Below are 115,343 nucleotides of genomic sequence, written 5' to 3'. Positions count from 1 at the left end.
GATCTCACCCATTCCCTGCACAAGCTGAGCCGGTGCTCATGGCTTACACGACGGAGATGGCCAGACCTTTTGAAACCATGGAGAAGGGGATAACAGCTGTCACCATGGAGGATATCCGCTGGCTTCGCTGTGACCTGAAGACATTGAACCTGCTTCCTAACGTTATGGCCAAGCAGCATGCGCTGGATCAAGGGGCTCATGAAGTCATACTGCACCGCAGCGGAACCGTTACGGAATGCAGCGCCTCGAACATGATGATCGTCAAGAACGGAGAGCTCAGAACGCATCCCGCCAACCACCTGATTTTGCATGGCATTACCCGGGCTTTTGTGCTTCAGCTGGCTCGCCAGCTCAACCTCCCCGTTCGGGAAGAAGCGTTTACTCTTGATGATCTGCGGACGGCTGACGAAGCTTTTATTACCGGAACGACCACGGAGATTACTCCGATCATCCGTATTGATAAGCAAACAGTAGGCCAGGGAGTACCCGGACCGGTCACAGTGAAGCTCCAAAGAGCCTTTGAAGAGCGTCTTCCCAAAGCAGCAATAAAGAGCTGATCTTTCTCCCCCTACGCAGCAAAAAACCTTCGGAGAATCATCTCCGAAGGTTCCATTCATCGTTGGCATATTTGTCTGCCATCAGCTGCTCGACTAGCGACAGCTCGTATTCCGTCAGCCCGCTTTCCTCCAGCTCCACGTTCAATCCTTCCGCCATTCCTTCCCGGAATGCGCGTTCCACATCCTGAAGCTGTACCGGCGCTCTGCCTAATTCCCGGCAAATATCGTTGATGGCCACGGCTTTTTGCGTAAATTGCTGCTTCAATCTGGCTTGAATCCGCTCATTTTTGAATTGCAGTACGCGAAACAGCTGATCGGTGTCCATGTCCAGCAGAATCGAGCCATGCTGCAGAACGACCTGCTTCTGCCGGGTTTGAGCGCTGCCGGCAATTTTGCGCCCTTCGACCACGAGCTCATACCACGATGGAGAGTCAAAGCACGCCGCAGAGCCCATGGAAGCATACTTGCTCTTCTCTTCCTCCGTAGCCAGATGAACCATTTGCGCATCCAGCCCCAGCTTCTGGAAGCCGAACAGCAGCCCTTCACTCAGAACCCGATAAGCTTCCGTTACACCGCTCGGAATGCCAGGATAGCTCTCCGAGACGATGATGCTGTACGTCAATTCCTTATCATGCAGTACGGCACGGCCGCCTGTCGGCCTGCGGACAAAGCCAAGCCCTTCCTTTTGGAGCTGTTCAAAATGAACCTCCTCCGACTTTTGAAAATATCCTATCGATAGCGTCGGCGGATTCCATCCGTAGAATCGGACCGTAGGCCCCGACTTTCCTTCGCTGTGCGCGATCAGAATCGCTTCGTCCACAGCCATATTATAAGCGGGATGCTGCAATCCCGAGGAAATAAACCGCCATGTCGGCTTCATGCTGTCTAACCGCCTTTCATCTTTTCCCGCAAATTTCCTTGCCTTCCGTTAACTCCTCCAGCTTGAATTCAAGCTGCGGCTTCTCGGTCGCATCCAAACCGACTAAAGCAATCGCCCCGTCCTCTCCGAGAACGGCGAATTGATCGCCAAGCGTCGTGATGCTTACCGGCCGATGATCCCAAGCCAGCTGCATCTGTTTATGGCTTTTCAAATCCAGCAGAGCCAGAGGCTTCTCAATGTCCGGAGTGTTGTTCGTCACGTCAAAACGATCAATTAGCATTTTACCTTGCAGAGCGGATATCGTAAAGGAATAAGGCCTCGTATTGGATACAAAATTGCTTGTAAGCTCGTAAGGCACCTGCTGCGGATTAAACTTGAATATTTTATTGGACCATTCCGTCTTCTTTCGCTGAGAGATCATCATGTATACTTCCCCGTTCGAATCGATGCTGACTTGATCGAGGGGATACCGTCTGGCCTCCTGGATCATCTTGCCCCAGTCCCCGCTTTGCAAATCGGCCTTATACAAGTTGGAGCTGGTATCCGCATTGTTGGAGGTGACGAAATAGACCTCCTTGCCGGAGCCTCTAATATCCTCTACGCCGCCGGGCACAAGCCATTCCTTCACCCATTTATGCTCCTTGAGCTGGTAAATGCCGACCTTGGTCATGTCCGTCCCTTTTTGAGCCGTTGTTTCAGCGGACGATACGAACATCCAATCCCCATACACATAGCTGTGCTTAGGCGATAGCTGCGGAGTGGCATATTGGGCAAAATGGTCCGACTGCTTGTCCCTTATATAGAAGCCCTTGAACGCTTTGGCATCCTCGGGATTGTACACCGTGATCACCGTATGATCCGAGGTATAATTGATGCTGCTTATCGGCTGGGACGTCTGCAAAATCAGCTTGCCCTGCTGTGTCTTGCTGTTAACGGAAAATACCTGATGGTTATCGGTCACCAGCAAATCTCCGGTTTCATCGATGGCCTGAGTGGTCTCGGCGTCAATCGTAGTCAGCTTCGGTTTCACGTCCCTGCTTACATAATGGTACAGGCCAAATCCGATCAGGACAACCGCAGCAAGAGAGGTTAGCCATACCTTCAATACCCATCCTTCCTTTCCCACCTTGTATTTAATCATCATATAGCATTCATGCGGGTTATGAAAGTAGTTCTTTTCGTCCATACTAATTTTTAACGCTTTACCCTTATGTTTGCCAGCTTTCCTTCTATGTAAGGAAGCGTCAAAAGGAGTGGCATGCTAATGCAACCAACAGACAAACAAGAACACGTGCGGCCTTTTAACGAACATGTACAGCTGCATTATGAGCGGGAATGGTTCGAGCAATTACACGAAAGAGCGCTTCGCAACGGTCCGTGGGATGACTGGACGTTGTATCAGCTTGCCTATGAAGCCGAGAAGTCGACGCTGATTTCCAGCTTTGACCAGCTGCAATCACTCGTTCATATCCAAAATGTAACTCCAATGCCCCATCAAATTGAAACGGCTAAGAGAGTGCTGACCGAAATGCGCGGAAGAGCGATATTGGCCGACGAGGTGGGCTTAGGCAAAACGATTGAAGCCGGGTTGATATTAAAAGAATATATGATTCGCGGCCTGGTCAAAAAAGTGCTGATTCTCGTCCCTGCCTCCCTTGTGCTGCAATGGGTGCGGGAGCTGAATCAGAAATTCGGCATTGCAGCCGTTGCACAGAAAAAGGAATATATGTGGGCGCAGTACGACGTTATCGTTGCTTCCATGGATACGGCCAAGCGCGATCCGCACCGGGAAATCGTCCTTGGGATGGAATACGATATGCTGATTGTCGATGAGGCTCATAAGCTTAAGAACAAGAAAACGACCAACTACCAATTCATCAATGAGCTCCGCAAAAAGTATTGCCTGCTCTTGACCGCAACGCCGGTGCAGAACGATTTGGGCGAGCTGTATAACTTGATTACGCTGCTGAAGCCTGGACAGCTTGGCGGGCATGGCAGCTTTCAGGCCAATTTCGTCGTTGATAAACGCATTCCGAAAAATGAAGATCAGCTGCAGCAGGAGCTGTCGAAGGTGATGATCCGCAATCGACGAAGCGACGGCAACGTGCACTTCACCAAGCGAATCGTCCGCAACATTCCGCTTACGCTGTCCCCCGAGGAGCAAGCGCTTTACGACGGTGTCACCGACTTCGTCAAAAACCGCTATGAAGAATCCAAGGGCGATCTCAGCAGCATCTTATCGCTCGTAACCCTTCAGCGGGAGGTATGCAGCAGCCGCGATGCTGTATTCATAACGCTGGTCAATATGTTCAAGAAGACAGCGGAGGATTCCCCGATACGTCCGCGTATTTGGCAGCTGGTGGAGCTGATCCGCAGCATTAAAGCGAATACGAAGGCGGAGAAGGTGATGGAGCTGATCCGGGAGATTAATGATAAGGTCATCATCTTCACGGAATATCGGGCCTCTCAGGAGTATTTGATTCAATATTTGAAGGAGCACAAGATTTCGGCTGTTCCTTACCGCGGCGGGATGAACCGGGGCAAAAAAGACTGGATGATGGATTTATTCCGCAACCGCGCCCAGGTCCTGGTCGCTACCGAAGCCGGAGGCGAGGGCATCAATCTGCAGTTTTGCCATAACATGATCAACTTCGACCTCCCATGGAATCCGATGAGAGTGGAGCAGCGGATTGGCCGCGTCCATCGGCTCGGCCAGCAGGATGATGTACACATCTATAACTTATCTACCAAGGGAACGATAGAAGAATATATTTTGTCCCTGCTCCATGAAAAGATCAACATGTTCGAGCTCGTCATCGGGGAGCTCGATACCATTCTTGAACGGTTTGAGAAAACAAATTCGCTGGAGAAGCATTTGGCCCAAATGATTCTCTCCTCCTCCGGAGAAGAAGATATCCGCCGACAAATGGACGATCTCGGGCGGTCGTTGTCTACCATCCGCTCGGAGGTAGAAAGAGAGAGCCAGGCCCAGGAAGGGAACAGGCTGACCGCCATGCTGGATGCCGTTGGCCAAACTGCTCCGATTTCCGGCGAAGCGGAGGTGTCTCCATGAAAACGGAGGAAATTCAGAGCTTTGTTATGCGCTACTTGGAAGCGGAGAATTGCGACATTCTGGAGAAGCATCCGGCTTATGTCACCGTGAAGCTCTCTCCCTCCGCAGATAAGGAGCTTACCTACCGGCCCTATTATTGGAGCTTCGTAGAGCGCACCGGTGTCGCACCGGAGACCATGACCTGCACCTTCATCTTCGATCCGGAGGCGTATAAGGCGTCCTCCGCCGCTGCAGCCACAGCGGCAGGGCCCGGCCAGACCGTATCCCCGGCTCCTCAAGCGCAGCTGCCCGGGATGGCGGCGCAGGCTGCCGGGGCAGCTCCGGGAGGGCCGCCCGGGCCGCCTGCGCAGCAGGACAGTATCCTGGGGCGTTACTTCGGCTTCGTTCCGACCCAGATGACCGCCCGTGTACCGAAGGACGAGGTCACGTTCGGGAGCCGCAGGCTGGAGCAAATTTTCCAGGCGGTCCGCAGCAAGGGCCGGTTTGTTCATCTATTCGAGCAGCATAAGCCCGAGCAGCAGAGCAAAGCCTCTCCCTTGTCTACAACGGCCTACGAAACCTGGATGCAGGTGAATTATAAAGTAGAGTTTGCTTGTGATATGAAGCGAAGCGAAATCCATTCTCTCGGCTTCCAGATGAACACGGGGGAAATCTGTGAGAACTTCCAGGAACGGCTGCGGGACAAACGCTTGTCGCCGAGAATTCCGGCTCAGGTCTATATGATTCCTGATAAATTCACGCTGCCTCGAGCCGTCATTTACTTGGAGCAGCACCTGGAGACGATTTTGCATGGCTACGACCATTCCTGGGCTGAAGAAGCCCAGCTGCGCCTTGCCGATGAGCTTCAACGGATTCGCTCCTATTACGAACCGATGATTCTCAATACGGATATTGAAAAACGTCAGGAAATCGAAGCTCAATATGCTAACCGCAGGCAGGAAATCGATTGGCAGTTCCGGCCCCGCATCCTAATATCCGCCATCAATTGCGGACTGTTTCACCTTCACGCAAGAAATCCGGCTATGAACTGACGAATTGCGCCAAAAAAAGAAGCAAACTTTTTTTTGCAGCGTTACAGGTTCTAACAAACTTTTCAAGGCATATTTTATACAATAAGGGCATAGCACTTCCTTCAAGTGACAGCATCCGTGCCCGATATCCAAGACAAGCAGGTGAAAGGATGAAACGATCGACAATATGGCTCGCCGGGCTTTTTCTGTGGACAAGCCTCCTGGCAGCGAAGCCGCTTCATACGGCAGCGCTTCCCGATAACCCGCCGATCCCGGCAACCGCACTTGCACCCGCGACGTCGGATCTAACCGTCACCAGCCCGACCTTCATGGATGCGGTCAACGGCTGGGTGAAGCGTATTTCCAGCGAGCAGGGCTTTGAAGCCTGGAAGCAGGCCTCTTGGACGAGCTACCCTCTCGGTCCGGGCACTCACGGTTGGATCGTGCTGCTCAAAGCAGGGACGGCGGAGGTTGGCTACATGGTTATTTACGCCGCAGACCCGAATGATCCGACCAAGTATCGTCTCGCCGAGTACGGCAGAGGCAGCAAGCCGCTATTCAGCTTGAACACTCTGTACCAGTCGCTGGTACAGCTTGAACTTATTCATTCCTCTTACAAGGCAGAACGCTGGTATTTCGGACCCTTGTACGCCGTCTGGAAAGTAACCTCGGGAACGGAGCAGTTTATCATCGATGCCAAGAGCGGAGAAGTACTCCCGCTTACCTCCGATAAGCAGCTCGAGGAGGTACCATCGGATAAAGAGCCCGCGTCATCCGTACTGACCAAGCATTCCATAATGTCAAGCCTTCAGCTTGAATCCTTCGATCCCTATGACCGGCTTCCGTGGGTCAAGGGTACTCCGGTTTCATTGGATACGTTCGGGACGCTTGCAAACGCTCTCAAGCAGCAAAGCAGGCTCACGTACGTCGCAGAGCTGTACAACGGCTCCATCACTTTACCATTGGCCGTGACCGGGTACCATCAATGGACGAATGAAGAAGCGTTCCTGCTGCTGGAGCAGGACGGACCCAGGGCTATTCCCTATTCCGCAGCTTCCAAGCTGGGCAAACTATTCCATTAGGTTTTTCTCCTCCTCTCCTATATAGAAAAGCTTCCCGCCTCTTAAGCTCGAAGAGTATTTCTACTTCGTGGCCAAGGAGAGAAGCTTTTCATTTTTTTTTGCGCCAAATAAGGCTCTCTATCCACATTCGGAGCGCTAACGGAAGCATCCCGAACCATCGGTATTGCCATTGCTCCCGCATCTCTCTCTGGGTTGCACGGGTTTGCTTGCGAATCTCTCTCGGCGTCTCCATATACTTGACGAATTGCTCGGTCATATATTTGACCAGCTCATCTCCTTTGGCCATAAGCCATCCGCCTCCCTGGTTCATATGGTACCATTGTTGCCACTTTGTCCAAGCGCTCATACTCTTCCAGGATGAAATTATTCGCCATAGAACCACAGTTCATCAGACCTTCCAGGTCTAGTTTCTATAGTTCGTGTGCTGAAGGATTTGCCTTGATGAGAAAAAACGGTTTTGCGCGAACTATGCTACATATAGAGGCAGGGGATGCCTTGAGGGGGTTACATCCAACTTTCCGTGTCTAAACCAATACGTTTGTGCATGAATGAAATGGTGTGGAGCTCCAACGAGACAAAAAAAATCACCCGATCCCCTTCGTTTTCACGAGGACATCGGGTGAATGGGTTACATTTTTTCCGGGGCTTCGATCCCGATTAACGCTAAACCGTTGCGGATCGTGAATTGCGTACATTTCACCAGCGCCAGACGCGCTTGGCGAAGCGCCTGATCCTCCACCAGAATCGGACATTCGTGGTAGAAACGGTTGAAGCTTTGCGACAGATCGACCAAATAGCGGCTGACAATCGAAGGCTCGAGCTTATGCATCGACTGCTCAACACGCTCCTTGAACAAGTACAGCTGCTTCAGCAGACCTTGCGACTCGGCATTTTGCAGCAGCGAGGCATCGATTTGCTCCAGCTTCGCATCGAATGCGATGGAATCTCCGCCGTTGGCTTTGCGCAGCACGCTGCATGCGCGGGTATGTGTATATTGAACGTAAGGGCCTGTCTCGCCGTCGAAGTTCAAGGCAACATCCCAGGAGAACACGATATCTTTAATCCGGTTATTGCTCAAGTCATTGAAAATGATAGCTCCCACGCCGACTTGGCGGGCAACCTCATCCTTATTTTCCAGATTCGGATTCTTTTCCTCAATAATCGCTTTGGTCTTCTCGATCGCCTGCGTCAGCAGCTCTTCCAGACGAATCACGTTTCCTTTGCGAGTCGACAGCTTGGCGCCCTCCAGGCTGACTTTACCGAATGGCACATGCACAAGGCGGTCCGCCCATTCGTAGCCCATCAGCTCGATGACTTTAAACCATTGCTGGAAGTGCAGGCTTTGCCCTGCATCCGTCACATAGATACATTTATCAAAATCATAGGTGTTCTTGCGGTAGATCGCCGCCGTAACGTCCCGTGTATGATACAGTGTGCCGCCGTCCTTCTTGATCATCAAGGCTGGAGGCATGTTGTATTCGTCCAGGCGTACCAATAGCGCGCCTTGGTCCTCTTCAAGCAGATTTTTCTGCTTCAGCTCCTCTACAACAGCGGCCATTTTATCGTTATAGAAGCTCTCGCCTGCATAAGAATCAAAGTGAACGCCCAGCAGGTCATATATTTTTTGGAATTCCTTCAAGCTGATTTCAACGAACCATCTCCACAGCTGCAGCGCTTCTTCGTCCCCCTGCTCCAGCTTTACGAACCAAGAGCGGGCTTCATCTTCAAGCTCCGGCTTTACGTCGGCCTCGTCGTGAAATTTCACGTACAGGCGCTGCAGCTCGTCGATTCCGTCCGCTTCAACGACACTTTTGTCCCCCCACAGCTTGTACGCTACGATGAGCTTGCCGAACTGGGTTCCCCAGTCGCCCAAGTGGTTAATTCCGATACAATTATAGCCCAGAAACTCAAAAATTTTATAAATGGCGTTCCCGATCATCGTTGTACGCAGGTGACCGATATGGAAGGCTTTGGCAATATTAGGCGAAGAGAAATCCAATGCGATGTTGCGGCCTTGGCCGATATTTTGTGAGCCGTAACGGTCTCCCTTCTCCAGAACCTCGCCAATTACGCTGGATGCGAAGCTTGCCGGCTCCAGAAATACATTGAAATAACCGGATACGGCCTCCACGCGTTGAAACGCAGGATGTCCCTCCCATTGCTGCTTCAATTCCTCTGCAATCGCCTGCGGCGCTTTACGAAGCTGCTTGCTCAATTTAAAGCAGGGTAAAGACAGGTCTCCCATTTGCGGATTCGGCGGGTATTCAACCAAATCTGCAAGGAAATCCTCCGTCACTCCTTCCAGCCTCGAGGCAAGCTGTGCCGCCAATATATTCTTATAATTCATCGTCATAGACCCCTTTCCATCCACCCTGAAAATCAGCTGTTCGTTTCCGTATATTCAAGCAACAAAGCACCCCAAGCGGGGTGCTCGCCATACGTCTTGTGAGTTTGCCATCATTTACATATGTTCATATTATATCTATCATGAAAAATCGAGTCAAGCGGCAGAACCCGCCAAATCCTTACGAAATGCGAAATCTCCGAACAAGCACGTTCAGCTCCTCACACATCGTTTCTATCCTATGTACCGATCCTGTAATCTGCCTCATCGATTCCAGCTGGCCGAGAGATAAGCCCGCCGCCTGGGAGGACTGCACCGAGGAGTTTTTGGCTATGGCAGCCGTCTCCAGCACCGAAGCGGATACCTCCTGCGAGCCTGCCGATATTTGTTCGGATATGGCCGAGATTTCCATAATTTGCTCGTTCGTTTTTTGCGCCTTCTCTACAATGCTATGAAAGCCTCCCGCCATTTGATTCACATAGCTTTTGCCGAGCTCCATCTCTTTCAATTCCCTCTGCATAGCCGCTACCATGTGAGCCACTTTCCCTTGAACCGCTTCTATCAATTCCGCGATGTGCTCGGAGGATCTGCCCGACTGCTCGGCCAGCTTGCGGATTTCGCCTGCGACTACGGCAAAGCCCCGTCCTTCCTCTCCAGCCCTCGACGCTTCAATCGATGCATTAAGCGCCAGCAGATTCGTCTGAGCGGACAGGTCCCTCATCACCCTTACGATTTCCCCTATCTCTTCAGAATGGGCGGACAGCTCACGTACAGCTTGTGAAGAAGATTCGACAGAATGATGAATGGAATCCATTTGGTGCAGCACTTTATCCAAATTGCCGCTTCCTTGCTCAGCCGCTTTTAACGTGTCATACATCATTTCCGCCATCGCCATCGAAGAGTCGGCAATCTCACTCATACCGCGGGAAATCTCCTCCATCGCATTGGCGCTGTCCTCCGTCCCCTTCTCCTGGGCTTCGGCTCCGGCAGCTATTTCTTGTATCGCAGAGGTCATCGTATGAATAGAAGCGACCGTACGGTCCGCGTCTCCCGCGAGCAGCTTGGTCGTCTTGTTTACTTCACGGGAGGTGTCATCAATCGTTTGGATCATTTCCTTCAAATGCGAAGTCATTTGATTAACAGACTGCACCAGGCTGCCGATTTCATCCTTGCTTTTGGACGCGATCGGTTCTCCGGTCAAATCGCCGTCCGCAATGCGGCGGACCCTCTCGCTAATCGCTTCAATCGGCTTGATCATCCGGCTGATCAACAGAAAGGCTATGAATGCGGCAAGGACCGGGAAGATGCCTCCCGTCTGGAGCGTGAACCTCAGCATGGTCCATGTGCGGTTCTCCAGGATGCCGGCGTCAAAGTCGATGGCCATCAAAGCCACGATGTTTTTGGAAGCGTCATGATCTGCATAGATCGGAGCATAGCCCGTCTTCCTTGCTCCTTCTCCGAACGTATAGACAGACGATGCCATCGGGTGCTTCATGCTGACCAGCATATCAACGGCTTCACGATCTATGTAAAAGGAGTCGCCTGCTGTAAAGCCTTCTTTCTCCAGCCGCTTGTCAGCAACGAGCAGCTTCCCGTCCAGACTCATAATAGCGGCGTTTTTGAAAATCGGCTTGTGGTCGACGATCCAGTTCACCTTATCCCTCAAGACTTGGCTAGCCTGACCGTTGGCCAGCTCCTTGATTTCGGCCGGCGTCAGAAGCCCCGAGGTAATGCTTGCACAGCCTATCAATTCATCGCCGGCCGCTTGGTCGATTTGCTTGTAATTGACGTAATAGCCGATGACAAGCAGGGACAAAACACTCGTTACAACAGCAATGACAACTAGCCAAGTCACTTTTCCTACGATTCCCAATCTCATTGAAGACCCCTCTTTTCTTTTTAGCCAAGATGTAGATGTGATTGATTTCATAGTAGCCAGAACTGCTGCAGCCTACTGTGATTTATATCACACCCTCCCTAATTCCCATAAGCTTCCTGACAAAATGTAATGAGTTTGTTACTCTTTGGCCATGGATTAGCTGTTATAATCGTTATGATCCGTGGCGGGCCCCGGAGTCTCTTGGAAACCTGTGAAGCTTGACTCACTGCCAAAAGGCTCCGGTGAGGGTACACCCCTCCAGCCAAACAGAAAGTAGGCGAAATCAACTTGCTAGCCAAATCTTGGCCCACTATCCTGCTATTCATGATTCTGACAGTCCTGATCAGCGGATGCTCGCTGTCCAATGATCCGCAATCCTATATGCGAATGCCCAAGCTTCCGGAAGAGAAGGAAAGCTTGAAGCAGATGATTCAATCGGCGCTGCCCAGCGGAGCCTCTATTATCCGTCCCAAGAAGTCGGCCGATACCGGCTCCATCTATATTAAGGATCTCGATAACGACGGCACGCCTGAAGCGGTCGTGTTCTATCAGACACCCGATAAGGAAATACGCATCAAGGGCATGCTCTGGCAAAAGAATGGCGACAGCTGGACGCTGCTGAGCGAATTTGAAGGCGACGGGTATGAGCTGGATACCCTTCTGTTCGAGGACGTCACCCAGGACGGCGTCACAGACCTGTTGGTCGGTTTTTCCGGCGGCGCCAAAATCAATAAGGGCCTTGTCGTCTATCACTTGGACGGACAGCAGCTAACCAAGCTGTATCAGACTCCTTATACGGAAATGGTCGTGGACGATCTGAATCAAGACCAGGTGAAGGATATAACGATTTTAACTATGGATCGCGGCGTTGCCGCCAAGTTAACAACGGTCCAATATTCACGGCAGTTTCAAGCCATCGGAACCGTAGATCTGGACCCCTATGTGAACGGGTATTACAACATCGCTGCGGGAAATGTTACAGGGTCAAAGAGAGGCTTGCTGCTTGACGCCGGACTTGGGGCTCACTCGTCCAGCACGCAGCTGGTCTATTTTGATGGCGGTCAGCTTGTCAAAGCATTCCCCGGTGACAAAGCTCCCTTTAACCCGGGGTCTACCAAAAGCGGCGATTATAACGGAGACGGCATTATGGAAATCGGACTTCTCGTTGCACCGAAGGGCTCGGAGGAGGAATCATACGCCACTACGCCGTGGATTACTGAATATTACCGTTGGGACGGTCAGCAGGGGTTGGAGAAGCAGCCGCTTTATAAGCGCTATTATGATTATACCAACAGCTTTTATTTCGATATTCCGACCGAATGGAACGACTCCTTCCGTGTTGCAAGGGATCCCGAAGGGAATGCGATTCGCTTCCTGGCTCTAGATCGGGATGAAGCTCTCGTCGAATGGAAGACGATTCCGAGCGAAAACAGGAACGACGCCGATCCCGAATGGCAGGAAATTGGAAGAACCGAAAAAACAGTCACTCTCCTGCATCTAACCGAACAAAGCAGGCCGTACGTCCAACAATTTCATTCTGTAATAGAGCTTGAGCAAAAGGGGGGTTCCCATGAATAAAGTGCTGATTCTTGAGGATGAGGAATCCATCCGAAGCTTCATTGTCGTCAATTTGAAAAGAGAAGGTTTCCATAGTATCGAAGCCGCGACCGGTGAAGAAGCGCTGCAGCAGTTCCGCCGGCATCCCGATCTCGGAGTGGCGCTGCTCGATGTCATGGTGCCAGGACCTGACGGCTTCGAGGTATGCCGGCAAATCCGCGAAGCTAACGAACGGGTGGGCATTATCTTTTTGACCGCCAAGGTTCAGGAGAAAGATAAAATATTCGGTCTCTCCCTTGGAGCCGACGATTATATAAGCAAGCCGTTCAGTCCCGGCGAATTAATGGCGAGGGTACAATCCTTGCTGCGCCGCGTTCAGCTTCAAAGCTGGACACCCGTCCAGCATGACATACTCCGCTCCGGCCCTTTTGAGCTTCATAAGGAGCTGCGGGAGTTCAGGAAGAACGGCTCCGTCATCGATGTGACACCTACCGAGCTCGCTTTGCTCTGCATGTTTATGGAGCATCCCAACATTCCTTTAAGCCGCGACAAGCTGCTGGACGAAGTATGGGGAGCCAACTACATTGGCGATCCGAAAATGGTCGACGTCAATATTCGCCGTGTCCGGCAAAAGATAGAAGACGATCCTTCCAAGCCGGCCTTTATCGAAACGGTCTGGGGGCTTGGCTACAGGTGGAAGGATATGGGTCATGAAACGTAAAGGAATCAAAAGAGTCGTCGTATCCCACTATGTGCTCGTCGTGCTGCTGACCTTGATATTGGCCGAGAGTGTCTTTCTGTATTCGGTCAGAACCTTTTACTATAACAGCATAGCAAGCAATTTGAGCAACCACGCTCAGGTGTCTGCTTCCTTCTACAACAAGTTCCATAATAATCTGAACGTGCTCATGTTCGACAGCCAGCTTCCCGAGGTGATCGAATCCTTCGCGCACGATAATGCGGAGCTTCAAATTCTGAGCAATCAAGGGATGGTGCTGGCAAGCACCAGCGGATTCGCCGTCCATGAGCAGATCAGGACCAAGGATGTAAAGTCCGCCGCACAAGGCGATACGAGCCGGTGGGTTGGCAGGAATGCAAATACCGGAGAAAGGGTGCTGGCCGTCTCTACGCCGCTGGAGTGGAATGGACAGCCCATCGCCCTGCTTCGCTACGTCACTTCCTTGGAGGAGGTCGATCATGTCATCCGCAATCTGACTAATATCGCCCTGCTCATCGGCTTGGTCATTCTGGCTACCGTTTCCTTAATCAGCCTGGGGCTGGCCAACTCGATCGTAAAGCCGATTAACCGGATTACAGCCGCTTCCGCCTTAATGGCCAAGGGCCGGCTCGATACCCGGGTCGACGAAGGCTTTAAATACGAATTAGGGGATCTGGCCAAAACCTTGAATTACATGGCGCAGGAAATCGTAAAAAGCGATCAGCTCAAAAACGACTTCATCTCTTCGATCTCCCACGAGCTGCGGACCCCCTTAACCAGCATCAAGGGTTGGAGCGAGACGATCCTGCTGGGCGATATGAAGGATCATGAGGAAACAAGAACCGGGCTTAAGGTCATCTCCAAGGAGACGGACCGCTTGGTCGGGCTTGTGGAGGAGCTTCTCGATTTCTCCCGGCTGGAGCAGAAGCAGCTGGCTTTGGACGTCCAGCAGGTTGATCTGCCTCAGCTATTGAATGAAGTGGTGCTGCAATTAGCGGCAAAAGCGAAATCCAAACAAGTCACATTCATATACGATGATAAGGACATCGACGGATCCATACTAATTCCGGGGGATGAAAACCGGCTGAAGCAGGTCTTTCTCAATATTGCCGACAACGCAATCAAATTCGCTTATTCCGATACGGCTATTAGGGTTACGATAACGGAAGAGGAATCGGGCTATCTTGGCATAAGGATTCATGACCAGGGAGTGATCATTCCTGAAGCGCATTTATCGAGGGTCATGGAGAAGTTTTATCAGGTTCATCCCCAAGGCGAAGGAACCGGTCTAGGTCTGGCGATTTGCTCGGAGATTGTTGCGCTGCACTCCGGCACATTGTCGATTACCTCGGATGAATCCGGAACTGAGGTTACTGTGCGGCTGCCTGGAGGACGAGAAGAAGCATGAAAAAGGCCCCTTAGATTTCATGGGGCCTGGTTCTGTTGAAAAGCCTACTTTGCGTGAACTATTGGTTTATTCAACAACACTGACCCCTCGAACAGCAAGGGGCCCTTTTTCATAAGGGGATATGCAGAGCTGTTATACAGCGCTCTGCTTCGCCTCCGCCAGATACCGCTTCAGCTTGGCGATTTCGGTTCCTGCAAGCATCATGATGCCGATCCCGTGATTATCGTTGGTGACGGTCAATAAATCATACTTGTAGTAATCCGGCGTAAAGGCATACCGCGAGCCGCTGCACACGCCGTGAACATTGCCCTGCCGGTCGATGGCGCACCGAGCCAGGCCCGCCCATGCCTTGAAAGCGGCGGCAGTAAAGCGCTGCGGATCATGCAGCCATTTGAAGCGGACTCCTCGTGCGAAGGCATAGGCGAACATCGCCGTGCACGACGCCTCCTCATAGGCCTCCGGATCATTCAGCACCTGATGCCACAGCCCGCTATCCGCCTGAAGCGCGGCATACCCTTCGCACAGCTCGCGGAAGAAGCCGTGCAGCTCCGGACGCAGCGCATGATCTTCCGGCAGCGCCTCCAGTACCTCGGATAGCGAGAACAGCGTCCAGCCATTGCCGCGCCCCCAAGGGATACCGGTCGCTGCCCCATATTTGAAATCATACACGTGGGACACGATACGCTCATCGGGCAAGAACAAATAGCTGCGGAACAACAGGAACTGCCGAGCCGCTTCATCCAGCGCTTCCGGCCTCCCGGTTACTTGAGCGAACCGGCACAGGAACGGCGCGCTCATGTACAAGTCATCGGCCCACATCGTATTCTCCGAGTATTCATCTGCACATACCCGGTAGAAGGCTCCGTCGTCCTTACGCTCCAACCGGTTCAGCATGAAATCCGCGATCCGGTCCGCTACAGGAAGAAACCTTAAGTCCCCGCAATCGCGAAATGCTTCCAGCATGGCGGAGCCGAACGAGCCGCAGTTATCCAGCATCTTCATCATGACGAGCTGCTGATTGATGGCGGGGAAGCCGTATCGCTCACGGTCCCATAGCGAGTACTCGTACAAATCGGTGCATGCCTGCACATGCTCAGCCGCATACCGGATCAAATCGGGCCGCTGCAGCCATCGTCCCGTCTGCAGCAGCCCGTAGACCGTGACGCCTAGGGGATAATCCCAGCGTGCATAGTTCGTCACGTTCCCAACGGTCCATTTATTGCTCAGCATGGAGTTCTCATAATAAGGACGAATCCAGGCATTCGGCAGATCCAGCTGCCAATACGTCCAGCTATCGGCAGACGGCTGAGCAGCATCAGCAGCACCGACACTCATAACCGCTGGCGAGTCCAGCGGGTACAGTCGATCCGTACGAACCCATTCATCGTACGGAAGCTCCAGCTCCGCGCCGAAAGGTCCCGCGTACAGCCATGGCGTTTCTGCTCCAAGCACCGGGATCGGGGCTGCCAGCTCGGGGCGGCTCGTTCCCTCTCCCGTAACCTGCAGCGAACAATCCCATGATGCCTCTCCGCAAACGCTGCGAACAAGGAGATCGTGCTTGCCCGCCGTCAGCCGGAAGCGGCCCGCGAAGGGGGCTCCGTGAGAGGCCTCGACGGCTAAGACAAGATCGCCGTCTACCCATACCTCGGCCGGACCAGACGAGCTCCCCTCAAGCGTGACCCACTCCTCTGTCATGCGGGAACAGTCCAGCTTGGTCCAGGCATAGGCCTGGCTCCCTGGCCTCCTGCCGAACAACCGCTCCAGCGTCGGAAGCCTTCCTGCGTCTTCATCCCACTGTACCCGTGGCAGCCAGCGTATGTCACGAGGATGTTCGGCTCCAAGCAGTTCCGGCACGTCCCATCCCTGTGGAATGAGGTCTTCCTTCACCGGCTCCGAGAAGGCCCATCCTGCCTGTCCCTGCCGTTCGGAGAACGGGGATAGCACGTTCAGAATGCGGACCTTGGCCTCGTCCGCTCCAATCAGGCAGCCGAAGCCGGCCGCCGTACAGCGAAACGAGAGGAACAGCGCATTCCAGCCTTTGACGAAATTCAAATTCAGCTTGGCGCTGGTACCCGGTTTCATCTCGTCTATAACATTCGACTGGTAGGCCAGCTCCCCATTAAAGAAAAATCGGACAGGACCTAGACAGCGAATCAGCAAATCAAGATTGCGTTCCCCATCGCTCCATACGAGCGCGCAGGCGTAGGCCGTCTGCCCGGGCAATGCAGCTGGAAACCGCCGGGCCAGATCAAGCTCATAGAGCCCCTCCTCATTTTGCAATATGCCGGAAGCGTAAAACGCCCGATAGGTGAAACCTGCCTGGGGATTGGCGCCCACGTACCGTTCGGCCAAAACCTTCAGGATGGCTGCATCGTCATCGCCGAACCGCGATGCGACGCTTTCTTGCTCAAGAAAGTAATGCGTCATACCCACCCTCCTATTACAGCAATCGGATCCTGACGGTTTTATCGAACGGCGTCACCCAGTTCAGATGGACATATTGGCAGCCTGCCGGGTGGCTGTCCTCGCGGACCTCCGTCACGAAATGCTCGTGCCCCCCGGGAGAGAGCTCGATCGCGTGAGCCCCTGCCGAATAGCGTGCGGCACCGCTTGTCAGCACATATCGCCCTTCGCCGATCGCTTCCAAGCCCTCGCCTTCCAGCTTGCCTTCAGCGCCTAGAATAAATGTCAGCTGAGTCAATACATCCTCCCTGTCATCCGAGACGATTCGAAGAGTCCATTCCGCTTCCCCTGGCGTCAGCTCTGCTCTCAAACGGTGGGACTGCACATGCGTCAGCGGCCTATGCTGGTGCGGAAGCAAATACCAAGGGCTGAGCTGTGTGCGCCCTTCCGGAAGCAGGTGCTTCGGGATCGGGCCTGTATAGCCTTTTTCCATCGTAATATCCAACGTATAGCCGGTTTCGCTAACGGAAAGCTCATCAAACTTCACAATACCCGGCGAAAAGGACGTGGACAGCTTCAAGCCGAGCAGCCTCACCTCACCGTGCCGCAGAGAAAAGAACGACGGCGTTCTCGTCATGATCGTGACGCTGGTCTCCTGCTCCCGTATGCGAACGAGCGGAGCACCGAACGCCAGATGCATGCTGCTATGCTGGATTTTCATATGATGACCTGCCGAATCGATAGCGCCGAGATGCTCCCGAATCGGATGTGAGCCATTGATCACCTTGACGTAATGATCCGGCAGCGCGGCACGCTCCAAACCGCTTATATCCGTCAGCTCGGGATACAGCAGCAGCTGCAGCAGCGCGTTGTTATTTACGCCTTCCGGTCCGCTGATGCAGAACCCGGCACAATCGGACATTGCGGCAAATAACGAATCCTTATCGAGTGCCGCCATCAGCCGGTAAGAGAGAAAATACGTACCCAGGTGATACGGATGGCCGAAATCCTGTCGGCCGGAATAGTCGGTGACAATTTCGCCGGAAGGATGAACGAGGTAGACCATCATGCGCAGATTGCGGCGGACTGCCTCCAGCAGCTCAGGTCTGCCCAGCACGCGGCCCGTATGATAGAGCGCAATATCGCTGACGGCATTGTAAATGCCGTTGCTGCGCTCGGTCCATTCACCGTCCTCAGTGATGTCAAGTCCTTCCGCGAGCCATTCCTCAGCCCTTGCTACAAGCTCCGGCAGCGGAAATATCTCGTAAAGGAGCGACAGCGCCGCCGTCAGCACCCAGCGGTGGTTCGGCGTATGGCAGCCGCCCGTCAGCATAGCGGGGATCGTCCGCTCCAGAAACCGCCGCAGCTTCTCTGCCGTCGGCTGTACGGCGGTCCAGCTGTGCCTGTGCAGCAGCTGGTACATTTGGGTCACTCCCCCTACGACGAAACCGGTGTCGGGAGGCGAGTTGAAGTTCGTCGAGCCGAGCGACACGGTCCCGTCCGCATGCTGGCGGTTCAGCATGAAATCGGCCGCCAGGTCCAGGGCCTTAAGAAGCTCCGGATCATGATAATACCTTGAATCCGGGTTAACCAATGCGCATGCCCAATAGGCCATCACACTAGGCGTGCCGCCGTGGTTCGGCCTCGGGATGCCCGAATCATCCATAATACCGCCCGCATATTTGTTCGAAGCGTCCTTTACTTGCTTGCCCAAGGTCGCTTGCGTCACGTCATCATATAATAGGACCAGCTTCTTATATGTCGAATCCATGGCTCTCTCCTCTTCTGGTTACATCATTCTAGGTACTTTGCTCTTAGGCGTTCCAATTCCCGTTCTATGCGAACCGGGATTTCTTCCGCCAAGTCAGCCCAATCTACGAACAGCCCATCAGGGATGTGATACGCTTCGAACTGCATCGACGGCTCGAATGCCAGCGAACGCAAATGCCGCTCGACCAGCCAATGGATCGCCGCATCCGCACTAACCCGGCTACGGAACATCTCCGGTACCGTCAAGCCGTCGATGCCGGCGTCTTCATTCGCCGCAGACCGCATGCCCGGCAAGAGCTCGAACAGCTCGGGCAGCGGCGAAAAGGCATGCTTGCCCGGCTGGGAATACAGCCGGACCTGCTTCCCCTCGACATTACTTCGCCCAGGCAGCAGCGATTTCAAATATTTGCCGTGGAAGCTGGCTTCCGCATCCGCGACCTCCCCATCCTGCCCCACATAAATCCATACATGCTCGAGCTCGTACAAATGCTGAATATCGTAGTCCCAGTAAATGGCATATTCGATTACGCAGGCTGTATCATTCGTGAACCGTATTTTTCTGCGAAATGACGGGGATTCCCCCGGCTCCCGAAATACAGTTACTCCTACCCTAACCGGATAAAACGGCTCCCGATGATCGAAATACAGCACAGGCGCATATTTCAGAGCCAGCTCGCGGTCCATGAAATCTCCCACCTACCCTCTCAAACCATCCAGCTTGCCGGTAATAATCCGATGGCTTTCCCCGATTTCGCCCGGCTGGCAAGCGGCTTTCAGCTCATACACCTTCACCTTCGCCTGTTCGATAGCTCCCAGGAAACGGTCAAAGCCTGTAAGATCGTTACTGTGCACATAGGGACACCAATGGTCGGACAGCTCCAGCGTCTCATGAATATGGACGCCATAGATATAGCGCTTAACCTGTTCCAACTCGGCGGCGTTATCATACAAGCCCATCCGCTCCATCATGGTCGCATGACCGATATCGTACCACAGATAGACAGGCGCTCCCTGAAGGCTATCACAGATCGTCTTCGCCTCCATCAGCGTCGGCATCTGATAGCAGCGCGAACGCGTCTCTATGCCAATGGCGACGTTCCAGCCCCGTTGTGCGGCATGCTCGCTCGCCTTCTCCAGACTTTCCTGAATCCGCTTCGTATATATCGGGCTGAGCCTCTCCCTCCGCTCCAGCATCTTCGCCCACAGCCCACGGTACGCCGCCGACTCCTTGCCTTCCTCGCGATAGACCTTCTTCAGCTCGGAGTCTATGTTGTACTCGAACGGAACCTCTCCCGGATGGACTACGACCGCTTTTGCCCCGTACCGGTGAGCATATTCCATCGACCGGACCAGCAACTCAACGGACCGTCCCCGCTTCGCCTCATCGTCGAAGCCGAGCATGACCGAATCGGTATCATAATCCTTGTCGGCAATATAAGGAAACACGTTGTGCACGCTGGATACTCCAATTTCCCCTTTTTCAATCATCGGTTCAATCGTAGTCATAAGCTCGTCGGTCACATTATAGTTCAGCTCGACATAACGAAATCCGAGTGACCGGATCTCCTCCACCATCTCCCTTCCGACCGTGTGCCGCTTAATATTCCAGCAGGTCGAAAACGAGTATTCTCCCTTATCCAGCATTTCTGCTCCCCTCCATTGTGTATTACCTAACGAACGATCTTTACGAAAACTAGCTCTTCCCGCAACACTTTCCGCAGTATTCGTTGCCCTAATAACCTGCACTCATCCTTTGACCGAGCCAAGCATAATCCCGGACACAAAATACCGCTGCAGCCACGGATACACGACCAGAATAGGCAGCGTCGCCACCACAATGCTGGCAGCCTTCAGGCTCTCCGGCAAAATTTGCACGATCTGCGCGCCCTCCATCTGCATCTGATCGGTCATCATGCTGTTCATAATCATTTGATACAGCTTCAGCTGAAGCGGATACAGGTTCGGGTCGGTGATGTAAAATAACGAGTCCATAAAGCCGTTCCAGCGGTTGACCGCATAGAACAAGCTTAGCGTTGCAATGGCAGGCATCGACAAAGGCAGAATAATCCGGATCAGCGTTCCGAAATGAGAGCTTCCGTCCAGCTCCGCCGACTCCTCCAAGCTCTTAGGAATGCCGTTAAAAAACGTGATTAATATAATCAGGTAGAACGGGTTTACCAGCAGCGGCAAAATCAGCGACCAAATGGTATTGACCAGGTGAAGCTCCTTCACCAGGATATATTCGGGAATGATCCCTCCGCTGAAAAACATCGTAAAAACGATCATATACATGAATACCTTGCGACCCTTAAGCTCTGTCTTGGTTAAAGGGTAGGCCGCAAAGATGGTCATAACCATGCACAGTACGGTGAACAGCACCGTAAGTCCGACCGACAGGCCCAGAGAGCGGATCATCGCCGCATCAGCCAGTACCCGGTTGTACGCCTCCCAATTCAGATCAACCGGAAAAATCGTCACATCTCCCGACATAATCGGCTTGTTGGAGCTGAGAGATATTGACAGGATATGCAGAAAGGGGGCCAGACATAGGATCAGAGCGACCAGCAGCAGCGCCGTATTGACTCCATCGAACAGGCGATTGCCCATTTTCGTGTTCATAAACGTACTCCTTTCTCTGTACGAGGAAAAGGCTACAGAATGCCTTCGTCAGTTGTTTTCTTGGAGATGTAATTGGAGGTCAGAATGAACACCAGCCCCACGACAGCCTGGAAGAAGCCGACCGCCGTAGCAACGGAATATTCCCCTGTCTGCATCCCGATTTTGTATACGAACGTGCTAAGCACCTGGGAAAATTCCGCCACCGTCACATTGCCGATAACAAAAGGACGGTCAAAGCCGATCTGCACCATTTCCCCCAGCTTCAAAATAAGCAGCACGATGATCGTAGATCGAATCCCCGGGAGGGTAATGTTCCAAATTTTTGCAAACCGTCCCGCTCCATCTACATCAGCAGCTTCATACAGCTCCTTGTTGATGGCAGTCAAAGCAGCCAAATAAATGATTGTGCCCCATCCGGCGCTCTGCCAGATCCCTGTGCCCAAGTACGTAACAAGCCAGTAGTATTTATCCGATAGAAACGGAATCGGACCGATTCCGATGTTTCCGAGAAGATGGTTAACCACACCCGAGTTCGTAGAAAATGCCTGATACACAATGCCGCCGATAATAACCCAGGAGATGAAATGCGGCAAGTACAGGATCGTCTGGGAAAGCTTCTTGAACCAGGCTCTGCCCAGCTCGTTAAGCATCAGCGCCAGCAAAATCGGGGCGGGGAACGAAAAGATCAAATCCAAAAAATTAAGCATAAAGGTGTTGCGCAGCGCGACATAGAACGCGTCCATTTTGAAAATTTCCCGAAACGTATCCAAGCCGATCCACGGGCTCTTGTTGATGCCCTGAAACAAGTTGAAATCCTTGAACGCAATCGTCACACCGTACATCGGGCCGTACTTAAATACAAGGAAGTAAGCAATAGGCAGCATCAGCATGGCATACAGCTGCCAATAACGATTTAAATAAGTTCCTGCACCTCGCACTTCTCTCAAGCCTCCTCCTGCCTCATCTAACCGTTTGCTTGCGAACCTTTGGGATGGGGGCCGGAGCCCCCTCCCGGGTTCTATCTATTTGCTTTTCCAGCCTAGGGATTTTCCAGTTGTTTACTTTTTCAACGATTTGTAGGCTTCCGTCCGTTCTTTCTTGATTTCATCGCCGCCGCTGGACATATAGTCCTTCAGCATCGCGTCGTAAACCTTGTCAAAATCCTCCGGCTTGGCCATCATGCATTTGACAAGCATTTCTTCGTATTTGTCCAGCAGTACTTTTCCGTACTTGACCTCGGCTTGAATAGGACGGTCGAAGCGAAGCGGAGCGATCCCGTCAGCCAATCCGTTCTGGAAGGATATGGCTGCATCAGCACGATAGGCTTCAGGTGCCGCAAGCGCCATCGCTTTTAGGTTTTTGGTTTTGTCGCCGAGATCCAATCCGTTCGATACCAGCCTCATATCTCCGGCGTTATACAGCAGATTTTTGGTTGCTTCATCGTCCTTCAGAATAGGAAGTCCGTCCTGAAGCGTATGGTTCTTCCCTTCCTCGCCGTTAGTAAGGCGGTTCAGGACATCCTTCTGCGCCATCCAGTTCAAATATTTCATGGCCGCTTCGCCGTTCTTGCTCGACTTCGGAATCATGATATACATCCCGGCCGGTTGATATGCAGGCTTGGAGTGCTTGCCTTCCTCGTTGGTATAAGGATCGATAGGCGTAATCTTGGCTCCTTGCACGTTCTTCTGCAGGATGCCTACCACTTCAGGGGCGGTGCCGTAGCTTTGCCCTGCATCCTCCGCATACAAGCCTACTTTGCCCGTCATTACGTCCTGCTGCAGCTTCTTCTTATCTTTATCCAGTGCGAAATCCGGCGAGATCAGTCCCTCATTGTACAGCTTGTTAAGGAATTTGACGCCTTCCTTATGTCCAGGCATCAGCGTCGGCTTATCGCCCGAACCCAGCAGTTGCATCAGCGTATAGCGTTCTTCCTCGGACGTTTTCTTAATAAACGGCCAGATGATCGGTTCATAGGAGGCCGGCGCCAGCGAGAAGCCTAACGGTATGGTACCGCTGCCGCCCGGACTTTTTTCTTTGAATGCCTTCAGCGTGTTATATACTTCCTCGGTCGTTTTCGGAACCGGCAGACCCAGCTTGTCGAGCCAGTCTTGCCGGATCATCGAGGAATACTTGCCCAAATACACGCGTTTGGCTGGGATAGCGTACTGCTTACCGTCAAATTTGCCGTAATTCAGCGTATCTTCACCGAGATAGCTTTTCAGATTGGCGCCGCCTGCATCTAGCAGCTTACCCAGATCCATCAAGCCGCCCTGCTGCACATATTTGTATACAAGATTCGGGTCGTAGGTGAACACAATATCCGGAGCATCCCCGCTCGCCATCAAAACGTTCAGCTTATCCACTTCCTGAGCCCGGGGGACAGGGACGAATTCCAATTTAATGTTATTGGGATTGCCGAACGCTTCCTGCACCCATTTGGTCACCAAATTGTTCGTAACGGTCATACCCGCCGGCGAATTGCCGCGGTCGAACACTTCGACCTTCAAAGTCACTTGCTCTTTAGAGCCGCTGCCGCCGCTTCCCGCCGAGCCTGATTGCGTTTGCCCCCCGTTGCTGGTACAACCGACCAATAAACCGAATGCCGTAGCTGCTGCCAATGCGGATGCCGCGTTTCGTTTAAGCGCTTTCTTTTTCAAGGTGATTCATCTCCTCTGCATCTGAGCTTCGTTATGATATCCTTCATGTCCCCCTAGATATATCCGTCTTGCGCTTTCTTTGCCCGATGGAGGACCGGCGGGATGTAATTCAAGTTATACAGGTCGCCCTGGCTAAGGGTCAACCAACATGATTCTTCCGCATAAACCGATTGTCAGAGAGCGCCTGATTCCTGACGACCAACCGATTTCTTATGACTAACTTTTCTCTGCGAAGTGCTCTTTTCCTTACTCCCGTGCGGATTTCTCAAGCCTCTCTCCATTGGAGTTTTCTTCCGTTAAGCCGCTTACAATCCTATTAGGATCGCATAGACGAGCCGCCGTCTTCGCCATCGTATAAAACTAAAGAAAGCTCCTCATGCTGACCATGGGAGCCTTCCGCACCTTACTCGGCTTGCATATATTTGCGGTAATCCCCGGGAGTGACGCCGACGACCTTCTTGAAGGTGCGTCCGAATGAAATCGAATGGGTATACCCTACTTTCTCCGAAATATCCTGCAAGGGCAGCTCGGTTTGCAATAGCAGCTTCTTGGCCTGCTCCATCCGTAAATTCATGAGAAAATCTACGAATTTCATTCCGTACACTTCCTTGAACAGATGGCTGCAATATTTGCCGTTCACATTAAATTGGTCCGAGATCAGATTCAGCGATAAGTCCGGGTTGGCATAGTTGTCTTCAATATAATGCCGAATGTCGCTTGCCAGCTGATGATGATTTTTGGCATCCCGAAGGGATACGTATTGGCTGTGCAGCTGCTTAAGCGAGGAGACGACGGCTGGCAGAAGCTCTTCTGTTGTCTCTGAAGTATCCAGCGCCTCTGTGAGCCGGGGAAGAACATGCTTCCTCCAGTATTCGATAATATCGGACGATAATCCCTCCAACGTGCGCTCAAGCAGCCGAACCCCATATTGCAGCAAATGGTGGATCTCTGCTCCCTTCAGCACATCCTGCTCCAAATACTCCGCGAACTGGTCAACATGAAGCTGCCAGCTGCTGTCGGAGATTCGAAATTCCTGGCACATTGCATCCATCAGCTGAAAATATTTATGGGTATCTCCGGAGCTGGCCGCCGCTATTTCTTCATAACGGATGACCTGATTGTTGCCGAGCGACATTTTATATTGGAGTGCCGTGACCGCCTCCTCGAAGGAATTGCATACCTCCGTTAACTGCTCCGTGCTCCTTCCGACACCGACGGTTAAGGAGAACTTCAAATTCACGGCCACCCAAGTCCGAAAGCGGTCAAGCAAATCGCTCACACCCTCGAGCTTCGCGTCCTCCTCCGTATGCAGCATGAGCAGAATCGAGAGCCGTTTGTCGGATATCCACTCCGCCCAAACTGTCAGCCATTCGGAATCCGCCAGCTCCTGGGCGACGTTGGTCAAAGCAAATTTGAGCAGGTTCTGGTCGGTAACACTGTAGCTTTGCTGGAAATTCGGAAATCCGTCGATTTCTGCGACACAAACAATCAGTTTAGTATAAGAGCTCGGCAGCTTGTACCGGTTCATATGGGCAGCCCATTCCTGCCGGCTCATCGGAGACTGTCCCCCAATCCATTCCAGGAAAAACTGCTTGCGCCTAATGATCAAATCCTCCTGATACTGCTTCTCGTAACGGTTGGTTTGCTCCATCAAACTGTCCAGCACTTTGCCGATAAACGAGAATTCGTCGCCGCCTTTTCCTCTAGGCGCACTGCGGCTCTGGTATTTGTTGATCTGCTGCATGATGCCTTCGATCGGCTTGTAATTCCGGCGTGTTACATACAGGGTATAGATAATGCTGAACAGCACGGTCGCTATGCCGATACCAAGCCAAATATGGGAGATGGCCGAGACCCAGTTGAACATGCGTCCTCCCTTAATGCCGCTGACGAAATTCCAGCCGATGACATCGGAATGAATATCCGTTATGACACTTCCTTGTGCCGAGAGCGACTTGTCTTCCTCAAGCTCGACCGGATATACCCGCTGCCCCCCTGCATCCCTAATATCCATGAAGGTAATATCCGCGTTGATCATTTCGTCCACAATGCGCAGAAGCGAGCTGACCCTGACGTTGACCACGATAATGCCCTGATTGCCGAAAGGCAGCAGCGCCTTCTTGCTTATGGAAATGACCTTCTCCTTAGGCTGCAGGCTGAGGCCGGAATACATGCGAACGGCGGACCACCCCGTATTATTCGGATTGCCGAAGGATTCCTCGACGAATTCCTTGTCCTGGAAGTTATCCAGCTGCTGAATCGCGTTGGTCGTCAGCACCAGCTGATCCTGAGCGCGGTACAAATAAATCGATTGAATCATCGGGTTATCGTCAAGAATTTTATGCAGCTCCTTGGACGTCTCGTAGTAAACCATTCCCCCCTCCGATTTGTTCTTCATCTCGAAAAAATCATAGAAGGCGTCGCTGTTCCCCGCTTCCTCCAAAATAACCCGCTCCACTGCCTTCAGCGAGGTTTCCATAGAATCGATCACATATTTGGCAAAAATCCGATTGGCCTTCTCGGTCTCCTTAATGGAAATTTCGCTCATCATGGAAACGGATACAAAAATAATGATACTAACGGTGATGAACAAGATCGGAAAATACGACATCAGCAATCGATTATACCAGGTCTTTTCCATACGCCTATGAACTCCTTACACGATTAATGGGAATAGTGCTTCTATAGGATCAAGCCGGCGTACACATCTTTCTTGAAGCAAGAAAGCCAATGTGAACCCTAACTGCTTCGCCCGAAATGTGAAAATAAATCAACCCGCCTTTCGTTCGTCGAACAAAAACGGGTTGTCCGGGTATTTCCGTCCTATCGGTGTAGTCATTATACAGCGGAACGGATTTCTCCGACAAGCTCCACCTGCATCCTGGGAAAAACCGCCATTTGCACCCAGGTAAGCTACTTACTTTGTAACCTAACAGAAGGCTAATGACAACCAACTTTTTTCAGACGACCAACCTTTTTCCTGAGCATGACCTTTCCAACTACTCTGTCTATTAGTGCCAAGCTCGCTGCCGGATTATATGCAGGAGGGTTTCCATTGGATAAACTTTAACGGGGCATACGAATGACCTGAACGATTACGAATGTACTCCGCCGGTACAAGCCCGCTACAGCCGTTGTGCAAAGCAAAAAAGCCGCCCAACGGCGGCTTTATGAAGTATCACAGCATTTTTTGCATAAGAATAACGTCCAGCATTTTATCGAATTTGAAGCCTACTTCACGCATGACACCGATATAGTCGAAGCCGTATGTACGGTGAATGTATATGCTGCTGTCATTGCCCTCCACTATCCGGGACAGGACGGTATGCAGCCCTGCCTGTTTGCCGGCCTCAAGCACCTTCTCCATCAGCTGCTTCCCAATGCCTTGCCCCCGAAAATCATGGTGAATATACAGGGACAATTCAGAGGTGCGAGCATACGCCAGACGATCTGAATAAGCGTTAAGGGATGCCCAGCCTACAACCGTCCCTCCCAGCTCTGCCACGATAATCGGGTAACGATCGCCATGCTGCTTGAACCAGGTCTCCTGCTGCTCCAAAGTACGCGGAACCGTATCGAAGGTTGCCACGGTGTTCAGGATGGCCTCGTTATAAATGGTAAGAATAGAAGGAACATCATCAATAACTGCGGTACGGATAATCATTGCATGTCACTCTGCCTCTCCAAATGAAAAACCATCTGGTATCCGGAGATATCAGATGGTGGTTTTGTTATAGTTGGTGCGGTCAAGAGGACTCGAACCTCCACGGGGGGTTAGCCCACACGGACCTGAACCGTGCGCGTCTGCCAATTCCGCCATGACCGCATATATTATGTCTCATTCATATTTGAAGGGGACAAGTTGTATAATATCACCTGTTTTACCCAGTTGTCAAACAAAATTTTAAAAAAGCATGAAATCCGTATATTTACGATTCGGTTTGGAGATGAATTGAACATTGCTTCAAATGCAGCAAGAGCAATAATGAAAATCCAAAACCGTACTTCGGAGGCGATAGACTTGGTAAAATCCATCTGTGTTCTTATGCTCGCAGCAGTTATTGCCGGCAGCAGCATCGGCTGCAGTCATTCCGGCGGAAATGCTGTACAGCCAACTCCAACCCCAGCCCCGCTAGCTACCATGACAAAAGAAAAATATGACAAAATCAATTTGGGCATGACATCTGATGAAGTGAAAGGGATTGTAGGCGGTGAGGGCAAGCTCATCTCCGAATCGGGAGATAAGTCGTCCCCTGATTATACGACAACCTATCAATACCAAGCGGAAGGAAACCCGAACGGGTCGGCAAAAATTACATTCCGCTCCAATAAAGCCATTTCCAAATCGGAATCAAACCTGTAACCAATAGAACAATCGGGTACCTCTCCTGACGAAAAGAGATACCCGAGCTATTTAATCCAAACATTCAAAAACAATCCAGGCGATAGCTCCCCAAATTGGAAGCGTAAACAAAATGCCGTACACCGTTCCTTTCAATGCGGAACCTTCCGTGGACATCTTATCTCCTCCCGCTGTTCGAATAGAATCGAATACGTTCGTTAGCTGCCGGATTACATCGTATGCAGGAATATCCTTGGATATTCCTGTTCTTTCGTGAAGCTTGTATCATGATCTCCCGCTTAAGCCCATATATATAAGGCAAGGGGGGAGCATTATGATCTTTTTGCAGCTGGCTATGGGAGTGGTTGCGGCATTATTCGTCTGGGGTTTTATCAAGCTGACCTTTCAAACGATGCTTTGGGCCATCGGAATTACGTTGATTGTCAGCTTTATTATTCCAGGAGCCATATTGTTTATAAGCGGACTCATGTTCATCATGATCGGCATGCTGGCCACTCTGGGATTGCTGTACATCGTCGGGGCATTTAAAAAGTAGCCTCTCTCATCTACCCTTCCCGGTAAGCCTGCAAGGCTCGGGCTGCCCATTCCTTTAACGCCTCCGCATCCTCAAAGCTTGGAGTATTGAACAAATGTGTAGGCGGGTGTATGGAATTCGTGTTTAATCTAATGATTTCGCCGTTGACCCCGCGTTTTCCTTCTCTATGAATCCTTAACGCATAAAAATCGTCCAAATGCACCACTTGATCATCCATCGTCAACCCTCGCTCCCACATTTCTCGATTATAGAGTTAGTTTCTCTGAAGGCTCCAATATTATGCGAATGGCCTCAGCGGATAAAAATCAGCCAGCATGAGACTCTATCTCATGTGGAGGTGATACAAATGGCAGGCAGAAATAACAAACCCGACAACGACGGCCCTGCGGGACATCCTTCCCGTCTGGACCAATTCGGCGACAAAATGGCCGACGGCAACAACCCTCCGAAGAAATCCGAAGGCTGTGGCTGCGGTCCCGAAGGCAGGTAACCAATTACCGCACTTATCCGGAAATACAAAACCTGGGGCCCGTTAAGCATGAACTTTGCGGGCTCCAGGTTTCATTTTTGCTGTGACAGTTCCCAGGCCTTATACCTTTGAATGGAATAAGCCATTGCTTCATACACCGTTCTTCCGATACCATAGCCAAGCTGGGTTGCTGTACCCGCATAGCGATACGAAGCTCCCTTCTGGGTAGCGGCTATAATAACCGCATCCGTTGTTGTTCCTGTCGCGATCTCCCGACAGTCCGCTAAGCGGATATCTGCGTCCTGCAGTGCAGCGGCCTTCGCCTCCGTCGCTGTAATCACGGCATTGACCATTGCCGCGTCCGTTAGGATTCCATCAATGACCACGATCAGGTTAATGGTTCCAGGGAACAGCTCATGCATGTCCCGTAAGAAGCCCGCCCTCGCTTTATTGCTTAAGCCGACAGTAGCCCAGGTGCATACCTTCAGCCCCTTATCCCCGGATTCCTGGGAGTAGCCTCTGTCCTGCACTCTAGCTGCGGTTAATAAGGCCGCCGTCTCTTCTATACCGATGCTTCTCATACGCATAAATTGATGCATCTCAGACAGCGGATCCGAGCTGGAATAGCTGCGGTCCACCTGTCGGTTCATCAGGCGTGAATGCCATCCGCAGCCTTCTCCCCACATCGACGAATTCAAAGTGCGGAGCGGCTCGATACTCTCTATCATGAAGTAGCTGTTTAAGCCGTCTTCCGCCTCATAGTATCTCAAATTCGATATCGATGGGGTTATTGGATGATTTGAGGCAAAGCCCGTCATAGCCCTTCCCCGTTCCAGCCTGAATAACGTTCTTCGGTCATTGGCTGGTAATGATAGCTTCGGTCCAGCTTCACGATTCTTCGATTTTGCTTACGGATCATGACCGTCGCATCGTCCCAGGCAACAACAATTCCTTTGACGTCATTCGCAGGATCCGCGTCCCTCACCACTCTAAGCTTGGTCCCCTCTATTCTATACCGGTCCAGCTGCTCCTCACTGATCATCCTACGACCCTCCTTTGGACAAACTGTAGTTTAAGAATAGAATACACCATTCCAGGTGTACAATAAACAGAAGACGTATGCTCTCTTCTTTACAAGCGTTTTACATAAGCAGTCGATCCGACTTTGGAAAGGAGTTTTTGTGCCACAATGGAGAAAAAAACATATTACATTGATGTCGGCTCAGGGGAAATAACAGAACCGGAGGAGACCGGCCAATTCGAATTTGAAATACGGGCCAATGACGAAGAGATTAATCAGCTTCAGGCTTTGTTCGAGGAATCGGCCGAGGCTCAGGAAGGTACCGCTGCTGGAGCTTCGAGCGCACATCCGATTAATCATAACGTCAGGGACAACGTTGCGTCCGATTATTGGCTGCGGGAGATATATCGCAAGCTGTATGATCTGGGTACACCCGAGACCAAAAAACATATCGAAAGCATGAACATGCTTCACTAACCTTACGTGAGCCCGTTTTACCCGCAGCATGAACAAAAACCTACCGCCTTTCGAGGACGGTAGGTTTTTTGGATATAGAATTTACCATTTTCAAACGTTTCCCGTAAAGTACCTGAATCATATCCGAAACCTTATGGGGTTATTTTATCTATCTCAGAGTGCACTAATCAGCTGACGTGTTCTTTCGAGTCATTGGTCTCAAACCAATAATCCAACACTTTACTGGACATGACTCTCTTCTTGATATACTCGACCTGCTGTTGTGAAAACTGCTGCTGCCACTCAACATCAAGGTCTTCGCATAGCTTAACGATAGTCAACAATTCAGACCATGCCACATACCTTTTGTACCAAAAAAATTGAGGATGTTCAATCATATAGGGATACAGGTCGTCAAACTCTGTATGTTTACAATCGAGGGCACGTTCAAAGTGAATTTTAGCTTCGTTCAACTTAGTTACAAAAAAATCGGCCGGAATCTCATTCCCCATAGCAATGCCTCCTCTCTTTCGCTTGAATCCATTATAAAGGAAAAACACAGTGGAGGGAATAGTTAATAAAATTGAAAATAATTCTTGATTCGCCTCTACTCGAAGACAATCTCGCCATTTGCGAGCGATGCAATCCTTGCCAAAGACTCAACGCGAATCCCGGATTCACGGATGGTTCGACCGCCTGCTTGAAATGATTTTTCAACCGCAATGCCGACTCCGACAAGCTCCGCTCCCGAACGGCGGATGATCCGGATCAAGCCTCTTGCTGCGTCCCCGTTGGCAATAAAATCATCGATCAATAAAATCCGGTCCTGTTCACCGAGCCATTCTCTCGAGACCATAATATCGGTTACCAGCCCTTTCGTAAAGGAAGGCACCCGTTCGCTGTACATTTCGGTATTGTCCGTATTCAAGCTCTTTTTGCGTCTTGCAAATACCATAGGAACATTGAGCTCCTGCGCCGTGGCAAACGCAATGGGAATTCCGGATGATTCTATCGTAAGCACCTTGGTCACGCGGTCTTCTCTGAACAATCGGGCGAATTCCTTGCCCATCGCTGTCGTCAGCGCAGGATCAACCGCATGATTCAAGATAGCGTCCAGCTTAATAATATCATCGGAGATCACGACTCCGACCTCTCTAATTTTTTGCTTTAATAATTCCATTCGGTATCCTCCATCCGAAAAACCTTTTCCGTTAACTTATCATAACGGGAATCCGGGTTTCAAGTCCTAAACGGATAAACTTTTATAAACTTTATGCAACTTTTTCAGCCTCAAACTCGTCTATATGAATAGATAGCAAGAAACGGGGACCTAGACCATGAAAATGGTGCTTTGAAAATCATATCTAATCATTTTCATGAAATTCGCCGATATTTGTAAGTATACGATCTTTGATGATTCAATGAGTAGCGAGTATGATTAATATTGCTTTATAACGCAACCTTCTAAATTTTCCAGAAAGGAAGACTGGGATGATGAACACACTTACATACGCCGCTCGCTGGCTCGTTCCTTTCATCCTCATATTGCTGATAACCGGATGCAAGCAAGGGTCCGAGGCGTTAAGCCCTACGCCTACCGCAGCTCCGACAGCTACGCCGGCTGCTGCTGTGCCTCAGCAAACCAGTAAGGATCCAACCCAAGAACAAGCCGCAGTTACATCACAGCAGCAAGTCAATCCGAATGACAAGGTATCGCTCGCAAGCGCCGAGAACGGCTCAAAGCAGGATGAGATACCGGAAACCGTCAAACCGACGGCAACACCTAAGCCGAAGATCGATATTCAAGAGACCTACAATCAAACCAAGCCGACTCTGCTTGGCTTGACCTTGAAATCATCGCCTGATGCAGTCACCAGTAAATATGGCAAGCCCAAGGAGCAATTTCAAATGGAAGACGAAACGGATCCTATTACTGTTTATGACTATACGGATTTTATGGTGGGCTACAACAAGCAAAACCAGCTTCAATTCATCGATATTCGCAGCAGCGAAATCAATCCCGGATTGAACGGGCTTAAGCTGGGCCAATCCACAAGCGATATCTACAAAGCATTAGGCAAGCCCGACTCCAATACAAGCTACGTCCTCATCTATAAATCCAAGGATGCCGTATTGAAGCTCGATATCGACCCTAAGACGGATAAGCTCAACTCCATTAAGCTGTTCGCCGAATAATGACCGCGTTCCGTCTGGGGACCCTGAAATTGAAAAAAGCTTGAGTTCAGCTGAACTCAAGCTTTTTTGTCGTGTCAACCTGTTTTTTTCTGTTTGGACGCCCCTCGTTTTCTAATCCACATAAACAAAGCGATGCCGATTGCTGCTACGATGACAATCACTATGGCACTGATTCCCATGTAGTGATGAATAAGATGCATAATTTTTGGCGCGTTCACACCGATAAAATGACCTAGCGTCAGGAACGATGCGCACCAGATCAGCGCTCCGGTGCCTGCGTACAGCAAATACCTCCAAAGCGATACAGCGCTGACTCCTGCCAAATAGCAGGTAAAATGCCTAACTCCCGGTACGTAATAGCCAAAAGCAACCGTCCACAGTCCGTATTTCTTGAACCATCCCTCTGCCAAGTCCAGTCTTTGCGGTGTCAGCTTCACCCATTTGCCATAGCGGTACAGGAAAGGCTTCCCTACCGTCTTCCCCAGAAAATAGCTGACCAGCATCCCGGTCATGGTCCCGGCATAGCTGACTAGTAACGATTTGCAAAAAGATAAGGGCCCTCCGTTCGAGGTCAATGAACCAACCGTCGTCATTAAGATTTCATCAGGGACCGGAAGTCCTACTATCCCTACAGCCAACAAGCCGAACAGGGCGATGTATCCGTAATGTTCAATCAGCAGCAAAATATCATCCAGCACACAGACACGCTCCTGCAAAAAAATTATATAAACGGTAAAATGAGGCCTATCCTATTTTAACAGAAACCTGGCATTTTCCCAAGTTCATGTCATGTGTTCGTCCCACGGTTCATACCTTGTACTATTATGGAACAAGCCGCATGAAAGGTGGACCTGTCATGATGAGAAAATTCGGCAGCATTATGCAAGTTTGCTTCACCTATGTCGGCACCGTTGTAGGAGCCGGGTTTGCTACCGGACAAGAAATCCTCACTTTTTTTACAAGGTACGGGTGGATGGCAACTCTGACGATCGGAATCGCCAGCATACTGTTTGTCTGGCTCGGAATTAAATTAATGTTTATTGCGCACGAGGTTAAAGCGCATTCCTATGAGGATTTGAATAAGCTTCTCTTCGGTCCCCGAGTAGGAGGATGGGTGAGTCTGTTTACTCTGGTCACCCTGTTCGGCGTCACGACCGTGATGCTGGCAGGAGCCGGCTCCGTCTTCGAGGAGCAATTTCATCTGCCTTATCAATCCGGTCTGTTGGTTACGCTGCTGCTCGCGTATGCCGTATTGAGCAAAGGGATGCAAGCCATCGTCGCCGTCAATTCCGTCGTCGTTCCGTTAATGCTGAGCTTCAGCATGCTTATCGTCTGGTATTCCTGGGACTTGCCCGGTTCAGGCAATTGGCTCCATCTGACTTCCGATTACCCGCTGGAGAGAATCTGGTTCGCCCCCTTCCTGTACGCCGCATTTAATCTCAGCATGGCTCAAGGGGTGCTTGTCCCGCTCGGCGCACAAATCCGGGATCGATCCGTACTATTCTGGGGCGGCATTTGGGGAGGAGTCGCTATTGGCATGATGCTGCTGGCCGGCCACTATGCTCTGTCCGCTCAGATGCCCGGCATCTCGCAATTCGAAATTCCTATGGGACAATTGATCCGGAAGGTCGGACCGACCATACAGCTGATGTTCGTCTTTGTCATTTACGGGGAAATCTTCACAACGTTTATTGCCGATGTCTACGGCCTTACCCTGCAGCTGGAGCAGCGAACCCGGCTGTCTAGGAACTGGATTCTCTGGATTGTTCTGCTGCTAAGCTACTTGATCAGCCAGCTCGGCTTTAAAGCTCTCCTGTCGACCTTGTATCCGCTATTCGGGATGATCAGCATGGCCTGGATGACTATGATGATCTGGCGCAGGAGCAGGCCCGCCAGTACGAACTAACGACAGCACCACCGCCAGCCTGGCAACCATGAACAGCATGCCGAATAGCGTGAATACAAAGCCGCATAACAAGTACCCGTAGTGGTAGAGCGGGTAGCTGTCCGCATCCCGGATGACAGCCACTACGTCGGTGAATAAAAACAAGCTGCCTATGGCAAAGACGCCAACTAAGGCGTAATCAAAAAAAGTCCACTGAAGAAGGAAGGAGGCCGCTCCCGTCTTCTGCGGGCTCTGGGAGCTCCCCTGCTCCTTGCTGCTTCTCAGCTGATAAACGAACCAAATCAGCATAATAGCCGAAGCCGTTACAATCAAGCCGACGGCTCCGCCTAATATGGCTAATGTCATTTTCAATTTCGGTATCCTCCTATTGAAGCTTCTTGTTCGGTTTCTCCTGAAGCATTCTTTGGTAAAGCACATCTATGAAAGGAGCTTCAATAGACGTTCTCATCAGTAGGGATGAATGGCTAGCCGGTACACCAGCCATAACGACAGGGCAAACATAAGCACCGGAATAACCGGCAGCACGATCAGCAGCGTTCGTTCATGAACGGTCCCCGCCTTTTTCCACATATACCGCATATTCCATCCTAGCAACCCCGATAATTTTAGCCTGCTATCAACGAGGGCATGCTCTTCCGCTACGCTTTCCGAAGGATGGGTGCCGTGATTCTGCGTAATTTTCCCCCGCTTCCAGCCTACATGATATGTAATTTCGCGGTCGGTTCGTTGTCCGGGTTCCATCCATTGCGCCTCCGTTCTTAATCCTATATACTATAGTATTTATATACTGTAAAAAAAGCAATGAGTTTCTAAATAAGGAGGCTCCTCAATGAATAAGGTTGCTGCTGTTACGGGCGGTGCCCAAGGGATCGGGAAAGCGGTGTCGCTCGCTTTTGCCAAAGCGGGCTACGAGGTATCGATCGCCGACACGGATAAGGAGGCGGGCTTGGAGGTTGTTCGAGAGATTCGCGAGGCAGGGGGCAAATCCCTCTTTATGTGCGTGAACGTCGCCAAGGAAGACGAAATCTCCAAATGGATGAACGTGACGACTTCAGAGCTGGGGCGCTTGGATGTACTAGTGAACAATGCGGGCATCAGCCGCAACGGCTCCATGCTTGAGCTTCCTGTAGCCTATTTCGACGAAGTTATCGGCGTCAATCTGCGGGGAGCCTTTGTATGTTCCCGGCATGCGGCTGCTATCATGAAGCGGCAGCGCAGCGGCGTGATCATTAATATGGCCTCTACCCGTGCGCTGATGTCCGAAGCAGATACGGAGGCTTACTCCGCCTCCAAGGGCGGCTTGCTTGCTCTTACTCATGCCATGGCGGTAAGCTTGGGAGGCTACGGCATTCGCGTGAATGCCATCAGTCCGGGGTGGATTGAAACCCGCGATTGGCAGAAGGCATCGAAGCGTGAAAAGCCGGTACATAGCGAGCGCGACCGTCTGCAGCACCCTGTCGGGCGCGTGGGTACTCCGCACGATATCGCAGCGGCCTGCCTCTATCTTGCAGGAGATCAGGCCGGCTTTGTCACCGGCCAAAACCTCGTTATCGACGGCGGGATGACGGTCAAAATGATCTATGAGGAGTAAAGCAATTTTGATGGATAAGCGGCCGCTTTCTGCGGTTGTTTATATGGTGTCGATAGGAAAGCCCCTCCTCTCTCCTAAGTGCGGGGGAGGCTTTCCTTTTGCGAGAAAACAGACAGCGAGGGGTTTAATAAAACGATGTGGTTTCTATTTGCGGCAGCCTCGGCCATATGTTTCGGTTTGCGGGGCATCTTATATCAATGGACGTCGCAGCGGCCGATTGACCGCAATCTGCTCCTGCTAGGCGTTTATTTATCCGGAACGGTCATTGCGGCGGTTATCAATCTATTTGCAGGCCAGCCATGGTCCGAGGGCTGCTGGGTAGGCGTATGGATGGGGCTGTTCTCCTTTATTTCCAACGCCTCTATGTATCGGGGCTTTGCTGTAGGGAAAGCTTCGCTAATCGCGATGTTTACGGGTCTCCCTCCCGTTGTGGTCGTTATATTGGCTTATGTGCTATGGGGCGAAAAGCTCAATCTGTGGCAATCGATGGCCTTTCTCGTCATAGTGTTCGGGATTCTCATGATCAGATATTCCAACGACATATCCCTGCGCAATCTTCAGGGTGCCCAGTGGGGCATTATCACGATGATTGCCTTCGGGATTACCGACCTGTCCTCGAAGAAGGCTACCATGCTGGGAGCCGCCACCCTGCCAACCTTGCTCATGATGTATGTGACAGGAAGCCTCCTGTTCGGCATCTCCTGGTATATGAGCCGGCGCAGGCTGGCCTCTGCAAGAGCTATGGTTGCCGCAGCGGCCGAGGATCAAGAGGCCGAGTCTAGTCCGCCAGCAGCTTCGGCCAATAGAGGCTGGAGCAGCTCCAAGACGTTATTTTGGGGGATGTTCGTAGGAATCACCAATATTTCCGGAATGATGCTGGTTATGCCTGCGTTCAAGCTGGGCGTGACCGGACTTGTGTCTGTAGTCATAGCGATGAATGTGGTCTTTGTTCTTTTATATGCCCGCTTTATTTTGAAAGAAAGGTTCAGCCGCCTGGAAGCGGGCGGTTTGACCTGCGCACTGATCGGTGTTCTCATTCTTCGGCTTGCGGCTTAAAGGAATTCCCCGCAAATTGGGATTTGTGGGGAAGCTCCGAATGTATAATTTTATTCTATAATCTCATAAAAAAGACCACTCGCGGACCTGCTCCTGCGCCAGATCATTCGCTATTCGTTCAAATAGGTAGTTGCCCTATTCTGAATCAGCTTCGCCGCATCCTCTGCCGTCTTTTGACCGCTAAAGAACGATTGGGATTCTTCCGTGATGATGTCGAGCACCTTATTGTCCGTCTTGGCAAATCGATTGGCTGAGTTAATAAGCTGCTTAAGCTCGACGAACGGTTTCTCGGACGTCTTGACCGATTCTCCGGACGGAAGCTTATATGATCCGCCGGCCGATTGCTTTTGAACGTCGCCGATCTGCTTGTCGTTGACCGATTTGAGCATGGAGAAGCCTTCCCGGTTCGGCAACGATTGCGCCTCCTCCGACAACAGGAAAGCGATGAATTGCTGCGCTTCCTCCTTGACCGCCGAATGGGCCCGGATGCCTAGCTGATTCCGAACGAGAAATGTGCTTCCGTCCTTATGGCCTTGCGGATGCGGCCTTTGCAGCAGCTTCGGATTCGGGTAAAACCGGTAGGCCGTTTCGGCAACATCCAACGGCGAGAGCAAATAAGTAGAGTAAAACAATTGATTGCCGATTTGGGCTTTATTCGCCGTCATAATGCGGTCGTCGTACAGCTTTTTAATTCGCTTCATATTTTGCACGAATAGAGGCGAATCGAATTTCGCTTTCCGGGTCGCCGGATCGATGAAATCCGTGCTGTTGTTTTCCACCAATATATTCAAAAAGTGCTCCGGCGCATAATTCGCCAAGGCGTAGCGGTCCCCTTTGCCGTTCGATTGCTGCATGAATTTGCGCGATACTTCCTCAAACTGCTCCCAGGTCCAGCTTTTGTCGTCCACCTTGATTGTCTTATCCAGCATGTCCCCGTTCCCGACAAAAACGCCTGCATAAAACGAAGTCGGTATTGTGTACAGCCCGCCGTTTATTTTCAATGCATCCAATATGTTCATATGCAGATCGCTTTTGTTCAACTTGTCCAGCATGCCGTTCATATCGAGGAGAATCTTTTTATCGACATATTTGCTTACAGGCAAGCTGCTCAAATCGAAAATATCCGCTCCGGCTCCCGATAAAATCGCCGAGTTCGTCGTCTTGACGTACTTTTCAAAATCCCCTTCGGCCCATTCCGCCTCCCCTTGCTTGTAAACTTGTATTTGCAGGTCGATGTCCGGATGCTTTTGCTCGAATAGCTTCTCCATCTCATCGAAGTACCAGTCCGAGCCCATTAAAGACAATGTAACAACCGTCCTACCGTCCTTCGACTTTGGCTTCTCCTTGCTCGCCGCCCCCCCTCCGCTTCCGGCTTGGCATCCGGTCGCAGCCGCCAGCGTCATGCATGTAAATCCGATTAATAGTTGCTTTTTCATTGTATGGTTCCCCTCTTTTATCTTTGGTTGAGCTTGTTCCGAGTAAGTCAAATCGTCCGCCACACTCGGTTCTACTCCAGTCTGACCCGATTCCCTTCCTGCAAAGGCTCGCTGCTTTCCACAATAATAAGATCATGCACTTGAACGACACTCGATTCGATCCGTGTTGCCTTGTCGTTGGAATCCATAGCTTGAACCCGGGCTTTGCGAACTATGAACACATTGCCCAGAGCGCCCCTCCGCTCTTCGATTTTGTAAACGAACTTGCCCTCGCGGTCTGAATGAACCGCCTCGTTCGAAACGATTCGCCCCTCCTGATGCGACGGCTTGGCGAGCTTGACGAATGCCTGCTCACCTCCATTCAGCCCGGGGTCCGCTACTTTCACACGGACAGTCTTTTGTGCAACCGTCGCCTGTTTGCCGGCAGATGAGCTGTCCGTTCGCGGCACCGTATCGGCTATCTCGTAAACGGTGCCTTCGACGATTTTCGGCTGCAGGTCGGACGGCATGCGCACTTCGACCTGCACCTTCTCCTCCATCGCAATCCCCAAGCTCGACAGCAGCGACGCATCGACCGGAAGCTCCAACAGATAGCCCCGGCTGTTATTCGTCATGACGACATCCGGCACTCCGGCGGACGCCAGTCCTTCGACTGCGTTCACTTTCGTTACGATTCCGTCGAACGGCGCCACAATCTGCTTGTAGTTCGCCAAACGACCCATCAACTCGTTTATTTTGCGCTCCTGTACGCCGAGATCGATCTTGCGAGTTTCGATATCGCGCCCCGCTCTCCGGGATTTCGCTGCATCCCCCTCCGTTGCCGATGCAATGTATTGGTCTTGAACGTTTTGCAGCTCGATCTTTTGCTTTTCCAATTGAGCCAGCTCATCCTGCAGTTCCCGTTCGGCCGTTTTGCTGTCGTAGGCGACCAGCGGCTGCCCCTTATTCACGATGTCTCCTTCTCTCACGGCAATGGCCGTCACTTTCCAGCCCGCCGGATTCGTCAGCTTCGTTTCCGCCAGAGGCTGCAATATGCCGCTTCCTTCCAGCCTGTGTTCGATGCTGCCGACGGTCGGCTTCTCCGTCTTCACCTTCGGCAGCGCCATAGATTGCAGCGTGTTGCTGAATAAAGTAAAAAATAGAAGCAGCCCGATAAACAGGCCGAACACGATTTGAATGCTTCGTTTACGGCGCCGTTGTCCAAGCTCCTCATGCTGCTCCGTCCCCACTTCCTGCTCCTCCCAACCGTTGCAGCTACCCCTTGATACCGGACAGCTGAATTCCTTTGATAAAATAAGATTCCGCATACAAAAACAGCAGCGCCATCGGAGTCATATACAGCATCGATGCAGCAAAAGCGACCCCCTGCTCGCCCTCGTTGATTTTCGATAAATAGACCGACAGCGGCTGCCTGAACGGATCGTCCAGAAAAATAAGCGGCTGCTCCACCATGTTCCAGTAATCGACGAACAATAATACGATCAGCGCAGCAGCACCCGGCTTGACCATCGGAACGATGATCGTCATGAAAATCCGTATATGGCCGGCTCCGTCAATTTTGGCCGCTTCGATATACGAATACGGAATATGCAGCATGAACTGCCGGAGCATAAACACGCCGAACGCCGCAAAAATACCCGGCAATATAACCGCAGACACACTGTTCAGCAGCCCCAGTCGATTCGCCATAATGTAATTCGGCACCAGAGTCACCTGGAATGGCATAAGCATCGTCAACACGTAAACGAGAAACAGCTGATCCCGGCCGCGAAATTGCAGCTTGGACAACGCGTACGCCGCCAGGGCCGCTACAAATGCCTGTCCCGCAATGATCGGTACGACCATCCATACCGAGTTCCAGAACATCGTCAAATATTTCGGACTGTTCACCAAAATTTCGCCGTACTGCTTGAGCGACACTTGATCGGGCAGCAGCTTCAAATTCGCGAAACGGCCGGCTTCCCCGCCGGAAGCCTCGTTCATTGTTCCGATGGGTCCGTAATTGATTTCGATTTCCCGTCCGGTCATGAGCGAGTTTGTGAAAGTAATCACTATCGGAAACAGCAGCACCGCCGCAATAATGGTCACGACAATTGTCAGCGCCCCTTTTTGCAAAAAGTTAGTCCTCCGCAATCCATCTACCCTCCCGCTATTCGGTGAACTGCCGGAAACGGCGTTCAACCGCAAACAAAGCCAGCACAATCCATAAAATGCATAGGACCATCATCGTCGCCACCGCCGTCAGCTTCTGAATATCCAGCGACATAAACGTATTGTTCATGTAGTGCTGGAGCATATAGATACTGTCGTGCGGGTAATCGCCTGCGATCAGATACGTTTCGCGAAACACCTTGAACGAATTGACAATGGACATGATGACGACAAAAAACATCGTCGGCGTTAAATAAACGAGCGTAATACCAACGAACTGCCGCACCCGGCCTGCGCCCTCCACCTTGGCGGTTTCGTAATAATCTTTCGGAATTTGCTGCAATCCCGCCAAAAACAAAATCATGTTGTACCCGATATTTTTCCACAAATAAACGGCGATCACGACAATGCGCGCCGCATTGGTCTTCATCCAATCGACCCTTTCATGGCCGAAGTAGCTTAGCCAGGCGTTGAGCGTTCCGTTCCAATCGAACAGCATCTGCCAAACGGCGATAATCGAGGCTATGGGAACGACCAACGGCAGCACATAAGCGGTTCTCAGCGCATTACGCAGGTACAGGTTTTGGTTCAGCAGCAGCGCAAAGCCCAGGGAGAGCACAACTATGAGCGGAACCGTGACAGAGGTAAAATAAAACGTGTTGGACGCTGCCTTCCGAAACGATTCACTCGCTAGCAGGCTGCGGTAGTTATCCCATCCGGCAAACCGGCCGCCGACCGCGCGATCCATGAAAGAGTAGCCGACGCCTTGGGCGAACGGGATCAGGTAAAACAGCGCAAAGCCGATCAGACTGGGCGAGAGGAACATCCATGCCGCTGCGGTATCGTTGTTTCTAAAGCAAGCATGCCAAAAACCCCATTTCTTCATTTTCGTTTTCTCCTGCCCTTCCGGTGCCAAGTCAAATCTTAAACCGCACATCCTGCGATTAGACTTACTACTGGAACAAGAATAAGGAAAACTCTTTAAAAAGAAATAGGGGAATGTTAAAACTTTTCTTAAATTGTTACTTTTGCCAAATGAAATCCCCACAAATTGGGATTTGTGGGGAAGCAGTGGAAGTTATCATTTTATTCTATAATTTCAAAAAAGATACCTCGCTAATCCAATTCAAGCTTTATTCGCTTTTCCGGTACGACCGGTACACGCTTTTCAACTGCTGTACCACCCGCGACATCGAATAGGACTTTTGCGCCTTATCCCAGGCGACCCTTCCCAAGTTATAGCGATATATCGGATCGCTGATCACTTTCTCCAAGGCGCTAGCCAGAGCCTGCACATCCTCGACCGGAACAAGCAGCCCATTCTGCCCATGTGAGATTTGTTCCGGAATGCCGCCTACATTTGTACCGACCAGCGCCAGGCCGCATAAAGCCGCCTCGGCAAACACAGAGCCGAACGCTTCGGCACGTGACGGAAGCACGAATACATCGAAGAAAGGCATGAAATCCTCCGGATGCAGCATATACCCGTAAAAAATAATTTCCTCGTAAATGTTCAGCTCGATAGCCATCTGCTCCAGCTCTTGACGAATCGGACCATCCCCGATCAAATGAAGCACGAAGGGGTTGCCCCGCTTCTTCAGCTCGGCACAAGCGAGGAGAAGAATATCCAGACCTTTGGCAGGCACAAGACGGCAGACGGTAATCAGCTGCGGAATTTTATTTTCATGAGGTACCGGCCGGAATCGCTTTTCGTCGAAGCCGTTCGGGATGACGCCGATCTTTTCCGGTTCCTGCACATAGTCGGACAAATACTGCTTGAAGGCGCTCGAAACGGTGATCAGCTGATCGACCCGCTCCTCCAATTCCCTGTATATCGAGGTCAGGAACCTGTGCTCCGGACTGTTCACGCTGATTTTGCCGTTAAGGATCAGCTCACGTTCATAGCTGGAATGAACGGTCATTATAACCGGTGTGTCCGGAAACAGCTGTTTCATGACAAGGCCGGCAATAGGATGATGGGCATGGATGATATCATATTGGCTATGAAGCCGCAGCTTCGTCCACCAGACATAATCTTTATAGGTTTGAATGTATTTATCGACGACCGGATTTCCCGCATAATCCTCCCAGTTAAAGGTTGAGAACTGTACCGGCTCCGTCCCTTTGCTTCTTACCCGTTTAGGCAGCGAAAACAATTCCATTTCCCAGCCTCGTTTGTTGAAACGATCCAGCATAAAAGGAACCATAGAAGATACTCCGCCAGGCTGCTCCGGGGGAAAAAATAACGCTTGTAAAATGTTCATGATAGCCCTCCGTGACTGTCCTGCATTGATTTCATTAAAGGCACCATTGGCTCATGGTGTAAAGGACGCGCTCTCCGAACTATCCCTATCTACATCGTAACAGCATTGAGAATCCACTACAAGAGTTCCGGCAAAAAGAGCAGGTGCTTCCCTTTTCCAATTACCGGATTCTATTTTACAGTTCTGATAGATTTCCTTTCATTCCATCAAGTATAATTAAGAGATTAAAGCGCTTAACGAAATCCTGGCCCCAACCGAACAGGAGGATTCTTCAATACCTCTCAAAAACTGCACTTCGGTTACCGATAAAAATGAAAACGATACAGTCTGCGAACCGCATGCTGGCGATCTCTCCATGAATTCTATAATCTTTTTACCGAATGTGAGGGCTTTAATTCTTGATGAACGAATTGACTGACTTGTGGACCGGTACATCGGGTACGGTCTTCTCCTGCACCATTATTTTGAGTATTCTGCTTGTAACGCTTCTTGCTTCCGTTCGTCTGCTGCTCAGCCGCCGGAAGATCGGCTATTTCTCCCTCATGCTGTCTTTACTGATTCTCATGGTTCAATACGGGCAGCTCATCGTATTCGAAATTACGCAAACCGAGAGCGATCTTGCCAAATTCATTGCTCTATTGCTGAAGGTGCTTTCCTTTTTGCTGGTCAATACCGGCATCTATCAATTGTATAATCCTACCAAATGGAAGGATACGGTTGTCTTCATCCTATGTATGCTCGGAACTATCTTCGTATCGGTAACTTACTGGTATATGCCGGACTGGCTCCAGGGAAGCACGGACCAGGTAAGTTTGATGCAGCCTTTGGGAATGGAGCTGTACTTGTTCCTGCTCATTTTCATCAGCTTTTTGCTAATCAACCCGCGTATCGGGCAGAACGGCAAATACCAAGTTATGCTGACGCTGTATTTTTGCTCCCATATGATCCATATGGCCAATATGTACCTGTTTAACAATGAACAGTTCATCTTGAACAAATTTGAGCAGCTGATTCCGATGGCCTTCCATCTCGTGCTGTTCCTGTTTATCTTCGAGAGGATCATTGAAATCATGCAGGCGATTTACAATTCTTCCATTACGGACGGGTTGACGAGACTCTACAATCGTAAATATTTTTACAATCGCGTCTCACAGCATATCGCTCAACGGGTGGGCATCTCCATTATTTTCAGCGATATCGATAATTTCAAAAAGCTCAACGACACCAAAGGCCATCATATGGGCGACCTGGTACTGAAGCAGGTTGCTCAAATCGTCAAGGAAGAAGCCGAGGAAATTGGGGTATGCGGCCGTTACGGCGGGGAGGAAATGGTTGTGATGGTGACGGATACCGAGGTGGACACAAGTGAGCTTGCGGAACGGATACGGGCCCGGGTCGAGGCGGAGACTATCGTTACCGTCAGCATGGGGTACAGCCGCTATAAGAAAAACATTACGGCAGACGAGCTGATCAAGCAGGCGGATGAAGCCATGTATAAAGCCAAGACTAGCGGCAAGAACAAGGTGGTCGCCTTTTGACCGATGCGGGACCATGGGGACTATTCTTCGCCTTGCCGCAGCACAATAGATATATATTCGGGCAATGCCGGCTATTCAATAACAAACAGCATATCCAGCGGCTGCTCCAGCAGCTCGCTTAGCTTTTTGGCGGTAGCCGGCCCTACCGTTTTGACCGAACGCTCCAACAAGCTGATATAGGACGGGCTAAGTCCCGATTGCTTGGCCAGTTCCCTCTGGGACATTCCTTTGATAATGCGAGCTCTTACAAATGCATCTGTCTTCGTTCTAATCTTCATTCGATATGTCTTCCTCTCTTTTATTTCCAGTTGCCCCAAAAACATTATACTTACTTTGTTTTACTTGTGCAATGATTTTTGTTTACTTTTGCAACTTAGTACCTTCTTCCATATTTTATGGTATCGCCGACCGTTGAAATTACCTATGTTTACTGATATCATTAAAAAGCTAAACTATTGTTTACTTCTGGTAAATGCAGGTGTCATGAATGAACTTTTACGAGCAGCTGCGCGATATGCGCAAATTAAAAGGCTTCACTATCCGGGAATTGGCCGACCGTTCCGGCGTTTCCGCCGCCTACATCTCCCAACTTGAAAACGGTAACCGCGGCGTCCCGTCCCCTGATGTGCTTATGAAGCTCTCCGAGGGCTTGAACACCCCCTATTCCGAACTCATGGAGGTCGCCGGATATCTGGAGAAAACGGAAACCGAACGGGAATCGGGCTATTCCCGGCCAAGGGTCAATTTACGCCGGTTTATACGCGAAAATGAATTGACTTTTGACGGTATTGAACTCACGGAGCAGGACAAGGAATGGATCGAGAGAATGCTGACGGCATTATTTTGGCGGGATAAGAAAAGGGCCTCGTCGTCGAGCGTCGATTCCAATCATGAACTGGATTAAACCCGTACTTCCTTCCCCATAATGAAATGAAAAAAGTAAAATCCCACTGATCTTGGCTGGTAGCCGAAGGTTAGTGGGATTTTGTTATTCTTAGACTGCACTGACAGTACCCGTCATGGCAGTCACTCGTGCTTTACTTCTCACCATAAGGAGAAACTTGTATAATAGGGTCTGATGCTTAGACTTCATATTCACCGGTATTTGCTTCAACTGACAGACACGACGGCATCAAGTCAAGGAATATAAGGAGCAATGACTTCAAGATGATATCACTTCCCGAATCTTTTAAACAGCAAATGCGCGAACAGCTTGGAGAAGAAGCAGAGCGCTTCCTGGCCAGCTATGAACTGCCGCGGACACAAGGGCTGCGCATAAACCCTGCCAAGATAAATCAAGGATTACTTGAACAGCTGACGGAGCAATTCGGTCTGACTCCTGTCCCATGGTGTGAAGGCGGCTATTATTATGCCGATAACGCCAAGCCAGGCAAACACCCTTACCATGCCGCGGGCTTGTACTACATCCAGGAACCCTCCGCGATGTCCGCCGTCGCGCTGCTCGATCCGAAGCCTGGCGATATTGTGCTGGATTTGGCCGCCGCGCCTGGAGGCAAGTCGACGCAGATTGCCGCCAAGCTTCAGGGGCAAGGCTTATTGATAACCAACGAGATCCATCCGGCAAGGGCCAAAATATTGGCCGAAAATATAGAACGAATGGGCGTAGCGAACGCAGTTGTCACCCAAATGGCCCCGGACCCGTTGGCGGCGAGATTCCCTGCTTTCTTCGATAAAATGATGGTCGACGCCCCTTGCTCCGGCGAAGGCATGTTTCGCAAGGACCCCGATGCGGTAGAGGAGTGGTCGCCGGATCACGTGACCATGTGCGCCGCGAGGCAGTGGGATATTCTCCAGGCTGCCGTGACGATGCTGAAGCCGGGCGGACTGCTTGCGTATTCGACTTGTACCTTCAATACTGCGGAAAATGAACGCACCGTCGACGCTCTGCTCGACCGTTACCCCGAGTTCGAGCTGCTGCGCATCGAACGCATCTGGCCTCACCTGCATGCGGGTGAGGGGCATTTTGTCGCCCTGCTGCGCAAGGGCGACGGAGACGCTGCGGCGGCGGTTAGCGCTCCTGCCGCCGCCGTAACCCCCCGCGGCAAAGCCGGCGGCAAAAGAGCCTCCTCCCCTAGACCCGAGGAGGAGGCGATGAAGCTCTTTCGCGCGTTCGCCGCGGAAGCATTGCCCGGCTTCGAGCTCCCTCCGGGAGAAGCCGTTCTGTTCGGCGAGCAGCTGTATTGGCTGCTAGCTGCGGAAGGCTGTCCGTTCGAGCGGAGCTCGCTGAACGGACTGAAGGTGCTTCGGCCGGGCCTTCACCTGGCCGAAGTGAAAAAAGCGCGCATTGAGCCGTCTCATGCGCTAGCTCTGGCTCTGCCGCGGGGGGCCGCGCGGCGTACGCTCGACTTCCCGGCGGAGTCTCCCGAAATCGGCCGCTACCTCCGCGGAGAGACGCTGAACAGTCCGGCTGACGATAACGGCTGGGTGCTTATCTCCATCGACGGATTGCCGCTCGGATGGGGCAAGCTGAGCGGCGGCCAAGTAAAGAATCATTATCCGAAGGGCTTGCGCCGCGTCGGATCTTAAGTTCGCTTTGTAGTGCGGTGAACTGAACCGCACTGCTAAGCCCAGCAGCAAAAAAACACTCCCGGCAGCCTTGAAATCAGGAGTATCGCCATAAGGGATACTTCCTGCTTCAAGCCCAGCCTGCGGAGTGTTTTTAGTTTGTGATGCGAATCGATTAATGGACCTGCTCACTCTCGAACATCAATTCCTCAAATGGCTTGTTCTTGAACAGCATCGTGACGTTAAAGGTTTCAAAATCTTTTTCCTTATCCAGCTCCTGCATCAGCAGCATAGCAATCTCTTCCCTGTCGTCGGAATCGCCAGGCTCTCTGAAGTCGATAAAGCCGGTCAGCTGACGCTGGCTGATGTCAACCGTAGCGGTGCCGATCGGCAGTCCTCCGTGGGACTGCTGGTAAATTTCATATGTCAGCATATCGCCATCATCCCGGGCCAATACAATAGTATATTCGTCTTGATTCCACGAATTTGCTTCCTCGTCATCTTCCATGGAATCGAAGTCAGCATCTAATAGATCCTCGTGCGTCAATTCAATGGTTTCAATAATTTCATCGTCCCATTCCATATGAATCACGAAGGCGTCCACCGACTCTTCGTCAAAATCGCTGACCAGAAGATCCGTAATCACCTCGATCTCATCATCCTCCGGCTCGACCTGCCAGCTGACCGTTCCGTTGACCTCTCTGCCGTTAATATGAATATCGGCCTCTGCAACGAGCAGCTGCTCGTTGTCATATATATGATATTCCACTTTGTTGCGGGACTCGGCTACAATGACCAGCTCATAATACTCGTCGACACCATCGTTAATCTCCTCTTGCAAAGGACCATCCCAGGAAGGGGTAACCATTTGATAGTCATTTTGTTCATTCGGATGCTCATCCTCTAATCGATCCTCATCCGCCCAATGCCCATAATCGTAATCCTCCTCGACATTCTGAACCTCCATGCCGGATTCCAAACGATCGGTCGATATGATGTGATCATATTCACTGTAAGTGACCAGCACGTCGCAGGTATGAATCGCCATAGCATCAATTAACGATTGAACATAGCTTTGCAGATAAGCCATAACCTGCTGCTTCGCATGGGGAGGTAGCATGGCCTGCTCCAATTGCACAGACCCGCAAATGCGGTCATTTTCGCGGTATACCAGGGTCATACTGCCGACAAATTGATGGTCCCACAAAATATCGTTTACTTCCCCGCCGGCCGTTTTCATATCCGGTCTAAGCATGATTTCGGTCATGATACTCGCCTCCAATGGGACTTTTATCGTCGTAGTGCCTTATATAAACCACCATAATTAGAGTGTCCTACTGAAGCCCAAAATATATACCTTGTGACAGGAGTCCAAACCGATCATGATGTTTGTCATAGGATATAGTAATTCCGATACCAAGTGGGGCGGCACCGCAAATGCCGCGTAAAGGATGAATACTACTGTAATGGATATCTTGCCTATCGGAATGATATCAAATCACGAGGAGGAATCAGCATGTCCGGAGTTGGAGGAGTATTTACAAGTGTCGGTGTCATTCTCGTATTGTTTATTCTGTTGGTTATCGTAACCCGCGCTGGCTGGTTGTAATCGGATAAAGGATAATGTAATGCTACGATTAGAAAGTCATGCATCCATGACAGGAAAATAAACAGCTGCTCTGGTATTCGTCAGCTTTCAAGAAAACTACCGATAAACCAGGCAAATGCAGATAAAGCAATGAAGCTTGCGCCACACACAGCAAGACCGGGGCTCTACGAGCTCCGGTCTTCTTCATTTATGCTTATGTTTTAAGGTTCCTATTTTAATGCAGCTATCCGTTCGCTTGTCTTAACTCCTGAAGCTCCGCTTCTGTCAGCTCCCTGTATTCCCCGGGTAATAAATGTTCATCGAGAAGCAACGGCCCCATCGAAATTCGTTTAAGAAAGACGACGCGTTTTCCCACTGCCTGAAACATCCTTTTGACCTGATGGAACTTTCCTTCCATAATCGTCAATTCAATCTTCGAGACGATCCCTTGATCGGGATGGCCCGATTGCAAAATGGTCAGTTGGGCCGGCATCGTAACATAGCCGTCATCAAGCTGAACTCCCTGCTGAAACTGCTTGCCGTCTTCTTCCGTCACGGCGCCTTCCACTTCCGCAAAATAGGTTTTGGGAATGTGCTTCCGCGGTGATAACAGATTATGGGCCAGCTTTCCGTCATTGGTCAACAACAGCAGGCCTTCGGTATCCTTGTCCAGCCTCCCGACGGGAAAAGGCTGAAAATGCTTGTATTCGTCATCCAGCAGATCAATGACCGTGCGATCTCTTGTATCCTCCGTAGCCGAAACGACACCCTGCGGTTTATTCAGCATGACATAGATGAATTCACGATACCGGACCGTTTCTCCATCTACGGTTATCACATCCGTCCATGGGTTCACTTGCATCCCGCTGTCCTTGACAGGGCGATCGTTAATGATAATAGCTCCGCGTTTCACCATCACTTTAATCTCGCTTCGCGAACCGTACCCGGTATTCGCCAGCAGCTTGTCCAGCCTCATCGTTTGCTTCATGCTAAGTCCACCTCCAACCTGCGGGATACTCATTTTTGAGCATGCCGTCCATCCATTTCCCCCAGCCGACAGCATACCCGTCAACCGTAATGAGACAGTACCCTTTCTTCTTATCCAAATCACCGGACAGAAGGACTTGCTCCTCCGTGATCTCCAATGTTTCTCCTTTAAGGTATCGAACGGTTTCCGATGCTTTAACGGACAGCGCAATCCAGCGTCTCACATCGCTCTGCATCAAGCCCATCGCTAACGCATGGGACGGCTCGAAGCGCTGCTTGCGGACACTGCCCATATACCAGCCCGGACGAATGACCCGAATGCCGCTAAGATCAGGAAGCCCTTCGGGAGACAGGTATATATGCTCTCCATGCAGGACGACATTGGCCGTAGGCACCTCCGGCGCCAGCTCCTGCATAAACGAGTAAAACGGCTGAAGATCGATAACCGGCTGCTTTTTAAATAAAAACTTGTCTGTGCCGTAACGGTCTCTGCCTTTGGTTTTCAAGCGTTCTTTATCCGCCTTTAAAAACTTGGTCTCCGCTGCTAACCGTTCGGGAGATGCTTTATCCGCCTGATACTCAAGAACGGCTACAAAATGCCCTTCACCGGCAAGATGATGAGGCCATAATCTGGCGGTACCCGTTACCTCCTGGGCTGCAGCCGCCGCTTGCAGGGAGCCTAGCTCCGCTATATCCAGCCAATCCGGTCTTCCCGGTTGGAAGCCGTGTTCCATAGGGATAGGGACAATTCGGAATTGGGGATGGGCAGCAATAAATTGCGCGATCATCGCCTCGTTCTCTTCCGGGGAAAACGTACATGTCGAATAGACGATGCGTCCGCCGGGACGAAGCATGATAGCGGCTTGCCTTAGCAAATCCCGCTGCATGGAAGCATAACGGGTTACCCAGTCGGGATGCCAGGCTTTGGCCATCTCTTCTTCCTTGCGGAACATGCCTTCGCCGGAGCATGGAGCATCGATCAATATTTTATCAAAAAACGCCCGAAACGGGTGCTGCAGCTTGTCGGGCCGCTCATTTAACACCACCGCATTTCGAACGCCGTTCAATTCTATGTTTTTGACTAATGCCTTGACTCTGTCCGGATGAATATCATTCGTAACCAGCAGCCCTTGCCCTTGCAGCTTAGCGGCAATTTGAGTCGATTTCCCGCCGGGGGCGGCACATAAATCCAACACCCGTTCGCCGGGCTGAACATCCAGCAGCTCTGCGGGCGCCATAGCGCTCGGCTCCTGTATGTAGTACAGCCCTGCATGATAATATGGATGCTTGCCCGGTCTATCTTCTTCTTGGTAATAGTACCCTGTCGAGGTCCAAGGAATCGGTTCCTGCAGGGAAGGCATTAAAGATAGAAATTCGTTCACACTGCACTTCAAAGTGTTGACACGGAGGCCGTACCTCCTTGCTTCCTCATAAGAGGCTATAAATGCCGGAAATTCTTCTCCCAGCAATGATTTCATCTTCGTTACAAATGCTTCAGGCAACTGACTGCCCATACCTGTTGTCCAACTTTCCGCAACTATGCACTAATTAATTTGAAAAAAGAAAATTTTATCTCCATCCGGCTGGTTCTGATAACGAGCCATCCAGCGTCCGTTCATCCAGCCGAAATCTTGATTGTCCCAATTATATTTCTTATAGCTGAAGGCTGCAACCAGGAGATCCGGCCGCGTGAAAGAGCTCGAGAACACTCTTTTGCTGACCACGTCCGCGAACATAACGACATCCTCATCCTGATGCAGCGCAACCTGCTTTGTTTTCCAGCGGCTCATATAATAGCTGTTATCCGCAACATTGACAAACACCTGCGCTTCGGCTACAGGAGAATAAGGCTCTATGCATATTTTACCGAATACGATATCGTTTTTATCCCAGCTGTCCGGCACATCCACCTTTTTCAGCTCCGTCATCGTGCCTGTGGCCATATCCCCGATCAGCCAGCGAACCGTTTTTTTATAGGCTGCCCCTTTGCTGTTCGTTCCTATCGTATACTGATGCAGCAGAACCGCCTTTTTGCTTTCGCTGTACCCGCCGAATTCCAGCCTGTCCTTCGAATCCTTTGGAAGCGCGAATCGTTTTAACATATTCCCCTTAAAATCAACTAGCTGAACTCCATAGGACAAGAGCAGCGTCTGATTGTCACCCTTCAAAACGTTGCTGTCGCTTCGGTCATAAGTAAAATTATAATACATAACCTTGCCTTTTGCATCCGTTCCCGGATCAACGAACCCCTGCTCTGAACTAAAAGGCTGGCGTACAGAGCCGTCGTTCATATCGATCCAAGACACATCGCTCTGATAGCGGTTAGCGCCATAGATAGCTATGCCGCTGTTCCCGATGATTTCAAAATGCTCGCCGGGATGAATTTCATTAGAGCCGCTGACGATCCACTTCCTCGCCCCTGTTTGCAAATCATAATGGGTAATGCCGTTGATGCTGTCTCGAACAAACAAATGCTTCATATCCGGAGTCAAGACGGCGGAATATATAACAGGCAAAGCCTTCCCTGCATTGCTGGGCAGTTCTTCATATCGGAACAGCTCCAGCACGGGGGTAATGGTTTTGGAGGCCAGGTTCATTTTGTTGACCTGATAAACCCATTGCTGTTCGTCATTCAGGACAGTCGTATACAAAAATTCATGATCCGATAGAAAACCGCACAGCTGTGTGGATTGTGTGAACGGCTCCGTCATGGGACCGAAGGTATAAGCAATCGTCTCTTGAACGGGCTGGTCAGCTTGAGGCTCCATGGCTGCCATATCCACCTGTGTCCACGCCTGGTTCTCCAGCTTCTGCTCCCTCTGGATAAAATACAGCATTCCATTCCCGTCCGGGGTTGTATATTGCTTTAAGACGTGACCCTTCTTGACGTTGAGTGCCATCCCCCGGCTAATTTTTGATTTGGTTATTTGAAGCTTACCGAAATCATATATCGGCAAGTCTGCATTCTTGAGCTTATAGTCCTCCAACACACGATAAGGAGCAGCGGACGTAAATACTTTAGCCCGGTCCTTGGTGGTTTCTGCGGCATTGACCTGTGCAGCATGCTGCGATTTGGGTATAAAGACGAAATACACCGAATAAAACAGGCCGCTCAGTACTAGAAGACCCAAGAGAAGCCATAGATAAGGATGGATGGAAATCCGTTGTTTACGCAAGTCAAATTCCCCGCAGTCTATTCGTTGTATAGTCATAAAGGCAGAACGAAAATGCCTATTGAATTATTCCACGCTTTTGTCGAAATTCCTTCAATAATCCCTCGGCAATATAACAGGAAATCCGGCCCACTCCGGCGAATGAATAGGTTTGAAACATGCTATTTTTTCCGGAAAGAGGGAATGTATGAAAAAGCTCGCTATTTATTTGTCCATTATCGTTGTCTTGTTCGCAGCCATTTACGTGATTAATCAGCAATCGGATAAAGCCAAGAACAGCCAATACGCCAATAACCCCTACGGCGTAGCACCGGAGAAGCTGAATCCCGAAACCGTCAAGCTGCTGAACGACCCGAACTATCAGAATCTGATTATGCCTGCGGAGCTGGATAAGAAATTAAGCAATAAAGAGGATTTTTTCCTTTATTATTTCGCATCGACATGTCCTCACTGTAAACGCACCACGCCAATCCTATATCCGATGACCAAAGAGTTGAACCTCGACGTGAAGCAGTTCAATCTGGAGGAGTTCAAGGACGGCTGGAGTAAATATAATATTAAGTACACTCCTACGCTGATTTACTACAAAGGCGGTAAGGAAGTGGAGCGGATTGAAGGCGGGATCGCCGCTGCCGGGGAGCAGGGACATACCGCCGATACCTTTAAGCAGTTTTTGCAAAAATATAAAAGCTCCCAGTAACACGGTTAAACTACCCTCAGCTATAACAAAAGGATTGCTTCCCATGCCCCTTCTTCGATGAGAAGACAGAGCATGAAAAGCAATCCTTTCTTTTGTGCACAGCTTATTTACGCAATTTGTCCTGAATCAGCTTGTTCATTTCCTCATCCGCAGTACGAAGAGCGGTATTCAAGTCGGTCTCATCCACGATATATGCATTGAATGCTTTCGTTAAAATTTTATCGACATCTCCATCCGGCAAATATTTAAACGGTGTCATTACCGCGAACTTCAGCTTGGTCATCGCGGCCAAATTCTTGCCCTCGAATTCCTTCAAGCCTTTGCCGAATTCAGATTTCAGCTTCTCGTCCTTCAGAACGGTCATCCGGCCTCCGCGCATCATCTCGGCTTGAACCTCATCGGACAAAATGGTGTCCAGCACAAGGAAGGCCGCATCCTTCACTTTACTCTGCTCTGTAATGGACAAGATCGGGGAGTCCAGCCGCTGCCCGATCCCAGGCGCCTTGCGGTGCTGCGGATACGTCACCATGTCCCAATTGATCTGAGGAGCTGTTTTTAGCGTGTTCAGCAGGTTGCTGTGACTGGCAATCATCGCCAAAGTGCCGTTCACGAAGGCCGTTTGATTTTTACCCGCGTTCGGCACCTTGAAATCGCCTTCGGTTAAGCCGGGAATTTTGAATTGAGCGCCCCACAGCTGGAAGGCTTCTTTCCATTGATCGCTCATAAGAAGCGATTTGTTCGAGCTAAAATCGGCGAAGGGAATGGACAGCTGCTGCTGAATGCGGCCGATGCCGTCTGGAAAAATTCCCCGGTAAGCAACGCCGTTATCCGTCCTTGTCAGCTTCTTGGCAAGCTCTGCAACCTCATCCCAATACATCCCCTCCTTGGGATAAGGAATGGCAAACTTATCGAATATATCCTTGTTATAAAACAGCGCGAAGGAGTTCGTATAGGCGGGCAGTCCGGCCAAATAATCCTGACCTCCGGCAATTTTCAGCGTTTCCAGTGCTTCAGGCGAAAATCGGCTCGTGTCGAATCTGTATTTTTTAATCAACGGCTCCATATTGAATAAAAGCTTATATTCCGCCAGATTGCTGCCCATTGGCCCCGGATAGTTAGCGACAATGTCGGGAATTTCTCCAGCCGATATCAGCTCAGGCAGCTTGGACGCAGAGGCGTTGATCCTTTCGATCGTAATTTGGGGATACTTTTTGGCAACCGGATCGGCTATATATTTCTTTACCTCATCATCGGAGAACATTCCTCCGCTTGCCATTATTTTTACAGTGACCTTATCCTTGCTGAGCTCGGGAATGGTGTCAGAAGGCTTTTCTTGGGCTGTAGGCGCAGCGGGCTTCTCCGTTCCGTTACAGCCAACCAGCGATACGGTAAAGCAAAGTGCGAGTGAGACTACGGACAGCTTTTTCATTTTTGTATCCCCCTTTAGTTACTTTACTTTTTCAAATGCATCGCTTTTATTTTATAACGGAAACGCTTACATTTTAATGTCTGTAACTCATCTATTTATGTCTTATTCTAAGACAAATGAAGCCGCCCTCTAGTTTACGGGTTGCTGCCGAATCTATCATGTACCTATATGAACGCAAAAAGACCGCTATAGCTCGGGGCTACAACGGTCTTGATCCCTATTCATGTCCGTCTTCATGAGGTTTCGGCGGGTTCTCGCACAGCTCTTCCACAAGGCGGTTCAGCACCGGATCGGAGATATGAATATCCAAATCATAAAATAGGAAGGGCTCCTCCTCTATCCGTTCCAAACGATGCAAATAGAGCTTGCTGTCCGCTACCAGCTTTGGCAGGTCTATGCCAGGCCCCTCTGCCTGCCGCGGCTCCAGCTTCTCCAACGCCGCCGTAAAGAGCTTGACAGCACCGCTCAGATTGCCGTTGCGGTGATGATAGAGACCAACAGCGACCTGCAAGAGCCCTTGATACAAAGGAGCCCGGCCTTCCTCCATCCAAAGCTCCTCCATCACTTCATGGCATTCGAAATAATCCCGTGTCCTATTAAAGTAATAGATAAACTCGACATACAGCCTATCATACGAAGCCTGCATCCTGCACCTCCGTTATTCCTGGTGCCCTTTTTTCGCCCGTCCAATCGCCTCATCGATTTCACTTAGCAGCTCTTTGAAATACCACATGTCCTCGATTTCCCAATTTTCATTAAACCTCAGCTGAAATTGAGCAGCCTCACGCACTCGACGGTAAAAATAGAGCTCCTGAATGCCGTTCAGCACTCTCGTTACAATATTGGATTTATCCTCAAACATTTGCTGCGATTCTACGATTTCCTCGCGGATGCTGCTCATTTCTTCGTCCAGCTGATAGGCCGCTTCAGCGGCCTTGCTTAACCGCTTGATAACGTCCTCAGGCAAGCTTTCCCGGTATTTATAATTCAACGAATGCTCGATGGTAGCCCAAAAATTCATGGCAAGAGTCCGAATTTGGATTTCAGCCAGCACCCGCTTCATTCCGAGCGCTGTCTGCACAGGATACTCTACGATCATATGATAGCTTCGGTAACCGCTCGGCTTTTTATTGCGAATATAATCCTTCTCGTAGACTAGCGTCATATCCTCGCGCTCGCGGATCAGTTCGGCAAGCCGTTCGATATCCTCTACAAACTGGCACATGATGCGTATGCCCGCTATATCCTCAATCCCCGTCTCCAGCTGCTCCATAGGAACATTCAATCGTTTGGCTTTTTCCAAAATGCTCGAGATCTTCTTGACACGTCCTGTTACAAACTCTATTGGAGAATACTCTTCGCGGGCCTTCAATTCGGTGCGAAGCGTCTTGAACTTAACCTTCATTTCCTCTACCGTTTGCTCGTAAGGCAATAAAAATTTTTTCCAGTCTCGTCCGTCCATCCGTGTTCCTCCATTCCTGCTAACCTGCTAACGTCTATGGGCCGACCCAACCGCTTCGGAGATATGCTTGAAGCCGTCTTTGCGCAGCAGTGACCGAAGTCCTTCGTTCAATTGTCTGATCAACCCCGGCCCTTCATAAATCATTCCCGTGTAGACCTCTACCAGGCTTGCCCCTGCACATATTTTGGCATAGGCGTCTTCCGCGGTAAAAATACCGCCGGAGCCAATAATCGGAAGCTTGCCTTCCGTAGCCGCGTAAATCGTATGAATGAGCTTCGTTGAACGCTCCGTCAACGGTCTTCCGCTCAATCCGCCTGTTTCACCTTTATGCTTATCGGTCAATCCCGCCCGGGATATGGTCGTATTGGAGGCAATGATGCCGGAAACCCCGCTGTTCACTATCGTTGCCACCATGTACCCGATCTCCTCTTGCTCCAGATCCGGCGCTATTTTCACCAGTACGGGCTTCTCGGGACCTCCGTGCTTTTGATGCTGCTGATGCATTTCATCCTTCACTGCAGCCAATAATCGGGACAAATCATCCCCATGCTGCAAATTTCGCAAATCCGGTGTGTTCGGCGAGCTGATGTTCACGACAAAAAAGTCGCCGTAAGCGTACAGCCCACGAATACATAAGCGGTAATCCTCTTCGGCATGCTCGTTCGGGGTTATTTTATTTTTACCGATATTGACAGCTACAGGAATGCTTCTGTTGCCTGCTTCCCGCAGATGCTCCGCCATCGCATCAATCCCGACATTATTAAATCCCATCCGGTTAATCAAGGCATGATCCTCAGGCAATCGGAACAAGCGCGGCAGCTCGTTGCCCGGCTGCGGCTTTGGCGTTACCGTGCCGACCTCCATAAATCCGAAGCCAATGTTAGAAAAGCCGGGGACCGCCTTGGCGTTCTTATCCAAGCCTGCCGCCAACCCGACCGGATTGGCGAAGCGAAGACCCCAAAGTGTCGTTGCCAGCTCCGCATATTCGGGAACGCCGTACATCCCTTTCAGCAGAGCTTTGCCCCCCGGCAGCTTTCCTACCGTATGTAGCCCGTCTATGATCAAATGGTGCGCCTTTTCCGGATCCATCCGAAACAGCACCGGTTTTGCTATTTTCTTATAAAGCATGCAATCGTTCTCCCCTAACCGTTCTCTGTAAGTAGCTCTACTTGAACAGTTTATCGTTTTATGCGTGAAAAATAAAGAGGACCGGCTATTCAAAATGATATTGTTTAGGGGGGACATTATGTTAAAATATTCTTAAACTATGGAAAAAGGCAGGGCGAATTCCTATGAATCGAAAAAAACCTACGTACTTGCAGCAGCGTAAACCGAAAGAAACGGTCAACAAGAAGCTTATCATTTGGACGAGCTCTGTATTTGCGGCCATTGTTGTCATCATGATCTTGCTCTTTATTTTCAACAAGTAAGCGCTTAAACGAAGAATAAAAACAAAGGAGCCTCCCTTCCAACCATAAGACGAAGGGACAGCTCCTCTTTAATTTAACCATTTATACACTTTGCCGGGGTTCGTCTCTTCCGTCTGTGCCGGCAGCTGGAGAACCGGAGCCCCTCTCTTGATCTCGGTAGGAAGCAGACCCTTGCCGATGGTCACCGGTGTCCCGAGAGGAACCATATCGAACAGCTCCTCGACATCCTCCTTCAGCATTCTGATGCAGCCAAGCGACTGATCCTTTTCGATGCTTGACGGCTTGTTCGTTCCATGTATGGCATATTGAGTATCGGATAACGTCATGCCCCGGCTTCCGAATTCACCGTTGGATTTCCCATTCGGATTGCGGACCTTCTCCGATATTTCGAATGTGCCTTCCGGCGTTCGGTCCGCGCCTAAGCCTACCGGATAGCTTCTGACAATGATCTGGCCGCTTACAAGAGCCAGCCGATGCGTGCTCTTATCCACCACGATGCGAAGCGGCTCGGTTAAAGGCTTCACCAGGCCGCCGGTGCCGATGGAGGATCCGTTAGGTTCGGCCGGCTGAGATGCTGCGCCGCCAGCTTCTCCTCCGCCGGACTCGCCTGCGGGAAGCTCTCCGCCCCCCGATGGGTTCCACTGCTCAAACAGCTGCTCCATAAAAGGGGTTACCCCCGGCAGCACATTATTAGGATAAGGCTGGCTTAAATCCTTCAAGCTTTCCGGGGGTTTGCCGGTTCTCTGCTTGTATGAGGCCAACGCAGACCTCAGGATCAGCTCCTGTTCACGCTGTTCCGCCCAAGCCGCGAAAATTGCCTTCGGTTTGCTTGCCTCTGTCGGCTGGCAGCTGCAGCTCTCTGCGTCATGATACTGGATCTGCTGCAACGCTGCATCCTCTTTCCCCTCGACGGAAAGAAGAATCGGAGGCGATTTGGTCCAGGAAATCCATTTCCCGTCCTCGGTCGATTTACCATACGCCAAAATCGCGTAGCGGTTCACCCGTTCCTTGAGAAGCATTTCCTGCAGCGCCGCGGCGGTATTTTCCTTGCTTTTGGCTCCGGTAACGTAATAAACCTTGGTCTCCTGAACCTGCTCCCGGGTCATCCCGGCAGGCAGGGCTGCTCGTTCTCCGTCCTTACTCTGGCGCAGCTCAGGCGCCAATAAAACTCCCAGCACCATGAAGACACTCAATGCCGCCCAACGAAGCCTCCGCTGCAGCTTCTTCCTTCTGCTTTGCTGCTCCCATTGGCGCAAGGACTGCTCCGATTCAGGCGATACAGCGATCGTTTGGTTCTCGAACGCTTCATAGATCTCGCCTGCTTGCGTGTAGCAGTACAGCGCCTTTCCGCGCTTGCCCTGTGCGTCATATTCCCGTCCGAGCAGGTACCAGGCCATTTTATTGTTCGGATGCTCGCGAACATATTGTTTCAGATACGCCGGATTTTCCAACGGATGATGCTGAAAAAACTGGCGCAGCTGCTCATCATGGTCTTTTGCTTTCATGGCGACCGACCCCTTCTTTCCACCTTCTCCCATTAATATCGGCAGCCGTCCCGCTTTTTTAAAGGGGCAGACAAAAACACCCGAAAACCTCAATGAACCGTATTGGCTTCATGTGGTAATCCGGGCTTGTGTGCTTGATAGAAATGCTTCTTCGGAATTATACCTGCTCCGCCAGTTTGGAATCCCCCTCCAAATAGTCCCGCTGCTCCATGACCTTCTCGAACGCCTCCACCACGACGGGATCAAAGTGAGTGCCCTTACAGCGTATGAGCTCGCTGAGGCCGTCCCGGTAGCTCCTTCCTTTCGAGTACGGCCTATCCGTAGTCATCGCGTCAAAGGCGTCAGCCACGGCAACAATTCTTGCAAAGAATGGAATTTCATCCCCCCGAAGTCCGTCCGGGTAACCGGAGCCGTCCATCTTTTCATGATGATACTTCGCTACCTCAGTCGCCTGACGCATTCTTTCCTCCGGCTCCATTCTCGATAAGATTCTTGCGCCAATGGTCGTGTGGGAGATCATGATGTGAAACTCCTCGTCATCCAGACTGTCTGCCTTCAGAAGCACCTTGTCGGGTACGCCGATTTTTCCGATATCATGCATCAGGGCAGCCCGGTAAAAATGCTTGCACTCCTCTTCCGGAAGTTGCAGCTCTCTCGCAATCCATAGGGAATATAAGGCAACCCTTGAGGAATGGCCTGCCGTATACGGGTCTCTGGAATCCAAGGCCAGAACCAAAGAACGAATCACGCTCATCGAGACAAGCTCATCCTTGTCATTCAAGCTGCTGTACGCCAGCAGCGCCGAATAGAGCAAGAAGGAAAGCTCGTTGTTTTTTTGCTCCAATTCAGCAATTTTATCGTGAAGCTGCTGCAAGTCGGACACCGACTACTCCTCCCGTCATGACCGTATGAACTGCGATGATTTGAAGCAGCATTAATCGTTTGAGACTCAGATGAGGTCCTAATGCTTCCAAAAAAACCTATGCTGTGAAAGAATCAAAACTTCCTTTCTTTACAGTATAGGTCTTTGCACCCTGAATTTATTTATTCCTTTGCTTCGTTCGCAACAGGACCGATCTTGTACTTTCATCCCATTGTACGTCTAACCCGATCTCTTCAGCAAAGAAACGGACCGGGACGAATGTGAGGTCCTGCTTGATATAAGGAGCCGTATCTGTGTCTATGGCCATCTCGGGCTTACCCTGTTCCCGTTTCTTCAGCCCGGTCTTGTCTACATACAACTCTACGGTTACGCCGCCTTTTGTCAGTTGAACGCTTCTGTTCAATTCGTCATAGCTTACTTGATAGCCCAACGCTTCAGTTACAGCCCGAACCGGCACCATGGTACGGTCATTCACGATCTCGGGCTGGGCCTCGAATGCCAGCACCGTCGATTCCAGCACAACCTTGACATGGTCATCCTTCGGCAAATCGGCGGGCAGCTTATAGAGCTGAAGCTGGCGAATCTTATTATTGAACGCATCGGCAATATAGACCGTTCCGTCGTCGGCTACAGCGACATCCGTCGGCTTGTGGAACTGGGCGGAGCGCTCAATTCCGTCCGCTTCCCCGGCTGCTAATGCGGTATCTCCAGCCAGCGTGACCACTTTGCCATCATATAGATACCGAATAGAATGATTCATGCTGTCGGCGATAAGCAAACCGCCCTCAGGCGTCGATGCAATGCCCAACGGATAGTTAAAGCGTGCCTTCAAGGCATCGCCGTCCTCATACCCAGCGTCTGCATACAGACTTGTCTTACTATACAACGGCTCACCTACAGCTGTGCCGCCGGCCACCGTCGTTACCTTGCCGGTTCCAAAATCTATATACCGGATCCTTTGATTGCCGGAATCGCTAACGTACAAATTCCCTTTGCTGTCGATGGCAAGCCCCGTCGGCTCGTTAAACTTGGCGTTGGCGATATCCCCGTCCAAATAATCTCCGCTCCACACAGCTTGTCCCGGGGTTACCTCCACGACTCTTTTGGAGGGTGCGTTCAGCGTGGTCACCGTGCCGTCGGCAGCGACCTTCCTTATGACATGATTTAGTGTATCAGCTACATAAACATTGCCATCTGCCCCTACTGCAACATCCTGCGGCTGATTAAAGGTCGCTTCCGTCCCCTTGGCGTCTTTATTCCCGATCAATCCGTTACCCGCAAGCGTTACTACTTTGCCGGAAGCATCGATTTTTCGAATGGCATTATTGCCTGCATCAGCGACATAAAGATTCCCTTGAGCATCTTGAGCCAGCCCCGCCGGCTGTTGAAAGACGGAACGAGCGGCAATATCATCATATCGCCCGCCAATGGGAAAGCCCTTATTGTCCTTCCCGATGATCATGCCTGCCATACTGCTTACCTGGGAGCCGGAGATGCTGCGCAGCAAATGATTGCTCCGGTCAGACACAAGCAAGGTTCCGTCTTTGCGCACTAGCAAGCCGAACGGGCTGCGGAACGTTGCTTGCAGTCTGTTCGCATCATCATGAGAGCCGTCATCTCCAAGACCGGCATAGGTCGTAATATCCATCATGATTTGCCCGCTGCTGTTTCTTAATCCGTCCTTGGCGATAGATGCTGCCGATGCCCCGGTACCTCCGCCAATCAAGCTGACGGCAACGACCGAGGAAAATAACAGCTTCGCTGATTTTTTCATAAGATTTCTGTTCCCCTCTATAGCAAGGTCTAGTTAACCGGTATTTCGACCGGATTGTTTTGCAGATTGACTTCCGTTATGACATTCCCGTTTTTATCAACCACTTTGTAATAAAGCAGCTTCACCTTCAAGCCGTTTGTATCCGTTCCGGATAATGTCAAAGGAATCGCGGCTAGCAGCTTTTCTCCGTTAACGGTAATTAAGCCTGCATCGGCATCGGTACCAAAGTTGGTTGCCGCATAGATCAGCTCCGATTGTCCGGTCCCCTTCGACTGCTTTAATACTTTTATACTTTGGGGTAGGGAGCCGAATACCGTATTCGGATTTTTGGTTACCGTTCCATCCCCTGTATAGCTAAGCCTGTTATCATAGGCCAGATGAACCTCAGCCGCATAAAGAGCCTTGGCATTCACGAAGTTTTTCATTGCTAGGGTTGCCGTAACCGTGTTATTTTGTTTGACTGCCGATTTCAGGAGCACTCCCATTGAGCCGTCTGTCGTTATTTTCGGAAGAGGCACCGGCTTCGTCAGCTTACCGCTTCTCTCGCCTACTAGTGTCAATTGATCGTAGACCTTTAATTGGTCCGTCACCAGGCTGTTTAACGGTATAGTAACCTCCTGGTCCCCCTGGCCGTCCGCTTCTGCTATCACCTGACCTTGGTTCAGGATCTTAAGCTTTGTTTGGATCGGACCTTTAGCTGCTACCACCGGCACGTTCGTAATCCAATCAGTTGTAGGACTAATCAATATAGGCATATCCGAGATGGTGATAGGAGGTAATGATAACGATACGCTAGGTATTCCATTGCGAACGGATTCTGCTGTCAAGCGGTATGTTCCTTCCGGAAGAACGCCCAGGGTCATGGTTATTTCCTCAGAGCCCTTCCCTTCTACCGTTCCCAGCAGCTCGCTGCCATGATACACGGATATCGTCTGACCGACAGGAGCCTTCCAGCGTAACACCGCCGGATTGAAGGTCGTAATACCGGTTGTTGGACTCACCAGCTCCGGCTGGGCTGGACGGATTCCACCCGATGGCCTTCCGCTTCCGCTTCCGCTGCTGCCTCCACCGACTGCTGTGCCCCCGCTCCCTGGGTTTGTACTACTGCCGTCATTATTTGCCCGATTCAGCTGCAGCCTGGCCAATTCATTCGCTTCATCCATCAGCTTCCGGTTGGCATCCGCCAACTGTCCATTCTCGATTCTAATTGCATTAATGGCATCCTTGTACATCTGAATGAGTTCCTGAAGCTTTGCATATTCCTCGGTAAACCGTCCGGGCTTCTCCTGCTGTGATTGTTTCAAGGCTTGAATGTCCGGATCGATGCCTGCCGATGTGTCCAGGACAGGCGGCGCGTTCAAATCTATCTTTTTGGACATATCCTTGAGCTGCTCATTCACTCTGTCTATGACTGCCTGATTTAGTTTTCCGGCATCAACCGCCGCTTTGGCAAGAGCAGGGATGAACGCATCGAAATTCGCGGTCACTCTGTTCAGATCTTCCAGGCTTTGCAGCTTCAGAATGCTGCCGTCCGGTTTCTGGATACCGCTTTGGAAATTGTTTAACAATCTTTGCTTGAGTTCTTCATTTTCTTTCGCAATATCGGGATAATCTCTAATTATCGTCTCCAGCACTTTCGGGGATGCTTGATGGATGATTCCCCCAAAATCCGCATAATTCGTTTGTGTCCGAAGATCGATGGACGGATCTCTGGAGTCCAGACTAATCTGCTGTGAAGGATACACATTGACACTCCGGCTAGCTGGGCCAGAACTGACTGGATCCGCATTGTGAGTCTCCGCATGAACGACACCTGCCGTAGTGACCATGGTGGTCTGGCCTGTTATAGGATCTACCATGGTCAGAAAATGAGTTCCCCTTACCCCCATGACCGCCGTCGGAGTTTCAATCTCATATTCATCCTGGGAGCTGACAAGGCTCTTGACCTTGGCCCAGGCCGACCCTGCCCACATTTTGAATTTGGACGTCTTTCCATTACCCGAATCAATTAGTTCCGTAATGGAGATTTCCGTATTGTCACCCAGCGTAATTTCATCATCTCGGTCGGCTATCTTCAATGTTAAGGACGAATTGCTGCCGGTCGTGATGAAATCCCCCTGATTCAGGGTCATCTCTGTATAGGCCGTAAACGTTTTTGAACCGCCGGCTTTCCGTACGCTGACGTCGCCAATGACCTCAGTCACTATGGCCGCACGCGTCGATTTGGCATCTGCGGATGGAACCCAAACGGAGGATAGCATAAAAATGAACATGCAGCCTATGACGAGCATCACTATAAATCTATTGCCGTTGTGTACCCCAGTCCTCTTTTCGAATTTCACAATAATGCTCCTCTCAACTTACGGACGTTTCTATTAAATGCGATTGCCGCTCTCTAGTTAATTGTAATTTGGCAGGCAGCAATTGGCAATGCAAAAAATGGCGATTTATGACACCTGGGACGCTTCCTTCCCCTTATCTGGAGCCGACTTCCATTCAACAACCTCGAACAGCTTCAAGGGCTTGCTTTTCCCCTTCATCAGCTTTTCACCAACATAGTTGTACTCAAAATAAGACTTTGTCAGCTCATAGGTAGATTCCGAAACAAGAATTTGATTTGCGCTCGTGCTCGACTCGATTCGGGCCGCCGTATTGACATTGTCCCCGATAGCCGTGTAGTCGACCCGCAGGTAGGACCCGATATTTCCTACGACGACATCCCCTGTATTGATCCCGATCCCTACGCTGATGGTAACCCCATACTTTTCCATAACATCCGCTCGGACCTTTTCCATTCCTTTTTGAATTTCATAGGCGGTCTTCACTGCGTGATAGGGATGATGAGGCACATCCAATGGAGCATTATACAGAATCATAGCCGCATCCCCGATAAATTTATCGATGGTTCCATGATTCTCCAATGCACGCTCCGTAATCAGGTTGAACATCAAATTCAAAAAGTCTACCACCTCTTCCGGCTTCAGCTTTTCAGATAGAGGCGTGAACCCGCGCACATCCAGGAACATGACGGTCAGCTCCTTGCTGATGCCTCCCAGCTGGATTTCCGAATCGCTTTGGGCAATCTCCCTTACCAGATCCGGTGATATGTATCGTCCGAACTGCTTGGTAATATAATTCTTTTGTTTGGTCTCAAAATAGGTTTTCATGGCAAGATTGGTTAAATACGATATGAGTCCGCTGCCGACCGCCCCTATCGTATCGATATAATAATCACTGTAGGCAAAGGATAGATATTGTCCAAGCAGCAGCAGGATGGATAATATAAAGATGGCGATAAGACCGGTAATAGGCTTTAATTTCCATGTCAGAAAACCGTACAAAAGCACCATCAGGATCGCCAAAGCGACTGTGACGGCTCCGTTCCCCGGCTGAATCCACTGCTGCTTCAAGATTTGGTTCAATATATTCGCATGGGCATAGACCAGATGCATGTGCTCCTCGATAGGGGTTATCCCTTCATCCGATCCTGGAGCGGTATAGCCAATCAGGACAAAACGGTCCTTGAATGCATCATCGGGAACCGTACCGCTTACTACGCGGGAAACCGGAATCGTCTCAAAATCCAGCTCGTTCGCATCCCATTTAATGTACATCTCCGATTTGGGCCGGTTCTGGATAGCCGGAGCATTCAGATATTTGCTCACATCCACTCCACCCAGCTGCGCCATAGCCAGCCCTAACGAAGGGAGGACGCCCTCGGGCGTGTTGATTTGCAGCCAGTTGGTACGAATCGTACCTCCGCTGTCGTAGGTCGCATTGATATGCGATGGATTCGCATATTGCCGGAACAGCGGGATAGGCTGCTGGACACTCCTCGCTGTAATCCAGTCTCCTTCCTTAATCCTCATGGTGCGGGCAAATTCACTCTCTACTTCAGCATGGGACGGGAGAACAATATTTTTATATTTAGACAGGGCTTCAGCAAACGTCTTATCGCTTTCCGGATTGCCGCTCTCTGTGTAGAACTCGACGTCAAACCCGATCACCTTCGCTCCGGCATGCTCAAGACGCTCTACCAGCTCCGCATACACCTTCCTGTCCCAAGGATAGGGTCCGATCGATTTGATAGATTCAGTATCAATTCCTACGACGACAATATCCTCATGCGGCTGCCCGGTCATGGACTGCTTCAAGTTGAAATCGAACGCCTGATTGGACAGCACTCTCCAGAGACCGATAACCAAAAAACTAAAACAAAGCAGTATGACTAATGCATTGCCAATGGTAATAACCGCAGATTTACTGAATGATTTCTTCATTCGTGCTTCCAACCTCCAACCCAAGTTTCGTACCTAATAGTAACACAAATCTTCCATCATATCATAAAGATTCATTAAAGAAACATGAAAAAAGACCCATTACTAGGTATATTTACCTAATAATAGGTCTTCATCGTCTAAAGAACTATCGAACTAGAAAGCATTAGTTGAACGGGCTGTCAGCAACTTTGATGGAGTCCGTTGGGCAGCCGTCTTGAGCGTCTTGCAGATCATCGTACAGATCTTCCGGAATTTCGGTTACGCCTTTGTTGCCGTCTCCCTCATAGATGACTTCTGCCAAGCCTTCATCGTCGTAGTCATAGATGTCAGGAGCGGTTGCACCACAGGCACCGCATGCGATACAGGTTTCTTTATCAACCCAAGTGTATTTTGCCATTGTAATATTCCTCCCTATATTTGAGAACCCTATTGATTTAGCGGCCTTTACCTAAAATATAATATAAAACGCAGGAAAGTTCAAATATAAAGTCTAGCAACCGTCTTCACGGGCGTTAAACTTTATATGTAAAAGAATAAATTCCGCAATGGATGCAATGTCGTCCGGGGCAAAACGTGGAACAAAATCCGGGCAGCAGCCCGTCAGTTCCATCGGTGCAACGATAGCGACAGGCTCCCTGGGAAGCTGGTTTATAATATTCGCCTGTTCCTCGCTTCGGAACAAGGCAATTTGGTCGTGCTTCCCTTGTTTAAAGCCTTCTACCAGAATCAGATCCAGTGCCTCGGACTGAAGCTTTTCCACCATCTGCTCAAGCGTATGGGGTTCCCTTCGATACACGATATAAGATTCGGGTGAGACGACGACAGCGGCAGAAGCGCCTGCATGAATATATTGCGATGAGTCCGAACCGGCCGCTTCTTTATAATGCCCATGGGCATCATGTTTAATCACGCCAACCCGGATTCCTTGATTCTGGTAGTGCTTCACGAGTCTTGAGATCAGCGTGGTCTTCCCGCTGTCGGAGAAGCCAGCAAAACCAATGAACGGTATCATCCTAATCTTCCTCCAGAGGATGCTGCTTCAAATGATCCATCTGCAGCGAGGTCCCTCTTGCTTTATGATTGCGAATTAATGTCGACGGATCGTTACCTAGCATGCCAGCTGTTAGAATAGCGTGCTCACCGAATTTATCGCGAAGCGCATCCATCGTCTGGTTAAGCTTTTCCTTCAGCGGCTGCTTCTGATAATCGAACAGATCAAGCTGTACCGGCGCCTCTGTCTTGTCGAGCAGATTCTGTAAGGTAATGCCGAGCAGCCTGACCGGCTTCCCCGCAGGCCAATGATCCTCGAACAGCTTGCATGCCATCTCGTAAATATCTTCCCGATTTTCTGTCGGATTATTTAATTTGCATGCTCTCGTGATCGTCTTCATATCGGGATCGCGGATTGTAATTTGTACGGTTTGGGTCAGCAGCTTCTGTCTGCGGAGACGTCTGCCGACCTGGTCGGCCAGATTGAGAAACACCCGATGAATATCCGCCCGTTCCGTATAATTATTCGGCAGCGTTGTCGTATGCCCGATCGATTTGCTTGGATCCTGCTCGGGCTGTACCGGTGAATCGTCCTCTCCGTTAGCCGATCGCTTCAGATGGGCTCCTAGTACGCCGAATTGCTCCGAGAGCAGCTTATCGCTAGCCTGGGCAAGCTGTCCGAGCGTATGAATGTTCAGGCGCTTAAGCTTCTCCGCCGTTTTGCCTCCGATTCCGTACAGGTAAGCGCAAGGCTTGTCCCAGAGAACGCGGGGGACATCCCGCTTCCGCAGCACCGAAATGCCGTTTGGCTTCTTCATATCGGAAGCCATCTTCGCGAGCAGCTTGTTCGGAGCAACTCCCACCGAGCAAGGCAGCATGAGCTCGTTGCGAATCCGCTTCTGAATCTGCTCCGCAATCTCCAGTGGAGTACCGAACTGCTTGGAGCCCGTAATGTCAATATAGCATTCGTCTATGGACATAGCCTCTACGAGCGGGGAGTACTCGTAAGCAATTTTCATGAAGCGTCTTGAAAACTGCCGGTATAAATCAAAATCCGGACGAATGAGGATCAGCTCCGGGCACAGCTTTTGCGCCTGTCCAACCAGCATGCCTGTCTTGATTCCTTTTGCTCTGGCAGCATAGGAGCAGGTAACAATGATGCCCTTTCGCAGCTCTACGCTGCCTGCGACTGCGGTCGGCTTGCCCTTGTACTGCTCAGGGTCCACCGCTTCGTGTACCGAGCAGTAGAATGCGTTCATATCGATATGAAGAATGACCCTTCCGTTTACAGGATAAGCTGCATTATTGAAACTGCTCATATTCGGCGGGCACCACTGCACTATATTTGAACGCAATCATCGCATCATCCGGCCGGCCCGTCGCCGGACTCCATGCCGCAAGCTCCGCACGATCCTGATTCGGACCCGGTATTGGCTTTATTCTTTGTTCAGACATGTTGTTTTTAGTACCCCCCATCATCCTATTCACCGTAAAATAGCATTAGAACAGCTAGTCTCAGCATACAATTCTGCGATATAGCGGTCAAGGCGGACATTCCATCTATTTTGTGAAAACAATATCCTTATCGGGAAATATTGTGATATAATATTACAATTATGTTTAGAGTAGTTCAGTATGATCAGGAGGACAATCCATGGCTAATCCCGTAAAAATTTTCGACACCACATTAAGAGACGGTACCCAAGGCGAAGGTATAAGCTTATCTGTCGAGGACAAAATGAAAATTGCCCGTAAGCTGGATTCTCTTGGCGTTCATTATATCGAAGGCGGCTGGCCCGGAAGCAACAATAAAGATATTGAATTTTTCAACCGCGTCAAGGAATTGGATCTGAAAAATGCCAAAATTACTGCGTTCGGCAGCACTCGCCGCAAAGATACTCTCGCAGAGAACGATGTGAACCTCAACCGCATTCTGGAGGTCGGGGTGCCTGTTGCTACGATATTCGGCAAATCGTGGGATTTCCACGTTCATCAAGCGATCCAGACGACTTTGGAAGAAAACCTGGCCATGATCTATGATTCCGTCAAATATTTAAAAAGCAACGGACTGGAAGTCATCTATGATGCGGAGCATTTCTTCGACGGCTACAAAAACAACTCCGAGTATGCGCTGCAGACGATCAAGAAGGCAGAGGAAGCAGGTGCGGACTGGATCGTTCTGTGCGATACGAACGGAGGCTCCCTGCCTCATGAGATTACGGACATTGTAACGGTGGTTAAGCAAACCGTCTCCTGCCCGGTAGGTATTCATGCTCATAACGACTGCGAGCTTGGCGTTGCGAACAGTCTGGCAGCCGTAATGGCAGGCGCCACGCAGGTTCAAGGCACGATCAACGGCTTCGGCGAAAGATGCGGGAATGCGAACCTGGTCTCTATTATCCCGAACCTGCAGCTTAAGCTGAACTATCAATGTATCAGCAGCGAACAGCTGGAGAGTCTGACTACCGTAGCGCGTTACGTGAGCGAAATCGCTAATATGCATCTGCCCATCAACCAGCCTTACGTCGGGTCGGCTGCGTTTGCTCATAAAGGCGGCATTCACGTGTCTGCGATCCTTCGCAATTCCAGCACTTACGAGCATATCGCCCCCGAGCTTGTCGGAAACAAGCAACGAGTTCTCGTATCCGAGCTGGCCGGACAAAGCAACCTGGTATTCAAGGCGCAGGAGCTGGGACTTGATTTCGATACCAGCAATCAACAAACGAAGCAGTTAATAGAGCAAATCAAGGACATGGAGCATCAAGGCTTCCAATTCGAAGGAGCCGACGCAACCTTGGAGCTGCTGATCCGCAACGCGTATGGCAAGCTGGAAGAAGCCTTTACATTGGAATCCTTCAAGATTATGGTAGTCAAATCCGCTAACCACCCTGTAGTCACCGAAGCTATCGTTAAGCTTAGAGTGAACGGAGAGACCGTATACAACGCGGCCGAAGGCAACGGTCCAGTGAACGCACTGGACAACGCCCTTCGCAAATGTCTCCAGCAGTATTATCCTACTCTGAACAGCGTTCATTTAAGCGATTATAAGGTTCGTGTCCTCGATGAGAAGGATACGACAGCCGCTAAAGTTCGTGTGTTGATCGAATCCACCGACTTCAATAATTCGTGGAACACCGTCGGAGTGTCGGATAACGTAATCGAAGCGAGCTGGGATGCTCTTGTAGACAGTATCCGCTATGCTCTCATCGGCAAAACGGCGCTTGCGCATTCCGAAGATCTTAAGGAACGCGTAGGCATCGTGAATCATTGATCAATTCAACAGAAAAGCTGTCTTAACGCATGGTACTGTGACCTGCGTTGAAGACAGCTTTTTTTATCCTTGAATCAATGACTGAATTCTTTGCTCCAGCTGCTCCGGAGGCAGCACATGGATAACCTCGCGAAGTACCCCCTGCTTATCGATCAGGAAGCTCGTCGGAACGAACAGTATGCGGTATAGCTCCGCCGTTGTCCCCTCTTTATCCAGCAGCACGGGGAACGTAAAGCCATTCCGTTTGACGAAGCTTTGGACATCAGCCATTCGGTCCTCTCTCGTTACATTGACTGCATACAGGTCGAATTTATCCTTATATTTCTCGTACACTTTCGCCAGATCAGGGGCTTCTTCCTTACAAGGACCGCACCAGGAAGCCCAGAAGTTAATCATCAAGGGCTTGTCCCTTTGCCCTCCTACCCGATACGTTTTCCCATCGAGCCCCTGAAGCGTAAAGGACGGGACAGGCTGATTGTATTTCATTTCCCTGAAGGGAGCGGCAGCAGAGCTGGCTTCCGCTTCCAGCCCCGGATTCAGCAGCGTCTGGTAAGCCGCCAATACGACCAGGCATAATGCGATGCATACAGCAGGAACATTTCGTTTCATGAGCGCGCACTCCTTATTAAGCAACCTCTAGGAAGCCATCTTCCGTTGTACAGGTCCATACGATTATCTTTCATTTCATCTATTGTACCCAGAAAGGAGCTTTTTTAGTTCCCCCTTCCTTGGCATATGAATGAAGAATGTTGAGCCTGAAGGAAGGGTACATTAGGATTACGTTAAATAAGCAGCTGAAGAGGAGAATTTCTGCAGATGCAAAAGACCAAATCGAAAAAATTATTGAACATCACGTTCGAAAGTGATATTTCCCCGGAGCAAACGGAGACGTCCGGCAATACAGCGTCAAATAAAAAAGCCGGGGGCTCCAAAGGCTCCATATGGGAATTTATCGCTATCGCTTCCGTCCCGCTTGTGCTGGTTCTGGGCAACTCGATGCTAGTTCCGATTCTGCCGCAAATGCAGGAGCAGCTTGGAATCAGCAAATTCCAGAGCAGCTTGGTTATCACCCTGTTTTCCGTCACCGCGGGGATCATCATTCCGATTTCAGGCTATTTGTCCGACCGTTTTTCCCGCAAAGGCATTATGATCCCTTCTTTAATTATTTATGGTGCTGCAGGAGTGCTGGCCGGCTTTGGCGCTGTTTGGAAATCGTATTGGATTGTCATCATCGCAAGAGCGATTCAGGGACTCGGGGCCGCAGGAACGGCAGCCATTGCGATGGCACTGGCAGGAGACTTATACAAGGGTGCGACCGAAAGCAAGGTGCTTGGTCTTACCGAGGCGTCTAACGGGATAGGCAAGGTAGTGAGTCCTATTCTGGGCTCGCTCTTAGCGCTTATCGTCTGGTATGCGGCATTTTTTGCATTTCCTGTGTTTTGTCTGCTATCACTGCTATCCGTCATGTTTTTCCTGAAGGAGCCCAAAAAAGAACAGGCCCCGCCAAAGCTAAAGCCCTATTTGCAAAAAATCGGCTCCATCCTTAAGCAAAAAGGCCGCTGGCTCATTACCGCTTTTTTCTCCGGATCATTAGCATTGTTTATTTTGTTCGGCGTCTTGTTTTATTTGTCGGACATACTGGAGGATGCGCCGTATAATGTCAAAGGCGTTATGAAGGGGTTAGTGCTGGCCATTCCGCTATTAGGCATGGTCGTGACCTCTTATACAACGGGCGCTAATATTAAGAAAAACGGAACACTGATGAGATGGCTGATGAATATAGGGATGGTTTTGATGACTTTATCCTTGGGTGCATGTATTTTCTTCCTCGGAAAAAACATCTATTTCTTGATAGGTCTTCTCACAGTAAGCAGTATCGGTACAGGGCTGCTGCTTCCATGTCTGAATACAATGATCACCGGATCCGTTCAAAAGGAAGAGCGCGGCATGATCACCTCCATCTATAACAGCCTGCGATTTTTGGGGGTAGCGTTCGGTCCGCCGCTGTTCAGCTGGATGATGGATATATCACATCAAACGGTGTTTATATCCGTTACTGCCCTTTCACTCATTACACTAGGGCTCGTTTTTTTCCTCATTAAGCCGCAAGGGAATATCGGTTGATTGCTGAAGAACCGGCAAGCTATAATGACATCATCTGAATGTAAAAGGATGATGTCATTGTCTTATACTATCCTGCTTCCTGATAAGATTAGGACTGAGATATTGAGTTACTGTATCTGTCAGCATCCTTATGAGGCATGCGGATTCCTTCTAGGAGTTGAAACCGATGTGGGGATCTTTGTTGACGGCTTTGCTCCTATCGCTAATGCTTCGCATGATCCTTTGCGGCATTTTTCCATGGATCCGGCCGCAATGCTTCCATATATATACCCTGCCCCTGCTGAAGGAAATAAAGGAACCGTTGTAGGCATTCTGCATTCCCATCCTATGGCTGCCGCCGTTCCATCCGATGAAGATATGCAGACCTCATGGAAGCAAATTCCGACCCATTGGATTGTCTCCCTGGTTCGTCTGGATGGTCCTGATATCCGAGCCTACCGATTTGTACAGACGGACGAGCAAACGATTCATGCTCTTCCTGTGAACTGGCGGACTACTCTATGAGAACCTGCTATAAAAAGTGCCTCAGCAGTTTGAAGCTGGAAAGTCTTGTGAAATCTTTAACAAAGTCAAAAAAACCTTCGGCACCCGACTGTGCTGAAGGTTTTAATGTTGATGGCTAAGCCGGGAGTACAGATCTCCCAAATTGTGAATCCCTTTGGAGCGAATTTCTTGCAGCAGCCCTCCCCATAAGCGAGCCGTCATTTTAGCATCCTCTAGTGCATGGTGCCTGTTCGTCACTTCAATGCCGTACAGCTCCAGCAGTGTATCCAGATCATACTGCTGCAGCTTCGGGTGCAGCCATTTGGCAAGCATCATAGTATCCAGCATCCGGTGCGATAGATTGACTTTGGACGTTTTCCATAAGGCCGCATTCAAAAAATGCTTGTCATGCCCCGTTCCATGGGCAACCAGCAGCTTTTGCTGCACAAACTCGAGAAACGCGCGAAGCCCTCCGATCAAATCCTGAGCCTTGCCGGCCATTTCATTCGATATTCCCGTCAGCTCCACGATATGATCGGGTATTGGCCGTTTGGGGTTAACAAGACTGTAGAAGGTTTCCTCCTCCAACACCGAATCGCCTCTAACCGCTACGGCTCCGAACGAAATGATCTCATCCCCGTTATACGGCGAAAAACCGGTCGTTTCCAAGTCGAAAACAACCAGTTCCACCGTCTCCAGGGGGATATCGTATAAGGAGTTTTTCCTTTGCTCCTTCATAATGGATCGAATGAAAGCCATCTGCTGGGCGCTATGCGCATCAAACATGGAGGTAAGCGCAGGGGTGAGACCGCCCATTTTATAGAGATGCCACATCCGCCCCGCAGGTCTCATGTCTTTCACGTGATATCACCTCTTAGTTTAGCGTGCTTCTAACCTTGCTCTATCTCTTTATGCACAGCTTTTTTCACGTATTTCTGGAGATCATTCCCAATCCGCAGGCACAGCTTCAATTCACTCGTGCGTTCTTTGGTCAGCCTATCAGCCGGAAGCTTCCCTCTCGTCGTATAGCTTCCATTCTCCACTTGGAAAGGGGTCAGGGAGCGGAATTTCAACGCGATGGCCAAAGCCTCCAGCCAGTCTTGGGCAATCTCCTCTTCAACAGCCCCTGCCTCCAGCAGCTTCGTTATACGCCCTTCCGTGGACGTCTCGCTCAAGCCCGCTTCGATGGCAAGAAGGCGAATACCATTTACAATGGGGATGTAAGCGCCGTATTTGATATCCACTCCTCCGGCATCTTCTCCATATCTCTCTTTAATGAGCTGGCCGAATAGGCCCAGCGATATTTTGTGATGAAGCGTATTATGAAGCAAATGCTCCAGGATAACGGGATTCCGTTCCACATAGCTCGTTACTTCCTGTATAAGGCGCCGGACTAATTCCCCATCGCCATATATCGCACGCATATCCGCCATAATAAGCAGATATCTCATGTGTTCCCAATGAGGATCTTGAAGCCATTCGAAGAGCATCGAGCGATAGCCGCTCCATGATTTACGCCATCTGTCATTGGTGCAGATCACGCCGCCCGAGCAAGGCGGGTAGCCCAGCTCCAGCAGCATCTGGCTAATCCGCTGTGCCAATTCTGCGAAATACGTCTTGGCTTCCTCCAGCTTTTCCGAATCCGCAGGATCTGCATAGATCAATCCGTTGTCCTGATCGCTCCAGAGCGTCTGCTCTCCCCGGCCCCCGCTGCCGAACAGACAAAAGGCGTAAGGGACTGGCGCCGCGGCCCCCTCCTCCTGCATCATCGTTTCCTCGGCTATTTGCACAACCCTGGCAATCATCATGTCGTGAATCCGGTTTAACTCCCGATTCCAATCCAAGGAATAGGCGTGAAGGAGACGCCGCTCAAATTCCTCATGCAATTGATCCCGCAATAGACGCAGCTGCCCGGTGCAGCCTGCCGATTGAATTGCCGTTCGAATCATTTCCATTGAGTTCAGCTCCATGCAGCATCTCCTTCAGCCTGTCAAATTATTGTCTCTCTAAAACTATCTAAACCGTGTGGGCACCGCCCGCTGCCGATTTCTTCATTTGCTCCGGATAACCGTAGGTTCCGTGCTCCGACAAATCGAGACCGATAATTTCTTCTTCTTCGGTAACACGCAGACCGACGGTAGCTTTTATAATAGCCAGAATAATAAAGGATAGAATAAGAACAAAGATGAACGCTCCGAATACCCCTAATGCTTGAACTCCCAGCTGCTCCACGCCTCCGCCATACAGAAGCCCGGCTTTACCGACTCCCACTTTCTCAGCCAATTCCGGTGTTGCAAATATGCCCGTGGACAGTGTTCCCCAAATCCCTGCGATCCCGTGCACCGAGAAGGCATAAATCGGATCGTCAATGCCTGCTTTTTCAAACCATTGTGCCGTGAAGAAGGTAATGATGCCTGCCAAAGCCCCGATAATGATGGCGTCGCGTGGAGTTACAAAAGCGCATGCTGCCGTGATGGCAACCAGAGCCGCAAGAACCCCGTTCAACATGCTTGGAATGTCCGCCTTGCCGAAGTACATCCAGGATACCACCATAGCCGCTACCGCACCGGCTGCCGCCGCCAGATTCGTTGTTAAGGCCACATAGCCGAAGAATCCGTCGCCCGTTGCACTCAGAGTCGAGCCTGCATTAAATCCGAACCAGCCGATCCAAAGAATGATAACGCCGAGTACGGATAATACTTGGTTATGCCCCGGAATCAAATTTGGAGTTCTGTCTTTATTGTATTTGCCAATGCGGGGTTTAAGCAAAAGAGTAGCTACCAGCGCTGCTGTCGCACCTTGCAAATGAACAACCGTCGAACCGGCAAAATCCTGCATGCCCAGTTGACCCAGCCAGCCGCCGCCCCATACCCAGTGAGCTACTACCGGATAAATCAATACCGTGAACAAAATCCCGAAGATGAAGTACACCGGAAGCTTACCGCGCTCCGCAAAGCCGCCCCAAGCGATGGCAAGGGAAACGCCGCAAAAAGCAAGCTGAAACAAGAACAAGATACCGATAGGAATAGGAGATTCTGCAAAAAGGCTTATGGATGCTGTCGCTTGTTCTTGAGTTCCATCCAGGAAGAAGCCCCCCGTCCCTATAAAGCTGTTGCCGTCACCAAAGGCAAAGCCAAAACCGATAGCCCAGAAGGCTATTGCGCATATACCGAAGGTAAGAATGGTTTTCCCGGCAACATGGCCGGCATTTTTCATTCGAGTGGACCCAGCTTCCAGAAGTGCAAACCCCGCTTGCATGAAAATAACCAAGATCGCTGCCAGCATCACCCATACAGAGTCGATGGCGCTCGCGAGCTGTGCCGGTGTTTTATCATCTGCAGCAAAAGCCATAGTAGGTACCAGCATAGATAGGACACCTGTTGAAACAAGCAACTTCTTAAACATGGTTAACCACTTCCTCTTTAATGTTAATTTATATAACATGAACTGAAAATCTTAATGTCATTATATACAGCGTATTTTGTTTTGACAATAGATTTTTCCTAAAAAAACGGTAAAAAACGAAAAATAACCTTACATAAAATACGCATAATTCGGTTTTACAACATAATTACTAGTGTTTTTCTTATTTCAATGTTATATTTTATGACAAATGAGTACGAGCTAATGCTTTTATAATATAATTTCCCTCCTTCAAGGCTCGGTGCCTTACCTTCGTCAGCTGCACGAAAAAGCATAAGGCGTTATGCAAAAGCATAACGTTTGACTGTATGGTTTGATATCAGTTATCATAAATACTAAAGAGCATCAGATATACATACATACTAATTAATAAGATTCTATATAGGAGGGGATATCCATGGGGATATGAAGCTGTATAAAATCGGTGAGCTGGCCCGTTTGACCAATGTCAGTCCTAGAACGATTGACTATTATACGAAGCTAGGACTCATTGAGCCGGAGAAACGTTCAGATACTAATTATCGTTTGTATAGCGATGAAACTTTAACGCGACTCAAACGTATTGAAAATATGAAAAGGGAAAAGTATACCTTAGAGGAAATCAAGGCGAGCTTAAAGTTGTGGACCAAAGTAAGTCACGATGAGATCGTTACCGATAAATTGACGAATATCCAGCTTCACCTGCAGCAGCTGCAGAAGGAAGTGCAGGAGATCAGTCCGATTCTTGACAAGCTTAAGCCGTCCCAGCTGAAATATTTCAACAAGATGCTCACACCGCATACAGCTGCGTGTATCGAAGCCTTGCTGTTGCTATTGGGTAAAAGCCCCTTTTCCTAATTTGTAAGGAGGTCTGCTGCCATGTTTTTTCACCCGATGGATTTTTTGATCATCATCGCTTTTCTGCTTTCTCTCTGGGCTCAATTCCGAGTCAAAAGCACATTCAACAAATGGGCGGAAGTACCTACTTATTCCGGGATGACGGGGTATGAAGCGGCCCGCCGCATGCTCGACGCCAACGGATTGTACGATGTGCCGATCGAGCCTGTACAAGGCGCCTTGAGCGACCATTACGATCCGATTCATCGGGTTGTGCGCTTATCCGAGCCTGTGTACTATGAGAATTCGATCGCAGCCATTTCCGTTGCTTGTCACGAAGTCGGTCATGCCATCCAGCATAAAGTGTCCTATCCGATGCTTACGCTCCGGCACAATATGTTCCCGGTCGTGAACTTCGCTTCCGGCGTGTCTCCGCTGCTCATTATCGCGGGATTGATCTTCCAGCAATTCAGCTTCTTGCTCGGACTCGGTATTATTTTCTTCTCCGCGGCCGTTGCGTTCCAACTGGTGACGCTGCCTGTAGAGTTTAACGCAAGTAACCGCGCCAGAGACTTGATGGTCGCTGAAGGCTTCATTACGAACGATGAAGAGCGCGGAGTGGCCAAGGTGCTGAATGCTGCGGCGCTCACCTACGTAGCCGCTGCACTGATCTCTCTCCTTGAGCTCGTGAAGTACATTATGATCTTCACCAACCGCAACAACGACTAATCGCATACAAACAACAAAACGCCGCTTCTGCGGCGTTTTTCATTTTCTCTTTATTTTTTGCAATTAAAAAATTCAAGTAAATATTGTTGAAATACCTCAGCTACGAGCGGCAGCTTCTCCCCCGCCCTATGAATCAGCCCTACGCTGCGTGTAACCTGCGGCTCAATGACCCTTACCTTGGCAGGCTGCAGCTGGCTGATTTCGGTCAATGCCATTTCCGGCAGGAGACTGACCCCCATTCCCGCAGCAACCAAGCCGCGTATCGTGTCCGTTTCCTCGCCTTCAAATCCTATCCGGGGTACAAAACCCGCTTTGGCACAGGCTTCCAGTACGATATTCCGAAGCGAGTATTCCTCGCTGAACATAACGAACGCCTCATCCTTCAGCTGCTCCAATCGGATCACGTTATAATCGGCCAGTACATGGCCTTGGGGGACGATAGCGTACATTTCCTCCTGAAGCAGCAGTTCTCCGCTGACATGCTCATTTCTGTTCGGCAGAGGCGAAATAAAGGCCAGGTCTATCTCCCCGTTCTTCACATCGCGGATCAGACTGTTATATGTGCCTTGACGCAGCTTGAATTTGACGTTCGGATGGGACTGGCGAAAGTTCGCGACGACGGTCGGAAGCAGATAAATGCCCAGACTATGAGGAAACCCGATCCGAATTTCCCCTACCTCCGGATCGAGAAATTCGCGGACCTCAATAACCGCTCTTTCCAATTCGGTCAATACCGCTTCCGCCCGGCTTAAAAATAATTTGCCGACTGGAGTCAGCTGCAAATTGCGGCCCTTCTGAACGAACAAGGACACACCGAGCTCCTCTTCTAGTTGATGGATTTGGCGGCTCACCGCCGATTGGGCCACATGCAGCTCCTCGGCCGCTTGGGTCACATGCTGTTTTCGGGCTACCTTCACAAAATATTGCAGCTGTCTAAGTTCCACAACGGTTCTCCTTCCGATTGGACAAGTTCCTAATAAAAAGTTTATAATAAATGAAGGTTAAATACCAATCATTCTCATTGTATTTAAGGAGGCCCATTTCCATGGCACAAGAACGTACCGGAGTAGCAACGTTTAAAGGCAATCCGATTACTTTAGTAGGTCCAGAAATCAAGGTAGGAGACAAAGCTCCTGATTTTAAAGTAAACAAAAACCTGATGGAGCAAGTATCTTTGGCTGACTATGCAGGCAAAGTGAAGCTGATCAGCGTAGTTCCTTCCTTGGATACCGGTGTATGCGACGCGCAAACCCGCCGTTTCAACGAAGAAGCAGCTAAGCTTGGCGATAACGTAGTGGTGCTGACAGTCAGCGTTGACCTTCCGTTCGCTCAATCCCGCTGGTGCGGTGCTGCAGGCATCGACAAAGTCGTTACTTTGTCCGACTACAAGAACAAATCCTTCGGCGAAGCTTATGGCGTATTGATCAAAGAAATTCAATTGCTGATGAGATCCATCTTCGTTATCGATGCTAACGACACCGTTCAATACGTAGAGTACTTGGGCGAAATGACCGAGCATCCTAACTATGAAGCAGCAGTGGAAGCTGTTAAGAAGTTAGTGTAATCATACATACAGCTGCCCAAGAAAAAACAGCGAGAGAAGCCCAGCTTCTCCCGCTGTTTTTATGTTTGCTGCCTGTTCTGTAAGAAATTCGCTACTACTTGTCAACTTTATAAGCAGCAAGCCGCTTATCCAATTGTCTGTATATCTCAAGGATAGTCCGATAATTCGAACCAAGATCACCTAACGAGCCCCTGGATGCTGAATAAATATCCACAGCCGATTTTACCGGATTAATAGCAAATAAGGTTAACGTAATATCTTGCGTACGACCTGTGATCGTCTTTTTCTCTACAACGATCTCCCCGACATTCTTCACCTCATGAAGCAGCTTGTAGCCGTTCATTTTCTTAAACATATTGGTGACTTCATCCCAAACCTGATCCATCGAAAGTTTATAGTATCGGGTTTTCAAAGCCGGATCTTTCGCTCTTTCCCCTGTTGTTTCGTGGCTGCGAATAAGGCCGATTAAGGTGCGCTTTAACAAAGCCTTCCCTCCTCATTGAAGTACAATACAAAATCCGGTTTACACTGTCTTTTATCATATCATTGTTTGATGGATTGAGAAAGAGTTATTTCACATTTTTGACATCTTTATGATAAACAGATGAAGAAATATTACAGCTGGATGACAAAAAATGCCTTTATTGTACTTGGAGAACCAGATCCTTTTGGACGTTCAAAAGGGTAGCTTCTAACCGATCATTTTCTCGCGAATGACAGCGGAAACCGCACCCAAAGCACAGCAATCCTCTCCCAGCCGGGAGTAGGCCACACGGACGCTGAACGAGCTTAAATAAGAGAATCTCGAATCCAAGGACTCATGAATGCTCTCGTTGATCCAAGGGGCGTATTGTCCCATGGCGTTACCTATAACGATCATTTGCGGGTTTAGGGTATGCATCATATTCCCGATACCGACCCCCAAATGCAGACCTGCTTTACGAACCACCGCGATTGCCTCGGCATCTCCTTTATTCAGCCTGTCCAATATCCGTTCGGTAAATCCCGGAGCATATTCGACATGCAAATCATTCGCAATCGCTCTCTCGGATGCATATGTCTCCCAACATCCCCGATTGCCGCAGGAGCAGGGGCGTCCGTTCAATTCCATCGTCGTGTGCCCGATTTCCCCGGCATAGCCGTTATTGCCTCTGAATAATTCGCCTTGCAGTACAAGGCCTGCCCCGATCCCTCCGGCGACGCTTAAATACAGCATATTGGAGCAATCCGCAGCAGCGCCGAATTCCAATTCGCCCAGAGCGGCCAGGTTCGCTTCATTATCAATGATGACCGGTATACCCAGCTGTTCCTCGATCGCGTCCTTCCAATTCAGCTTTTTCCAGCCTGTATGCGGCACGAATAAGATGCGGCTGGACGGATATTCCACGAAGCCGTGAATACCTATCCCGACGCCAAGCAAGCCGAGTGGACTAGCAGGCAGAGCCGCACGCTCCTGCCTCAGGATCGACAACAGCTGCCGCAACGTCCCCTCTGCGCTTTCTCCTTGCTCGTAGGGATACCATGTTTTGCGTATCACGGCTCCGCACATATCCGTAACCAGAACGAGCATGTTGGTCGACCGAAGATCGACGCCAATAATGTGGCCTGCCTTATGGTGAATCTCCAGCATCATGGGCTTGCGGCCGCCGCTGGATTCTCCGATCCCCGTTTCAACTACCCAATGCTCGCTCATCAGCTCTTCTACAAGAGCCGATACCGTTGCCCGGGTCAGCTTGGTTCGCTTGGCAAGCTCCGCCCGGGAGATAGGTGCATGTAGTTTGATTAACTTGAGCAAAGTTGATTTATTGATCGATTTTAACAGGGAGCTATCCCCTGACATTGTCCCACGCTTCACTGCTTTCCACCATCCGTTTCCTTTAACCGCTAGCAAAATTTATTTTATATAACCAGGTACCAAAAGTCAGCAGGAATTTTCAATTTGCCTGCGAATATATTATATCACGCATTTGTTTATTTAATAAACAAAGTTAATTTATGCTTGAGGTGAAGATCATGACCTATTTTCTTGGTATCGATTTGGGGACATCCGCTGTTAAATGTATTTTAGTGGATGATCAAGGTAAGGTAAAGGCAAGTCACAGCGTGGAATATCCGCTTCTTCAGCCGCAGCCTGGCTGGGCGGAGCAGCATCCGGAGGATTGGTGGCAGGGAACGGCCGACTGCATACGTGCACTATTGGACAAGGCGGCTATAAGCGGTCAAGACGTGGCGGGCATTGGGCTGTCCGGACAAATGCACGGCTCAGTCTTCCTCGACAGCGAGCGGAAGGTGGTCCGCCCTGCCCTGCTCTGGTGTGACCAGCGGACAGCTGCACAATGCGAATGGATCGAACAAACGATTGGCTCGGAGGAGCTCGGAAGGCTTACAGGCAACAAGGCTTTGACCGGCTTTACAGCTCCGAAGGTCATCTGGCTTCGTGATGAGGAGCCGGAACATTACCGGCGGACAGCACATTTGATACTGCCGAAGGATTATGTACGGCTGCAGCTTACGGGAGAGTTCGGCATGGATATGGCCGACGCGAGCGGGACTTTATTGCTGGATGTGGCTAACCGCCGCTGGTCAACGGAAGTGGTGGAAGGGCTCGGCATTCCTATGGAATGGCTGCCTCCGCTCTATGAGAGCAATGATATTGCAGGCCGACTGACATCGGCTGCGGCTGAACGTACCGGCCTTGCACCCGGTACGCCTGTTGTCGCCGGAGGCGGCGACCAGGCCTGCGGCGCGGTGGGCGTCGGCGTTGTGAAGCAGGGCATCGCCTCCGTCGCTCTGGGCACCTCGGGCGTCGTCTTCGTACATGACGATTCCTATCAAGCCGACGAGCTGCGCAGGCTGCACTCCTTCTGCCATGGCGTTCCCGGCAAATGGCATCGCATGGGCGTCATGCTCGCGGCCGGAGGGTCGTTCCAATGGTGGAAGAACCACCTTGCACAGGAGGAGCAAAAACAAGCCGCGGCAGAAGGCCACGATGTATATGAACTGCTGACAGAGCTTGCTGCATCGGCTCCGCTCGGAAGCGAAGGGCTGCTGTTCATGCCTTATTTAACCGGTGAGCGTACGCCTCATCCCGATCCTAAGGCTCGCGGCGGCTTTATCGGCCTGAACCTGCGTCATGGCAAAGCTCACCTTACCCGCGCCGTTCTTGAAGGAATCACCTTCGGCCTGCGCGATTCGCTGGAGCTCATTAAGGCCTCCGGCATTGAAATCAAAGAATTGCGCGTCAATGGCGGCGGTGCTCGCAGCTTGTTCTGGAGACAAATGATCGCCGACATTTTCGGTTATCCTGTCGTCACCGTCAATTCGACGGACGGCCCTGCCTATGGTGCCGCAGTCATGGCCGCTTCAGGCGTTCTACAACGGGATATAAGCGATTTATGCGAGCAATGGATACAAGTTGTCGACCGGGTAGAACCAAAGCCTGAGAATCAAGCACAGTACGAGAAATACTATGAAGTATTCCGTACGTTGTACCCCACTCTCAAATCGACATTGCATCAATTAACGGATCTGGCCTCCTCCTCTTCGAAAGGGTAATGGCAAGGCCGGGGCGTTGCTAAGTGTGGCGTTGGCCTCTAGGCTGACCGATATCAAGATAATTGCGGGATACCCTATGAAATTAAAAAAGCCTGTTCAGTTAGCTGAACAGGCTTTTTTATATGTACCGAAATTAGAACTGGCTTAATTTCGCGCCTTCCCAGTCGGCGAGGAAACGTTCAATTCCTGCATCTGTCAAAGGATGCTTGGCCATGGATTGAATGACTTTATAAGGAACGGTTGCAATATCCGAACCTGCCAAAGCTGCTTCAATCACGTGAGCGGAATGACGAACGCTAGCCGCGATAATTTCCGAGGAAATATTGTGTACTTTGAAAATTTCGCTGATTTCACTAATCAGGTTCATACCCACTTGGTTGATATCGTCCAAACGGCCGATGAACGGAGACACATAAGTTGCTCCTGCGCGTGCTGCAAGCAATGCTTGAGTAGAGCTGAAAATCAGGGTTACGTTGGTTTTAATGCCCTCTTGCGTGAAAATCTTGGTTGCTTTCAAGCCCTCTTCCGTCATTGGCACTTTAACAACGATGCCTTCGCCCAATGCGGCCAGCTTGCGTCCTTGCTCAACCATTTCTTTAGCTTCAAGACTAATTACTTCGGCACTGATAGGAACATTTCCTACGATGGAAACAATTTCCTTAACCGTTTCGAAGAAGTCTCTGCCCTCTTTAGCGATAAGAGAAGGATTGGTTGTAACCCCCGCAATGACTCCCAGATCATTTGCTTTGCGAATTTCTTCCACATTGGCTGTGTCGATAAACAGTTTCAAAACCTAGTCACCCTTTCATATCTTTTCCTTCAATCTGTTTCTACACCGCTTTAATGCAATGAAGGTAAGATACCAAAGAGCTTGTCCCCTATCTCCTGAATTCAAAAGATGCAGGTCGTAGACATAGCATGAAATGATAAACGAATTCAACAGGAACGCTTTTGGCACTTGCTTCAATACAGACTATGAATTAAAGCAGCGAAATTACAGCAAAAAACCCGCATATGCCGTCCGATTTAGCGTTTCAAACCCGCTCTCGCAGGTGGGTGTCCGCAGAAGCGTGTTTGAGGTCCCTTTTCGGGGGCATGTCAGCAACGCTACAATGTAGGACTCCCAAGAAACAGTCATTGGTTCAAAACAACTTAAAACCGAAACGAACATCGCAGGATTTTGTTGTACATTCATTATATGATCTTCTCGACGGAATGTAAACCTTGAACAAGAAGAACTTGCTGCCATAGCAAAATTTCTATGGTTTGTCAGGTTTAGTATGCCCGCCATCATCCTGTTGATTCATTGCCGCAGCTGAGGACGGTTCCTTCTTCTCTGCATGGTCTGCCTCTGCTTGATCCGTACCGGATTCAAGCGCTGTTTGCTCGTCACTGGCGGCTTGCGCCTCCGATTCCTTCTCGGCCAACTCCTGCTGCTTCTCCTGCAGCCGGCCGAAGATATGGTTAAAGTGCCAGAACGAAATAACGGCAACAATGGTGCCCATGAAGAACGGGATCAGGAACGTAAATTTGGCGAAGCTGAAATAAATGACAACTCCATTTAATACCAGCATTGAAATCGAGCGGACAGGATGTCCAATCGAAATCAGCACCGCATTTTTAATTATTTGAAGCAGCTTCATATGAAGATGGGATAAGATGGAGAAAAAATGGAACAGCGATACCGTAAGCAGCACGGTCAGCATCAAGATCAAATATTTCAACAGACTTAAATTACCTGGCCTCGTGTTGTAGAAATATAAATTGACACCGATAATGATCCCGAACACCAAATAGATAAGACCGCCCAGCATGGCTTGCTTATAGTTTTCCTTATATCCGCGGAAAAAGGTTTTGAACAACGGCACATCTTCTTCACCGGTCAGCCACTTGCGGGCAACCGAAAACATGGCCGCAGTTGCAGGAAAAAGTGTAAACGGTGACAAAACGCCGAGTATCAGAAGGAAGAAATAAAATTGCGAAAAGGTTTCGTCAATCTGGAGCGACATGAGGCCCATCAGCCCTACGATAAAAACCGGCAGCGAGCAAAGCGCCCATAACACATTTATAACGGATAACCGCATGATCCATTCCGATATACGGTAAAATCCCCCCATTAACCCTCTAAACTCCAATATAAGCCCTCCTTAGCGATCTACATGTGCTGATATCTATATAAGCTATATTATAGCCTATTTTTCATCAACTAGGTAGCTGTCTATGCGGTTTTCGTCTATAGTCATATGCTATAGTAGCACCCGGCATTCACACAAGTAAAGGAGGTTGGCAACCATGTCCGTTGGAGCAAATGTATGGACCTCAACCGGCATCATCCTTGTCCTGTTTATCCTGCTTGTTATCATTCTTCAAGGCTGCTTCTTTTAAGATGGCTTCGAGGGTTCCCGCGAGAACCATCCCGATATGCATTTCCAATCCGTTTGCATCAAAAAAAAGGTGGGCTTTCATAAAGAAAGCTCCACCTTTTTCATTAATTTTTAACCAATTCCTCGTTGGAACGGGAAGAAGTAGAACGGTTAAACCCGCGGTCGCGATTATATTCACGGCCCTCGGAGCGTCCTCCGCGGTTATCGCGGGAGTAGTCTCTTCCGCCGCCGTCTCTGCGAGGTTTCGAAGAGTAACCGGAACGGTCGCGGTCATACGATCTGCCGTCGCCGCGGCGTGCACCGCCAGCTGTTCCGTAAGGACCGGATGGTCTGCGGCCGGAGCTGCGTACGTCTGGTCTTCTTTTCTTAGCGCGCAGCGGCTCTTCCGGAGTCAATTCGATCTCGATTTCCTTCTTACCGCCTGTCAGCAGCTTCAATGCAGAGGCAAGCAGATGAACGGAATCATGCTGCTCCAGCAATTGAATCGCCAAGCCTTTATATTCATTGTGGTCATCCTTTTGAAGCACTTCAAGGATGCGCTCGGCTGTAATTTTTTGTTTGCCTTCGATCGCTTCTGCCAGACTAGGCATCGGTTTTCTTGTAATTTTATGGCGAGTGATCTTCTCGATAAAGTACAAGTGATCGATTTCTCTTGGCGTTACGAACGTATACGCTGCGCCTTCCTTACCAGCGCGGCCGGTACGGCCGATGCGGTGAACGTAGCTCTCAGGATCCTGAGGCAAATCGAAGTTAATAACATGAGTTACGCCGGAAACGTCCAAGCCCCGGGCTGCCACGTCCGTTGCTACCAGCACGTCGATGCTTCCGTCACGGAATTTGCGCATGACATTGTCACGCTGGTTCTGGGACAAGTCACCATGCAGACCTTCTGCCGTATAGCCGCGTTTTTGCAGCGCTTCGGACAGCTCGTCGACACGACGCTTCGTACGTCCGAAAATAATCGCAAGATCTGGAGCTTCCATATCAATCAGGCGGCACAGAGCCTCGAACTTCTGTCTTTCGTGCAGCTCAATGTACGACTGATCGATCAGAGGTGCGCTAACTTGCTTAGGAATGACGGATACATGCTCCGGGTTGTTCAGGAACTGGTGAGCCAGCTTTTGAATGTTGACCGGCATCGTTGCGGAGAACAGCATGGTATGACGTTCTTCCGGAACCAACTTCAGGATGGATTGAATGTCCTCCATGAAGCCCATATCCAGCATTTCGTCCGCCTCGTCCAAAATAACGGTTTGCACGTCGTCCAGCTTGATGGTTTTGCGGTTGATATGATCAAGCAAACGGCCTGGAGTACCGATAATGATTTGTGGTCTCTTTTTCAATGCGCGAATTTGCTTCACGATATCTTGACCGCCGTAGATCGGAAGGGAACGGATCCCCTTGAATCTTCCAAGCTTCTCGATCTCCTCAGCCACCTGAATGGCCAATTCGCGGGTAGGGCACATGATCAAAGCGACGATTTTTTCTTCCTTCACATCGATTTTGTTAACCAACGGAATTCCGAAGGCAGCGGTTTTTCCTGTACCGGTTTGTGCTTGCCCGATCAGGTCGCGGTTATCCATTGCGATGGGAATAGCTTTTTCCTGGATTGGTGTGGATTCTTCAAAACCCATCTCTGTAATGGCTCGAAGTACCTTTGGCTCTAAGCCGAATTCTGCAAAAGTTTTCAAATGATCTAATCTCCTTTTAATGTAGGGTTCTTTGTTATTTTTACCCTTAAGTGCGACTCCTATATCCTTATATTGTATCTGCAAAATGCGTCCGAAGCATTCGAATTTAAATACGCAAGGCCGTACTTAAGAATATCTTTAGTATTATACCACAAACGGAAATGATATTCCAGAAATTTCACGGTGAAACCTTAAGTTCCGCTTGATCGTATATAATATGTATAATAGTCTCAAGAAGATCATCTTTTTATGATATATCGTAAAGGGGAAATGGCTATGTCGATTTGGAAAAGAGTGGGTAACATCATTAAAAGCAACAAAGAAGAGCCTCCTGTTAAGGCCTCAAATCCTGTTGAAGAAACCCAGGTCGGAGATATTATAAACGTGGATCTCGAGGAATATGTGGTCTCGGGAAAGCTTACTTATTTTGATAGAGGGTTTCCGCCTCACCGGTACGCCTATTACTTGCAGAACGGCAACTCCTTCGCCTGCCTGCTGGTCGAAAAGGGTCGCACCTACGAATGCTTCCTCTGCCAATTTGTTGAAGGCTCGCTGGACAGCCCTCATGACGTGCCGACCGAGCTCGATCTTGACGGCGAAGCTACGTTCCAGCTGGAAAACCATCGCAGCGACATGGTTCGGGCGGACGGACATACGGATTTCCGCGGCAATGACGAGCTCATGATCTGGCGCTATTTCGGACCGGACGGACGATACTTCTTCCTTCAATGGCAGGACGGCAAGTTTATCGCGATGGAGGGAAGCAAGACGCCGGTGGGACAAATCAAGTTCATCAAAGGCAGCCGTTAATCTTGACCTGCTACCGCCCAAGATTCGCTCGCATCTTTGTATGGAGGTGATACTGCGATGAAAAAGCGATCGTTCAAGTGGCTTGCCATGCTGCTGGTCTTTGCCCTTCTTACGGCATGCGGCAACGCAGGCAATTATATTAAAGACAATTACTCCTTAATTGACGTTCAGGGCCAGGGCAAAAGCACGGCCAAAATTTATTCCGTCGAAGGCAAGGACGTTCCTACCGTAGCGAAGGAAATCGCGGGCAACGAAAAGCCGAAGGAAACGAGCAAGGAATCGGCGGATCAAATGTTCCTTGTATACGATAATAAAATCATCAACCTGCAAAAGGATCCTAACAACGCAAGCAACACCTTGGTAGAGCTGGATTCCATCGAGTATGCCAAGCAAAATTATGACTCCTCCTTCCTTCAAGGCTATGTAGCGGCTTCTTTGCTGCAGTCCTTGTTCGGGGGCGGCTGGTTCAACAGCAGCCGGGGAAGCAGCGATTATCGCGGATATACGGGTACGCAGCGGTATGACGATTACGGCAAAAATCAGGCTTCGCCCAATTCGTCGACATCCAAATCCGGAAGCAGCACGACGGCGCCGTCGACCACCGAGCGGAAAGGAAGCTTCAGCACCGGTTCGAAAGCGACAACGCCTCCTTCCTCCTCAGGAAGCAGCAGCTCAAGCAGCAATATTCGCAAGAACGACGGTTCGAGCCCAACCTACAAAGCTCCTAGCTCCAGCTCGAAATCTTCGCCAAGCACAAGCACCCGATCGGGTTCATTCAAAAGAAAATAAGCCGTACCCAGCCCTGCCGGCGAAAGTCCTTCGCTGCCGCAGGGCTATTTCTTGCGTATATGGTTCCCGTTATGTACCGTTCATGATTGAAATCAGGAAACAAGCTCCATACTGTATATAGATGTACAACGACGTTATGGAGGCACCTTCTATGGTTTATCATTGGGCCCGTTCTATCATAGTAACGATTATCGGCTCGGTACTGGTTTCCATCGGCTTCAACTCGTTTCTTATTCCGCATCAGCTGCTAAGCGGCGGCATTTCCGGCATTTCCATGATTGTCGGATACTTGACCGGCTGGAATATCGCGATGCTGTATTTTATCAGCAACCTTCCTGTCATTATATGGGGTTTGCTGAAGATAGGGCGTAAATTCATTATTCTGAGCGTCGTCTCTGTCATTGTCACCTCCTGGCTCATGAACATCATTCCTAAGCATGCTTTTGCTCAAGACGAGATACTGGCAGCCGTAACCGGAGGGGTTCTAGTCGGGATAGGCGCAGGCATCTGCATGCGGGTGGGAGGCTCCACGGGCGGGTTCGACATTATCGGCTCCATCATTACACAAAAACGGGATTTCCCGTTAGGGACCTCCCTGTTCGTTTTGAATGGAATCGTCATAGTCGCTCTCGGCTATCTCAAGGAAAATTGGGACCTGGCCTTATACTCCATGCTCTCCATCTTCATTAGCGGCAAAATTATCGATACGATCCATACCCGGCATTTGAAGGTGACCGTATTCATCGTGACCCGCAATAAAGACGCGCTGCTTGAGCAGCTGATGAAGATCCAGCGGGGTGTGACGGTCCTGAGCACCGAAGGCGCTTATACCAAGCATCAGCAGCACATGCTTATGACCGTAACGACAAGATACGAGCTCGTCGAATTGCAGCATCTGATCCGCAGAGCGGCACCTGACGCCTTCGTCAACATAGTGGAAACCATCTCCATCATGGGGCAGTTCAGACGAGGTTAGATCGAGATCGTCTAAAGAAATTATTAGAAACATATCCCATACCTTTTATCATAAAATATGTTATAATGAGGTCAGTAATTTCACTCCATCCTCATGCTTTACCTGTTCTGCTCACGGAAGTTTTGCCTATTCTTCTCCACCAGATGATGAGAAAGGGTGATGCTTGTGGAAACAGTAAAGTTATCGACGATTGTGATGAGATTGACTCCCGAGTTGTATCCTTTCCTGAAGCGGTCCGAACTCGATTTTGAGATTGTACTGCGTAACGGGCTTGAAGCGTTGGAAGCGGAGGATGCAATGGAAATTATTCAATACAGCATTTCCGAACATCAAAAAGACGCCTTGCTCCACTGAGGGCGTCTTTATTTTCGACTTTAGCCGAAAAAATTTATGTTTTCGTAATAATTTATACATATAAATACCTTAAATAATGGTATGATAGATTCAAGACTATAAAACGGAGGTTGATCGCATGGGCGCACTCTCACCATGGCATATCATACTAATCGCTCTCGTTGCTTTGCTGCTGTTCGGTCCGAACAAATTACCCGAGCTCGGACGCGGTTTCGGCAAAATGTTCCGCGAGTTTAAGGACGCTACAACAGGCAACGGTAACTCAGGTTCTACCGAAGAATCCCCTGCACCAAAGAAAGAACTCGTATCGGCTGCCGAAGCTCATCAACAGCACGATAACGCAAACCATCAAACCAACAAATAATCAACCTCTCATCCGCCATCAAGGCCGGATGATTTTTTTTGCCTGAGCAAGTAAGCATGCGTCCCCAGGATAAGAACGGCAGCAGCAGCCGTCAATACGGCTCCAAAGCTGTACATGGCGTGCCCTCCCCACTCATCCTTAATATATCCGCCTACAAATCCTCCTGTAATGCCGGCCAGGCCCAGAAAGACCGCCGACAGCATGGCTTGACCCGTAGACCGCATCGATTCCGGAACCAGCCGAACGGCATACTGCACCGCAACGATCCAAAAGACGGCAAATGTAACGGAGTGCGACATTTGAAACCAAATCAATAGATTCGGATCCGTAATCCAAGCATACAGTATCCAGCGAACGGTATATAGCACAGCTACGATGCCAAGGATCGCCAGCTCGTGAAACCGGTGCATGATTCTTCCAAACAGAGCGAATGTAGGGATTTCACTCAGCGCGGCAAGCGCCCAAGCCCATCCTGCCATCGAATCGCTGGCACCCAAATCCTTTAAATACAGCACAAACAGCCCGTCATTCATCCGATGCGGCACCATCAAGATAAAGACAAGAAACAGAAACCATAAAAACAGCCGGTTCTGAAGCACACTCGACAACGCGCTTAATGAAATCCGCTGACCGCTGCCCTTATCATCCTTCAAGAAATAGAGCAGAGCAAACGGAAGAATCCATAGTGACCAATAGAGCCAAGGGATGTGCTGAACTCCGCCCATAGCGATAAGCGCAATTCCCGCCGTCATCGCTGTCAGCGTATACCCCATCGACCCCCACATCCTCACCGATCCATAGGTAAGTCCCGCCTGCATCGTCGCCTTGATGGTCAGACTGTCCAGCAGCGGTACCGAGGACAGCATGAAGAAATAAAGAAGCAGCATAAAAAGAAACGCCCACATATAGCTGTTCGTATAAAAAATTCCTGCGCTAGACAGAAACGTAAGCAGCCACAGAATGCCAATAATCAGCTTCGATGTATTATAGCGATCGCTTAAATATCCCCAAAGAGGCTGTGCGAATATGGCTACGAACGGTCCGAACATCATCAATAAACCGATTTGCGATGAAGAATAGCCCCTAAGTCCGAAATAAATAGGAAGAAAAGGCATTAGAACCGCTGTAGTTGCGTAATAAGAGAAAAGAAGTCCACGCAGGGTCCATATTTGTTTTTTCATAGCACCGGTCCTCTTTTGGGTAATATAATGAAACACACATTTCTACAAAATGCGTCAAAGTTCTCTATGAACCTACTGACTCTTTTATTATAATAAAACATATCATTCTGGCAAGGAGAGATCGAATAGCATGGAATTATTATTAGCATCGCTCTTGATGGTCATGGGTCAGGTTCAAACAGATCATCCGGATGTCAGCTTCGAACAGCTGGTACAAGCCTCGCTTGATTCGAAAAATGCCGTCGTCCAGCAGGCTTCGGGCTCGAACAGTTCTGACGGAAGCTACCTGAGACCCGTTAACAAGATAGACCCTCAGAAGGACGCACCCAAGGTCAAGGGCGTATACGTCACTGCCCACAGCGCAGGAGGTTCCAGGCTCAATACATTGATGAAGCTAATGGATGATACCGAGCTTAATTCCATGGTTATCGATATTAAGGACGACTGGGGCTACATTACATACGATACCGGCAACGCCGAGCTGGCGGCGATGGAAACGACCCAAAAGATCATTCCCGATATGCCCAAGCTCATAAGCACGCTGCAGGAGCATCAAGTGTATCCGATTGCCCGGATTGTCGTATTCAAGGATACCGTCTTGGCCAAAAAGCACCCCGAGCTTTCCTTCCTGAATCCGGACGGAAGCGTCTGGGGCAACGGAAAAGCAACACCGGACAGCTTCGTCAATCCGTACAAAAAAGAAGTGTGGGATTATAACATTGCCATAGCCAAGGAGGCGGCCAAAGCAGGCTTCAAAGAAATCCAGTTCGATTACGTCCGCTTCCCGGAAGGCTTCGAGAAACGCGCGGATACATTAAAATATGACAAAGACGAGCGTTCAAGAATCGATGCGGTAGCCGAATTTGTGAAATATGCTCATGAGCAGCTGGCCCCTCTGGGCGTCAGAGTCTCGGTGGATATCTTCGGATATGCAGCTTCCGTGCCTGCGGCGGAAGGGATCGGACAAGATTTCGAGAAAATTTCGGAAAATGTGGACGTCATCTGCCCGATGATTTATCCAAGCCACTATGGTCCTGGCTGGTTCGGCGCCAAGGTTCCCGATGCCGAGCCTTATGTAACGATTAACGGCGCCATCAAGGATACACATAAAAAGCTCGAGCCGATTAGCAGCATCCAACCTATTGTCCGACCGTGGATTCAGGATTTCACCGCCTCCTGGGTTCAGGGCTATATCAAATACGGCAAGCATGAAATTGAAGAGCAAATCAGGGCTTTGAAGGATAACGGCGTAGACGAGTTTTTGTTGTGGAATGCGGTTAATACGTACACCGCGAATGTAGATTATAAGTGAATTTATTTTTGTCATCCCATGATAAGACCCCGTCCGGAGCAGCTCCGGCGGGGTCTTCGACGATCTTGGAATATTATAAGTTCGGAATTTGCCAGTCAATTTCGGGCGAGCCGATACTCTTAAGAAATTGATTCGTTTGCGAATAGGGCTTGCTGCCGAAAAAACCTCGATAAGCCGACAACGGGCTCGGATGAACCGACCGCAGGATGAAATGATGGCGGTTCGTGATCAGCTGCATTTTTTGCTGGGCATGACTTCCCCACAGGATAAACACAATGGGCTCTTCCCTTTGGTTCAGATGCGAGATGACACGATCAGTGAATCTTTCCCAGCCCATTCCCTTATGAGAATTGGGCGACCCTTCCCTCACGGTAAGCACCGTGTTGAGCAGCAGCACGCCCTGCTCGGCCCAGCGTACCAAATATCCGTTATTAGGTATGGTACAGCCCAAGTCATCCTGAAGCTCCTTGAACATATTTTGCAATGAAGGAGGTGCAGGCACCCCCGGCTTGACCGAGAAGCTCAATCCATGCGCTTGGCCCGGTCCGTGATAAGGGTCCTGCCCCAGGATAACGACCTTTACCGAAGCATAAGGGGTCAAATGAAGGGCATTGAAAATATCATACATATCAGGATAAATGGTACGGGTGTTATACTCATTCTTCAAAAATTGGCGAAGCTCCTTGTAGTAAGGCTCTTCAAATTCCGAAGCAAGCAGAGCCTGCCAATCGTTGTTCAAGATGGTCATACCTGATTCCACTCCAACTCTTCGTTACTTGCGAAACTTGCTCACCATTTGGACAAAATAGGACAACGTCCGGTGTACCCGATCCTTCGTTTTGCTATCGGCGGGCACCCCCTCAGGAGTAAAGAGCCGCTGCTCTCCGCCAATCGAAATCCATTCCGGGCAGTTAATCCCGTGCACGTTGCGTACGATCGTTTGCAACTGCTGCAGCGAGCTGACGCCCACCGCTCCCCCTGTTGAGCTCACAGACAGCACAACCTTCCCGTCGAAATGGTCGAAGCCTACATGATCCAGCGCATTTTTCAATACCCCTGTCGGTGCTCCATGGTATTCCGGAGTCGCCAGCACGATACCGTCCGCCTCCAGCAGCTGTGTCTTCATGAATTGCAAATTCTCGTCTGCATATTCTGCATCCGGACTGTAGAATGGAATAGGAAGCTGATTCAATTCAATCAGCGTTACATCGCATTCGTGACCTTCCAATACCGTTTGAATATAGCGGCATAATTGCGTGCTTGTGGACTGCTTGCGGTTGCTTCCTGCTAAAATGGTTATTTTCATATCGGGCAGCTCCTTTTCTGTTCGTTACTTTACATACATTTTAGTATAATATGTATAACAAGTCAATAACAGGAAGTTCCTATTTGCAGCCCTTTCTTACTTCATATGGGTCTCCATAATATAACCCGCTCCTGTCACAGCCCGTTTTTTCTCAATAATGCTTGCTTCCACCACTTCCGGATTGCTGACAAAATGGCGGACCAGATGCTCTTCCAGGAAATCGAATGCCTGGGCTTCATTCTCTGCAAGCACGGTCATATACACCTTCTGCTCCTGTAATTCCACTTCCAGCTTGTACAAATACATAGGACTTCTCTCCTTGAAGGACGATATTAAGCTATGTCCTTTATGGTAACAGATTCAGGACCGGCTTGCATGTGTTTTCCGCTTTTCGTTACAATGGGACTAATCATAGACCCCGATAGGAGATGAGCCTCCATGCTTGCCATAGGTCAACCCGCTCCGGCTTTCGAAGCGGAAAGCACTCTTGGGCCTGTCCGATTAAACGATTCACTAGGGCAGCAGCCGATCGTTCTTATCTTTTACCCTAAGGACGAAACACCCATTTGCACCAAACAGCTATGCGCCGTTCGCGATTCCAAATCGCAGTACGCCCGGTTTAACGCCCTTGTGCTCGGCATCAACCCGGGTACGATGGAAGAGCATCAGCGTTTTTCTCAAAAATATGCCTACGATTTCCCCCTTGTATCCGATAAGGACGAACGAATCCGGGAGCTGTACGACGTCGGCAAGGTCTTCCTTCTTGGCCAGCAGCGCATCGTATATGTCATCAATCGGGAGGGGAAGATTGTATACGCCAAAAAGGGAAACCGTCCAACGAAGGAAATTTTGGCGGCTCTTGCTGACTGAATAAAGAACTGCGCACAACAAAACCCGGTCGCTGCCTTCCTCCCACGGAGAAGCTCGAACGGGTTTTCTGTTAGAAGACCTATGCGATTATTGGGACAAACGCTTCGTCAATTCGTATAAGTCCATGTTAAATTCTTTTTTCGTATTGACTACCAGATCGATATCCGTAGCTACAAGCTCGCCCTTAATAACACCACAAGATTTGCCCGAATCGCCTTCAATGAGCTTGCGCACGGCAAAATCGCCCAGCTTGCTGGCCAGAATCCGGTCGTTATGCGTCGGAGTGCCTCCGCGCTGAATATGTCCCAGTACCGTAACACGGGGCTCAATGCCGTTACGCTTGGAAATTTCATTGGCGATATCCTCGCCCTTGCCGACGCCTTCGGCTACAACGATGATACTATGACGCTTGCCTTGCCCGAAATTGACTTTCATCCGCTGAGCCATTTCGTCCAGGTCGTAAGGTACTTCCGGAACAAGGATCGTTTCGGCGCCGCTGGCAAGTCCGGCATACAATGCAATATCTCCGCAATGTCTGCCCATGACTTCCACGACGGAAGAACGCTCATGGGAGCTCATCGTATCACGAAGCTTGTTGATGGCATCCACCACGATGCTAACAGCCGTGTCGAATCCAATCGTATAGTCGGTGAACGGAATGTCGTTGTCAATGGTGCCAGGCAAGCCCATAGTTTTGATGCCCAGCTTGCTGAGCTTGTTCGCACCTTGATAAGAGCCGTCGCCGCCGATAACGACCAGTCCGTCGATACCTCTCTTGCGCAGGTTTTCGGCACCCAGCTGCTGTCCTTCCGGTGTCGTGAACTCCTTACAGCGTGCGGTTTGCAGAATCGTTCCTCCGCGTTGAATGATGTCGCCTACGCTGCGCAGGTCCATCTCGCGAATATCGTCATTGATCAGACCTGCATAGCCACGCTGTACGCCGAACACTTCAAGTCCGTGAAACAAACCGCTGCGCACCACCGCGCGCACTGCTGCATTCATACCTTGCGAATCTCCGCCGCTAGTCAAGACGGCTATTTTTTTAATAGACATGTATGGTTCCTCCCAAATGATGCACGTTCCGTGCTGGCAAATTATGATGTTTTGCGAATCCAAACACTGTTGATAAAGAAAAAGAGTCGGGTCAGCGGGCTCCCCTTCATCAATTCCCGCGATATTTGCTTAACCTGCTTCTGCTCCTTCACCTTCGGATCGGAGAGATAGAGCGCAAGCAGGCCCTCGATAATCATACGGTGAAAGGCCGGATGGTCCAGCCGATCGGCCCTGCTCCGGGCTTCCCGGACAATCAAAGCAATCCGCTTGATCGTCTGATCCATGTTAGCGTAATAGCTGCAAAAGTTTAAATCGCCGCCAAGTTCGTCCTCTTCCTGATCGATCAAGTAATCAAGCAGGATATGCAGACCGCATATGTAAGGAAAATAAGCGGCATCAATATGATTCACTGTTTCGGATTGTAATTCCGGGTCGGAAGCGGCCAGGAAAAGCATGAACATGCCTAATGTCGATCCGGTTGCGGCTGCGAACTCATTCCAGCTTATGGCCGGATATTGCGATTCGTGCTTGCTCCACCACGTCTGAAGCGCTTCTTCCCGCAAATCATGGCGTATATGCTTGTACACTTGCAGATCGCAGTATAAGCCCACCAGCCGTCTGACATGCTCCCCCACAAGCTGATACGAAGGCAGCAGCCGGATACTCGCCTGACAGGTTTTGACCAGCCCGTTCAAGTACTCCCCGTCATCCTTCTCCGTACGGTAGGCATAGTAGTCGTGCAAAGGCTCCGCCGGATCAACGGCATCCAGCATCGATTGATGCAGCATGCGGAAATCGTCGGCATCCAGCGAGGTGCTCCTGTCACACAGGTTATCCAAATAATCGCTGATCGTTTGCAGAGCCACTATGAGCGGAATCAAGACATGACGCATCGGCAAATTGGCGACGGCATAGACAGCCCCGCCTTGACAGTGAAACTGCTTGCTGGTCATGCTGGCAATGGCCTGGCTGCGCAGCTCCGGATCCGGAATGCGCTCCGCAATCTCCCGCCAGTAATTCAACTGCTCCCGAACCTCCGGAAGCACATAACGATAAACGCGCAGCATAAGATGCAAGGAATTGTTAGGAACGCGCGAAATATGACGAGACTCAAAGCTCAAGCGAGTTCCCCCCGCTCCTTTGATACGAATACTGCAGTAACAATCGGATCTCGAGCCACTGCAGCTCGATCAGCAGCTCGTCCGCCGTATCATCCTGCACTACGGTGACCTGCTGCTCAACAAGATCCGTGAACATAGCTGTATCCCATGCTGTTCCGGAAATGAACGCAGCCAGCCTGCTCTTCATCGAGTCGCTGCTGATGCTGTCGATGTCATAGCTCCTGCAAGCTTCTTGAGCAGCTGAAAGCAGCGATTCATGAACCGGATGCGCACCGGCTTGGCGAAACCAGTACTTTGCGTTGCTGTAGTCCCCTTCCATCCTGTGCATAATCCCGTGCCAATAGCTGCCTGTAGGATTATGGATCTCCTGGGATAGGGAATGGGATTTATCCAGATTCTCGTTTAATAAATGCAAGCCCGCTTTAGTCGCCAAAGCGTAGGGCTGACTTCCCGGATCCAGTCCTTCCGCCGGCAGCTTGGCTATTCGAATATCGTGCAGCTCATCCCATTCTTCCATAGGATAGAGCGACGGCTTGTGATCCTTCAGTATATTCCATACCCGGGTTACCGCTTCCGTCCATGCCAAGGTGCTTCTCACCTCTTTTCCTATCAAACTCATAACCTTTATTATATTACAAAGTAAGGACAATGCCCACCTTAAATCACTGGATGATTTTCATTGGCTACCCCGCAAAGTGATGCTTTCTATCATGATGAGAAAACCTCTGGCGAGGCTTAATGATGAGCCGCCGAATCCGAAATTTCCTGATTGACTCTAAACCAGAGATGCAGCTCGTTGATCGTGCCCGCCAATTCGGCAATCTCGCTGTTCAGCTCGCAGGATACTTGAAAGTTATCCTCGACATCCAGCTGATTTTGCTTGCGTATGATAATGCGCTCGAGCTTTTTCACCTGATCCGGAATCGTTCCGCGAATCTCTTCCCAGCGCAGCAGGATCTCCGACCGTTCCGCCTCCGTATAATCCTCCCAATCCTTTTCCAAATGCGGAAGGGGGATACCAAGGCGTTCGTCTGTTACAAAAGTCCATGTCATGGAGGTTCCGCCTTTCTTGTTTAAGCGTTCGTTTTTGTCTCCATTACTGTACCATGAAGCCGCGGCCCTCTGCCAGTAGTTATCGAAATTTTCCGCGCTCATATCAAAGAATATATGCTATACTGTTTAGCGTGCTTTGTTAACGTTAAACTACCAGGTAGGAGTGCACTTATGAACACCCAAGAACAGAAAGTAACGTTTCGGCAGCTTCTTGCTTTCTTTATCCCGCTAGGCGTTTCAGCAAGCCTCGTTACCATTTCCCACGTTATTATTAACAGTACGCTTGCGCGCTCCGCACAGCCAGAAGTGATCATCGCAAGCTATGCTCTGCCTTTAAGTATTCTGGGTCTGACCGAAAGACCGGCCGTATTGATGAGGCAAACCTGTTCGGCCCTGGTCCGCGACCGGATATCGTTCCGAGCGATGTCGGTTATCAGCTGGTACATATTAGCCTGCATTATGCTGCTAGGCGCATTGATCTGCTATACTCCCATCGGCAAATGGGTGTTTTTGCATTTCTTCGGAGCGGAGCCTTCCATGATACAGCCGATGGTCGAGGTGTATCAGATTCTTATGTTCGTCAGCATCTTCTCCGGTCTGCGGTGCCTGTACCACGGGATTATCATTTTCAATATGCGGACCAAATGGCTGACCATCGGCATGGTGATACGGCTCGTAGCCATGTACTTGCTGTCGCTGTATTTCATCCATACCGATCAGGTTAACAGCGGCCGGGTCGGAGCCATTTTATTTTTGACAGGGATGATGGTCGAGGCGGCCGTCAGTATTTGGGAAGGCAGATCGCTGCTCAAGAAAATACCCGAGAAAAAGCCGGACCATCCGATTGAAAAGCCGAAGCAAATCTTCCATTTTTACCGGCCGCTGCTTTATTCTTCAGTTATTGCCGTTATTGTAGGGCCCGCTGTCAACGCGTTTTTAGGCAAAACGACGGATTTTCAGCTGGCCATCGCATCATTTGCTATAGCCGGCAGCTTGACGAATCTGGTGCAAAGCTTTTTCTCTTATATTCATCAAATCGTTTTGAATTTTTACCGCAAAGACGCTAAAGCCGTTATGCGGTTTACGTTCGTATTAGCCTTTATTCCGAGCATTCTCATCGCTCTGTTATCTTATACCCCTGTAGGGCCGTGGTTTATGGAAAATGTAATGGGTGTCAACGAACGGCTCATGCACGCCAGCCTGGACACACTTCGAGTGTTCATGATTACGACGCTTGTGTTTCCTTGGCTTGACTTTGGAAACGGCATGATTATGCTTCGCGGTGAAACAAAGGTGATGATCTGGTCCCAGGCTGCGAACGTGTCCGTCACGCTTATCTCCCTGGTGCTTACTATCGTGCTAACGCCGGGCTGGAACGGAATGGTGGGAGCATTGGCTCAATCACTCGGACTCGCCGCAGAGGCGTCGGTCGTATGGCTCGTGCTGCGGCAGGTGCTCAAGTCAAGCGACAAACCGCCGTTTCAAATGACATTAAAATCATAGAATCGAGTGATTAGCAAGTGGAAAGCACCATGCAGGCAAAACAAACGAACTTCGGAATCCAGCGCGGATTCACGTTTTCTTTTTATATGACAATGGCTGTTATCGTGTCCTACTTCCCGTTGTACTTCCAGTCCGCAGGCTATTCGACGATCCAGATCGGTCTCCTGTACTCTATCGGGCCTATGATCGGCATCGTATCCAATTTGTTCTGGGGAATTATCAGCGACAAGCTTCAAACGGTGAAAAAGATCTTGGTATGCATCCTTGCGGGCCAACTCATCATGGCCTTCATCGTGTTTCATACCGGACATTTCGGTCTGCTTATGTTCTTTATGGCCCTGTTTTTCTTTTTTCAGTCTCCTACCAGCTCATTAAACGACAGCCTGACGCTCCTCAGTATCAGCGGCACGAGCAAAAGCTACGCCTCCTTCCGGATTTGGGGCTCTATCGGCTTTGCCGTTGCCTCTCTTGTATTCGGCATGCTGCTCAAGCAGCAGGGGTCGAGCCTTACCGCGGTCCTAAGCCTCTGCACTATCAGCCTCTCCCTTGTGCTGTCGCTCATGCTGACGGATGCGCGGAGCCATTCCCGCAAAAAGCTGGAATTCGCCGGCCTGGTGCAGATTGTGGCCTCCCGTAGACTCTTGTTTTTCTTGCTGGCGATTACGATTGTCTCCGTTGCCCACCGGTTTAATGACGGCTTTCTGGCTTTGTTCCTGAAGCAGCTCGGAGCGGACCAAACGATCGTCGGATGGTCCTGGATGGTTTCGGCAGCCAGTGAAATACCGACCTTCTTCCTGCTTAGCAAATATGGGCATAAGTACAAGGAGCTGCCGCTGCTAGCCGTGTGCGGGATCGTCTATGCCATACGCTTTCTCTTGATGAGCCAGATCGATAATCCGTTATGGGTCATTGCCGTTCAAGCAATGCACAGCATATCCTTCGGTATTTTCTTCTTCACTGTCATCCGATATATTCAACGAAGCGTACCGGATGAATACAGGTCGACCGGTCAGGCGATTTTTGCTGTCTGCTGGTCGGGACTGGCCGGCCTGGTCAGCGGTACGCTCGGCGGTTGGCTGTTCCGCGATTTCGGTCCCCACTGGATGTATGGAATCGGATCCCTGCTCTCTTTACTCGGCGTCGCCGGATTTCTGGTGCTGCACTATGTATATCCTGAAGATTAATCCTTCATTTTTCCCGAATTTTCATCAATTATTCATAATTTCTCACAATTTTTTGCAAAAAGTGCAAGAAAATGCCCGATCCTGACGTCTATATAGGTGATGGCAAGGTGTGAGTCCAGCAAAGCCCTGCTGCATTGCCTGCAACAAGGGCTTTTTTTACTATACCGGAAAGTTCCATTCTCGAAAGCAGGTTCGTCGTCTTGATCCTTCCAGATGGCGCTAAAACGAGCCAAAGAGCAGAGCAAAGCTCACTAGAAAGACTGCCTTAGAGAGGATCTGGGTTCTATCGGACTTGCCATGCTTATGTACCATGAAGATGACGGAGGGGTTATGTGCTTGCAGTAGAACATCTATCACACCGTTTCCGCAACGGAAACGAAGAAACACCGGTTCTGCATGACATCGATTTTTCCGTTGCCAAAGGGGAAATCGTTGCGCTGCTCGGGAGCTCCGGTTCCGGCAAATCGACGCTGCTGAATTTGATGGCCGGCTTGATGAAGCCGACCCAGGGCAGCATTCTGATCAGCGGTCAAGCGATCGAGAAAATGACGGAAAATCAGCTTGCGGAATTCCGCAGAATCCATATCGGATTTATATTTCAATCCTATGAATTGATCCCTCACCTGACGGTCCGGGAAAATGTCGAGCTTCCGCTCATATTTCAGGGCGTGAAGCCCAAAATCCGCAAGGAGAAATCGTTGGCCTTGCTGAACAAGGTCGGGCTGGGCGGGAAGACCGAAATGTTCCCCTCTCAGCTATCCGGCGGACAGCAGCAGCGCGTTAGTATCGCGCGTTCTTTGGTGACCGAGCCTACCATTGTGTTCGCAGATGAGCCTACCGGGAATCTGGATACCAAAACCGAGAAGGAAATTATCGACCTCCTGATTGAGCTCAATCAGACGCTGCAGATTACGTTTGTTATCGTCACCCACGAACTGGAAGTGGCCAAGCGGACCCGGCGGGTCATTCAGCTGCGGGACGGTTATTTGATCGAAGACGCGCAATGGGCTGGTGATGAGGAATGAAGGCTTATGATTATTTGCGCTTAGGATGGGAGCAGCTCCGTCGGCGAATGGTCGTAACGGCCTTATGTGCCATGGGAATTGCGATCGGCTCCGCCTCCATCATCGTAGCGTTGTCGTTCGGGGAATCCATCAACCATTACAGCCGCACCCAAATGAGCTATTATATGAAATCCGATGAAATTACGATCCGCAGCGGATCGGCTCCCAATATCGATCCTGCGGACACGAATGCCAATAAACCCTACGAGCTGAGCAAAGCGAAGATTGACATCCTGCGTACGCTGCCTCATGTGAAATCTATTGCAACGTACCAGACATTCGATCAATTTCAATTTGAAGTCGACAGCAAGAAAGGCTACATCAACAATTTATACGCTACCGAGCTGGATACGCTGGAGGCGTTCGGCTTCGAGCTTCAGCAAGGCGGAGCGGCTGATCTCGACAATACGATCATATTAAGCTACGGTGCGACGATGGGCTTGTTCGATGCCCAAATCTCCAAGGCCCGCAGCCAGATGCTGCAGGATCAGCTTGACAGCCGGGAAGCCTCCGATAATTGGAGACGGCAGATGCTGGTGTCGTATCCGTTATACCAGAAGCAAATCGTGCTGAAGCCACAAATATTCCGTTCCGACGGCATAGAGGTCTCCAATCTGCAATTCCCGCTTCGCGTGGTGGGGATTCTGAAAAAGCCGGAAGGCATGCCTGATGATGTCGTCATGCACATGAAGACCGCATTTATCTCCCCGGCCATGGGGAAAAAGCTCCGCGACGCCATGAACGCCGCCAATGCGAACGACAGCAAAAAATCAGGCGGCAGCTCAAATAGCGTCGTTACCGTTGAGCCCGAGTTTAACGAGGTGAAGATGAAGGTCGACTCCAGCTCTCATGTCCGCGAGCTCGAGGAGCTGATCAAGAAGCTGAAGCTGACGGCGGAAACGAACCTTCATCGGGAAGAGCAAATGCAAGGAGAGCTCGTCATACTGCGGCTTGTCTTCGGCGGAGTCGGCCTCTTCATCCTTTTTGTCGCCTCCATCTCCATTATCGTCGCGATGACCATGTCTACCTATCAGCGGCGCCGGCAGATCGGCATCATGAAGGTGCTCGGCGCGAACCTTAGACAAATTCGCCACATGTTCATGGTGGAATCCGCCCTGCTCGGTGTCATCGGGGGAGCCTGCGGGATCCTGTTGTCCTATTGGGTCATTTGGGGAATCAATATCGCCGTGCTGCGCTTCTCCCCTCCTCGACCTGGATCGGAACAGGAGATCCTGTTCATCAGCGGCTGGATCCTGCCTGTGGGGCTGTTCTTTGCGGTTCTGACCGGCGTCCTGTCCGGCATCTATCCTGCCGTTAAGGCCTCGCGCACCGACGCGTTAACTGCAATCAAACGAGACTAGGAGAGTCATTCAATGAAAAAGAAAACATGGATTTCGGCCATCGCCGGTATTCTCGTCATAGGCATTTCAGGAACGCTATACATCCAAAGCCATAAAGCTCCGCCGCAGCCGGCGGCGGGCACAGCTGTATCCGCATTGAGCTTCAAGGTGACCCGTGAGGATTTGACCAATTCCGTTGAGGTAAAGGGTAAAACCTCCTATCAAAAAGAGACCTACGTCAATGCGCCCTTTTCAGCCGATGTCAAAACCTGGTCTGTCAACGACGGCGCCCAGGTCAACAAAGGGGATGTCATGTTCCAACTGGACGCCACTTCGCTGAATGACGAAATCGCCACGCTTCAGGCGAATATGAAGAAGCAGGAGCTTGAGCTTCAGCTCGCCCAATTCCAGAAGGATCTGCCTAATCAAACCATAAATGCTGACGCCGAAGGCTTATCGGAAAAAGACGCCAAGCAGCGTTATGCCGATTCCAAGAGCAAGGAGGTGCAGGAAGAGATTACCCGCTTGAATCTGGAGCATATGAAGACCCAGCTTAAGCAAAAAACGGACAAGCTCCAATCCGCCCAATATACGGCTCCCGAAACCGGTATTTTTCTGTTCGACAGCACGAAGCAGCCGCAATCCGTTAAAGAAAACGAACGCATCGGAAAAATCGTCGATCTGACCAAGCTGCAGCTGATCTGCTATATCGGTGAATATGATTTGTTTCATCTGAAGGTCGGGTTGCCGGTGGAGGTGCGCGTCGATGCGCTGAAAAATACGAAGCTGAAGGGGGAAATCAGCAATATATCCAAATTTGCCAAAAACAACAGCTCCAGCAGCGATACGGTCAATACGGCGGCTGCCCAGTTTGAAGTCGTTATCTCCCTGGAGCCTAACGAGCAGCTTATCGCGGACTTGAGCTTGACAGCGACGATTGTTACGGATAAGAAGCCGAATGCTCTCGTCGTCTCCACCCTGGCCATCCAGCGGGATAAAGACCAATACTACGTTATGCTGCAAAACGGTCAGGGAGCCCTGGAAAAGCGCGAGGTCAAGATCGGACTCGAGACGCCGGATAAGACCGAAATTATCAGCGGGCTGAATGAAGGGGATACGGTTGTTATTCAATAAAACGAATCCATAGGTTGTCATTCCCACATAAACCCGATATAATTGAACGGTAGCTCATAGTACCAAGTCACAAACCATGCTTAGGCGAGCTTGAAGGGATGGAATAACCAATGCATTATGATGAATTCAAAACGATCCTCCACGAACGTAGAAGCGTTCGCAAATACACCGATCAGGAAGTTGCCATTGAAGATATAAAAGAACTTATCGACTGCGCACGTTACGCGCCAAGCGATACCAACTCCCAGACCTGGGAATTCATCGCCATTGTCAATCGCGAAAAAATCAAGCACATCGAGCAGCTCACATGGGAGCAGCTTCATAAAAAAGCGGCCGAGGCCGAAGAGCGCGGACTCAGCAAGGAAGGACGCCTGCTCGTCAAATCCTTTGGTCCTTACGCTACCGCTTTCTCGGATGCGCCTGTGCTTATCGTATGCTTGGCGACTCCATATACGTCCAAGTTTAGAGACCGCATCTTCGAGCCCGTTAAGCTGGTTCCCGAGTCGGTCTGGGAAGAGGAAGGCATCAAGAGCAGCTGTCTCGCTGCACAGAATCTGATGCTTGCCGCCCATGCCCGCGGCATGGCTACATGCCCTATGACCGGTCCGGTCCTGCTTGCTTCAGAGCAGCTGCGTGAATATCTCGAAATTCCGGCGCACTGCCAGATCAATATGGTCATCTCGCTGGGATATCCGGCTGAGCGCCCCGGCAAGCTTCCCCGCAAGGAAGTAGATGATATTTTGCGCATCGTGAACTAATTTCATTATAGAGAAATGATAGACAATCCGCCTCTGTTAGAAGGGGCGGATTTTGTTGCTCCACCCTAATACCGTTGTTCCACTGAATTGTGTACATACGAAAATATCAACAAAAAAAAGCATCCGCTCCAAAACCGAAGTTTTAGAGAGATGCTTTCTTTTTGGATGCTATGGCACTAATATATAAGAAAAACCGACGCAATACCAAGATGTAAGTCCACCCAAAAAGGATGGGGTTATTCGAGTCTCACGCCGCCGTTTTTAGATCTTATAGCTTAATGACGTTAGCTGCTTGAGGACCACGGTTTCCTTGAGTGATTTCGAACTCAACGGATTGGCCTTCTTCAAGAGTTTTGAAGCCTTCGCCTTGGATTGCGGAGAAGTGAACGAATACATCGTCGCCGCCTTCAACTTGGATAAATCCGTAGCCTTTTTCTGCGTTAAACCATTTAACTGTACCTTTCAATGAAAACAACCTCCTAGAAGTATCGCCATCTAAGGGCGAATACGTTGATTATACCATCAGAATCATTATAAAGCAATATTCAAAAGAGAATCAAGCTCTATGTCAGGATGATTTTTTTAGAATTAAAAATTCCGTAGATTCCGGAATAAAAGCAAGGCGCGATACGCCCGTCTCAACTGTAATCCCTTCAGAACTTAACTCGGAAAGCATAGAATCCAGGGCCGGGTACCGCTCCCAACGAAGTGAATACAGAGGGTATATCAGGACTCTACCGCCTTGGCGGCATACGCGGAGAAGCTCCCGCACGGCTTGTAAATGGAATGCTTCGTCAAATTGCTCCTGATACAAAAATAAAAAATGGCTGCACAGCACCAGCGAAAAGGAATCGTTATCGAACGGAAGCTCGGGTAGCCGGGCTGCCGTGTATTTGTCCGAGCCTTCATGCCGCTTAAAGTCCTCGATAAAACGTTGTAGCGACTGCTCTCTCATGGCGCGATGACGGTCCAAATCCCGGTAATAGCTCCAATCATATACATCCTTGATAGCGTCCAGTTTTCTTGTGGACAGCTCAATCTCCCGTTCGCCATGCTCCCTAATGGCTTCCGCATCCATCGAATACAATGGATCCGCCGCCTGCGACCGGTATCCCTTGGCTGCTGCCTCCGCCGAGAAGGATGACGCTCCGGACGCGACGTCAAGGATCGGGCCCTCCTGCAGCTGTTCCTTGTCCAACGCAAACATAAGCTCATACTCTGCGAATGAGCGGCACGTCATGGCGACGCCGGCCTGCTCGTAATGCTTGTTCACCATACTCATCTCTCCTGTCCTGTACTGTTCTCATCTTTGCTTACTGCGACCCCTATGCCGCAGCTGCAAGCCTGCCTGCGCCAGCTTAGTGGAATTTTACCATGCTGGCCCATTTTTTGGCAATGGCTTATTTGCATGCGCTAATTACTGCTGCGCTTGATTTCCTCCCCCTATTGAGGTATGATTCAGCCGATATCTTGTGAAAAGAAATGGAGCCGGACAAATGATTAAAAAGCACTTAATTTATAAACGCGATAAGTGGAATATGATGACGGTAGAGGTCAACGGCAAAACGCTCATCTTGCGTGAAATCTCCGATCAATGGGGCGAGGAGTGCCATACCTTTCTAAGCAGGCCGGCCTTGATGCATTGGGCGGAGGACCGCTTCTCCAAAGACAAATTCGACGGTTCGCAAGAAGAATGGAACGCCATCATGCAGGCGCTAAAAGAAGTATAGCCAATTTTTGGAGCCGAGGGCTTGACTTTAAGCTTGTCCTCCCCCTATAATAAACTTAATTACATAGGACGTCCTCCAAAGGGGAGTAGCTGTCACAATAAAGTCGTCAGTTCGGGTGCAAGCCCCGGCTTTATTGGCAACGCAACGTTGTTAGCAAGACCTTTGCCTATACGGTAGAGGTCTTTTGTGTTTACTGAAGACCTTTACCGCGTACGGTAGAGGTCTTCTTTATGTAAACTATTTAACAAAGGAGCGGTATGGACATGGAATGGTTAGACCCGACATTTTTCACGGCATTACTAAGCATTATTTTGATTGATCTGGTGCTTGCCGGAGACAATGCCATCGTTATCGGACTCGCAGCAAGAAATTTACCCAAAGAGCATCAGAAGAAAGCTATCTTATGGGGGACTATCGGGGCCATCGTCATTCGTGCCGCCGCCACACTGGTTGTTGTCTGGCTGCTTAAGATGCCGGCTCTCTTGCTTATCGGCGGCGTCGTCCTCGTATGGATCGCCTATAAGCTTCTTGTTGATAAGAAGGATCACGAGATTCAAGCCAAGCCGAGCCTGTGGCCCGCTATTCAAACCATCATTGTTGCCGATGCGGTCATGGGCTTCGATAATGTGATGGCTGTCGCAGGCGCTTCACACGGAAGCTTCCTGCTGGTCATCATCGGCCTGCTTATCAGCGTTCCGATCATGGTCTGGGGCAGCACGCTGTTCATCCGCTGGATGGAGAGATTTCCTTGGATCATGTATATCGGCGCAGGCATTCTTGCTTTAACAGCTGGTAAAATGCTGACCGAGGACCCACTGGTGCACGGCTGGTTCGACGCAAATCCTGTCATAAAATGGCTGCTGGTCGTTGTCGTTGTCGCGGGAGTGCTGCTGGCCGGTTTATGGACCAAGCTGTTCGGTTTCTTCGTTTCGATCAATGACAAAGGGCATCTGACCATTCCTCAAGAGCTGGTGGAGGAAGCCGACATCCAGCCGGATGACAGCTTCCAGGCAAGACGCGATGAAAAAGGCCGTCTGGTGCTCGTCAAATCCAACGGTTAATGGTTTCAAATGAAGCTCCCTCTTCGATCTTCCCTAGATTACCGGATGACCGATGAAGGGGGCTTTCGTTCGTCTATCGGCAGCCAGCATGAAATCATGGGGCATCGGTGCATCGCCGGTTCTCTTTTGCCTTCACGGTTCGTACAATGATTTGGAGAGCACCTGATCCCCTCCTCTTCATCATCCGGAAAACAAGGAATTCACGGCAGCGTGTCGAATTGGTGATAACAGGAGTCTATTGCCAGAAATGGACACACTACAACCGATCTGCTGTAATGAGGTGACTTTAATGAGTAATTCCGCTTCCATTCTTACGTTTATTATCGTTTCGTTCTGCTTTGCGCTCGTATTAATTATGAAGAAAGATTCGCTGCCAAGCTCCGTCAAGCGCCCCCTCGCCATCCTGGCTCTTGTAATGGTGGCTTTCTCTTTTACCTTGATCGTCTACAGCTTTTTCAGCCTGCATTAACCGTGGATAGTTCTCTTTGTGCAGACCAAAGGATCTGTTTTACTTCGAATTCAGATTCTCTTATAATATAGCTACAATCCGGTCATACTAGGAAAAAAATTGCAGGGGGGCATGATGCACTATGCGTTTTTTTCCGTTAGTGATGACGGGTATCCTGTTTGCGGGAACCGTGCTCTCAGCTCCTATAGCCGCAGACGGTGTAACCAAACCATCCAAAAATACGAGGAGGCCTCCCATGAATCAAGTACTTAAGAGAAGTGACGTGCCTGCCGAGCATCGCTGGCAGCTCGAAGATTTGTTCCCTAACCAGGAAGCGTGGGACAAAGAGTACCAAGAGGTCAAGGAAGCCCTGCAAAAGGTTGGCGCATTTCACGGAAAGCTGAAGGATCCCGCCGCCATCAAGCAATGCTTCGAGCTGGAAGACTCTATCTCGTTACATATGGAAAGACTCTACGTGTATGCCAACATGAAGCATCATGAGGATACCGCTGATCCTACATACCAGGCATTATCCGAAAAAGCCAAAAGGTTAAGCGTAGAAACCGGCGAGGCCTTATCCTTCATCTCTCCCGAAATATTAAGCTTATCGGATGACGAGTTGCAGAAGCTTATCAGCAATCCCGAGCTCAGCTTCTACAAGCGGACGCTCGATGAAATGATTCGGGAAAAGCAGCACGTGCTCTCCAAATCGGAGGAGGCTCTGCTTGCTCAAGTCGGCAATTTGTCACAAGCGCCAAATACGATATACGGCATGCTGAATAACGCGGACATGAAGTTCCCGAAAGTGAAAAATGAGCAGGGCGAAGAAGTCGAGCTGACGCACGGCCGTTACATACAATTTCTTGAAAGCCGCAATCGTGAAGTCCGCAAAAATGCGTTCGAGGCCATGTACGCTACGTATGCCAAGAATAAGAATACGATCGGCGCAACGCTGGCTGCGAATGTGACCAAAAATATTTTTTATTCCAAGGTTCGCAAGTACCCTTCCACACTGGAAATGTCCTTGTACGGAGACAACATCAAAAAAGAAGTGTACACCAACCTGATCGACACCATCCATCAGTCGCTGCCGTTAATGTACCGCTACATGGAGCTTCGCAGAAAGCTTCTGAAGGTCGACGAGCTGCACATGTACGATTTATTCGCTCCTCTGGTAGACGAATATAAGATGGATATTACATACGAGCAGGCGCAGGCGACCGTGAAGGAAAGCTTGAAGCCGCTGGGCCAAGATTACCTGAACATCCTGCAGGAAGGCTTCACTGACGGCTGGATCGATATTTACGAGAATGAGGGCAAGCGAAACGGAGCCTACAGCTGGGGCGCTTACGGCACGCATCCATATGTTCTGCTGAACCATAAGGATAATTTGAACAGCATGTTCACGCTCACGCACGAGATGGGCCATGCCATTCACTCGTATTTGTCCGATGCCAGCCAGGAATACCGCTATGCGCAGTATACGATTTTCCTTGCAGAGGTCGCTTCCACCCTGAACGAAGCGCTGCTTATGGATTATTTGCTCAAGAAATCGACCGATCCGAAGGAAAAAATGTATTTGCTGACCTATTACATGGATCAGTTCAGAACGACGGTGTTCCGTCAGACGATGTTTGCCGAATTCGAGAAAATCATTCATGAAAAGGCGGAGCAAGGCGAGTCTCTGACTCCTCAGGATTTCAGCAAAATTTATTATGACCTTAACGTGCTTTATTACGGCAAGGATATGGTCGTCGACAAGGACATCGAAATGGAATGGGCTCGAATCCCTCATTTCTATAACAGCTTCTACGTGTATAAGTATGCTACCGGCTTTTCGGCGGCTACCAGCTTCGCCAAGCAAATTCTTGACGAGGGCCAACCGGCTGTGGACCGTTACCTTGGCTTCCTGAAAAGCGGAGGCAGCGATTATTCCATCAATATTTTGAAGCGCGCAGGTGTGGATATGTCGACTCCGGAGCCTATTCAACAGGCTATGGATGTATTCAAGGATTTGCTCGAGCAAATGGAAGAGCTGGCCAAGTAAGATGGACTGCAAGGCTGCGGACATGATGATGCTGCAGCCTTGCTTTCTTTTATCCCATAATAACCTGCAGCATGACAGGAGGCGTTAAGCTCATGAGGGCTCAATGGATGATTATATTCACATTATTATTTGCACTAATTACCGCCATATTTGCTGTTATTAACGTAGAACCGGTTCGGGTACAATTCCTGTTCACCCAAGCGGATATTCCGCTCATTCTAGTTATTCTTGGCTCTACATTATTAGGCGGCCTCATTGTCGGATTGATCGGGCTCTTCCGCCAGTACAAGCTGACCAAATCGATCAAGCAGCTGGAGAAGCAGCTTCAGGAGCTCCAAGCTGGCTCTTCCGTTGCTACAGCCAGTCCGGCCGTAGTTGAGCCTTCGGAAACAGCTCTCCCGCCCCATCCCGAGCCTTAAACATTGTACATTCAAAGCAAGGGCAGGCTGTGTATTGGAGAATGGTTAAAATCCGCCCGTTTTTTTCCATTTATCCATTGAACTCTCCCGCTTCATTCATTAAAATAAAGCTATGCCATGTTACCAATTATTGCATAATATGCAGGAAGGATTCCTCCATATGCTAGAACCGTTGAAGGAAGTCGAAGAGCAGCAGTCCTATTCTATCAGCGAGATGAACCCTACATCCTCCCCCTTTCTATCGGAAATATTGGAGAATATTTCAGACGGTATTTTTAGTCTGGACAGCTATGGACGTTTCATCTATTTGAACAGCGCCGCTGAACACTTACTGGAGCGCAGCCGCAGCGACCTGCTCGGCGCTTCGTTTTGGACATGCTTTCCTGATGCTGCCGGTACCCCTCTCTATGACTACTATCTGGCAGCGTTGACAACACAGACTCCGCAAACGTTTGAATGGTGGTTCTCCCCGCTGGGCAAATGGTTCGATGTGCGAACCTATCCGGGGAAGAATTTATTCACCATTAATCTGCGCAACATCACGATGCAAAAAAATAACGAGGCTGCCCTTCGCGAGAGTGAAGAGATGTTTCGGATGATAACCGAGAACTCGACGGATATGATTTCAAGAATTGCCATGAACGGCACTTTCCTATATGTTTCTCCCGCCTCCAGAACCCTGCTCGGCTACGAACCGGATGCCTTGGTAGGGAGCAGCGTATTTGATATGCTGCACCCGGACGATCTTCAATTCACGGATGGGCATAAAGAGCCCAGCTTGACCGATCTGCGTATCGATCTGTCCGCTTATCGGATCTGCAAGAAAGACGGGACCTATATATGGTTTGAAACGACGGCAAGACCCATTCTCGACAAACGCGGCCTGAATAAAGAAGTTATAACGGTCTCCAGAGATATAACCGCCCGCAAGCATGTAGAGAATCAGCTTCGCGAGACGAACGAGCTGCTCCAGAGAATTTCAACCGTCGATGCTTTAACAGGGGTAGCAAACCGCCGCGGCTTTGACGAATGCCTGCTCAAGGAATGGAAGCAGGGCAGCCGAATGTCCACTCCGCTATCGCTTATCCTGGTCGACATTGATTTTTTCAAACGATACAATGATTCATACGGGCACATCGAGGGAGATATATGCTTACAACGTGTAGCGGAGTCATTGCGGAAAGCCGCCAAGCGGCCCGGAGACTTTATTGCGCGTTATGGCGGGGAAGAATTCGTCATTCTGCTTCCTTCCACAGACGCTGCGGGGGCCAGAACTGTTGCCGAGCATCTCAGGCAGCAGGTGGAGCTGCTCCAAATCCCCCATACCCGATCCGAGCATTCTCCTTATATCACCATCAGCTCCGGTACGGCAACGATGATCCCTTCCCGCGATATGGACCCGAGCGAGCTCTTCCTCCGAGCTGATAAAGCACTATATCAAGCAAAGCAGGAGGGCAGAAATGTTGTCAGACTCTATCACCGGGACGAATAATTCAAACTAGCCGCAGGTTCAATCGGAACAGGCGGCTGTTTTCGTCTTATGATTTCTTTTTCCTCAAATGGCGCAAACTTTAAACAGAGCGTTGTCGGAGCAAGCCGCTCTGTTCTTAGTCAATCCAAGAATGGAGGAAACAGAATTGATTATAACTATGATTTGGGTCGTAGCGTTCATCATCTTGTTCACTGTACTCGGACTAGCGATATGGTATCTCAGGAGAGCTTCCTCCCGTTGACTCCTGCTTGCGCTTGTTCTTACGAGTTACAGCAAGCGGTACACCATCAGGCAAACAGCCCCTCCCAAGCATGAGCTCAACAGATTCACCGCATCGTTCGTCATCACCGAGGCTCCCCGAATCCGTTCTGCCGCCGTATCGCAGTGACGGCTCTTCTCTAATTCCCTTCCGCATACCTTACAGCGGTACATGACCTGGCATACAGCCCCGAGCCACGAATCGATAAGCGAGCCGGCCATTCCCCCCAGGGCGCCTAGGAGTACCAGGCCCGTCAAGGACCCTTCATTCGCTTGGCCTGCTTCAGGTACTCCCTGAAGCTGAAGCAGCGCCCATGCGGATACGCCTATTACGATGCCCCCGGCCAGAGAAGCTGCCAGCCCGAGCCATGTAATTCCTCCTGACGTTCCGGCCGGGACCTTGCGCCCGTTGACGATAGACCTGGGCATCGACCTGCTGAGTCCGCCGATTTCCGTTGCCCACGTATCTGCATTGACCGTTGCCATGACCCCGATAAAAGCCGCCCACCAGAACGGGTGCGCCCATAGGCTGTGACCGATACAAAGAAGCATGCCGATCCCGCCGTTCGCCAATACTTGTCCCGCATCCCTTCTGCCTGATTTGGCATAATGCTGTTCTACCGCAGCCTTGCGGCGCTGCTTCCACTTGGACAATAGCGACGAGGTAATAAAAAATACGATCAGCGTCCCGAACCACGACAGGCTGCCGAACACATACATTACGGTTCCTACGATAACAGCCGCAGCCGCGCCTGACGCTGATAGCGATCTTTTGGCATAAGCCGCCGCGGCTATGACCAGGCTGCACACGATTCCAATGACCCAATCCAACATAAACCCTCCTCGAATTCCAGGGGAACATCCGGTTTCCTGAATATTTTCTTATAAACAAATGATTTACAGATCTTTAGTCATTATAATATGATTTTCTTAGCTGAAAAAATAGAGTCCCTTCGGGAGGATAATAATGTGAAGAGTGATCTCCCTGTGAATGCGCCCGGAAAGAAACAGGAGCATGATCCGCAGCAGCTGCTTCGGATTATTTTTCATTATGTCTCCAAAATAACGAATGAACGGTGCCTGGATCATTTGCTGCTTCTGATGGCTGATATGGGAAGAGAAATGATTGTTGCCGACCGCTGCACCGTCTGGCTGCTGGACAAACAAAAGAACGAGCTTTACTCCAAGGTCGCTCATGGCGTTCCCCCGCTCAAAATGTCTGCCGATGCCGGCCTGGTCGGACGGTCCATCGCTACGGGGCTGCCGATTTTTATCAACGATGCGTATACCAATATGGAGTATAGAGAAGTGCTGCTAAGCGGTGCCATCGCTATGGACAAAAAGACCGGCTACCGCACCAAGTCGCTGATGGTGATCCCGTTCCACAACAATGAGGGTGAAGTCATGGGAGCCTATCAAGCGGTCAATAAGCTTACAGAGGATGAAGCGTTTACGGATAAGGACGTTGAATATTTATCCCTGGCTGCATCCTACGTAGCAAAGTCGCTGGAATCCGCCTTACTATCGGCCGAAATTGAGGAAACCCAAAAAGAAATCATTTATATGATGGGTGAGATCGGCGAAAGCCGCTCCAAGGAAACCGGTAACCACGTCAAGCGCGTTGCTGAATATTCCTATCTGTTAGCTCTCGGCCACGGAATGAGTCAAGAGGAAGCAGAGCTGTTAAGGATTGCTTCCCCTATGCATGATATCGGCAAGGTCGCCATTCCGGACGAGCTGCTGCAAAAGCCGGGCAAGCTGACAGACGAAGAGTTCGCCGTTATGAAAACCCACAGTGAAATCGGGTACTCGCTGCTCAAAAACTCCAAACGACGTATATTGAAAGCCGCCGCTATCGTTGCTCACGAGCATCATGAGAAATGGAACGGAACCGGATATCCTCGGGGGTTAAAGGGCGAGGATATCCACATCTACGGAAGAATTACGGCGATAGCCGATGTATTCGATGCATTGGGAACCGAACGCGTATACAAGAAGGCATGGGAGCTT

The 115,343-nt window shown here is 50.2% G+C and carries 115 protein-coding genes, 1 tRNA gene and 1 other RNA gene (2 of these 117 only partly in view); 49 read left to right on the top strand and 68 right to left on the bottom strand.

The features are described 5' to 3' along the window. Positions 1-557, top strand: the 3' portion of a protein-coding gene (gene dat, locus ABEA66_RS24275; RefSeq protein ID WP_345591542.1) for a D-amino-acid transaminase. 289 nt of this gene lie to the left of the window's left edge; 557 of the gene's 846 nt are visible here — the last part of the coding sequence; its start codon lies beyond the left edge, outside the window; it ends in the stop codon at positions 555-557. Positions 558-594: 37 nt separating this feature from the next. Here the strand turns inward: dat and ABEA66_RS24270 are convergent, their stop codons facing one another. Both ABEA66_RS24270 and ABEA66_RS24265 read right to left on the bottom strand, forming a co-directional pair. Continuing rightward, a complete protein-coding gene (locus tag ABEA66_RS24270; RefSeq protein WP_345591539.1) occupies positions 595-1,437 on the bottom strand; it encodes a lipoate--protein ligase family protein in 843 nt (280 codons plus the stop codon). A 16-nt stretch (positions 1,438-1,453) separates the two neighbouring features. Continuing rightward, positions 1,454-2,542: a hypothetical protein gene (locus tag ABEA66_RS24265; RefSeq protein WP_345591537.1), complete on the bottom strand. Its 1,089-nt coding sequence runs from the start codon at positions 2,540-2,542 to the stop codon at positions 1,454-1,456. A gap of 159 nt (positions 2,543-2,701) precedes the next feature. Here ABEA66_RS24265 and ABEA66_RS24260 point away from each other — a divergent pair, with 159 nt between their 5' ends. The 3 genes from ABEA66_RS24260 (at position 2,702) to ABEA66_RS24250 (ending at position 6,602) form a co-directional block, all read left to right on the top strand. Beyond that, positions 2,702-4,510, top strand: coding sequence for a DEAD/DEAH box helicase (locus ABEA66_RS24260; RefSeq protein WP_345591535.1), 1,809 nt, complete (start codon positions 2,702-2,704; stop codon positions 4,508-4,510). Continuing rightward, the gene (locus tag ABEA66_RS24255) at positions 4,507-5,541 is read left to right on the top strand and encodes a YqhG family protein (RefSeq protein ID WP_345591533.1); all 1,035 of its coding nucleotides are present in this window, start codon (positions 4,507-4,509) and stop codon (positions 5,539-5,541) included. Before ABEA66_RS24260 ends, ABEA66_RS24255 begins: the two co-directional genes overlap by 4 nt. A gap of 149 nt (positions 5,542-5,690) precedes the next feature. After that, positions 5,691-6,602, top strand: a complete 912-nt coding sequence (locus tag ABEA66_RS24250) for a hypothetical protein (protein WP_345591531.1) — start codon at positions 5,691-5,693, stop codon at positions 6,600-6,602. Between the two features lie 88 nt (positions 6,603-6,690). On the opposite strand, the gene ABEA66_RS24245 is transcribed toward ABEA66_RS24250, so the two are convergent. The 3 genes from ABEA66_RS24245 to ABEA66_RS24235 form a co-directional block, all read right to left on the bottom strand. Beyond that, the gene (locus tag ABEA66_RS24245) at positions 6,691-6,888 is read right to left on the bottom strand and encodes a YqzE family protein (RefSeq protein ID WP_079908688.1); all 198 of its coding nucleotides are present in this window, start codon (positions 6,886-6,888) and stop codon (positions 6,691-6,693) included. Between the two features lie 342 nt (positions 6,889-7,230). Then, complete coding sequence (argS, locus tag ABEA66_RS24240) at positions 7,231-8,949, bottom strand: arginine--tRNA ligase (protein WP_345591527.1); 1,719 nt, start codon at positions 8,947-8,949, stop codon at positions 7,231-7,233. A gap of 178 nt (positions 8,950-9,127) precedes the next feature. Continuing rightward, complete coding sequence (locus ABEA66_RS24235) at positions 9,128-10,825, bottom strand: methyl-accepting chemotaxis protein (protein ID WP_345591525.1); 1,698 nt, start codon at positions 10,823-10,825, stop codon at positions 9,128-9,130. 288 nt (positions 10,826-11,113) lie between these two features. On the opposite strand from ABEA66_RS24235, the gene ABEA66_RS24230 reads away from it, so the two are divergent. Genes ABEA66_RS24230 through ABEA66_RS24220 form a run of 3 tightly spaced genes read left to right on the top strand, consistent with a single transcriptional unit; the run spans position 11,114 to position 14,508 of the window. Next, the gene (locus ABEA66_RS24230; RefSeq protein WP_345591523.1) at positions 11,114-12,403 is read left to right on the top strand and encodes an FG-GAP repeat domain-containing protein; all 1,290 of its coding nucleotides are present in this window, start codon (positions 11,114-11,116) and stop codon (positions 12,401-12,403) included. Beyond that, complete coding sequence (locus tag ABEA66_RS24225) at positions 12,396-13,103, top strand: response regulator transcription factor (RefSeq protein ID WP_345591521.1); 708 nt, start codon at positions 12,396-12,398, stop codon at positions 13,101-13,103. Before ABEA66_RS24230 ends, ABEA66_RS24225 begins: the two co-directional genes overlap by 8 nt. Then, positions 13,093-14,508 (top strand): sensor histidine kinase, encoded by a 1,416-nt coding sequence (locus ABEA66_RS24220; protein ID WP_345591519.1) that lies wholly within the window; start codon positions 13,093-13,095, stop codon positions 14,506-14,508. Before ABEA66_RS24225 ends, ABEA66_RS24220 begins: the two co-directional genes overlap by 11 nt. Positions 14,509-14,640: 132 nt before the next feature. On the opposite strand, the gene ABEA66_RS24215 is transcribed toward ABEA66_RS24220, so the two are convergent. The 10 genes from ABEA66_RS24215 to ABEA66_RS24170 all read right to left on the bottom strand — a co-directional run bounded on the left by ABEA66_RS24215 (position 14,641) and on the right by ABEA66_RS24170 (position 27,783). After that, entirely contained in the window at positions 14,641-16,935 is a 2,295-nt protein-coding gene (locus tag ABEA66_RS24215; RefSeq protein WP_345591517.1) for a glycoside hydrolase family 88/105 protein, read from the bottom strand. Positions 16,936-16,948: 13 nt separating this feature from the next. Then, a complete protein-coding gene (locus ABEA66_RS24210) occupies positions 16,949-18,682 on the bottom strand; it encodes a hypothetical protein (RefSeq protein WP_345591515.1) in 1,734 nt (577 codons plus the stop codon). Positions 18,683-18,705: 23 nt separating this feature from the next. Next, on the bottom strand, positions 18,706-19,365 hold the full coding sequence (locus ABEA66_RS24205) for a hypothetical protein (RefSeq protein ID WP_345591513.1): 660 nt from the start codon (positions 19,363-19,365) through the stop codon (positions 18,706-18,708). A 12-nt stretch (positions 19,366-19,377) separates the two neighbouring features. After that, complete coding sequence (locus tag ABEA66_RS24200) at positions 19,378-20,325, bottom strand: sugar phosphate isomerase/epimerase family protein (RefSeq protein WP_345591511.1); 948 nt, start codon at positions 20,323-20,325, stop codon at positions 19,378-19,380. Positions 20,326-20,427: 102 nt separating this feature from the next. Then, on the bottom strand, positions 20,428-21,300 hold the full coding sequence (locus ABEA66_RS24195; protein WP_079908678.1) for a carbohydrate ABC transporter permease: 873 nt from the start codon (positions 21,298-21,300) through the stop codon (positions 20,428-20,430). A gap of 32 nt (positions 21,301-21,332) precedes the next feature. Beyond that, positions 21,333-22,190, bottom strand: a complete 858-nt coding sequence (locus ABEA66_RS24190; protein ID WP_345591724.1) for an ABC transporter permease — start codon at positions 22,188-22,190, stop codon at positions 21,333-21,335. Positions 22,191-22,358: 168 nt separating this feature from the next. After that, positions 22,359-23,957, bottom strand: coding sequence for an extracellular solute-binding protein (locus ABEA66_RS24185; RefSeq protein WP_345591509.1), 1,599 nt, complete (start codon positions 23,955-23,957; stop codon positions 22,359-22,361). A 403-nt stretch (positions 23,958-24,360) separates the two neighbouring features. Beyond that, positions 24,361-26,598, bottom strand: a complete 2,238-nt coding sequence (locus ABEA66_RS24180) for a helix-turn-helix domain-containing protein (protein ID WP_345591507.1) — start codon at positions 26,596-26,598, stop codon at positions 24,361-24,363. Positions 26,599-27,135: 537 nt separating this feature from the next. Further along, on the bottom strand, positions 27,136-27,621 hold the full coding sequence (locus ABEA66_RS24175) for a GNAT family N-acetyltransferase (RefSeq protein WP_345591505.1): 486 nt from the start codon (positions 27,619-27,621) through the stop codon (positions 27,136-27,138). 74 nt (positions 27,622-27,695) lie between these two features. Beyond that, a tRNA-Leu gene (locus ABEA66_RS24170) sits at positions 27,696-27,783 on the bottom strand. A 195-nt stretch (positions 27,784-27,978) separates the two neighbouring features. Here ABEA66_RS24170 and ABEA66_RS24165 point away from each other — a divergent pair. Next, complete coding sequence (locus tag ABEA66_RS24165; RefSeq protein ID WP_345591503.1) at positions 27,979-28,320, top strand: hypothetical protein; 342 nt, start codon at positions 27,979-27,981, stop codon at positions 28,318-28,320. A gap of 313 nt (positions 28,321-28,633) precedes the next feature. Next, on the top strand, positions 28,634-28,855 hold the full coding sequence (locus tag ABEA66_RS24160) for a hypothetical protein (RefSeq protein WP_345591501.1): 222 nt from the start codon (positions 28,634-28,636) through the stop codon (positions 28,853-28,855). Positions 28,856-28,865: 10 nt separating this feature from the next. Here the strand turns inward: ABEA66_RS24160 and ABEA66_RS24155 are convergent, their stop codons facing one another. After that, positions 28,866-29,072 (bottom strand): hypothetical protein, encoded by a 207-nt coding sequence (locus ABEA66_RS24155; protein WP_345591499.1) that lies wholly within the window; start codon positions 29,070-29,072, stop codon positions 28,866-28,868. A 129-nt stretch (positions 29,073-29,201) separates the two neighbouring features. Here ABEA66_RS24155 and ABEA66_RS24150 point away from each other — a divergent pair, with 129 nt between their 5' ends. Then, entirely contained in the window at positions 29,202-29,345 is a 144-nt protein-coding gene (locus ABEA66_RS24150) for a hypothetical protein (RefSeq protein WP_345591497.1), read from the top strand. A 71-nt stretch (positions 29,346-29,416) separates the two neighbouring features. On the opposite strand, the gene ABEA66_RS24145 is transcribed toward ABEA66_RS24150, so the two are convergent. Further along, complete coding sequence (locus ABEA66_RS24145; RefSeq protein ID WP_345591495.1) at positions 29,417-30,142, bottom strand: adenosylcobinamide amidohydrolase; 726 nt, start codon at positions 30,140-30,142, stop codon at positions 29,417-29,419. Continuing rightward, entirely contained in the window at positions 30,139-30,366 is a 228-nt protein-coding gene (locus tag ABEA66_RS24140; protein WP_345591492.1) for a hypothetical protein, read from the bottom strand. The genes ABEA66_RS24145 and ABEA66_RS24140 overlap by 4 nt, the downstream gene beginning before the upstream one ends. Before the next feature lie 147 nt (positions 30,367-30,513). Here ABEA66_RS24140 and ABEA66_RS24135 point away from each other — a divergent pair, with 147 nt between their 5' ends. Further along, the gene (locus ABEA66_RS24135) at positions 30,514-30,822 is read left to right on the top strand and encodes a hypothetical protein (protein ID WP_345591490.1); all 309 of its coding nucleotides are present in this window, start codon (positions 30,514-30,516) and stop codon (positions 30,820-30,822) included. A gap of 167 nt (positions 30,823-30,989) precedes the next feature. Here the strand turns inward: ABEA66_RS24135 and ABEA66_RS24130 are convergent, their stop codons facing one another. Beyond that, a complete protein-coding gene (locus ABEA66_RS24130) occupies positions 30,990-31,313 on the bottom strand; it encodes a hypothetical protein (RefSeq protein WP_079908669.1) in 324 nt (107 codons plus the stop codon). Positions 31,314-31,408: 95 nt separating this feature from the next. Further along, the gene (locus tag ABEA66_RS24125) at positions 31,409-31,981 is read right to left on the bottom strand and encodes a xanthine phosphoribosyltransferase (protein ID WP_079908668.1); all 573 of its coding nucleotides are present in this window, start codon (positions 31,979-31,981) and stop codon (positions 31,409-31,411) included. 311 nt (positions 31,982-32,292) lie between these two features. Here ABEA66_RS24125 and ABEA66_RS24120 point away from each other — a divergent pair, with 311 nt between their 5' ends. Continuing rightward, positions 32,293-32,997 (top strand): DUF4309 domain-containing protein, encoded by a 705-nt coding sequence (locus ABEA66_RS24120; RefSeq protein ID WP_345591488.1) that lies wholly within the window; start codon positions 32,293-32,295, stop codon positions 32,995-32,997. A 74-nt stretch (positions 32,998-33,071) separates the two neighbouring features. Here ABEA66_RS24120 and ABEA66_RS24115 read toward each other — a convergent pair whose 3' ends face one another. Continuing rightward, complete coding sequence (locus ABEA66_RS24115) at positions 33,072-33,695, bottom strand: DedA family protein (protein ID WP_345591486.1); 624 nt, start codon at positions 33,693-33,695, stop codon at positions 33,072-33,074. A gap of 161 nt (positions 33,696-33,856) precedes the next feature. On the opposite strand from ABEA66_RS24115, the gene ABEA66_RS24110 reads away from it, so the two are divergent. Continuing rightward, positions 33,857-34,903 carry a YkvI family membrane protein gene (locus tag ABEA66_RS24110; protein ID WP_079908972.1) on the top strand — a complete coding sequence of 349 codons (1,047 nt, stop codon included), beginning with the start codon at positions 33,857-33,859 and terminating at the stop codon, positions 34,901-34,903. On the opposite strand, the gene ABEA66_RS24105 is transcribed toward ABEA66_RS24110, so the two are convergent. Together ABEA66_RS24105 and ABEA66_RS24100 are read right to left on the bottom strand one after the other, a co-directional pair. Beyond that, positions 34,829-35,254 (bottom strand): hypothetical protein, encoded by a 426-nt coding sequence (locus ABEA66_RS24105; RefSeq protein ID WP_079908666.1) that lies wholly within the window; start codon positions 35,252-35,254, stop codon positions 34,829-34,831. The genes ABEA66_RS24110 and ABEA66_RS24105 overlap by 75 nt on opposite strands. A gap of 96 nt (positions 35,255-35,350) precedes the next feature. Next, entirely contained in the window at positions 35,351-35,644 is a 294-nt protein-coding gene (locus tag ABEA66_RS24100) for a hypothetical protein (RefSeq protein WP_079908665.1), read from the bottom strand. An 88-nt stretch (positions 35,645-35,732) separates the two neighbouring features. Here ABEA66_RS24100 and ABEA66_RS24095 point away from each other — a divergent pair, with 88 nt between their 5' ends. Together ABEA66_RS24095 and ABEA66_RS24090 are read left to right on the top strand one after the other, a co-directional pair. Continuing rightward, positions 35,733-36,494 carry a glucose 1-dehydrogenase gene (locus ABEA66_RS24095; RefSeq protein WP_345591483.1) on the top strand — a complete coding sequence of 254 codons (762 nt, stop codon included), beginning with the start codon at positions 35,733-35,735 and terminating at the stop codon, positions 36,492-36,494. A gap of 135 nt (positions 36,495-36,629) precedes the next feature. Next, positions 36,630-37,550: an EamA family transporter gene (locus ABEA66_RS24090; RefSeq protein ID WP_345591481.1), complete on the top strand. Its 921-nt coding sequence runs from the start codon at positions 36,630-36,632 to the stop codon at positions 37,548-37,550. Positions 37,551-37,660: 110 nt separating this feature from the next. On the opposite strand, the gene ABEA66_RS24085 is transcribed toward ABEA66_RS24090, so the two are convergent. The 5 genes from ABEA66_RS24085 to ABEA66_RS24065 form a co-directional block, all read right to left on the bottom strand. Next, on the bottom strand, positions 37,661-38,986 hold the full coding sequence (locus tag ABEA66_RS24085; RefSeq protein ID WP_345591479.1) for an ABC transporter substrate-binding protein: 1,326 nt from the start codon (positions 38,984-38,986) through the stop codon (positions 37,661-37,663). A gap of 71 nt (positions 38,987-39,057) precedes the next feature. Beyond that, positions 39,058-40,215: an efflux RND transporter periplasmic adaptor subunit gene (locus ABEA66_RS24080; protein WP_345591477.1), complete on the bottom strand. Its 1,158-nt coding sequence runs from the start codon at positions 40,213-40,215 to the stop codon at positions 39,058-39,060. A gap of 25 nt (positions 40,216-40,240) precedes the next feature. Continuing rightward, entirely contained in the window at positions 40,241-41,119 is an 879-nt protein-coding gene (locus ABEA66_RS24075) for a carbohydrate ABC transporter permease (protein WP_079908660.1), read from the bottom strand. Positions 41,120-41,135: 16 nt separating this feature from the next. Then, positions 41,136-42,023, bottom strand: a complete 888-nt coding sequence (locus tag ABEA66_RS24070) for a carbohydrate ABC transporter permease (protein ID WP_079908659.1) — start codon at positions 42,021-42,023, stop codon at positions 41,136-41,138. A 247-nt stretch (positions 42,024-42,270) separates the two neighbouring features. Beyond that, positions 42,271-43,401 (bottom strand): glycosyltransferase family 4 protein, encoded by a 1,131-nt coding sequence (locus tag ABEA66_RS24065; protein ID WP_345591475.1) that lies wholly within the window; start codon positions 43,399-43,401, stop codon positions 42,271-42,273. Between the two features lie 401 nt (positions 43,402-43,802). Between ABEA66_RS24065 and ABEA66_RS24060 the strand changes: the two genes are divergently transcribed. Next, positions 43,803-44,939 carry a GGDEF domain-containing protein gene (locus tag ABEA66_RS24060; RefSeq protein WP_079908657.1) on the top strand — a complete coding sequence of 379 codons (1,137 nt, stop codon included), beginning with the start codon at positions 43,803-43,805 and terminating at the stop codon, positions 44,937-44,939. Between the two features lie 71 nt (positions 44,940-45,010). Here ABEA66_RS24060 and ABEA66_RS24055 read toward each other — a convergent pair whose 3' ends face one another. Further along, positions 45,011-45,217, bottom strand: coding sequence for a helix-turn-helix domain-containing protein (locus tag ABEA66_RS24055; protein ID WP_079908656.1), 207 nt, complete (start codon positions 45,215-45,217; stop codon positions 45,011-45,013). 209 nt (positions 45,218-45,426) lie between these two features. Between ABEA66_RS24055 and ABEA66_RS24050 the strand changes: the two genes are divergently transcribed. Further along, complete coding sequence (locus ABEA66_RS24050) at positions 45,427-45,843, top strand: helix-turn-helix domain-containing protein (protein WP_079908655.1); 417 nt, start codon at positions 45,427-45,429, stop codon at positions 45,841-45,843. A gap of 263 nt (positions 45,844-46,106) precedes the next feature. Then, positions 46,107-47,486 carry an RsmF rRNA methyltransferase first C-terminal domain-containing protein gene (locus ABEA66_RS24045; RefSeq protein ID WP_345591471.1) on the top strand — a complete coding sequence of 460 codons (1,380 nt, stop codon included), beginning with the start codon at positions 46,107-46,109 and terminating at the stop codon, positions 47,484-47,486. Positions 47,487-47,640: 154 nt separating this feature from the next. On the opposite strand, the gene ABEA66_RS24040 is transcribed toward ABEA66_RS24045, so the two are convergent. Further along, a complete protein-coding gene (locus tag ABEA66_RS24040) occupies positions 47,641-48,732 on the bottom strand; it encodes a hypothetical protein (protein ID WP_345591469.1) in 1,092 nt (363 codons plus the stop codon). Between the two features lie 249 nt (positions 48,733-48,981). Between ABEA66_RS24040 and ABEA66_RS24035 the strand changes: the two genes are divergently transcribed. Next, complete coding sequence (locus tag ABEA66_RS24035) at positions 48,982-49,074, top strand: sporulation protein YjcZ (RefSeq protein ID WP_079908652.1); 93 nt, start codon at positions 48,982-48,984, stop codon at positions 49,072-49,074. A gap of 223 nt (positions 49,075-49,297) precedes the next feature. On the opposite strand, the gene ABEA66_RS24030 is transcribed toward ABEA66_RS24035, so the two are convergent. Genes ABEA66_RS24030 through ABEA66_RS24020 form a run of 3 tightly spaced genes read right to left on the bottom strand, consistent with a single transcriptional unit; the run spans position 49,298 to position 53,216 of the window. Further along, positions 49,298-50,041: a pseudouridine synthase gene (locus ABEA66_RS24030; RefSeq protein ID WP_192700942.1), complete on the bottom strand. Its 744-nt coding sequence runs from the start codon at positions 50,039-50,041 to the stop codon at positions 49,298-49,300. Between the two features lies 1 nt (position 50,042). Next, positions 50,043-51,554, bottom strand: coding sequence for an RsmF rRNA methyltransferase first C-terminal domain-containing protein (locus ABEA66_RS24025; RefSeq protein WP_079908650.1), 1,512 nt, complete (start codon positions 51,552-51,554; stop codon positions 50,043-50,045). Positions 51,555-51,584: 30 nt separating this feature from the next. Then, positions 51,585-53,216, bottom strand: a complete 1,632-nt coding sequence (locus ABEA66_RS24020) for a hypothetical protein (protein WP_345591465.1) — start codon at positions 53,214-53,216, stop codon at positions 51,585-51,587. A gap of 184 nt (positions 53,217-53,400) precedes the next feature. Between ABEA66_RS24020 and ABEA66_RS24015 the strand changes: the two genes are divergently transcribed. Next, positions 53,401-53,913, top strand: a complete 513-nt coding sequence (locus ABEA66_RS24015; RefSeq protein WP_079908648.1) for a thioredoxin family protein — start codon at positions 53,401-53,403, stop codon at positions 53,911-53,913. Between the two features lie 103 nt (positions 53,914-54,016). Here the strand turns inward: ABEA66_RS24015 and ABEA66_RS24010 are convergent, their stop codons facing one another. The 4 genes from ABEA66_RS24010 to ABEA66_RS23995 all read right to left on the bottom strand — a co-directional run bounded on the left by ABEA66_RS24010 (position 54,017) and on the right by ABEA66_RS23995 (position 57,932). Then, complete coding sequence (locus ABEA66_RS24010) at positions 54,017-55,342, bottom strand: ABC transporter substrate-binding protein (RefSeq protein ID WP_345591463.1); 1,326 nt, start codon at positions 55,340-55,342, stop codon at positions 54,017-54,019. 217 nt (positions 55,343-55,559) lie between these two features. Continuing rightward, entirely contained in the window at positions 55,560-55,988 is a 429-nt protein-coding gene (locus tag ABEA66_RS24005; protein WP_079908646.1) for a DUF309 domain-containing protein, read from the bottom strand. Positions 55,989-56,000: 12 nt separating this feature from the next. Further along, complete coding sequence (gene yjbM, locus ABEA66_RS24000) at positions 56,001-56,804, bottom strand: GTP diphosphokinase (protein ID WP_079908645.1); 804 nt, start codon at positions 56,802-56,804, stop codon at positions 56,001-56,003. Between the two features lie 27 nt (positions 56,805-56,831). After that, on the bottom strand, positions 56,832-57,932 hold the full coding sequence (locus ABEA66_RS23995; RefSeq protein ID WP_345591458.1) for a quinone-dependent dihydroorotate dehydrogenase: 1,101 nt from the start codon (positions 57,930-57,932) through the stop codon (positions 56,832-56,834). 164 nt (positions 57,933-58,096) lie between these two features. Here ABEA66_RS23995 and ABEA66_RS23990 point away from each other — a divergent pair, with 164 nt between their 5' ends. After that, on the top strand, positions 58,097-58,234 hold the full coding sequence (locus ABEA66_RS23990) for a hypothetical protein (protein WP_179135854.1): 138 nt from the start codon (positions 58,097-58,099) through the stop codon (positions 58,232-58,234). Between the two features lie 68 nt (positions 58,235-58,302). Here ABEA66_RS23990 and ABEA66_RS23985 read toward each other — a convergent pair whose 3' ends face one another. The 9 genes from ABEA66_RS23985 to ABEA66_RS23945 all read right to left on the bottom strand — a co-directional run bounded on the left by ABEA66_RS23985 (position 58,303) and on the right by ABEA66_RS23945 (position 69,121). Then, positions 58,303-59,739: a L,D-transpeptidase family protein gene (locus tag ABEA66_RS23985; RefSeq protein WP_345591454.1), complete on the bottom strand. Its 1,437-nt coding sequence runs from the start codon at positions 59,737-59,739 to the stop codon at positions 58,303-58,305. A gap of 157 nt (positions 59,740-59,896) precedes the next feature. After that, positions 59,897-60,622, bottom strand: coding sequence for an HD-GYP domain-containing protein (locus tag ABEA66_RS23980; protein ID WP_079908642.1), 726 nt, complete (start codon positions 60,620-60,622; stop codon positions 59,897-59,899). 157 nt (positions 60,623-60,779) lie between these two features. Next, positions 60,780-62,396 carry a stalk domain-containing protein gene (locus ABEA66_RS23975; RefSeq protein WP_345591451.1) on the bottom strand — a complete coding sequence of 539 codons (1,617 nt, stop codon included), beginning with the start codon at positions 62,394-62,396 and terminating at the stop codon, positions 60,780-60,782. Between the two features lie 29 nt (positions 62,397-62,425). Further along, on the bottom strand, positions 62,426-64,738 hold the full coding sequence (locus ABEA66_RS23970) for a FecR domain-containing protein (protein WP_345591449.1): 2,313 nt from the start codon (positions 64,736-64,738) through the stop codon (positions 62,426-62,428). Positions 64,739-64,843: 105 nt separating this feature from the next. Further along, positions 64,844-66,676, bottom strand: a complete 1,833-nt coding sequence (locus ABEA66_RS23965; RefSeq protein WP_345591447.1) for a CHASE2 domain-containing protein — start codon at positions 66,674-66,676, stop codon at positions 64,844-64,846. Between the two features lie 163 nt (positions 66,677-66,839). Then, positions 66,840-67,073, bottom strand: coding sequence for a ferredoxin (locus ABEA66_RS23960; protein WP_079908638.1), 234 nt, complete (start codon positions 67,071-67,073; stop codon positions 66,840-66,842). A 93-nt stretch (positions 67,074-67,166) separates the two neighbouring features. Continuing rightward, complete coding sequence (mobB, locus tag ABEA66_RS23955; RefSeq protein WP_345591444.1) at positions 67,167-67,688, bottom strand: molybdopterin-guanine dinucleotide biosynthesis protein B; 522 nt, start codon at positions 67,686-67,688, stop codon at positions 67,167-67,169. A 1-nt stretch (position 67,689) separates the two neighbouring features. Beyond that, positions 67,690-68,985, bottom strand: a complete 1,296-nt coding sequence (locus tag ABEA66_RS23950) for a DNA polymerase IV (protein WP_192700955.1) — start codon at positions 68,983-68,985, stop codon at positions 67,690-67,692. Further along, a complete protein-coding gene (locus tag ABEA66_RS23945) occupies positions 68,969-69,121 on the bottom strand; it encodes a hypothetical protein (protein WP_345591441.1) in 153 nt (50 codons plus the stop codon). The genes ABEA66_RS23950 and ABEA66_RS23945 overlap by 17 nt, the downstream gene beginning before the upstream one ends. Before the next feature lie 199 nt (positions 69,122-69,320). Between ABEA66_RS23945 and cimA the strand changes: the two genes are divergently transcribed. Then, a complete protein-coding gene (gene cimA / locus ABEA66_RS23940; RefSeq protein WP_079908635.1) occupies positions 69,321-70,937 on the top strand; it encodes a citramalate synthase in 1,617 nt (538 codons plus the stop codon). A 63-nt stretch (positions 70,938-71,000) separates the two neighbouring features. Here the strand turns inward: cimA and ABEA66_RS23935 are convergent, their stop codons facing one another. Further along, positions 71,001-71,546 carry a TlpA family protein disulfide reductase gene (locus tag ABEA66_RS23935; RefSeq protein ID WP_345591437.1) on the bottom strand — a complete coding sequence of 182 codons (546 nt, stop codon included), beginning with the start codon at positions 71,544-71,546 and terminating at the stop codon, positions 71,001-71,003. A gap of 207 nt (positions 71,547-71,753) precedes the next feature. Here ABEA66_RS23935 and ABEA66_RS23930 point away from each other — a divergent pair, with 207 nt between their 5' ends. Continuing rightward, a complete protein-coding gene (locus tag ABEA66_RS23930; protein WP_079908633.1) occupies positions 71,754-73,061 on the top strand; it encodes an MFS transporter in 1,308 nt (435 codons plus the stop codon). 24 nt (positions 73,062-73,085) lie between these two features. Further along, positions 73,086-73,565, top strand: a complete 480-nt coding sequence (locus tag ABEA66_RS23925; protein ID WP_144027736.1) for a M67 family metallopeptidase — start codon at positions 73,086-73,088, stop codon at positions 73,563-73,565. Positions 73,566-73,667: 102 nt separating this feature from the next. Here the strand turns inward: ABEA66_RS23925 and ABEA66_RS23920 are convergent, their stop codons facing one another. Genes ABEA66_RS23920 through ABEA66_RS23910 form a run of 3 tightly spaced genes read right to left on the bottom strand, consistent with a single transcriptional unit; the run spans position 73,668 to position 76,949 of the window. Beyond that, on the bottom strand, positions 73,668-74,405 hold the full coding sequence (locus tag ABEA66_RS23920; RefSeq protein ID WP_079908631.1) for an exonuclease domain-containing protein: 738 nt from the start codon (positions 74,403-74,405) through the stop codon (positions 73,668-73,670). A gap of 29 nt (positions 74,406-74,434) precedes the next feature. After that, positions 74,435-75,514, bottom strand: a complete 1,080-nt coding sequence (locus ABEA66_RS23915) for a DUF294 nucleotidyltransferase-like domain-containing protein (protein ID WP_345591433.1) — start codon at positions 75,512-75,514, stop codon at positions 74,435-74,437. A gap of 46 nt (positions 75,515-75,560) precedes the next feature. Beyond that, the gene (locus tag ABEA66_RS23910; protein WP_079908629.1) at positions 75,561-76,949 is read right to left on the bottom strand and encodes an ammonium transporter; all 1,389 of its coding nucleotides are present in this window, start codon (positions 76,947-76,949) and stop codon (positions 75,561-75,563) included. Between the two features lie 423 nt (positions 76,950-77,372). On the opposite strand from ABEA66_RS23910, the gene ABEA66_RS23905 reads away from it, so the two are divergent. After that, positions 77,373-77,804 carry a MerR family transcriptional regulator gene (locus tag ABEA66_RS23905; protein ID WP_079908628.1) on the top strand — a complete coding sequence of 144 codons (432 nt, stop codon included), beginning with the start codon at positions 77,373-77,375 and terminating at the stop codon, positions 77,802-77,804. Between the two features lie 21 nt (positions 77,805-77,825). Beyond that, positions 77,826-78,512: a zinc metallopeptidase gene (locus ABEA66_RS23900; RefSeq protein ID WP_079908627.1), complete on the top strand. Its 687-nt coding sequence runs from the start codon at positions 77,826-77,828 to the stop codon at positions 78,510-78,512. 50 nt (positions 78,513-78,562) lie between these two features. Here ABEA66_RS23900 and gltC read toward each other — a convergent pair whose 3' ends face one another. Then, positions 78,563-79,456, bottom strand: a complete 894-nt coding sequence (gene gltC / locus ABEA66_RS23895) for a glutamate biosynthesis transcriptional regulator GltC (RefSeq protein WP_079908626.1) — start codon at positions 79,454-79,456, stop codon at positions 78,563-78,565. Positions 79,457-79,557: 101 nt separating this feature from the next. Here gltC and tpx point away from each other — a divergent pair, with 101 nt between their 5' ends. After that, positions 79,558-80,076, top strand: coding sequence for a thiol peroxidase (tpx, locus tag ABEA66_RS23890; protein ID WP_079908625.1), 519 nt, complete (start codon positions 79,558-79,560; stop codon positions 80,074-80,076). A gap of 94 nt (positions 80,077-80,170) precedes the next feature. Here tpx and ABEA66_RS23885 read toward each other — a convergent pair whose 3' ends face one another. Then, positions 80,171-80,560 carry a DUF1499 domain-containing protein gene (locus ABEA66_RS23885; RefSeq protein WP_079908624.1) on the bottom strand — a complete coding sequence of 130 codons (390 nt, stop codon included), beginning with the start codon at positions 80,558-80,560 and terminating at the stop codon, positions 80,171-80,173. Between the two features lie 207 nt (positions 80,561-80,767). Continuing rightward, entirely contained in the window at positions 80,768-81,931 is a 1,164-nt protein-coding gene (locus ABEA66_RS23880; RefSeq protein WP_144027735.1) for an ROK family transcriptional regulator, read from the bottom strand. Between the two features lie 158 nt (positions 81,932-82,089). Between ABEA66_RS23880 and xylB the strand changes: the two genes are divergently transcribed. After that, complete coding sequence (xylB, locus tag ABEA66_RS23875; protein ID WP_345591425.1) at positions 82,090-83,631, top strand: xylulokinase; 1,542 nt, start codon at positions 82,090-82,092, stop codon at positions 83,629-83,631. Between the two features lie 133 nt (positions 83,632-83,764). Here the strand turns inward: xylB and fsa are convergent, their stop codons facing one another. From fsa to ABEA66_RS23860, 3 genes are all read right to left on the bottom strand, one after another. After that, complete coding sequence (gene fsa / locus ABEA66_RS23870; protein WP_345591423.1) at positions 83,765-84,421, bottom strand: fructose-6-phosphate aldolase; 657 nt, start codon at positions 84,419-84,421, stop codon at positions 83,765-83,767. Positions 84,422-84,632: 211 nt separating this feature from the next. Beyond that, positions 84,633-84,813, bottom strand: a non-coding RNA gene (gene ssrS, locus ABEA66_RS23865) — 6S RNA. Between the two features lie 77 nt (positions 84,814-84,890). Further along, a complete protein-coding gene (locus ABEA66_RS23860) occupies positions 84,891-85,766 on the bottom strand; it encodes a YesL family protein (protein WP_345591421.1) in 876 nt (291 codons plus the stop codon). Between the two features lie 157 nt (positions 85,767-85,923). On the opposite strand from ABEA66_RS23860, the gene ABEA66_RS23855 reads away from it, so the two are divergent. Then, a complete protein-coding gene (locus ABEA66_RS23855; protein WP_225947869.1) occupies positions 85,924-86,016 on the top strand; it encodes a YjcZ family sporulation protein in 93 nt (30 codons plus the stop codon). Positions 86,017-86,119: 103 nt separating this feature from the next. On the opposite strand, the gene cshA is transcribed toward ABEA66_RS23855, so the two are convergent. Then, positions 86,120-87,706: a degradosome RNA helicase CshA gene (gene cshA / locus ABEA66_RS23850; RefSeq protein WP_345591419.1), complete on the bottom strand. Its 1,587-nt coding sequence runs from the start codon at positions 87,704-87,706 to the stop codon at positions 86,120-86,122. A 276-nt stretch (positions 87,707-87,982) separates the two neighbouring features. Here cshA and ABEA66_RS23845 point away from each other — a divergent pair, with 276 nt between their 5' ends. The 5 genes from ABEA66_RS23845 to tatA all read left to right on the top strand — a co-directional run bounded on the left by ABEA66_RS23845 (position 87,983) and on the right by tatA (position 90,999). Further along, positions 87,983-88,516, top strand: coding sequence for a DUF4178 domain-containing protein (locus tag ABEA66_RS23845; RefSeq protein ID WP_079908619.1), 534 nt, complete (start codon positions 87,983-87,985; stop codon positions 88,514-88,516). A 57-nt stretch (positions 88,517-88,573) separates the two neighbouring features. Continuing rightward, positions 88,574-89,305: a DUF4247 domain-containing protein gene (locus tag ABEA66_RS23840; RefSeq protein ID WP_079908618.1), complete on the top strand. Its 732-nt coding sequence runs from the start codon at positions 88,574-88,576 to the stop codon at positions 89,303-89,305. A gap of 151 nt (positions 89,306-89,456) precedes the next feature. After that, entirely contained in the window at positions 89,457-90,281 is an 825-nt protein-coding gene (locus tag ABEA66_RS23835) for a YitT family protein (RefSeq protein ID WP_345591415.1), read from the top strand. Between the two features lie 159 nt (positions 90,282-90,440). Beyond that, positions 90,441-90,635, top strand: coding sequence for a hypothetical protein (locus ABEA66_RS23830; RefSeq protein ID WP_028547871.1), 195 nt, complete (start codon positions 90,441-90,443; stop codon positions 90,633-90,635). Between the two features lie 118 nt (positions 90,636-90,753). After that, positions 90,754-90,999 carry a twin-arginine translocase TatA/TatE family subunit gene (tatA, locus tag ABEA66_RS23825; protein WP_079908616.1) on the top strand — a complete coding sequence of 82 codons (246 nt, stop codon included), beginning with the start codon at positions 90,754-90,756 and terminating at the stop codon, positions 90,997-90,999. Between the two features lie 8 nt (positions 91,000-91,007). Here tatA and ABEA66_RS23820 read toward each other — a convergent pair whose 3' ends face one another. Further along, positions 91,008-92,180, bottom strand: coding sequence for an MFS transporter (locus ABEA66_RS23820; protein WP_345591410.1), 1,173 nt, complete (start codon positions 92,178-92,180; stop codon positions 91,008-91,010). A 130-nt stretch (positions 92,181-92,310) separates the two neighbouring features. Between ABEA66_RS23820 and ABEA66_RS23815 the strand changes: the two genes are divergently transcribed. Continuing rightward, a complete protein-coding gene (locus ABEA66_RS23815) occupies positions 92,311-93,492 on the top strand; it encodes a putative glycoside hydrolase (RefSeq protein WP_079908614.1) in 1,182 nt (393 codons plus the stop codon). Positions 93,493-93,565: 73 nt separating this feature from the next. Here ABEA66_RS23815 and ABEA66_RS23810 read toward each other — a convergent pair whose 3' ends face one another. The 3 genes from ABEA66_RS23810 to ABEA66_RS23800 all read right to left on the bottom strand — a co-directional run bounded on the left by ABEA66_RS23810 (position 93,566) and on the right by ABEA66_RS23800 (position 95,104). After that, positions 93,566-94,240: a uracil-DNA glycosylase gene (locus tag ABEA66_RS23810; protein WP_079908613.1), complete on the bottom strand. Its 675-nt coding sequence runs from the start codon at positions 94,238-94,240 to the stop codon at positions 93,566-93,568. A gap of 24 nt (positions 94,241-94,264) precedes the next feature. After that, entirely contained in the window at positions 94,265-94,798 is a 534-nt protein-coding gene (locus ABEA66_RS23805; protein WP_192700972.1) for an NADPH-dependent FMN reductase, read from the bottom strand. Positions 94,799-94,894: 96 nt separating this feature from the next. Then, positions 94,895-95,104: a DUF3906 family protein gene (locus ABEA66_RS23800; protein WP_192700973.1), complete on the bottom strand. Its 210-nt coding sequence runs from the start codon at positions 95,102-95,104 to the stop codon at positions 94,895-94,897. Between the two features lie 132 nt (positions 95,105-95,236). Here ABEA66_RS23800 and ABEA66_RS23795 point away from each other — a divergent pair, with 132 nt between their 5' ends. Beyond that, a complete protein-coding gene (locus ABEA66_RS23795; RefSeq protein ID WP_192700974.1) occupies positions 95,237-95,668 on the top strand; it encodes a peroxiredoxin in 432 nt (143 codons plus the stop codon). Between the two features lie 87 nt (positions 95,669-95,755). Here the strand turns inward: ABEA66_RS23795 and pfkA are convergent, their stop codons facing one another. The 4 genes from pfkA to ABEA66_RS23775 form a co-directional block, all read right to left on the bottom strand. Next, complete coding sequence (gene pfkA / locus ABEA66_RS23790; protein WP_079908609.1) at positions 95,756-96,721, bottom strand: 6-phosphofructokinase; 966 nt, start codon at positions 96,719-96,721, stop codon at positions 95,756-95,758. A 41-nt stretch (positions 96,722-96,762) separates the two neighbouring features. Beyond that, complete coding sequence (locus ABEA66_RS23785; RefSeq protein ID WP_345591721.1) at positions 96,763-97,788, bottom strand: tetraprenyl-beta-curcumene synthase family protein; 1,026 nt, start codon at positions 97,786-97,788, stop codon at positions 96,763-96,765. A 43-nt stretch (positions 97,789-97,831) separates the two neighbouring features. Beyond that, entirely contained in the window at positions 97,832-98,428 is a 597-nt protein-coding gene (locus ABEA66_RS23780) for a hypothetical protein (RefSeq protein WP_345591402.1), read from the bottom strand. Positions 98,429-98,577: 149 nt separating this feature from the next. Beyond that, entirely contained in the window at positions 98,578-98,895 is a 318-nt protein-coding gene (locus ABEA66_RS23775) for a hypothetical protein (protein ID WP_345591400.1), read from the bottom strand. 171 nt (positions 98,896-99,066) lie between these two features. Here ABEA66_RS23775 and ABEA66_RS23770 point away from each other — a divergent pair, with 171 nt between their 5' ends. The 6 genes from ABEA66_RS23770 to ABEA66_RS23745 all read left to right on the top strand — a co-directional run bounded on the left by ABEA66_RS23770 (position 99,067) and on the right by ABEA66_RS23745 (position 105,878). Continuing rightward, positions 99,067-100,398, top strand: a complete 1,332-nt coding sequence (locus ABEA66_RS23770; protein ID WP_345591398.1) for a multi antimicrobial extrusion protein MatE — start codon at positions 99,067-99,069, stop codon at positions 100,396-100,398. A 29-nt stretch (positions 100,399-100,427) separates the two neighbouring features. Then, entirely contained in the window at positions 100,428-101,582 is a 1,155-nt protein-coding gene (locus tag ABEA66_RS23765; protein ID WP_345591395.1) for an MFS transporter, read from the top strand. 332 nt (positions 101,583-101,914) lie between these two features. After that, positions 101,915-102,607: an ABC transporter ATP-binding protein gene (locus ABEA66_RS23760; protein ID WP_192700977.1), complete on the top strand. Its 693-nt coding sequence runs from the start codon at positions 101,915-101,917 to the stop codon at positions 102,605-102,607. Next, entirely contained in the window at positions 102,604-104,007 is a 1,404-nt protein-coding gene (locus tag ABEA66_RS23755; RefSeq protein ID WP_079908604.1) for an ABC transporter permease, read from the top strand. Before ABEA66_RS23760 ends, ABEA66_RS23755 begins: the two co-directional genes overlap by 4 nt. A gap of 12 nt (positions 104,008-104,019) precedes the next feature. Beyond that, positions 104,020-105,120 (top strand): efflux RND transporter periplasmic adaptor subunit, encoded by a 1,101-nt coding sequence (locus tag ABEA66_RS23750; RefSeq protein WP_345591391.1) that lies wholly within the window; start codon positions 104,020-104,022, stop codon positions 105,118-105,120. 110 nt (positions 105,121-105,230) lie between these two features. Further along, positions 105,231-105,878 (top strand): nitroreductase family protein, encoded by a 648-nt coding sequence (locus ABEA66_RS23745; RefSeq protein ID WP_079908602.1) that lies wholly within the window; start codon positions 105,231-105,233, stop codon positions 105,876-105,878. A gap of 268 nt (positions 105,879-106,146) precedes the next feature. Here the strand turns inward: ABEA66_RS23745 and ABEA66_RS23740 are convergent, their stop codons facing one another. Then, positions 106,147-106,344: a cold shock domain-containing protein gene (locus ABEA66_RS23740; protein ID WP_079908601.1), complete on the bottom strand. Its 198-nt coding sequence runs from the start codon at positions 106,342-106,344 to the stop codon at positions 106,147-106,149. Between the two features lie 102 nt (positions 106,345-106,446). Then, entirely contained in the window at positions 106,447-107,154 is a 708-nt protein-coding gene (locus ABEA66_RS23735) for a methyltransferase domain-containing protein (protein ID WP_345591379.1), read from the bottom strand. Between the two features lie 220 nt (positions 107,155-107,374). On the opposite strand from ABEA66_RS23735, the gene ABEA66_RS23730 reads away from it, so the two are divergent. The 6 genes from ABEA66_RS23730 (at position 107,375) to ABEA66_RS23705 (ending at position 113,075) form a co-directional block, all read left to right on the top strand. Beyond that, complete coding sequence (locus tag ABEA66_RS23730) at positions 107,375-107,608, top strand: hypothetical protein (RefSeq protein WP_345591377.1); 234 nt, start codon at positions 107,375-107,377, stop codon at positions 107,606-107,608. 263 nt (positions 107,609-107,871) lie between these two features. Beyond that, positions 107,872-108,669 carry a TerC family protein gene (locus tag ABEA66_RS23725; protein WP_345591375.1) on the top strand — a complete coding sequence of 266 codons (798 nt, stop codon included), beginning with the start codon at positions 107,872-107,874 and terminating at the stop codon, positions 108,667-108,669. A 289-nt stretch (positions 108,670-108,958) separates the two neighbouring features. Further along, positions 108,959-109,138: a hypothetical protein gene (locus tag ABEA66_RS23720; protein ID WP_079908597.1), complete on the top strand. Its 180-nt coding sequence runs from the start codon at positions 108,959-108,961 to the stop codon at positions 109,136-109,138. A gap of 235 nt (positions 109,139-109,373) precedes the next feature. Then, positions 109,374-111,164: an oligoendopeptidase F gene (gene pepF, locus ABEA66_RS23715; RefSeq protein WP_345591374.1), complete on the top strand. Its 1,791-nt coding sequence runs from the start codon at positions 109,374-109,376 to the stop codon at positions 111,162-111,164. Positions 111,165-111,256: 92 nt separating this feature from the next. Continuing rightward, the gene (locus ABEA66_RS23710) at positions 111,257-111,583 is read left to right on the top strand and encodes a LapA family protein (RefSeq protein ID WP_079908595.1); all 327 of its coding nucleotides are present in this window, start codon (positions 111,257-111,259) and stop codon (positions 111,581-111,583) included. A gap of 160 nt (positions 111,584-111,743) precedes the next feature. Then, on the top strand, positions 111,744-113,075 hold the full coding sequence (locus ABEA66_RS23705; protein WP_345591371.1) for a sensor domain-containing diguanylate cyclase: 1,332 nt from the start codon (positions 111,744-111,746) through the stop codon (positions 113,073-113,075). 267 nt (positions 113,076-113,342) lie between these two features. Here the strand turns inward: ABEA66_RS23705 and ABEA66_RS23700 are convergent, their stop codons facing one another. Further along, positions 113,343-114,167 (bottom strand): DUF92 domain-containing protein, encoded by an 825-nt coding sequence (locus ABEA66_RS23700; RefSeq protein WP_345591369.1) that lies wholly within the window; start codon positions 114,165-114,167, stop codon positions 113,343-113,345. A 135-nt stretch (positions 114,168-114,302) separates the two neighbouring features. Here ABEA66_RS23700 and ABEA66_RS23695 point away from each other — a divergent pair, with 135 nt between their 5' ends. Further along, positions 114,303-115,343: the 5' portion of an HD-GYP domain-containing protein gene (locus ABEA66_RS23695; RefSeq protein ID WP_256865201.1), read on the top strand. Its footprint extends 135 nt past the window's final position; 1,041 of the gene's 1,176 nt are visible here — the first part of the coding sequence; the start codon lies at positions 114,303-114,305; the stop codon falls past the right edge of the window.

It is taken from the genome of Paenibacillus vulneris (assembly GCF_039543185.1).
In the GTDB taxonomy this organism is placed as follows: domain Bacteria; phylum Bacillota; class Bacilli; order Paenibacillales; family NBRC-103111; genus Paenibacillus_S; species Paenibacillus_S vulneris.
The sequence above is the reverse complement of the archived record's forward strand: the minus strand, read 5'-3'. Positions and strand labels throughout refer to the sequence as shown.

Bases quoted from the DNA above. Each gene is read 5' to 3' on its own strand.
- ABEA66_RS24200 (WP_345591511.1), bottom strand. From the start codon at position 20,325: ATGCTGGATAAGGGAGAATACTCGTTTTCGACCTGCTGGAATATTAAG.
- ABEA66_RS24050 (WP_079908655.1), top strand. From the start codon at position 45,427: ATGAACTTTTACGAGCAGCTGCGCGATATGCGCAAATTAAAAGGCTTC.
- ABEA66_RS24055 (WP_079908656.1), bottom strand. From the start codon at position 45,217: ATGAAGATTAGAACGAAGACAGATGCATTTGTAAGAGCTCGCATTATC.
- ABEA66_RS23745 (WP_079908602.1), top strand. From the start codon at position 105,231: ATGCATTATGATGAATTCAAAACGATCCTCCACGAACGTAGAAGCGTT.
- ABEA66_RS23755 (WP_079908604.1), top strand. From the start codon at position 102,604: ATGAAGGCTTATGATTATTTGCGCTTAGGATGGGAGCAGCTCCGTCGG.
- ABEA66_RS24015 (WP_079908648.1), top strand. From the start codon at position 53,401: ATGAAAAAGCTCGCTATTTATTTGTCCATTATCGTTGTCTTGTTCGCA.
- ABEA66_RS23905 (WP_079908628.1), top strand. From the start codon at position 77,373: ATGAAGCTGTATAAAATCGGTGAGCTGGCCCGTTTGACCAATGTCAGT.
- ABEA66_RS24135 (WP_345591490.1), top strand. From the start codon at position 30,514: ATGGAGAAAAAAACATATTACATTGATGTCGGCTCAGGGGAAATAACA.
- ABEA66_RS23765 (WP_345591395.1), top strand. From the start codon at position 100,428: ATGCAGGCAAAACAAACGAACTTCGGAATCCAGCGCGGATTCACGTTT.
- cimA (WP_079908635.1), top strand. From the start codon at position 69,321: ATGGCTAATCCCGTAAAAATTTTCGACACCACATTAAGAGACGGTACC.
- ABEA66_RS24260 (WP_345591535.1), top strand. From the start codon at position 2,702: ATGCAACCAACAGACAAACAAGAACACGTGCGGCCTTTTAACGAACAT.
- ABEA66_RS23700 (WP_345591369.1), bottom strand. From the start codon at position 114,167: ATGTTGGATTGGGTCATTGGAATCGTGTGCAGCCTGGTCATAGCCGCG.
- ABEA66_RS23855 (WP_225947869.1), top strand. From the start codon at position 85,924: ATGTCCGTTGGAGCAAATGTATGGACCTCAACCGGCATCATCCTTGTC.
- ABEA66_RS23965 (WP_345591447.1), bottom strand. From the start codon at position 66,676: ATGAAGAAATCATTCAGTAAATCTGCGGTTATTACCATTGGCAATGCA.
- ABEA66_RS24040 (WP_345591469.1), bottom strand. From the start codon at position 48,732: ATGACCGAAATCATGCTTAGACCGGATATGAAAACGGCCGGCGGGGAA.
- ABEA66_RS24205 (WP_345591513.1), bottom strand. From the start codon at position 19,365: ATGGACCGCGAGCTGGCTCTGAAATATGCGCCTGTGCTGTATTTCGAT.
- xylB (WP_345591425.1), top strand. From the start codon at position 82,090: ATGACCTATTTTCTTGGTATCGATTTGGGGACATCCGCTGTTAAATGT.
- ABEA66_RS23835 (WP_345591415.1), top strand. From the start codon at position 89,457: ATGGTTTATCATTGGGCCCGTTCTATCATAGTAACGATTATCGGCTCG.
- ABEA66_RS23945 (WP_345591441.1), bottom strand. From the start codon at position 69,121: ATGTCTGAACAAAGAATAAAGCCAATACCGGGTCCGAATCAGGATCGT.
- ABEA66_RS23785 (WP_345591721.1), bottom strand. From the start codon at position 97,788: ATGCTGCGCGTTTATCGTTATGTGCTTCCGGAGGTTCGGGAGCAGTTG.
- ABEA66_RS23815 (WP_079908614.1), top strand. From the start codon at position 92,311: ATGGAATTATTATTAGCATCGCTCTTGATGGTCATGGGTCAGGTTCAA.
- ABEA66_RS24085 (WP_345591479.1), bottom strand. From the start codon at position 38,986: ATGAAAAAGCAACTATTAATCGGATTTACATGCATGACGCTGGCGGCT.
- ABEA66_RS23840 (WP_079908618.1), top strand. From the start codon at position 88,574: ATGAAAAAGCGATCGTTCAAGTGGCTTGCCATGCTGCTGGTCTTTGCC.
- ABEA66_RS23960 (WP_079908638.1), bottom strand. From the start codon at position 67,073: ATGGCAAAATACACTTGGGTTGATAAAGAAACCTGTATCGCATGCGGT.
- ABEA66_RS24250 (WP_345591531.1), top strand. From the start codon at position 5,691: ATGAAACGATCGACAATATGGCTCGCCGGGCTTTTTCTGTGGACAAGC.
- tpx (WP_079908625.1), top strand. From the start codon at position 79,558: ATGGCACAAGAACGTACCGGAGTAGCAACGTTTAAAGGCAATCCGATT.
- ABEA66_RS23935 (WP_345591437.1), bottom strand. From the start codon at position 71,546: ATGAAACGAAATGTTCCTGCTGTATGCATCGCATTATGCCTGGTCGTA.
- ABEA66_RS23710 (WP_079908595.1), top strand. From the start codon at position 111,257: ATGAGGGCTCAATGGATGATTATATTCACATTATTATTTGCACTAATT.
- ABEA66_RS23950 (WP_192700955.1), bottom strand. From the start codon at position 68,985: ATGAGCAGTTTCAATAATGCAGCTTATCCTGTAAACGGAAGGGTCATT.
- ABEA66_RS24190 (WP_345591724.1), bottom strand. From the start codon at position 22,190: ATGCTGATGCTGCCTATTGCTTACTTCCTTGTATTTAAGTACGGCCCG.
- ABEA66_RS23805 (WP_192700972.1), bottom strand. From the start codon at position 94,798: ATGAAAATAACCATTTTAGCAGGAAGCAACCGCAAGCAGTCCACAAGC.
- yjbM (WP_079908645.1), bottom strand. From the start codon at position 56,804: ATGGACGGACGAGACTGGAAAAAATTTTTATTGCCTTACGAGCAAACG.
- ABEA66_RS23750 (WP_345591391.1), top strand. From the start codon at position 104,020: ATGAAAAAGAAAACATGGATTTCGGCCATCGCCGGTATTCTCGTCATA.
- ABEA66_RS24225 (WP_345591521.1), top strand. From the start codon at position 12,396: ATGAATAAAGTGCTGATTCTTGAGGATGAGGAATCCATCCGAAGCTTC.
- ABEA66_RS24180 (WP_345591507.1), bottom strand. From the start codon at position 26,598: ATGGAAAAGACCTGGTATAATCGATTGCTGATGTCGTATTTTCCGATC.
- pfkA (WP_079908609.1), bottom strand. From the start codon at position 96,721: ATGTCTATTAAAAAAATAGCCGTCTTGACTAGCGGCGGAGATTCGCAA.
- ABEA66_RS24125 (WP_079908668.1), bottom strand. From the start codon at position 31,981: ATGGAATTATTAAAGCAAAAAATTAGAGAGGTCGGAGTCGTGATCTCC.
- ABEA66_RS23725 (WP_345591375.1), top strand. From the start codon at position 107,872: ATGGAATGGTTAGACCCGACATTTTTCACGGCATTACTAAGCATTATT.
- ABEA66_RS24195 (WP_079908678.1), bottom strand. From the start codon at position 21,300: ATGAACACGAAAATGGGCAATCGCCTGTTCGATGGAGTCAATACGGCG.
- ABEA66_RS24215 (WP_345591517.1), bottom strand. From the start codon at position 16,935: ATGACGCATTACTTTCTTGAGCAAGAAAGCGTCGCATCGCGGTTCGGC.
- ABEA66_RS23845 (WP_079908619.1), top strand. From the start codon at position 87,983: ATGTCGATTTGGAAAAGAGTGGGTAACATCATTAAAAGCAACAAAGAA.
- argS (WP_345591527.1), bottom strand. From the start codon at position 8,949: ATGAATTATAAGAATATATTGGCGGCACAGCTTGCCTCGAGGCTGGAA.
- ABEA66_RS24145 (WP_345591495.1), bottom strand. From the start codon at position 30,142: ATGACGGGCTTTGCCTCAAATCATCCAATAACCCCATCGATATCGAAT.
- ABEA66_RS24160 (WP_345591501.1), top strand. From the start codon at position 28,634: ATGATCTTTTTGCAGCTGGCTATGGGAGTGGTTGCGGCATTATTCGTC.
- ABEA66_RS24010 (WP_345591463.1), bottom strand. From the start codon at position 55,342: ATGAAAAAGCTGTCCGTAGTCTCACTCGCACTTTGCTTTACCGTATCG.
- ABEA66_RS24035 (WP_079908652.1), top strand. From the start codon at position 48,982: ATGTCCGGAGTTGGAGGAGTATTTACAAGTGTCGGTGTCATTCTCGTA.
- ABEA66_RS23985 (WP_345591454.1), bottom strand. From the start codon at position 59,739: ATGAAAGCAAAAGACCATGATGAGCAGCTGCGCCAGTTTTTTCAGCAT.
- ABEA66_RS24150 (WP_345591497.1), top strand. From the start codon at position 29,202: ATGGCAGGCAGAAATAACAAACCCGACAACGACGGCCCTGCGGGACAT.
- ABEA66_RS23720 (WP_079908597.1), top strand. From the start codon at position 108,959: ATGAGTAATTCCGCTTCCATTCTTACGTTTATTATCGTTTCGTTCTGC.
- ABEA66_RS23915 (WP_345591433.1), bottom strand. From the start codon at position 75,514: ATGGAGCTGAACTCAATGGAAATGATTCGAACGGCAATTCAATCGGCA.
- ABEA66_RS24045 (WP_345591471.1), top strand. From the start codon at position 46,107: ATGATATCACTTCCCGAATCTTTTAAACAGCAAATGCGCGAACAGCTT.
- ABEA66_RS23770 (WP_345591398.1), top strand. From the start codon at position 99,067: ATGAACACCCAAGAACAGAAAGTAACGTTTCGGCAGCTTCTTGCTTTC.
- pepF (WP_345591374.1), top strand. From the start codon at position 109,374: ATGAATCAAGTACTTAAGAGAAGTGACGTGCCTGCCGAGCATCGCTGG.
- ABEA66_RS24235 (WP_345591525.1), bottom strand. From the start codon at position 10,825: ATGAGATTGGGAATCGTAGGAAAAGTGACTTGGCTAGTTGTCATTGCT.
- ABEA66_RS24070 (WP_079908659.1), bottom strand. From the start codon at position 42,023: ATGAAGAAATGGGGTTTTTGGCATGCTTGCTTTAGAAACAACGATACC.
- ABEA66_RS24175 (WP_345591505.1), bottom strand. From the start codon at position 27,621: ATGATTATCCGTACCGCAGTTATTGATGATGTTCCTTCTATTCTTACC.
- ABEA66_RS23995 (WP_345591458.1), bottom strand. From the start codon at position 57,932: ATGCTTTATAAGAAAATAGCAAAACCGGTGCTGTTTCGGATGGATCCG.
- ABEA66_RS24090 (WP_345591481.1), top strand. From the start codon at position 36,630: ATGTGGTTTCTATTTGCGGCAGCCTCGGCCATATGTTTCGGTTTGCGG.
- ABEA66_RS24025 (WP_079908650.1), bottom strand. From the start codon at position 51,554: ATGGGCAGTCAGTTGCCTGAAGCATTTGTAACGAAGATGAAATCATTG.
- ABEA66_RS24270 (WP_345591539.1), bottom strand. From the start codon at position 1,437: ATGAAGCCGACATGGCGGTTTATTTCCTCGGGATTGCAGCATCCCGCT.
- ABEA66_RS24140 (WP_345591492.1), bottom strand. From the start codon at position 30,366: ATGATCAGTGAGGAGCAGCTGGACCGGTATAGAATAGAGGGGACCAAG.
- ABEA66_RS23975 (WP_345591451.1), bottom strand. From the start codon at position 62,396: ATGAAAAAATCAGCGAAGCTGTTATTTTCCTCGGTCGTTGCCGTCAGC.
- ABEA66_RS24060 (WP_079908657.1), top strand. From the start codon at position 43,803: ATGAACGAATTGACTGACTTGTGGACCGGTACATCGGGTACGGTCTTC.
- ABEA66_RS24095 (WP_345591483.1), top strand. From the start codon at position 35,733: ATGAATAAGGTTGCTGCTGTTACGGGCGGTGCCCAAGGGATCGGGAAA.
- ABEA66_RS24100 (WP_079908665.1), bottom strand. From the start codon at position 35,644: ATGGAACCCGGACAACGAACCGACCGCGAAATTACATATCATGTAGGC.
- ABEA66_RS23705 (WP_345591371.1), top strand. From the start codon at position 111,744: ATGCTAGAACCGTTGAAGGAAGTCGAAGAGCAGCAGTCCTATTCTATC.
- tatA (WP_079908616.1), top strand. From the start codon at position 90,754: ATGGGCGCACTCTCACCATGGCATATCATACTAATCGCTCTCGTTGCT.
- ABEA66_RS24245 (WP_079908688.1), bottom strand. From the start codon at position 6,888: ATGGCCAAAGGAGATGAGCTGGTCAAATATATGACCGAGCAATTCGTC.
- ABEA66_RS23820 (WP_345591410.1), bottom strand. From the start codon at position 92,180: ATGAAAAAACAAATATGGACCCTGCGTGGACTTCTTTTCTCTTATTAC.
- ABEA66_RS23810 (WP_079908613.1), bottom strand. From the start codon at position 94,240: ATGACCATCTTGAACAACGATTGGCAGGCTCTGCTTGCTTCGGAATTT.
- ABEA66_RS24120 (WP_345591488.1), top strand. From the start codon at position 32,293: ATGATGAACACACTTACATACGCCGCTCGCTGGCTCGTTCCTTTCATC.
- ABEA66_RS24110 (WP_079908972.1), top strand. From the start codon at position 33,857: ATGAGAAAATTCGGCAGCATTATGCAAGTTTGCTTCACCTATGTCGGC.
- ABEA66_RS24210 (WP_345591515.1), bottom strand. From the start codon at position 18,682: ATGGATTCGACATATAAGAAGCTGGTCCTATTATATGATGACGTGACG.
- ABEA66_RS23910 (WP_079908629.1), bottom strand. From the start codon at position 76,949: ATGTTTAAGAAGTTGCTTGTTTCAACAGGTGTCCTATCTATGCTGGTA.
- ABEA66_RS23830 (WP_028547871.1), top strand. From the start codon at position 90,441: ATGCTTGTGGAAACAGTAAAGTTATCGACGATTGTGATGAGATTGACT.
- ABEA66_RS23900 (WP_079908627.1), top strand. From the start codon at position 77,826: ATGTTTTTTCACCCGATGGATTTTTTGATCATCATCGCTTTTCTGCTT.
- ABEA66_RS24130 (WP_079908669.1), bottom strand. From the start codon at position 31,313: ATGGGGAATGAGATTCCGGCCGATTTTTTTGTAACTAAGTTGAACGAA.
- ABEA66_RS23925 (WP_144027736.1), top strand. From the start codon at position 73,086: ATGACATCATCTGAATGTAAAAGGATGATGTCATTGTCTTATACTATC.
- ABEA66_RS24005 (WP_079908646.1), bottom strand. From the start codon at position 55,988: ATGCAGGCTTCGTATGATAGGCTGTATGTCGAGTTTATCTATTACTTT.
- ABEA66_RS23730 (WP_345591377.1), top strand. From the start codon at position 107,375: ATGATTAAAAAGCACTTAATTTATAAACGCGATAAGTGGAATATGATG.
- ABEA66_RS24255 (WP_345591533.1), top strand. From the start codon at position 4,507: ATGAAAACGGAGGAAATTCAGAGCTTTGTTATGCGCTACTTGGAAGCG.
- ABEA66_RS24220 (WP_345591519.1), top strand. From the start codon at position 13,093: ATGAAACGTAAAGGAATCAAAAGAGTCGTCGTATCCCACTATGTGCTC.
- ABEA66_RS23735 (WP_345591379.1), bottom strand. From the start codon at position 107,154: ATGGTGAACAAGCATTACGAGCAGGCCGGCGTCGCCATGACGTGCCGC.
- ABEA66_RS23800 (WP_192700973.1), bottom strand. From the start codon at position 95,104: ATGTATTTGTACAAGCTGGAAGTGGAATTACAGGAGCAGAAGGTGTAT.
- mobB (WP_345591444.1), bottom strand. From the start codon at position 67,688: ATGATACCGTTCATTGGTTTTGCTGGCTTCTCCGACAGCGGGAAGACC.
- ABEA66_RS23795 (WP_192700974.1), top strand. From the start codon at position 95,237: ATGCTTGCCATAGGTCAACCCGCTCCGGCTTTCGAAGCGGAAAGCACT.
- ABEA66_RS24030 (WP_192700942.1), bottom strand. From the start codon at position 50,041: ATGAAGCAAACGATGAGGCTGGACAAGCTGCTGGCGAATACCGGGTAC.
- ABEA66_RS23990 (WP_179135854.1), top strand. From the start codon at position 58,097: ATGAATCGAAAAAAACCTACGTACTTGCAGCAGCGTAAACCGAAAGAA.
- ABEA66_RS23930 (WP_079908633.1), top strand. From the start codon at position 71,754: ATGCAAAAGACCAAATCGAAAAAATTATTGAACATCACGTTCGAAAGT.
- ABEA66_RS23775 (WP_345591400.1), bottom strand. From the start codon at position 98,895: ATGACATGGACTTTTGTAACAGACGAACGCCTTGGTATCCCCCTTCCG.
- ABEA66_RS24065 (WP_345591475.1), bottom strand. From the start codon at position 43,401: ATGAACATTTTACAAGCGTTATTTTTTCCCCCGGAGCAGCCTGGCGGA.
- ABEA66_RS24155 (WP_345591499.1), bottom strand. From the start codon at position 29,072: ATGGATGATCAAGTGGTGCATTTGGACGATTTTTATGCGTTAAGGATT.